Genomic DNA, 115,343 nt, shown 5'->3' with positions numbered 1-115,343 from the left:
CAGGCGTAGCAACGGGGACCCTATTCCATCACTTTCCTTCCAAGGAAGCCTTGATGGAATCTTTGTTTCTTACCATAAAACAAGAATTTGCCGATGCCTTGCTGTTAAACACCCATAAGGGCAGCGATCTAAAACTCAATGCCCTACAGCTATGGCAAAGTGCAATTGATTGGTCGCTGGACAACCCTATCAAGCAGCTGTTTTTTCAACAATATTCAATGTCGCCCATGATAGCCGTTAAGGTGCGCGATCAAGCGATGAACAGTATCCTAGGCTTTATCGCCGAGCTTATTAAGCAAGGACAAATGATGGGATTAATCGCCCACTATCCGGTGGAACTGATGCTTGAAAATTGCCATGGCCAATATCTGGCGGCAACCCGATTCTTTATCGATAACCCGCACCTAGGCACCAACCCTGTGTACCGTAATGCCAGTTTTGAACTGTTTTGGAAGGCAATGGCAGCGGATTGACATCGCCATTGTCCCGCAACCGAAATTGTCCCATAAAAAAACGAGCCAGTTAACTGGCTCAGTTTTCTTCTATGCTATTGATGCTCATCATTAATGTTAACGCTAAAACCGAGTTAGCTCTTGCACTCACTAGCTCTGACCTAACTCCTGCGCTTTTTCTGCCGGCTGCGCCATTTGGGTTGGGCTCCAGTAGCCTTGCTTAATGCCCTTATCAATCAGCTCAGCGACAGCCAGTTCAATGGCTTGCAACACACAAAACTGAACTGGTTCATTTGTCGTGAATCCCACTTCTGCCTCGGCGAGGCGATTTAAACTAGTGTAACGGAATAGGCCAGCACGCATTTCCTGGGATAAAACACGTTTGCTGGTCGAGACCGACATCATCACTTTCCCCGTGTGCACATCGACGGCCCGCAGGTAGATAGTAACCAGATCCTCACGGTACATTTCCGAAGCGCCAATGCCGTAGTATTCGACACCGCTACCGCCCGTACTGGTGTTGGTCTCATAACTGATAATCCCACCTTCAAGCAATAATCTAGCGGTGGATAAGACTGGCACTTCATCTGCCTTCCCTCCATTCTGCTTGTTGCTTATCTTGCGCTCTGTGAGTAGATTCTGTAGCCCTTCACGCTCGACTGGTGTAAACCATTTCGAATCGAGCAATGTCTGCATCAACATAGAGGTTGCGCCCTGAGTCACTGCGGTCGAAAATGAACTCACATTCGCCTGTGGCTTATATTGGCCAGTTTGATCGCGAAAGGAATACACGGCTACAGGAATAGGGAATTTGGGGCCAGGCTGGGTTTGCAATCCACGCATGACCTCGCTCACCGGATTAACCTCGGCAGGCGTGATATTTAAATCGGGTTTAGGGATCAAACTACAGGCCGACATGCTTAACAGCAATAGACCCAAAATGATTAAACGGGCCATTAGTTGCCCCCCCCAAACGTCGGCATTTCTATCACTGTGACTTCCCCAGTTTCTAGATTGGTGATCGTCAGCATTACGCCATTGCCCGTCGAGGCGACTTCGATACGAAAATCGCCAGTATCATAGACCCCATCGGTAATTTCACCATCGGCAACCCCTCGGGTGATCGAGTTGATAATGTTACGTTCTAGGGATTCTTTAAAACGAGTGACAAAGTCCTTCTCGGTCGAACTGGCTTGATTATCATTCTGCGATTGGGCTTTATTCAGTAGGAAGGCACCATTCAATGGATTACCGCCAAAGCTGGGATTCACTGGGGTGTAAATCAGTTCAGTGGCTTGGCCACTGCCTAGCACACAGAGTGTGATAAGGGTAAGTAACGTCCTGTAAGTCATTATTATTATCCTAAAAGTCGTCCGATGTTCCTGAAAAGTCACCTGTTATTGCATTGGCTCGCACTTGCGCTAAATAATCAATCGTGATCAAAATCGCCTGCTCTGCACTCTCTTTTATTGGGTTTGCACGGCGGCCAAAATGGGTGCTGTAGATCCGAGTCCCGTTCACTTCCAACGTTAATACCGTCCCGGCCTGTGGAAACACTGTCTCATACAGGGTCACGTTAAAGCCCTGGGTAAAAGGCAGATCTCGCCAGTAACTTGAGTAGTAAAAACCAAAGTCCTTACCGAGTCGAGTCAAGGTTCTATCTATCACTAAGCCACTAATTTCAATGTCGTTATCGGCAAAAGAGTCTGGAGAGGCCAACAGCAGGAATGGGCATAAAATACAGATCAGTAAACACTGTTTTAAGGATCTCACTTGCCCCTCCCTTTAACCTCGAGTCATTCTGGTTTTGAAAATAAGGGCATAGGAGAAACGGTTCAATCCCTGCACATATTTTCGATAGCGCAGGTTAACAGGGTTAAAGATCCTTCGTCATTATGCCTAGGGGTAAATTAGCCCGAAGAGCTAAGGTAAAAAGGCCAAAATAGCCCATTTGGGTAATGCGCTAAGAGGGCGTTAGTTAAGCTGTTTCGCCTTAACGAACGGATAATAGATACTAGCGTTATTGTGGCAGCCATAACTGTACAGCAAGACCACCATCACTGCGATTATGCATGCTAATACTGCCATCGTGGGCCTCGATAATCTCCCGGCACAGGGGGAGGCCTAATCCAGTACCCGATTGTTTTGTCGAGTAAAATGGCAATAGTGCCTGCTCTAACACTTCTCCGGACATACCCGCACCACGATCCTCAATCTTAATGCTAAAACCTACACCATCCACTAAGGTTTGATGCCGGATAGACAGGCTGACGTCTTCGGGCTTTGACCCCGATTCATGGGCGTTTTTCAGCAGATTTAACAGCACTTGCTCCAACTGTCCTCGGTCGAAATAGCCATCCTCATCGGGTAAGGCATGGGTGAGTTTGAAGGGATAATGCTGGGTTAATTGGCTAGTAAACTGCGCCCAATTCACATAGCTGCGTTGGGGTAATGGCAGCTTAGCGAAGCGCGCGTAGTTGAAAATAAACTGACTTAAGTGGTTGGTGCGATTCTCAATCGTATCGAAAATCAACTTGAGCTTAGGATTGTCCATCTCTTTGGTGAGCAGTCGTCCCGAGTTCACCATAGAAGCGATGGGCGCCACCGAGTTATTAAGTTCATGGCTAATAATGCGGATCACTTTCTTCCACACGGCCACCTCTTGGCGATTGAGTTCTCGGGTCATCTGCTTAAGTAGGATTAAGTGATGCTGTTGGTTATTCAGTAAAAACTCACCACGACTCAGATACCAAGTATCAACTTCATCCTCCCCCATCGCAAAGAGGCCACTCTTTTCATGCTTAAGCGCTAAGGCAAATTCCTCGGGTAAATTCACCAGCAATTCATCTAAACTTAACCCCTCCATTTTCCCTTTGATATGAAATAGATGACGGGCCGCATCGTTAGCGTAAATCAACTTTTGGTGATCGTTGAGTAATAGCATCACATTGGGTGAACTTTGGATAACCTTATCTAGCAATAACTCCCGCTGGTAAATGTATTGCCTTTCCTGGCGCAATTTTGCCGCAGAATGATTAAATAACTGGGCTAAGGTTTTGAGCTGACCGTCACCATGCTCTGGAATACTCACGCTAAAATCATTATCGCTAAAGTTCAGCAGACCTATTTCGAGTGAGTCCAAACTGCGACCAATATGCCGCGTTAACCAAGCGATACCAAGACCACAAATACCACAGGCGAGCAGTAACACAATCAAACCTTCACCTAAGGTCAAACTCGGGATACGCTCGTCCTTTGCGATCTCGGCGGGCACCGCAGAGGGAGCTTTAGGCGGTAAAATGGATAGCGGTTCAACACGTAAAGGCTCAACAATATGAGGGATAGAATTAAACTGCCCTTCTTTAAGCTGTTCTAACTTGAAGAGTTTTATCTGCAACTGCTCTTGTTTAAGTTGTTCAAGCTTTTGCAGTTCAGCTTTAATCTGTTCGGCCCTCTGGCGCGCTTGCATCGCTGCCGCCAACTGCAGTTGTTCGGTATTTTTAAGGGCAAGCTCGATGGAAGCAGCGGTCTTTTCCAACTCTGCAAAGTCGAGCTGCACATTCACATCAGGGATTTCAATCGCGCGAGGCGTAGAGGCAACCGATGACTCGGGTGAGATATATTTCACCAAAGCAAAGCTAAGCAAGACGCCAAGTGCGCAGCAACCCATTGAATAAATGATAAGTTTAGTTCGAATTAACACTCACATTCCTTAATCGATAGCCTTTCTCTAGCCTAGTATCTGTTGCCTAGAAGCTGGGACCTAGCACCTGCGCTTAACCTATGACTTATCTAAACCAAACTTATCCATACGTCGATACAGCGCCTGACGACTGAGTCCAAGCGCTTTTGCAACTCTCGCAATCACGCCATGATGCTGTTTTAGCGCCGCTTCGATATCTTCTCGGCTCACCTCTATCGCCTCATGGGTGGATAGCGCTTGGGCACGGGCAGCGTCATCAGAAAATGCGGTATTTACGGGAATAGAAGTTGGCACATAAACGTGCAGAGGAACAGACAGTTCCTTTTCAGAGGGGCGCGAAACAGATGTCGTCGAAATAGGGGAAGAGGCGGATCTTGCGGCACTCATAACAGGTGTCAAGCCAAAGTCAGCTTCCGTCAACACATGGCTTTGTGCCAACAATACCGCTCGCTTACAGGCATTCTCAAGCTCGCGCACATTCCCCGGCCAGCGGTGCTGCAATAACGCCTGTTGTGCAGGTTTACTCAAACTAAACTTAACCCCCACAAAATGTTGCACTAAGGGCAAGATATCATCGATGCGTTGATTCAGCGGCGGCAATGCCAACTCAATCACATTTAAGCGGTAGAATAAATCTTCGCGAAAACGCCCTTCGGCGATATCTTGGGCCAGATCCGCATTGGTCGCACTGATCACCCGTACTTTCACTTTTTGAGTTTTATGGCTACCTAAACGCTCAAACTCGCCGGTTTGTAACACCCGCAATAATTTCACTTGACCAGATAAAGGTAAATTACCGATTTCATCTAAAAACAATGTGCCGCCGTCGGCCGCTTCGAAGCGGCCAATACGCGCCTTAGTCGCGCCCGTAAAAGCCCCCGCCTCGGCACCAAACAGTTCGGCCTCTAATAAATCCATCGGCAAGGCCCCCACATTGACCTTGATAAAGGGTTTGTTTTTTTAAGGGAGAATTTGCGTGAAGAATATCAGCAAGTTTATCTTTGCCCGCGCCATTGGGGCCAGTGATCAACACAGACACATCGGAGCGCGCCAATTGCAGGGCTAAATCAATACAACGCTGCATCGCGCCACTGCCAAAGACAATCCCGCAGAGGTCCGCATCGGCAATTGCCACTTGGCGTTGATGATTAACCCGCTCCAAACGATGATTTGCACGGGAGAGTTTATATAGCGCAATCAGATTAGTGATACTATTGAGCAGCTTAGCATCATCCCAAGGTTTGCCCATATAATCGGCGGCGCCCGCTTTCACTAATTCAACTGCCGTTTCGAGCTGGGTCCAGGCTGTCATCAAAATAATAGGCAGATCCCCTTGGCGTTCACGCAGGGCGTAAAACAGTTGCCGACCTTCCTCACCCGAAGTGGTATCCCGGGTAAAGTTCATATCTTGGATCACTAAATCCACATCTTGAGTCGCCAATAATCCAAGGGCATCCTCTGGGCTGTGGCAAGTCAGCACCCGATAATCATTAAGCTCTAGCATCAAAGCGAGGGCCTGGCAGATGGCATGATTGTCGTCGACGATAAGGATGGTATCCATAAGAATGAGTTCTGTCCTAAGTAAAATCTGTTAACCGTAAAGTAACAAAAAGTGCAATAACATCCTATTGTTATCGCACTTTTATCGTACTTTTATCCTAGTTTAAGTGACATCTAATGTGTCGCTATACGCTGCGGGTTGCCGTTGCTGGTGAAATATTTGCCGCCTTACGTGCCGGTAAGTAAACCGCCAGCGTGGTGACAATAAACAAACCTGCCACAGTAAATAATGGATAGCTTAAGTCCAACATAGGCAAGCTATAGATTTTCATTAACTGTTGCCCCAACTGTATCGCTAGTAAGCCGCCCAACACGCCTCCAGCTAGACAAATCAGATAATTCTCCACCAGGAAGTAGCTAATAATATCGCGCTTCTTGGCGCCAAGTGCTCGGCGGGTGCCTATCTGCTTAGTGCGACGTTGGATATTAAACATAACCATGCCTGTTAAGCCGAGTGAGGTGATAAGCAGTAATAACACTACCATCATAGTTAACACTGTGATCATCAATTTATGGTCACGGTATGAACCATCTTTCAAGGTCTCAATTGATTTAAATCGGTCCAGCACTCGATTAGGATTCTCAGCCAGTAGCGCCGCCGTTATCACCGTTTTCAGCTCGCCGTGGTGCCCAGGTTGAGCGCGCACCATATACGAACTGCCGCCATAATCCACATTTTGAATCATACTGTTTTCAAGATCTGCACTATCAATCCACGCACCTTGCAATTTATCGACGACACCAATCACAGTGATCTGCGCATCCTTGCCCTCGTACAACACTTTGCCAAGTGCGGATTCATCAGGCCAAACGGCTTTAGCTAACGTGCTGGAGATGATCGCTAATCGACTCGGACTATCGAGATTATCCTTAAGTTCATGGGGATAGAAGTTACGCCCCTCAATCAACTTAAGACCTAAGGTTTCAATGGTATGGTCTGTCCCTAAATACATGGCAAACTGTGGTGTCGATTTAGCACTATCCGGATCGGGCCCCAAATTTAAGGTACTCGACCAGCCACCACCGCTTAACGGCAGCATATTGGTTGAGGTCGCATCAATTACATTGGGCAAACCCCGTAAAATTTGCTGATCGATTTTGTTTTGCGCGGTTTTATCAATCAATGGATCGAAGTTGTATAAGCTAAAGGTCAAGACTTCTGACTCTTTAATCCCCGAATCACGCTGCATCAGGGCTAAACGCTCCTGAATAATAAAGCTCGCGTTAGCCACAATCGCCACAGACAAGATAATCTGAATAAGCAGTAAGATTGGGCCGCTTTTACTGCGCAATAAACTGCTGATAATAGGTTTAATATGCAACATAATGAGTCCCTTACTGGCTTTTTAGATAAACGCTAGGTTTAGTGCGGCACACGACCCATGCTGGATATAAGCCAGCTAATAACGCTGTGCCAACCGCAATACTTGGGGTGATAATCCACATACTCGCCGATAAGTGGGTTAAGCCCTTAGCGACCTCAAACTGAGCCGATAAGCCGTAAAGTGAGGCATAGGCCCAAACCAGTCCCAGCAGGCCCCCTAGTAAGCCAATCATGCCCACCTCCACCATATATTGAGCGAAGATTTGTGCACGGCTAGCGCCGATTGCGCGGCGTACCCCCACTTCGGGCGCTCGCTTGAGGAACTTGGTGAGCATCAAACCTAATATATTGACTAAACAAACACTTAAAAACAGCACACTCAAGCCAACCAAGATTTTATTGTCTTCGGGCACCACATGATTGTATTCAAGCCAAGTCGCCACATCGGAGACTTTGACTGAGTCAGCAGCAGACTTATTATCCGTAAAACGGCCTAGGGCTTTTTGTTCGGCGACATAATTGCTCAGCCAAGTACGGTAACTGGCTACAGCGTCTTTATTTGGCAGCTCAACCCAATACAGCAACCACACTTTTTCAGAGTTAAGACGATCGCTATAACTATTCGTCGGCTCAAACTTCCAACCCGAGGTATTACCCCATACATCAAACTCTTCGATAGGCGTTAGCGAAAACGGCACAAAAATTTGTTCCGACTCGTTAAAAGCACCGTTAGTGGGATCGTAGTATTTAGGTTCAGGATTCCAGGCTTTAATCACTCCAACCACTTGATAAGGCTTGCGATTAAGATAAATAACTTTGCCAACACTGTTTTGCCCCTCAAACAATTTTTGATTGAGTTTATCGCTAATCACCACTTGATAAGCAGGCTCAGTGTCGACGGATTTATCCCACACGTTGCCGTATAAAAATGGCACGTCAAACATCTTGAAAAAGTCGCTATCCGTCACCCTTATAGCTTGTAAAATAGGCACAAAATTGACATCGTCTGTTTGTACTGCCATCCCAGAACGAAACATCACGGCTTGGCGTTTGGGTAAGGTATTGTTGCGTAAATTCATCGCGTCTTGATAAGTCACTAATGAGTGAAACTCGTCCCAAGAATCGAGACCTTGACTCCAAAGCTGCACCGCATTCAGCTCGTCAGAACGCTCACCCGCTGGGTTAAACGACATCATCTTGTACACGTTTAACGTGGTGATCGTGATACCAATACCAATCGAAATCGCCAACACCATTAACAGCGACAGCATAGGGGTTTTCTTAATGCTGCGCCAAGCTAAGTCAATATAATAAAAGAACATAATGCGCATCCTTAACGGTCGGCGTTGGCAACAAGTTTATCCAATGAGTGCGGAGTAACCACAGTTTGCACACTGCCATGGGGCTGATACATCGTAAAATCACACACTTGACCGTCGACAATTTGAATATTGCGCTGGGCGCGGCGAGCCAGTTCAGGGTCATGGGTTACCATAATGATGGTCGTGCCCGCCTGATTGATATTTTCAAGTAACTCCATCACTTGACGTGCCATTAAGCTGTCGAGGTTCCCCGTAGGTTCATCGGCGAGCAGGAAGCGTGGTTCACCGGCTAATGCGCGGGCAATCGCCACCCTTTGTTGCTGTCCGCCCGAAAGCTGAGTAGGAAAATGCTTGAGGCGTGAAGCTAAACCCACTTGCTCTAATGCCTGCTGTACGCGGCGTTGGCGTTCCTTGGCATTAAAACCGCGGTAGCGTAGCGGCACTTCGATATTTTCGGCCAAGTTAAGGTCAGGAATTAAGTTAAAACCTTGGAAGATAAAGCCGATTTTCTCGTTACGGATAGCGGCGCTCTTGTTATCACTGAGGTTAGAGACATTAATGCCATCGAGAAAATAGTCACCGTGGGTAAAACCTTCGAGCAACCCAGCGATATTTAAAAAAGTCGTTTTACCTGAGCCAGAAGGACCCGTTACCGCGACAAACTCGCCTTCATTCACTTCGAGGTTAAAATCGCGCAGGGCGTGGGTTTCCACTAAATCCGTTTTAAAAACCTTGTTCACACTCTTCATAGATAACATGCTAATTTCCTTAAAATAATCAAATCAATTTTACGCCCTGACTCTGCGTCTAAACGGCGTTATGCATAACCGCAGGATCAGCCAAAAAATGGCTCAACGACAGACTCTAACAGCCACACAAAAGCGCCCAATATAAGGTCGGCGCTTTCGACCGAAACCTCACCCACTTGGCGAACCTCATCCAAAGGATTGATCCACTCCAACAAATTCAGTCCGAGGAAAAACCAGCTATTGGCCTCACCGATACCGAGTTCTACCGCTATCACAAGTAACCCTAAGGCCAGCACACCGCACATTTTTGGCGATATTAACTCACGAATATCAAAGTCTTTATTGTGCATATCTCGCTCCTATTCCATATCGCAGCATGCTCGCCATTAACCTTAGCCACCGCGGTGTTAAATTCCTTCAGTTATCAATGAATTCTGACCTGTTCGGCGTTATTAAAGGGGTTGGTGCTTGAAATGACCCACTCATCGCCGGCTTTGCCACCATCGAGCACTTCGACTTGGCTCAGGCTAGTGCTACCGAGTTTGATTGTGCGGCGACTGGCTAAATCGCCCTCTATTTGATAAACCTTATCGCCACCGCCACTGGTCATAAAGTCGCCACGTTTTACCATCAGCACATTGGGCCTGTGTTCTAACAATACTCGGGCCGAGATACGTTGATTCTGACGCAATGTTAAGCTATCGCTTTGTTCAAACTGCACCCTTGCGGTCACTTCACGATTACGCACTTCGGGGGAAATGGACGATAACTTACCCATTATCTTCACGCTGCCGAAACTCAACTCGACTTCCATACCTAACCCCAAATCGTCGGCGTAGGACTCTGGTACGGCAAGTTCAGCTTCATAGGCGCTTAAATCGACGACGGTTAAGATGGGTTGGTTGGCGCTCAGACGCGTTTTTTGTTCGGTGAGCCAGTTGCCTATGATGCCAGCAACGGGTGCCGTGATATTCAGCGCTTCGACTTGGCGCTCGAGTTCTTGCACCGCAAGACTCTGGCGCTCGACTTCTAACGCTTTGTTTTTTATTTCAAAGGTGAGCGTGTCTTTGGTTAGCGCCACTTCCTGCTGAGCATGGGCAAATTTAAGCTTAGCCTTGTGCAAATCATCTTTGCCCTTTTCATAATCAATTTGACCAATTAGCTGACTTTGAATAAGCAGCTCTCCGCGGCGGCTCTCCCTATCGGCGGCCTCAAGATCGACCGTTGCCATATCTAAGGTTTGGTAAGCCTGCAATTGATCGCGTCTGGCATCCAACTTAGCCCGCTCTAATGCACTCTCCATGCCGGCTAATACTGACTTAGCCTGCTCTAACTGATTCGTGAGTCTTGGGCTATCGAGTTTGGCAACCACATCGCCTTTATTGACTGTGTCGCCAGGGTTACTCAGTAGCGTCACAGTGCCTTCCTCAGTGCTATACAAAATCGGCGCATTAGCCGCCACAATTTTACCTGTGGTCGCCACATCGCGGGTTAGTGTGCCCATATAGAGCGTCGCCGTGGTGATATCGCTACGGCTTAAGGATTTACTCACACTATCGGTTCCAAAACTTGCCCACACTAAGGCACTGACTAATAAAGTACAGCCAGCAATGATCATGGGTAATTTGAGGCGTTTAGTGGTCGATGGCACAAGGAGGGTATCTTGGCCGCTGGTATCTTTTATCATATTGTTACTCGCTTCCCTGTCTGGATCATCTGTGTCAGCAAAATCAAGCGGACACTATTGGTAATCTATGTGATGGAAATAGCAAAGCCTATGCCAAATAAGTTAACTAATTGTTTTTAAATAAATTAACTAATTTTTAACGACAAAGTGTCCGCGGACACAGGGACTTAACCTCAAAAGTGTCCGCGGCAGTTTATTGAAAAGTGTCCGATTGAGGAGAGTTGGACTTAGAATCTAGAACCTAGATTTATTAGCCGAAACCGTCGAGTTTCCCTTTACAGTAAAATCCTTGCCACATAAGATCCCGCCACCCTCGCAGCAAAAACGATCAGAAGACAAAACCCTATGACTACAATAACAATCACTCGTCCAGACGACTGGCATATTCATTTAAGGGATGGCGCCCAGCTTAAAGATACAGTGCGCGACATCAGCCGCTATATGGGCCGCGCTATCGTGATGCCAAACTTAGTGCCCCCCGCTATCGATACCGAAACCGCACTGGCCTATTACGATCGCATTAAAGCGCAGGTGCCAGCGGGCTCACAGTTTGAACCTTTGATGGTGTTGTATTTAACCGACAAAACTAGTCCAGATGAAATCCGCAAAGCCAAAGCCTCGGGTAAAATTGTCGCCGCTAAACTCTACCCCGCGGGCGCGACGACTAACTCAGATTCCGGCGTGACCGATCTCAAAAAAATCTACCCAGCCCTCAAAGCCATGCAAGAAGTAGGCATGTTGTTCCTAGTGCACGGTGAAGTCACAGATTCAGCGATTGATATTTTCGACCGCGAGCGCGTCTTTATCGAAAAGACCTTAAGCAAAATTGTCGTCGATTTCCCCGAGCTTAAAATCGTGCTTGAACATATCACCACCAAAGATGCGGTGGATTTTGTTACCCAAGCCTCTGACAATGTGGCCGCAACCATCACGGCCCACCACTTGCTGTATAACCGCAATCACATGCTGGCTGGCGGTATTCGCCCACATTTCTACTGCCTACCGATTTTAAAACGTAATACCCACCAGCAAGCCCTTTTAGCGGCTGCGGCAAGCGGCAATAAAAAGTTCTTCCTCGGCACAGATTCGGCGCCCCACGCCAAAGATAAAAAAGAAGCCGCCTGTGGCTGCGCGGGCTCTTATACCGCCCACGCCGCCATTGAGCTCTATGTCGAAGCGTTTGAGTCGGTCAATGCGCTAGATAAACTCGAAGCCTTTGCCAGCTTTAACGGCCCGGATTTTTACAACCTGCCACGCAATAGCGATACCATCACACTGGTGAAAACTCCATGGAATGTCCCCGCGACTTACCCGTTGGGCGACACTAACGTAGTGCCTATTCGTGCAGGCGAAACCATTGATTGGCAAGTTAAATAAGTAATTGAGTAAACCAAATTTCTCTAGCCAGTTTTAAATCAGCACAACTACCCTAAAGCCGCATCTGCGGCTTTATTTTTAACCTCCCTAGTACACAGCTCCCTGCTGGAATTAAGACGTTGTATAAAGCATTAAGGATGAACCGATTGAAGTGATGGTTGTTTTTGAGGTGTCTGACGGGCTCATCCAAACCATGTGGAGTTTTGCTACTCGCTGAAAAGTGTTACACCTATCCCAAATTGAGTTTCGGCGCATTATTTTGGCGTGATATCAACGCATTCTGTGAGATGTGCGACTGTCCCTTGGCCGCAAAATATCTTAGGGTAAGTGGCAATAACCCAAAGGGCGAAAGCAAACCACGCCCGTTTTATTTAGCCACTTTGCCCAACAACAGGAATTGCTGATGTCTGATAACGAAAAAGCCTTTTACGCCCGCGCAACTGAGATCATTAAGCTAGCGAACCAGCAAAACCAGAACACCGAGATCCAAACCGGTGAGGTCAGCGCTTCCTTTATGTGGGCCGTCGCCCGCTACAACGCTTGGTTTGGCTCCACCAGTTTTGAAAGCAAGGAGCAAATGCAGTCCAAAAAGCAGGAAATGATGGACTATTATATGGAGCGCTATAAAGAGATGCTCGACGCCAATCTGGAAGATTATATTGAGAACTTCGACCACTACCGCGCAACACAGAAGTAACGACTTAAAAAATACCCCAATAACCTAAGAGTATTGGGGTATTTGACTTGCAATCTTGCTCATCCCTAATCCATTGCCCAAGCTGTATTACGTTAGCTTTGTGTTGGCTGCTTATCTGAACTTAGTTATGCATACCCGATCTTTTGCAATTTTTATTAGTGCAAAAGAAACCAACATGTGTGATATATGTTGAATTTTGTTTGAGTTTTTTAATCTTGATGTGTATAGTTTTCAGCTTCAAAATCATGGATAAAGGAAATATCATGAATCTCAATTATTTATATTTAAAAAATTGATTCGCAAGTACACTGTACCTATTGGTGTATTAATTTTTTTGGGAAATATAGCTTCTGCTAATGCTTGTGATGATGTCTTACCTAATACCACAAAAAAGGTAAGTGCGTATAGAGAAACTGCTTGTGTAAATATAAAAAATGTCAATTTAAATGATACATACTTTGTGGCTGACTCAAGTATAAAAAAAGATGGTGCCTATCGAATAAAAATTAAAAACAGTTCTGGCACTATCATTTTGGCTGAGGATATAAGTTTTGCAGCCAATCAATTTGTAATAGCAAAAAAACTAAACAATATATATAGCTCAGACATTTCAATTTCTTTACAACCATTAACTTCACTCGTAGATTACACATATACTGTTATTCATGATGAAAATATAACTACAGGCAGTACAACTATATATATAGGCCTACAGACTGTAAAAAGTAAAGCTCCAAGAGATCCTGTAGAACCTAGAATTCAATTAAATTCAACGTCATTTCAAATGCAGGCGGTCTCCTCTAGCTTATCAACTGCAATTAGCACCAGTAGCATTGGAGAAGCCGCACAGTGTAATGATGGTAATAGACCACCAACCACGGCTCCTGTTACTCAAACTGGAAACACCCCATTAAATGTGAACAATTTATTAAGAACATCAAAAGCATGGTCTCAAAAAATGGACCAAGCATTTCCACATGATATTGCTGCTGCTGTTTTTGCTCGTGCTTACGTGATGCATAAATATGGTGGCGCTTTAGATTTAACTCATGCTCAAAACACCGATTTTGTAGGTAGTTCGTCTATGGGTAACTTTTTATATGGTGCAAATTTAAGAGCAATGGGCATGTCAACTGATTACATTTTAAGTTTTTCCGCAGCCGCACAAGGTCAACACGGTATTGACGGTAGCTGGTTTAAAGGCGGGGTAAACTTTGTATTGAACACTGGTGATAATTCTGGTGACCCAGAAGAAGTCATGAGAGGTATCAAATATCACGATGAAGTTTTTGATAAGAATCAAAATGATTCTAATTTATTAAGCTGTTTAGATGATGAATCTATTGACTCATATCCAGAAGTAGCTGAAGAAGCGAATGACTCAGGATCAAATATTGGTTCTGGCGGTGGTGAGGGTTCTGGTGATTTGGGTAATAGTGGCGGATATTTAGGAAGCGGACCTTCAGGAGGAGAAGCATGGTGTTTAGTGCAAAGTGGTACAGTGAGATTTTGTTGGTATGTTGCAACTAAAAGACATTAACTGAGTTTAGAGGTATTTTCATGAAAAAAATGTTATTGCTAATTTTATTGATAATATCAGGTTGTTCACATCGTAATGTTACAGATGATGAAGTTATAAAACATTATTATGATAATTCGGTTCTGTATAATGAGCTAGCAAAGCAATCGTGTTCTCAATTTGAGGATCTTGCCAGTGGCGAAATCGTAGAGATTACCAGCAACGATAAGAAACACCCAATTATAGCTAATAATTTAAAACAACTAGAAAGAGATTCTATTTATATTAATCGGAGAGATGGAGAATGTCGATTACAACTCATTTATTTTGGTGAGGGTTTTTTTAATACAGCCACCGTATTCTATTTAAACTTCAACCTAAAAAACCCAAAATTATATGATGATAAAACTGATAAAGCTAGCATAAGAGATAAGATGAAACGCTATTATTTTGATATGCCACTATCAAATGGTTGGTACTTCTCCTATGAAACTTACTAACTAATCTACACTAAACGCCTTAGATGTAATTAATTTAGAGTGTCTAGTATTGAAATAAGTTGACACTTAGTTCCACCTAAAACGCCCGATGAGACTCATCAGGCGTTTTGTATTTTAGGGCCAAATGGAGCCATAGGAGAAAAGAGTCGAGAAAAGAGCGGACAGCCATAAATTTTGGTAAAAATGGTTATCTGATGTACACAGGGATTAACTCAATGAAGAGCTATCATGGAAGCGACCGTCCGAGGCTTAGCCGCTCTTAAGCTCTTTACCTCTAGGCTGACCAAATTGCCACCAACATTAGCTTAAAACGACTAGACTCATTGCTCGAGTGCGCTAGATCTGTCGAATGGCTTAATTCAGCTTTTTATCCTTCGCCGTTATCACTGCTGTCACTATCAGCCCAATTTGCTACGGTGCTCAATATGTTTACCCTGCACAGGGACAAACACCAGAAACACAAAAAGCAGATGAAGAAGCTTGCATTGCATGGGTAATCACACAAACAGGCTAGGCTCCCACCATGGCGACGGCGGCAGCAACAGAAAAACAAAGGGGCGGAGTGCTAAAAGGGACGGCCATTGCCTCTGGTGCCGCGGCCATGACAGATAATGATAAGAGTGCTGCCGCGCTGCGGGTGCCGTCGTTGGATTGGTAGGACAAAGATCGAGTAATCGCCGCGCCGAGAGAAATGCCGCGAAGGCCCAAGCCCAACAGTCACAAGCTACACCAACACCTGCCGCCGTAGAATTTGAAAAGCCAATGCCACCTGCTTAACAGGCAAAGGCTATGCGGTACAATAATGCGGCCATCACTGTTCCAATTGAATTGGGCATAGGTTCCCTTAAGGTAGACAGATCTACGCCTTTTTAAACGCTATGCTTTTTTAAACGCTATACATTTTTAAACACAAGTCACGCTAACTGCGCCTCCCACCTAAAGCTCTAGCTCCTAAAGCTCCTAAAGAGCGACCATCGAATCACTTGGTCTCTTTAACGGGTTAGCAATACGACTCAGTTAGTACATGTCTTTGTGATGCTGCAATCTACAACATTTATCTTTGCTTGCTGGGCATACTGCTCACGGGCAGCCTTGGCTTTGCGTTCTTCAACCTTATGCTGCACGGTTGCAATAAATGACTTATCAATTGTTTCAACGCCAAAGTAAGCAGAAACATCCTGGTAAATAAACCAAGATGCAGAAGCAACTAAACCGAAGATCAGCGGACGTAACATGATATCTAAACCTCAACAAGTGTATCAACCAGGTGACTATAGCTGAGGTTTTTAGTAAAGAAAACTGTCAATTTACTGGCTTGAAATCGTCAAATAAACAACTAATTTCAATAGGATACATAAAACCAAAATCCTTATACATCATCACTTTAGCTATTTCAAAACGAATCAACCCTCAAGGTGCCAAAAACCAATACTAAAGACATTAAAAGTAGCCTTATTTGACGGAGTTTATTGGACGCCAATAAATCATGCTTAGCTTAACTAATGTCAGAATACTGGCGATAAAATCAGCAATTTGTTTTTTTGACGTTTAAAATGCCCGAAAGAAAATACCAAAGGCACTGAAGATGGCAACAAACCATGAAAGGGATCTTAGGGTGCCCTTATTCGCAAGGTACAAAATGTGGTACACAAAACGTGCCGCGACATGGGTGATCGCGAGCCACTCGGCGGTGGGATCTACTTTGCCCGTAGCGATAACCACCAATACGGCGAGACCAAACACCAACAGCGACTCGAAGGCATTTTGATGCCCCGCTAAGGCGCGAGCACCAAACCCGGTTAACTGCGCCTGTTGAGTGCGAGGGTGGTTATTGTCATAGCCGCCCGCCTTTGCCATTGCCCAAGCGACGGGGCCCTTAGCGAGATAGGGCAATAACATGGCGATAAATAAGCAGATTAATAGGGTATTCATAGGGTGTCCTTATTTTTATTCATATTGTGAGTTATCTATTCTCTCGGCGGTTTTGCCAAAAGTAAAAAAGCCTACAAGGCGAGGTTAACGCGCACTATCCAAGGCATTACATAGGGCTTGAACACCGAGTAAGGCCCTAGGGGTCGCGCGGTGTAATAAATCGGCATTAATTTGAAAGATCTGTTGTTTTTTAACCGCTGGGATCTCTGGCCATTGACTCCAATCAATTCCCTTCACATTGCCTTCCTCTTGGCTTTGCAAAATCACCTCGGGCATTGTCAGTAACACATTTTCTAAACTCACCTGTGGGTAATCACTATCGGCAGCATAAAACACATTTTGCCCATGGCACACATCGATTATCTGCTGGATCCAACTGTTTTTAGAGACAGTCATCAAAGGTGTCGACCAGAGTTGGTAAAACACTTTAGGCTCAGTTTTTTTAGCATTTTCAAGGCGTAATGCCATAAGCTGCGCACGATAAGCCGCAGCGGCTTCCCTCGCCTCTTCAATATGGCCCGTTAATTGGCCTAACTCCTCAAGCTCCTTTGCAACCCCTTCTAAGGTTTTGGGATCGCTAGCATAAAGATTAAAGCCCAGCGTCTTCAATTGCTGAATATCTTCGTCCTTATTGCCCGAATCCCACACGACGATAAGATCGGGATTAAGTTCCAGCACTCGTTCTATCTGAATACCGTAATAACCGCCAATACGGGGAATGTGCTTGGCAGCCTCGGGATAATCGGCAAAATCGGTCGTGGCCAGTATGGCATCCCCTGCGCCGATGGCGTATAGCATTTCAACCGCATGGGGCGAGAGAGCAACAATGCGTTTAGCTGGCTGGGCCAACACATTGCTCGAACAGAACAGACATAGTCCTAAAAACAGTCCAATAGCACCTTGTTTATACATATTATTCCTTAACTATTTAATTTATCAGCTCAGTCGGCCAGCCATAGCGATCCAAGTAGGCTTGCAAATTTTTGGGCCGATATTGGGGATCTTGCTCCCAACGAACTTTTACCGAGCGATGCAATAATATAGGCGCTTTACTAGGATCGAGTGGACGTAAATAGGCCTGCTTTATGCGATAAAAATTACGCCGTGAATCATGTAGCGTCGCCAAAGGGTTGGGATGCAGGCTCGCCTTCAAATGGGGCTCAAGGCCTAAGTTAAATCGCTGTGCTTCATTTATCATCCACAGAAGCGCGTTGTCCGACAACAGGGAACCATCCCTATCGGGTTTATAGCTACCACCAATATTGCTATGGGCGCCCACAAACCACACCTGCTGCATATCCATATTTTCACGCACTTGCCAGATGGTCGGTTCAAAGTCACTGCGATGTTCATCTAGGGCTAAGGCATGGCGTGCAACGCGCACATTACGGCCGATTTTAGTGTCGTAGAATTCGTCTTTATCCTCGAAAAAACCTAAAAATGAGAGCGGAATACCCATAGCGCCAACCGTGTCCCACACCCCGACAAACTTTATCTCCCGCGACTCATGGCTATGCTTTTGCCTAAACTCAAGGGATTTATCGCCGCTTGGGGCAAATGGTGCACTACTTTTTTTGTAGTGATCAAAAGCCTGCTGGATAAGCCGGGCATCGGGGCGCTTGAGTATGCCGCAATTATTGATTAAGCCACACAGACAGCGCACTGTGTAGGCTCCACGACTAAAGCCAAACAGATAAATCTCATCGCCGGGGGAGTAGTTTTGCACTATGTAGCGGTAACCATCCATGATGTTTTTATGTAGCCCTCGCCCCGTTGCGCCGCCAATTACCTCATCGTAATAGGAGCCAACCCCCCAATCATAAAACACTTGCTGAGGTTTACCGTCGTCGGCAATCGGGCTTATCGCCCGCGCGAGGCGCAGCACATTGGTAGGGAAATCGACCTTAAGGTCTTTCTCGGGTCGATTCCAAGTGCCATCGGCACAGATCACAATACGTTTATTCATCGCATCATCCTTGAGTTACTTATGCCACTAAAGCTGTCGCTAGAACGCTAACGGATTTATCCCTGAAACAACAGCCCTAAATGCCCGATTTGACTCGCGGTGCGGCGTAACACATTCGCAAGACCAACTCGCCCGCTCACCCTAATAATCAAATCCTTGCTGCGCTTTTATGCCAGCTTCGAAGGCATGTTTTATCGGTTGTACTTCACTGACAGTATCGGCCAATTCGATAATGGCGCGATGGCAAGCGCGGCCTGTGATGATCACATGTTGCATGGGCGGACGATTTTTAAGTGCGCTGAGTACTCGCTCCACATCCAAATAATGGTAACTCACCATATAGGTCAGCTCATCGAGCATAAGGCAATCGATAGATTCGTCTTGCAGCAGTTTTTCGGCGGCTTCCCACGCAAGCTCGGCTGCGGCGGTATCTTTTTCTTTATCTTGGGTTTCCCAGGTAAAACCTGTACCCATCACATGAAATTCGACCCCTGCACTTTCGAGTAAATTACGCTCGCCACACTCCCAAGTGCCCTTGATAAACTGTACCACTGCGGCTTTTTTCCCATGGCCAACGGCGCGGGCAACCGTACCAAAACCTGAGGTCGACTTGCCTTTGCCATTGCCCGTAAGGACTAACAATATGCCCTTTTCGTCCTGGGCGGCGGCGATTTTGGCATCAACACCCGCCTTTAATTTCTGTTGGCGCGCCCTGTGGCGTTCGGCCTTAAGTTGCGTTTGTTCCTTATTCTGTTCCGTCATGCTGTTATTTTCGCTCTACTGTTTAAAAACGGCTAAATATCGCCAGCCAAAATGGCGTGCAATGTATGTATATCCAAATGCTCGGCAAGCACATCGGCTAAGCGGTCCAGTTGCTGCTCACGTATCTGATTGATATCAATTGCCTTAGCATCGTTTAATCCCGCCCATTGCAGAAGTAACTGACAGGCATCCGGGCTATCAAATAGCCCATGCAAATAGGTCCCCAAAATGTGTCCATCTTCGCTGACTATCCCATCGGCAAAACCGATCGCAGGTTCATGTAAGGTTGTCGATTCAGGGATTAACCGCAAGGGTGTATTCTTCTGTTCTAGCACTGGTGCAAGATAACGTGACTCGCCGCAGTGGATTTCATACCCCTGCACGGCAGCACTTTGTCCAAGCAAATTTAGCTTACCACTCATCCGCCACAACTGCTTTTCGGCCTTAAGTTCGGTGCTCAGCGGCAAGTAACCGAGCCCAGCTGTGTCGCCCGCGCGATCTTCTATGCCTAAGGGGTCAGCAATACTCTGCCCAAGCATTTGATAACCACCGCAAATACCTAACACTTTGCCACCATAGCGCAGGTGTTTTGCGATCTCTTTATCCCAACCTTGTTGGCGTAAAAAGGCCAAATCGGCGCGCACATTCTTACTGCCTGGCAGGATCAATAAATCGGCGGCAGGCAAATGAGCCACGGGATCCGCAGCCAAGGTTTGCAATGACACATAGTCAAAATCAATATCGGGATGCAGCCGCAGCGGATCAAAATCAGTATGATTGCTGATCCTAGGGTAGACCAATACCCGCACTGTTAAACGGCTGTTAGCGCCTTTAGTCGGCGTGTTGATTAGGGCATCTTCGGCATCCAAATGCAGATCCTGCAGATAGGGCAGCACGCCTAACACGGGCTTTTTGGTATAGGCTTCTAACCAATCAATCCCTGGTTGCAATAGGCTAATATCGCCTCGAAAACGATTGATCACAAAGCCCTTTACCCGCGCCTGTTCCGACTCAGATAACAGGGCTAGGGTTCCGACTAAATGGGCAAATACCCCGCCCTTATCGATATCGGCAATGATGATCACAGGGCAATCCACGGCTTCGGCAAACCCCATATTGGCAATATCGCCCTCGCGCAAATTGATTTCGGCCGGGCTGCCCGCACCTTCAACCACAATGGTTTGATACTGAGCCGTCAATCGCTCGAAGGAGTCAAGCACAGCCCCGAGTGCCATCGCTTTATAATCTTTAGATTTAGGGCCAAAAAAAGGCCGAGGCTTCCAGTGTCGTTAACGCTTTCCCTTGAACAATAATCTGCGCCCCCGTGTCCGAACTCGGCTTAAGCAGAATAGGATTAAAATCCGTATGGGGCGCGAGGTAACAGGCCGCAGCTTGCAATGCCTGTGCGCGGCCTATCTCGCCGCCATCGATTGTCACTGCGCTATTAAGCGCCATATTTTGCGGCTTAAAGGGCGCAACATTCACTTGCTCACGGGCAAACAGACGACAAATACCGGCCACTAGGGTACTTTTGCCCGCATCCGAGGTTGTGCCCTGCACCATCAGCACCTTAGCGCGGTGTTGGGCCAGTTGATTAAGTGCATCGGTACAGGCTTTGTCAGGGTTGGGAGAGGACATAGATTAACAACTGATTCTCGTTGACGAATATTAACCGAACAGCCAGATTGGCTTAGCTCACCTCAGCCAAGTCTATACTGCCTTTAAATGCTAAATGGGCTTTAATGCTAAGGGTAAACCCGCCACTACTAGGGTGACATTGTCGGCTAAGGCTGCCACGGCTTGATTGAGCCAACCCGCCTCGTCAACAAATTGCCGGCTTAACTCGCCTAAGGGCACTATGCCAGAGCCGACTTCATTGCCGATCAAAATCACCACCCCTTCGAGTTCGGCAAGGGAATCGATGAAAGCGGCTTTCTCTACTGACCAATTCGCCAGCGCGTCATTACCGGAGTTTGAGGTTGCAAAGTCTGTCGCGAAGTCCGTTGCAGCATGCCACTCGGTCGGTGCGGGTTCATCCATCTTGGCAGTAGAGGCGAGTAATTGATTGGTTAACCAAAGGGTTAAACAATCGACTAAAATAACCCTCCCCGGCCTTGCTAATCGTTTTAGCAGTGCCGTTAGGGCGAGTGGCTCCTCGAAGAGTTGCCACTCGATATCATCGCCTAAGCGTTCCTCTTGATGCATTGCGATGCGCGTTGCCATTTCAGCATCCAATGCCTGCGCCGTCGCCACATAACAGGCATCGAACCCCAGCGCAGTGTATTGGCGCACAAGGGATTCACCATAGCGGCTCTTGCCACTACGGGCACCGCCTAGGACTAAGTGGATCACAGAATGCTACCCACGACTAACAGCACAAAATAACACACTATTTCAGCTATTTGCTGCGCAGCACCTAAGGTATCTCCCGTATAACCACCAATCTGACGCCTAAAAATAACCACAAACAATCGACGTAAACCTATCATCACTAATAATAGGGACAGTGCGGCTAAGCCCTTAAGGAAAAGCAGCACTAGCACACCACTGGCGACGAGAATAAATAACTCGTTAATTCCTTGATGTTGCGATAATGGTTTAGACTTGCTGGTCTCATCGTCACGCACATACTTTTCAGTAAAGATAATACTGGCGGCGACCACGCGACTCACAGTATGCGCCACAATCAGTGCCGAGCCCGCGACCACAGGGTCATATAGCGCCAACTCAACCAACATTTGCCATTTAAGCAACAACACTAACATCAAGGCCAGAGCACCATAGCTACCAAGGCGCGAGTCTTTCATGATGCGTAGCTTGTCTTCGGCCGTCCAGCCCCCGCCAAAGCCATCGAAAGTATCGGCCAATCCATCCTCGTGGAATCCGCCGGTGAGTAAGACACCGGTCACCATAGCTAGGAGCACAGACACCCCTGCAGGCAACCAGTTCTGCGTCAGCCAAAATACGATGGCGCTTAACAGGCCGACCAACAAACCGACTAAACCAAAATAACGACTAGCCTTGTTTAATTTATCCGCATCGACCTCCACCCATTTGGGCATAGGAATGCGGGTAAAATAACCCATGGCAACTAAAAATAAATCTATCTCTTTGTGCCAGCTTTCGCGTTCTGACATAAAGCATCCTTAGTGAATTAACACTTGCTGCAAGGTTTAAGATTAAAACGGTTGGCTAAAAGTTATTATTTTAAAATAAGCGACTTAGCTGGCACACATCATACAACAGCCTCAATACCTGCATCACTAAAACTCGCCATTTCATTGTAAAAATTTACTGCGGCTTGGATCAGCGGTAATGCCAAGGCGGCGCCAGTCCCCTCACCTAATCTAAGGCCAAGGGACAACAGGGGCTTTGCCTGCAAAAAGGCCAACATGCGCTGGTGTCCCTGTTCCTCGGACTGATGGGCGAAAATTAAATAATCACGCACATTGGGGGCAATTTGTACTGCGACTAATGCCGCCGCTGTGGCGATAAAACCATCCACAACCACCAACATATTACGTTCGGCGGCGGCCAGCATGGCCCCTGTCATCTGCACTATTTCGAATCCACCGAGGCAGGCTAACACGGCCCTTGGACCCGTTAAGGCGCTTTGATGTTGTAACAGGGCCAACTCAACTAACATCAACTTACGTTCTAGGGTTTCACTGTTGATGCCCGTGCCACAGCCAACGCACTCAACCACATCAAGCTGCATGATTGCCGCCATAATTGCAGATGCTGCAGAGGTGTTACCTATGCCCATCTCGCCAAAGGCGACCAGATTACACCCGCTCTGGTGGTGGCGTTCAATTAAGTCCCGCGCCATGGCAAACCCTTTATCCACGGTTTCAAGCGCCATAGCGGGTTCTAAGTGAATAGCGCCAGTCCCTGCGCCAAGACGTTGATCGATAATGCCTTCAACACCTTCAACCGGCGTTAAAATACCGCAGTCAATGACTTCGAGCTTAAACCCCACCTGACGGCAGAACACATTGATCGCCGCACCGCCATGGGCAAAGTTTTGCACCATTTGGCGGGTCACTTCGCTGGGCGCAATCGACACACCTTCTGCCGCAATGCCATGATCACCCGCAAACACTAACAGAGTAGGATGGACTATTTTTAGCACATCAGTTTGTGGCTGCTCTGCGCCCTGTATACGAGCAATTTGCAATGCCAAGGATTCGAGCAGCCCAAGGGAGCCGGGTGGCTTAGTCTTAAGATCTATTTTCTGTTGAATCGTCTGATCTTGTACTTTGCTCACAGGGTTTATTTGAAACGAAACGGCTGATTGAGGCATTTACACTCCACTTGCTAAATCCAAATTGAATCACTACGACGCATCCCACGCCAATTTTCCATACGTCTTAAGCATTAAATTACATGGCCACTTTACGCCGACGCAGGATAAGCAAAAAGAAGAAACTCCCGAGGGCGGCGGTGATAATCCCCACGGGTAACTCTTGATTACCGAGCAAACAGCGGGCGAGTACATCTATCCACACCATAAATAATCCCCCCACCAACGCGGTTAGCACTATGGGCTGCTGTCCAGGAAATAGTAATCGTACCGTGTGGGGGATCATCAATCCCACAAAGCCAATACCGCCACAGGTCGCGACTAAAATCGCCGTAATCAAAGAGCAAAGCAGCAACATATTGAGCCGCAGTTTGGGCACGTTTACCCCCAAGGTATGGGCGGTTTCATCCCCGGCCTGTAATGCCATAATCTGCCGTTTCATCCCTAAAATAATCAACAGACTCGCGCCGACGACTAAAGTAGGCAAAATCAACAGCGGCCAACTGGCCTTCGCAAAACTGCCTAAACTCCAAAAAAGCACCGATGCCGTTGCCTGCGGGCTAGCAAAATACAATAACAAACTCGTCAAGGCGCCAAACATAAAAGAGGTCGCCACACCGGAAAGCAGCATACGCTCCACTTGACTGTTAAGCCCAAGTCCAGACAAGGCAAGTACAATCAGCACAGATAAACTGGCACCAATAAAGGCGCCAAAGGGCAAGCTAAACCAGAGTAAACCTGCAAATACCCCCGAACCACTGAAGATCCCCGCATTGGCGACAACCCCGGCGCTCTCAAATAAACCTGATCCTGTGAACAGGGTGAGCATAACGACCGCCCCAAAGGAGGCGCCTGAGCTAATACCGAATAAATAGGGATCGGCCAGTGGATTGCGGGTCACAGTTTGCAGCACACTCCCCGCAAGGGATAGACCCGCCCCCGCCACAAAGGCGAGCAAAATCCGTGGCAGCCTGAGCTCCATCACAATGCGCTCGGTGATGCCATTCGCATTCGTTGTGTTTAGCGTGTCAAAACTCTGGGATAACTTACTGATAACCACATGTAATACATCTAAAAAACTAATAGTTGCCGCCCCAAAACTCGCCGCGGCTATTGGCGTTAATATCCCTAGGATCACTAATCCTAGGATCAACCATTGCTGTTGAGTTAACGGTGTTAAAATACGATTCATCATATTGCCGAGCATATGCGTCATTGCCTGTTTCATTCATCCCCCTTAAGTCCGCAGGGGTAGAGTTCGGGGAGTTGCGACTCGTGTAAGATCTGCTGCTTTTGGTAACCATAGAAGTAACTGATCAAAGGATTGCCATGTTGAGGATGACGCGATACCTGCGCGCAGACACCAAAGACATCGCCGATACGCGCCTCGGTTAACACCTCGGTCGGCGTGCCAATAGCACTCACAGCCCCCTTATCGAGCAATAACAAACGGTCACACAGGGCACTGGCTAAATTGAGATCATGAATTGAGGCTATTACGCTAATGCCAAGGCTCCTTACTAATTCAAGGATTTGGATCTGATAACGCACATCTAGATGATTGGTTGGCTCATCCAAAATGAGCAATTGTGGTTGTTGGACTATGGCGCGTGCGATCAGGGCTCGCTGTTTTTCGCCGCCGGACAAACGCTCATACTGTTGGTGTAGTTTGTGGCTTAGACCCACCTTTTCCAGAGCCTTAGCAATCCTTTGCCTGTCACAGCTAGAATTGGTATCGAACATGCCCTTATGGGGCGTTAATCCCATCGCCACCAATTGCTCGGTCGTCATATCAAAATAATGGGGCGTATCCTGCTGTACAACGGCAACTTTGCAGGCGAAAGTCTTGGGCGATAGCTGCTCAATATTTTGATTAAAAAGGCTAATACTGCCATGGGTTGGGCGCACAAAACGGTAAATACAACGCAGCAGACTCGACTTGCCCGCACCGTTGGGGCCAATAAGCCCCAGCATCTGGCCAGTTTGCAAAGCAAAATTAATATCCGCGAGAATGGTTTTACCCTCGATAACCCAGCTCAAATCACTCACCTTGAGTGCGGTATCTGGGATAGAGGTTTTCATTGGCTGTAATTGGGACGGCTTCACTGAGACAAAACCCCCGCGTAAAAACAAACCGTTGCCCAAAAGGCCGATATATTGATCATCATATTCTGCTCCCTCGAGTTACCCGCTCGAGAACTAAAGCTGCACGCAGCGATAACAGCAATAGGCAGGTCTCCTGACTTGTAGGGGAAGAAGGCTTTAGGTTCTTCTTTTACTACTCACAGTTGCGGGTACAGTTCGGGCTGGCTGACAGAGCGCCCCGATTCCCTATTATGTATGGGTTGATATACGCATGGAATATCTGCCTTTTTCACCATACGGCGCAGTAGCAAAATATCCAAGGGTAGATTCCCAACACCTATTGCTGCGATATTTCTGCTTAAGCAGAAACATCAAGAAAATGCATTATCCTATATCTAGCTTGTAAGGCAATGCCGTTTAAATGATAAAACGCTGATATTGATTGTGCTAACAGGATCTCCCACATCAAGTACACCTTGACATGGCACCGGGCCAGTCTAAACGCCAATAACGCTCACCGAACGCATCTTCGAGCACATTGATGCCAACCACAGCGGCCTCTGGCAGTGTCAATTGGCTATAAAAACCCTGCACCTGCACCGCGCCAAGCGCCCTTGCCATTAAATGACGGAGCACACCACCATGGCTAATGACCCAAATAGTGGCCGTTTGGGCGGCACTCGATTCGACGCTTAGCATTTTGCTTAACTCAGTAGGGGCAGCTTGATTATCCTGTATCATTTGAGCAAAGGCTTGGTCCAAAATGCCCTCGATGGCAGCATTAACCCTCTGCTCAAAACTCGCCATGGATTCCCCTTGGGGTGGCGGTGCTAACCATGGATTTTGCCAATAGGCCGCTAACCGTTCACCCTCTTGCTGGTATAGCTCCTCGAATGTACGCCCATCCCAATCTCCAAAATCGAGTTCCTGCAAGCTATCAAGCAAGGTGACGCTCAAGGGGTTAGGGACATTCAAATGCTGATCCTTCACGACCACAGAGCCGGCAAATGCCTTAGCAAATTCGGCGCAGCGCCGCGAGGTTGAGCTATAAATCCCATGGCGAATTCCCGGCTGTGCCTCTGCGGCCGCCGACATTTGTTGCCACCCCTTTGCGCTCAGCGGCACATCCACACGCCCCCGTAAAATGGAGCCACCTTCGCACTCACCGTGGCGCAACAGTAATAAGCGAACTTGTCTCATATCTGCCTTTAAAAACTTAAGTGCTAAAGCCTAGGGCCTAGGTGCTAGGAACCAAAGCTAATGCCTAGGGCCTAGATTCTAGATTCTCGATTCTCGATTCTAATGACTTTGACTTTGACTTTGACTTTGACTTTCATCTTGCCCTGACAATCCGATGTCGCGTATTATGGACGTCTATACGTTTAAATGTCCAAAACAAAACGCCCGACATCCAATAATAAAATGCAATTTGCCACAGGATTGCGTACTTTGGACTCAACTTAGCTGTAGTAAAGGTAATCATTTTATGGCGATATCTACCCATCGAGCCAGCCAAATACTGGCAGACATTCGCAACCAGTTGTCCAAGCGCATTCTGATCTTAGACGGTGCCATGGGCACTATGATCCAAGGCTACAAACTGGAAGAAGAGGATTATCGCGGCGAACGTTTTAAGGATTGGCATACCGATGTCAAAGGCAATAACGATCTATTAGTCTTAACTCAGCCACATATCATCAAACAGATTCACACCGACTACCTAAACGCCGGTGCCGACATTATTGAAACCAACACCTTTAACGCCACGACTATCGCCATGGCCGACTACGATATGCAGTCGCTGTCCGCCGAGATTAACCGCGAGGGTGCCCGCCTCGCCCGCGAGGCCTGTGATGAAATCGCCGCAGCCACGGGAATTCCGCGCTACGTCGCCGGAGTGTTAGGGCCCACTAACCGCACTTGTTCGATAAGCCCAGATGTGAACGACCCAGGTTATCGTAACGTCAGTTTCGATGAGTTAGTGACCGCTTACAAAGAATCCACCAAAGCGCTGATCGAAGGCGGCGCGGATATCATTATGGTTGAAACCATTTTCGATACCTTAAACGCCAAGGCCGCACTGTTTGCGATTGAATCTGTATTTGATGACCTATTTGGTCAGCATTCCAACGACAGATTACCCATAATGATCTCGGGCACGATTACCGATGCCTCAGGCCGCACATTAACAGGCCAAACGACCGAAGCTTTTTACAATTCCCTGCGCCATATCAAGCCCTTATCTATCGGCCTTAACTGCGCACTCGGGCCAAAAGAACTGCGTCCCTATGTGGAGGAACTCTCCCGTATCGCCGAGTGTTATGTGTCGGCTCACCCAAACGCAGGCCTGCCAAACGAGTTTGGCGGCTACGATGAAACCCCTGAGGATATGGCCAACGTTATCGAAGATTGGGCACGTGAGGGCATGCTCAATATTATCGGCGGTTGCTGTGGTAGCACGCCTGAACATATTCGCGTTATTCGTCAAGCGGTTGAAAGATATAGCCCTAGAACATTACCCGACATCCCCGTCGCCTGTCGTCTTTCGGGTTTGGAACCACTCACTATCGACGCCCAGACCCTATTCGTTAACGTGGGTGAACGGACCAACGTCACGGGCTCGGCCAAGTTTTTAAAGCTTGTCAAAGAAGGCAAGTTTGAGCAGGCACTCGATGTCGCCCGCGAGCAGGTCGAGAGCGGCGCGCAGATCATCGATATCAACATGGACGAAGGCATGCTCGATGGCGTGGAGATCATGCACAAGTTTTTAAACTTGATTGCCTCCGAGCCCGATATCAGCCGCGTACCTATTATGATCGACTCCTCTAAATGGGAAGTGATTGAAGCTGGCCTCAAATGCATTCAAGGCAAGGGCATAGTTAACTCGATTTCCCTCAAAGAAGGCGAAGCCAAATTTATCGAACAGGCGACCCTAGTCAAACGCTACGGCGCCGCGGCCATTATCATGGCCTTCGACGAGCAAGGTCAGGCCGACACTAAGGCCCGCAAGATAGAGATATGTACCCGCGCCTACCGCGTGCTGGTCGATAAGGTCGGCTTTCCACCAGAAGACATCATCTTCGACCCGAACATTTTTGCCATCGCCACGGGTATCGATGAGCATGACAACTATGCCGTCGATTTTATTGATGCCATTAAAGAGATTAAAGCCACCCTGCCCCATGCGATGATCTCGGGCGGCGTGTCGAACGTGTCGTTCTCTTTCCGTGGTAATAACCCAGTGCGTGAGGCGATCCACGCGGTATTCCTCTACCATGCCATCAAAGTCGGCATGGATATGGGTATAGTTAACGCCGGCCAATTAGCGATTTACGATGATATCGACCCTGAGCTTAAAGAGCGGGTTGAAAATGTCGTACTCAACCTGCCCTGCCCGGTTGAGGGGTCGAGCAACACTGAGCAGTTACTTGAAATTGCAGAAAAATTCCGCGGTGACGGCTCCACAGGAGCCAAAAAAGAAGATTTAGAATGGCGCTCATGGCCAGTCAACGAACGTTTAGCCCACGCGCTGGTGAAAGGCATTACCGAATTTATCGATGAAGATACCGAAGCCGCCCGCCAAGGAGCATCGCGTCCGCTGGATGTGATCGAAGGCCCGCTGATGGACGGCATGAATATCGTCGGCGACCTGTTTGGCTCGGGTAAAATGTTCCTGCCGCAGGTGGTTAAGTCGGCGCGGGTGATGAAAAAGGCCGTGGCCTACCTCAATCCGTTTATTGAAAAGGAAAAGGTCGCAGGCCAGTCTAACGGCAAGATTTTGATGGTGACGGTTAAGGGCGACGTGCACGATATCGGCAAAAATATTGTCGGCGTGGTGCTGGCCTGTAACGGCTTTGAGGTATTCGATTTAGGTGTGATGGTCTCGGTGGAGCGGATTCTCGAGGCGGTGAAAGAGCACAATATCGACATTATCGGCATGTCCGGCCTTATCACCCCAAGCCTAGATGAGATGGTCCACAACGTAAAAACCTTCCACCGTGAGGGCTTAACCATCCCCGCCATTATCGGCGGCGCGACCTGCTCGAAAATCCATACCGCGGTCAAAATTGCGCCCCATTATCCCCATGGCGCCATCTATATTGCCGACGCCTCCCGCGCCGTGCCTATGGTGAGCAAACTGGTGAATAACGAGACCCGCCAAGCCACAATCGATGAAACCTACGCCGAGTACGATGATATGCGCACTAAGCGTTTATCCCAGGCCAAGCGCAAAGAAATAGTGTCACTCGAAGCGGCGCGCGATAACCGCTGCCAACACGATTGGGCCAATTACACCCCGTTCACACCTAAGGTGCTCGGCCGCCAAGTGTTTGAAGATTATCCATTAACCGATTTAGTCGACCGTATCGACTGGACACCGTTTTTCCGCGCCTGGGAATTACACGGCCATTACCCCGAGATCTTAACCGACAAAGTGGTGGGCGTTGAGGCGCAAAAACTGTTCGCCGATGGTCAGGCCATGCTTAAAAAAATCATCGAGGAAAAATGGCTCACCGCCAAGGGCGTGATTGGGCTGTTCCCCGCCAATACCGTCAACTTTGATGATATTGAGTTGTATACCGATGAGTCACGCACCGAAGTCGAAATGACCACCCATCATCTTAGGATGCAGCTTGAGCGGGTCGGTAACGATAACTTCTGTCTCGCCGACTTCGTTGCGCCCAAAGACAGCGGCGTCGCCGACTATATGGGCGGCTTTGCTGTGACCGCAGGCCATGGGATTGATGAGCATGTAGCGCGTTTCGAGGCCAACCATGACGACTACAATGCCATTATGCTCAAGTGCTTAGCCGACCGTTTAGCCGAAGCCTTTGCCGAGCGGATGCACGAGCGCGTGCGTAAGGAGTTTTGGGGTTATGCCGCCGATGAGCAATTGGATAACGAAGCCTTAATCCGCGAGAAATACAAAGGTATTCGTCCGGCACCGGGTTACCCCGCCTGCCCGGATCACACCGAAAAGGGCCTGTTGTGGGAGCTGTTAAAGCCGAATGAAACCATAGACCTGAACATCACCGAAAGCTACGCCATGTTCCCCACGGCGGCGGTATCGGGTTGGTATTTTGCCCACCCTAAATCCCGCTATTTTGGTGTAAGTAATATCGGCCGCGATCAGGTGGAGGATTACGCCAAGCGTAAGGGGATGACAGTCGCAGAAACGGAGAAGTGGCTGGCGCCAGTGTTGGACTATGACCCTGAGTAATCAGGATCGGACTTACGCTAACGCGGTTTGAAAAGCTGATTCAAACTTCGTTTGAATTTATAAGTCAAAATCAAAGTCGTGGAATTCCATTCCACACCAGGGCAAGAAGGGGATCAACAGCAATCCCCCTCTTGCATCTTAGTTACCAAGAGTCCTTGCCGAACAACATCCATGTTTAACTGCCAGTTCGCCATCCATGGCTCTCGTTCGTAACTCTGCTACGCAGCACTCACCCTAGCGAAGTTACATGCATTAGAGACTGGCCTTGGTCTTATGGATAAATTGCTATCGCTTCCGATGGTTCCGCTTTACATCAATGTAAAGCCATCCAGTTCGGCAGTCCCAGCCTCTCGCTCATAAGCGCGAAAATCACCAATTTCCATTCGCCCCTTCCCCGAAAGCTACGCAGACGTCCTGTCTGCGTCACGCGCCATTCTTTCAATAAATAGTCTTCAACGCCATTCAGCAACTTCGCAGGGGATAGGTGAACTTCTGCTGATTTTGTGTTGTTCGCTAGCCATGCAAAGCAAACCGAATAATGTTTACTACCAATTTTAGAAATTTAACAATGGGTGGCTCGTTAAAACTTTGTTATACGATTTTAGCTTAAACAAAGAATAACCTCTGTTTGAGCGTTTTCATGAGTTAATTTTACAGGCTTTTGTAGACCTAAATGCAGCCAGTGTAGAAAGCCAACAAGGATTTCAAATTTACTTTAGATATCAATATCTTTCGGTGATAAATCTAACTCTATTTCCGATTCTATGAAAAAATGGCAATTTATCCAAATACCATTCTCTATAGCAATTCCAAGGGTTGTTGGTTCAGTTTCTTGCAACTGCTTAATTTCGGCAAAAGACTTTGGCAAAGCTACAACGTTCTGACCATGTGTAAAGCTTAACTGATAACCCGAATCAGGTAGATTGCGTAAAAAGAGATTCCAAACGGACTCATTGATATCTTCAATATAGATATCTCTCAACGAACCTTCTGGCTCAAAATTGGCTCAAAATCTTTTTTTACATCAATCCATTCTTTCATATTGGTTTCGTATAATGCTCGCCTCAACTGCCGTAGGCTACTGGCGCCTTTTGTGCGTTTTTTGCACAAAAGGAGACAGTGGCCGGAGGTCTGATTGCAGGCGCTTGTTATGGCATCTGACTTACAGGTTTCAAAAGCTTGTAGCCGCACTCTATTAAGTGATGATTGACTCCAAGCACAGACTCATCAAATACTTCATCACTCTCATCAAAAGACGCAGCCACAATGCCTTGAATATTTCGCTGTTTAGAGATAGTCGTCAAAAGTGCATTTACACTTGTAACTCCCATTGAATGCTGACCTGGCTCATCCAAAAGAACTAATCCTGGGTGATTCCCGCCTAACTCTTCTGAAGCTGTATATACTGCTAGTAAATAAGCCCAGATAAGCCTCACAAAGTCACTTGCTGAAGAATCAGATTTTATATCCGTATTTACTTCCCTCAACTCCAGCCCTGCCAAGTATGGAAATAATGTGTCTCTATTTATTTCTATATCTGAAGTTGGCGCACTCTTATAGCCAAAAATGTTTGCATAGCTTCGGAAATGATTCTGAAATTTATTATACTTTTTGATATCCTCAATAGATGATTTCCGTTCCGGCAAGCCTGCTAACTTGGCCTTAACATTCCGAAGCTCATTACTGATATTTACTAATTTGTCGACTGAGCTATCTATGAATTTTTCCGCTTTCAAGAGGTTTTCTACTTTAAGCTCAAGTTGTAGCCTAACTCTTAAATCAGTCTCTTCTGCACTGCCAGATAATCGTATCTGCCTCTTAAAACTCATGCATACTGCACGTTTATCAGAAACATTTTCTGAATATTCACGTGCTTGTGACTCTAATTTTCTAATTGTTTTTCTAACCCTAAAATATATCTAGATACCATCTTTTTCTGGCTATCCAAGTACTTTACATTTTCATCAATACTCATCGGTTGTATAAGGGTATCTGCTAAAAACAAGGCATCATCTACGTGTTGATGACAAGCCGGACAACTATCAAGCGCAAGGCTTAAACCACTCTCCGCACCAAATTCCTTGAGTTTTTTAGCAATCTTATTTTTTCTAAGTCTTTTTCTATTTCTGATTTAAGTGATAAATACTCAGCCAGCCTAGCTTTGGAAAGCCGAATCTCCGCATTAGCAGAATCAAGCATAGAAGCCAGCTGGTCTAACTCTGCTTTTGAACTTTCATATGCCTCTATTAAATCGATAGCAACATCATCTCTTGTTTTTTCTCAGCCTCATCAATAGCCTCAATTTTTCTTACCAATTCAACAATGTAATCACTTAGAACAAAGGTAGAATCCTCAACTTGCTTAGTAATTCTGACTAGTTTCGGGTCAAAAATATCATCAGCTGTACGTTTAACACCCATCACACTGATAGAATGATCCTCTTCCAGTAGTCCAATTTTAACCTTTTCCTCAGACCATTTGGATTGAATATTGGCCAGCTCTGTTGTCAAAGTTGATTTAAGTCTTTCGTTTTCGAAAACATCCAACCCCAGAATAAATTCAACGATTTTTGTTCTCACATCACGGATAGCGTAATAGGGAGTATTCGCTATGTAATCAGTCCACCCTCTCTTTTGCTCAATTAGGAGAGCGGAAAAAATGGTTTGAATATAGAGTTTAACTTCTCCACCATTGGCTCCAGGAACAAACGGAAGGCTTAAATTTAAAAAATTTTCAAGGAATGTAAAATAGCCTGATTCAGCGTTCTGTGCAGAGCCTTTATCATGTAAATACTTTGGAGATATATCAAATTTTTTATCACTTTTCGAAAGATAATCCCCATGTATGACTTCAATTAGTTTCGTATCCTTTTCAGACGAGTTTATTGCTCTTTTTAACGTTACAACATCATTATTCTTATTTGAAATCTGTAAATAGACGTAAGAAGATACTATCTTTACCTTATCCTTTTCTTCACTTTCAACATATTCCTTCAATGCATAAGGCAAGGTCTTTTCACCTTTTCCTCCAAGAATCTCCTCCATGCCAAGTGAATAGACAAGAGAATTAACCAATGTGCTTTTACCTGAGGAATTATTACCGCGCACAACGTTTAATCCAGATTTAAATTCACATTCAAATCCGTACTCCCCGCCAGTTGTATAGAGAACTATTTTGAATTTTTCTAGCTGCAAGCCAATCATTCCCATTCCCCAATAATATTTTCCACCATGCCTTCAGTAATTTTCGAACCTAAAGTCTCAAGAAAAAAGTAATCATCTTTAAAAGCTATCTCGCTATCAATTTTTGCAATGTATTTAGCGCCATTTTTAGTTAACTTATATGACAATCCAGATTTGCTAATCAGTCCTTCTGCTTCAGCATACTGAAGCGATATATTGACCGCTGGGTCAACCCCCCAAACTCCAAATAAAATTTGGTTTTGGTTCGCCGACTCTAACAACATCTTTTTTCTTCTATCATCCTTCAACACCCAGCTGAACAAATGTAGTCGAATTAAGCTAGATTGCTTTCCTCTTGACGAGAGATTTAATACTAATAGTAGTTGAGTGATTTTATAGATAGGTCTATGCTCAGCCATAAGTGGCATAGGCTTTCTGTGAAATGTAAGTTTATTCATCATTCAATACCTAACGGACACAATGCAATCCACTTTGAAGTCATTTGATCAGCTATCCGATACCTCTCTGCCTCTCCTAAAGTAGGAGTTGCCTCTCCCAATCTTTGAGCTAATTCGTCTCGAACCTTAGATATCAATTCTTCAGCGTCTCCGCGCCAAGTTATACACAACTCTTCTACTTCACTTTCATATTGGTTTATTACCCTCATCACATGAAAGTAGATTTCCGAGGCCTTTTTCTCAATATCTTTTAGGAATAGCTCACTTTGGAGCCATTTATTTGAAGTTAGGCGATTCAATTTTAGATGCTTTTCTTCATTTAAAACTCCATTGAATGTACAGCGAACTTTATTTTTCCTACTGATATTCTCCTCATATTCTGAGACATCTTTTTCTTCTGCTTGACTTGCCAATTCTAATGCAGAAAAAAGAGTAATCTTTTTTCCTTTCGCTGTTAGGATTTCATTGATTTCAGTTGCAAAAAAATCAGCGTCTTGAAGAATAACTTTGAAGTCAGGATGTATAATTGAAAGCCCCCATTTGACAACCTCTTCTTGCTTCGCTTGCGCGTGACGGAGCAATTTATTGTCGGTGATTATCGGAGTAACGAAAACCCACTCTTTGATTTTCGTTTTACCCATTCGACGAGAAATTTCATTTTCATATGTTCTAAGCTTCTCAAGGTCTTTAGTTATTTTGTCTCTCTGCTTATCGTACAATTCTTTTTGAGTGTAGTTGGTATCTGGGCAATAACACTGAAATGCCATCCCGTCTAATTTCGTAAACCCTTCGATCCCGAAATCACCAGGAGATGCAACCATTTCTTGGTATTGTTTATCTTTATACTTTGATTTAAAAATTATTTGACACAGGTCTTCCCATGAATCCCCGTCAAAAATTCCGTACGTAGTGTGGATCATTTAATAATTCCAAAGTCCATTGTGTCTTCTACTCTATGGCCTGCCATAACGCCCTGTTAAGGGGTGGACAATGCAATACCGAAGCCGCCGCAGACCACCTTAATCACTTAAACCAACGCATAGTAAAAACGCCACGCGTTGCGAATCCCTCTTGAACAGTTTGTTAGCTGAATGTCTATTTAGGTACGATAACCTCTTTTGTAGTTATCACACTATAATAATCAAGTGCAAACGAGCCTATTGCAGTAATTCCCATAATTAATAAAGAAATGATCGCGACTATAGCAGTAAACCGAATCCAAAATAGTTCACGACGTTTGAATTCACCCTCAGTCGCATTTCGTTGGATGGAGTTCTCCATTGCACTGCCGTACATCTTCGAAAGATCATTTGCAGTTACTTTTTTGAGGTCTTTATTCATAGTTCCTACATCCATTTAGATAGACTCACAGACTATAATTTTGATTGGTATACAAATCGTTGAAGTATGTCAGTAAAAGAGCAGTCCACTCACATGACGATGAATTCAGCTAAAAGTGTATTACCCGGACTTCTAACGAAACCCAAGCCGTAAATGGCTTAACCTTCGAACAGCCAGAATAAATAATTAAAATATTTCAATAACTTAGTGTCAATCAAGATCAGTTTTCAACATTTTTTCATGCAGAAAAATCGAGACCTTACATACCGAGAAGCGTTTTAGAAAAGATCGGACAGGCACATTTTTATGCCTTAATAATCGACCAATAACACCTGAGCCGAAGGAGTACACCATCCCCTCGGAGTTGCCGCGGGGCGAATAGGCAAATTGCGTGAGTCTCGCCATGGATGGCGAGCTAGCTTTCGCAGGTGCAGGGACGCATCCTTCGGAAGCGATAGCAAATTTGCCAATGAGTCCAAGGGGCTTTCAACTCCGTTGGGGGCGGCAAGGACTCTTATTAACAAAGAGGCATGAGGGAATTGCTGTTGCTCCCCCTCTTGGTCGACTCTTGTTTAAAAATTAGGGGGTGAAGTCCCACGACCTTGATTCACCTCGGCCGACAGGCCGCAAAAACAAAAGCCCCGCCATGGCTACCGCACTTGGCTAACAACCATTAGCCAAGGGATTGCACTGCTGTAATGCTTTTATAGGCTCTAGGCTCTAGGCTCTAGGCTCTAGGCTCTAGGCTCTAGGCTCTAGGCTCTAGATGCTAATCGCATATTGTTCAGGAGGCGTTTCTAGCGAAATAAAGATACATCTTCCTGATGCAAGTGAACTTAACCGTGGTCACGATTAAGTTTCATCCTTGTTAAAAACCTAAGATAACGACATAGCGTACACTTGTCTATAACTTTAGCATTACAAATTAGATAGTTAAGTGATAACTAATTTTAGTATTTAGCTTTTAGGAGCAAGCCCACAACTCCACAACCAAAGGAATACACCATCCCCTCGGAGTTGCCGCAGGGCATTTGCGTTCGTTGCGTGAGCGAGGCATGGATGCCGAGATAGCGTCAGTCGAATCAGGGACGAGCGTCTGACGCGTTAGCATAAGGACGCTTAATGCCCAAGGGGCTTTCAACTCCGTTAGGGACGCCGGGGGATATCCAAAAGGGGAACAGGCGCTTTTCCCCTTTTGGTCGGGTGTGGGGTGAAGCCCCACGACTTTGATTCACCTCGGCCGATAGGCCGCATCCAATAAGCAATAACATTGCCCATTCGCAACACCAAGCGAACCAGCAATGTCATAGGGTTGTGGATTGAAACTAAAACACTACTCGCAATGGAATAACTGTTCAGTCCGCATGGTGGCATATTCATCCCACTGCCGCCTTTGGTCCAGATAAAAGTTGTCGCAATCTTGCCTTAATTCCCCCTGCAAACAGGTATGTAAGCCCGTCACCACCTCGAGTATTCTTGCCTTAGTGCTCGCAGCTCGTGATTTAACCTCATCACAGGACATATTAGTTGTTTGGTGTGGGTACTTGCTCGCGGCTAAATGGGAGTCGAGCACAGCTTTACGCTCGGCCTTGGACAAATCAGCCATTCGCACTTTACCCGCTTGCACATCGCTCATCAGGCTATAGACACGGCTCGGATTTAATTCGCCAGCATTATCGGCGGGGCCAATAAGCTCCACCTCATTACAGGCACCATTGTCTAAATACAAACTGCAACGCCAAATATTGCCTTTATAGTTAATTTTATCAGGATTAAATTTACGATTTTTATCCCATATACACTTACACGGGACCTCTGCCTGTTTCGCGCCCTGATCCTTAGCCACGGCCTCTGCTCCCGCCATTAAGCCTGCTGACATAATAAATAATGCCAGTAATAGCCAAGGTAACTTCATATGCTGACTCATACATCCCCCTTATATGCTGCTTATACGGTTGTTAAACAAGTCTGGGATAAGCCCACAACAGCACCAACAAAAATATAACACTGTGATTTTATGGTTTATTGACCACGGTCAACTAACTGAATTTTAATTGGATCTTCAATTAGATTGATAGGTGTGATAGAAGAGGGACAAACCGCTTTCTTTTTGTCTTAATAACTCGGCAACAACGCCCAAAACCATATTCTTGCAAAGTTGCTGAAGGGCATTGAAGACACTTTATTAAACAGATGGAGTGAGCCTGGTCATGGTCGTTTCCGTGCATCTGATCCATAGGGAAATGGAAAATGTCAGGATGATGTATATAACATCATTGACCATGCTCTTCACGACATTCAGGCATCCTGCCTATCAGATGCCAAGCTAGCTTTCGGACTCTTGGTTAAATGAATAGGGCGCCCCATCGAAAGGGTTAGCGATTTTCGAATAAGCACTAAGCTCTGATTTATAAATGAAGGGCTAAGGCATGTAACTTCGCTAGCGTGAGTGCTGCGTAGCAACGTTTCGAACCAGAGCAAGGGAGGGCAAACTGGCGGTTAGACATGGACCTTGTTCGGCAAGGGATTTCCAAAAGGGAAACAAGCATTTCCCCTTGTGGTCGACTCTTGATAAAAAATCAGGGGGTGAAGCCCCACGACTTTGATTCACCTCGGCCGATAGGCCGCATCCCAAAATTCCCCTTTGCAATTCGGCAAAATCTAACCTTGTAGATATTTACCAAAAAAATCCAAGGTTCTTGCCCATGCAAGCTCGGCGGTTGGCTCATCATAGCGGCCGGTGGAATCATTATGGAAACCATGATTCACATTGGGATAGAGGTAGGCAATATACTCGGCTTTATTGGCTTTTAATTGGTTTTCATACTCGGCCCAAGTATCGTTAATTCGTTGATCTAAGGCGGCAAATTGCAGCATCAGCGGCCCTTTCACTCGGCTGCGTAGCTCTGTTGCCGCAGGGGTGCCATAGAAAGGCACACCAGCATTGAGTTCATCGGGAATGGTGGCGGCGAGCATATTGACTATATAGCCACCAAAACAGAAACCGACGGCGCCGAGTTTGCCATTACTATTGGGATGCGCCTTTAAAAAGCGGGCGGCGGCGATAAAGTCCTGCTCGATTTTGGCCCGGTCTAAACTGCTTTGCATCGCGCGGCCCGCATCGTCATTGCCGGGATAACCGCCGAGGCTATAGAGGGCGTCGGGGGCAAAGGCGATATAGCCCTTGGCCGCTAAGCGGCGGGCGACATCTTCGATATAGGGATTAAGGCCGCGGTTTTCGTGCACCACTAACACTACGGCGGCTTTTTTAGTGGGATCTAAGGTCTTAGGATCGCCCGCCTCTTTACCAGGGATCAGCAGCGAGCTTGGTATCACTAAGTAGCCGCGCCCTTCGCCATAGCCCTCTGGGGATGGAAACTTCACATAACTGGCTTGAATACTGGGATCGTTAAAGGAGACTTGCTCGGCTAAGGCGTAGTTAGGCATAAGTGCGCCGGTGAGCGTGGTCATGGTAAAACCCAGTGCCACTAAGCCTGCGAGGCGCGCCATAAACTCACGGCGATCGATAATGCCGTGGGCATATTCATCGTACCAATCGAAGGCTTCCTGCGGGATAGGGTGGGAGGCGGGCGTTGCACTGTCGGATTTGTGTTGTGGGCTCATCGTTCTTTCTCCATTGAACAAGCTACCACAGGTTTATCTTCCCTAGCTTGTGAGTTATCTAGCGGCGTTAACAAGAGTAAAGGATGAAGCCTTATCAGGGCAATCGGCTTTCTCACCTTAGGCAGATATTCATCATGTAAACTTATGACTGATCTTGCGCCCAGATTGGCATGAGCTTTTTATTCCTAGAGACTTTTTTGTGTATACTGTCGCCAAATTTTAGCTTAATAGATTTACATTTCAATAACATAAGTTACCAATGGAGTTCAGATGGCTATAGGGATATGCAGGGTAATTTGTACCACTCTCACACTCACGCTGGGGTTAACGGCTTGCGATAATCTAGCTTCCGACAAGTCGGCTGGCATCCCCACCGCCCGCGAATATCAGCTGATTTCGACCCTCAGCATTAATGATGGTATTGAAACCCAGAAAAACATGCAGGGACGCGTGCTGCTGAATTACCAGTTGCAGGACGCAAAAGGCAAAGTGGATAGCTTAACCACGCCATTAACCAATAATGCACAGTTTTTCGTTCAGCCGAGCCTGATGCAATTGAGCGATCACGGCATGCCTATCCCCATCAGTAATATCGATCCCAAAAATAGCGCCAGGGAACTCACCTCCATCATTAAAGCGGGCTTTAATCTGGAGCTGAGAAATGGTGATAACAATCGCCTCACCCCAGTCACCAAGATAGAAGAGCAGGATATCGCCGAGCTATTTAACCGTTGGGCAAATCTTAAGTCCTTGTTTGAACAGTCACCTACCCTGCCCGTGGTGCTCGAACCCCGCGTGGGTTATAGCGTCAGCGCCCCCATGGATGAGCGCTTAACCTGGACGGTTGAGCAAGTGAGTGAAGATAAGTTATTCGCCGTACTACAAGGGGAGAAAGATAGCTTTAAAGCCTATGGCAAGTTCGAGCTTAACCGTAAGACTGGTTGGCTAGAGAGCATGGCGCTGTTTAAACAGGACAAGCAGCGCGGTAAAACCTTCACCCAACGCATAGTGATGGCACCTAAGGATCGCCCCTATGTGATGAGCATTCTTTGGCATGCCGATGACAACTACGATGCCGAGCGGAATGTAGACGATCTGCACAAAGAGCTGTACCCCATAAGCCATGTGCAGCGGGAATATAAGCCTAACGACAAGGCATTTATCCAATCCTTATTAGCTGATCAACAAGGTATTATTGATAATATCGGCGACTGGGGCAGCAATTCCCCCGAAGAGATGCAACTACGCTTTGTGCATGCCATGAGTCCGCAATATGTTGCCGCAGATATGCGTTACGGGGACATCACCGCCTTTGATGAGAGTGGTAAAGCACTAGATCTCAACTTCTGGCAACACAGCACTGGCTCGGCAATTAATTTCAGCCGCAATATAGAGTCTTCGGCCGATATCATAGCCACAGGTTGGGATAACACCGCCGCTAAACTCAGTCAAATCAGCTATATCAACGCCAAGCTCACCCTAATCCCCGAGGCGAATAACGTCATCGATAAATCCTGGGATGAATTGCTGGCTAAGCCCTATACCTTTGGCTATGCCAGCCTGACAATCCAGCCCCTAGATGCGGATGCCAAACTCTTTAAAGTGGTGATTAAACAGAGCAAAACCCACAACATTAACCTTGGTATTCAGCAGTTAACAGGCAAAATGGCCGAGGCGCGTCCCGAAGGGGATTACCCCGAGTGGCTTACCGTCTCCGATAAGGAACTGCTGGAGCAACTAATCGGTGTTGATGAAAACACTCACCTGATGACCCGCTCCTTAGTGCTGAAGTTAGACGAGATCCCAAAGACCGTACTGTTAGTGGAGAGTCAGCCACAAGCCGAACTCACCCAAACCAAGAATATCCGTTTTGTGCCTTATACCGAGTACAACCAAAATCTCGCTAATCCCCAGAGTGAGTTTGGCAATGCCAGCATGGATAACTTCATCTATGGGGATCTTACGTCGCCAAAGGCTGAAATCGGCACAGTTAAAGATATTAAACCTGCCACTGAAAATGGTCACAACTTATATATTCCCATGTCAGCCGCGTTAGCAACTGCCTGTAAACCTGAAATAGAACAAGGCTTTAATGAAGGAAAACAGACGGTGACTTGGCAGTTTGTGCCCAAAGGGCCAGAAGGCGCAGCTTACCATTTGATGACGCCCGATCGCGTGCGCCAGTACTTCTACGATAAGCGCATTCAAGGCACCATTCATTGCAAAGGGGATATCAGCTGGCAAGCTTTAGCGCAGTCAGTGACTGATCGCCCTTGGTTAATCGATTTACAATCTTGGCTGACCGACACAGATTATGGCAAGGAGCCGAGTAAAGATCTGCCCAACTACTTTAGGGTCGAGGATGCCCAAGGCAAACCATTAACCATTCGCCTACCCGAAGCAAGCGAGCTTAGGATTAACGAGGTACTCGTCGATGGCCGCTATTTAAGTGTCACGGGCGCCGCCGCTAAGGTGAGCTATATGACGATCTCCAAAGATCCCGTCGACATCCCCTATGAATTCACCTTTAAACCTTTGCCTTAAGGAGCGGTTATGCGTCCATTTACTGTAAAACTGCTCCTTGGAGCACTCGCCCTCATCAGTACCCATGCCAATGCGGAAAAGGTGTTACTCGATGCCCATTGGAATGTCGTCAAAGATGAAAAACAGGCTCTGTACTATTTTGAGCAACCCGTTGTTCTGACAGACGGTTACTATAAGGTCGAGGTTTACTACAAAGAAAAGAATATGCTTTTCTGCTCAACGGCCATCGCCGATAAAAAGATCGGCAAGGCGCTCACCAGTGAGCAATTTCGCGGGCCTTATCAATGTAATTTCGATGATGGTAAGCCCTACGAACAGGGCGCTCGTAACGCACAAGGCCAACTAGATGGCGTAATCAAAAAGTACATAGCCACCGGCGCATTGTACGTTGAATCCCGCTACGAAAATGGCGTTAAACAAGGCCTAGAAACCGGTTACTGGGAAGGCGGTAATATCCGCTACAAAACCACCTTTAAAGATGGCAAAGAGGTCGGCATAAGCGAACTCTTTGATAGCGATGGAAATCTTAGGGGCAAGGTCTGCAATAGTGGCACTTGTGTTACCCAGTACTATGACAATGGCAACTTACACCTCGAAATCCCCATGGTAGATGGGCTTAAACATGGCAACGAAACGAATTGGGGCTTTGGTAAAATCATTTCGACCCAAGCTTATGTGAAAGATAAGAAACACGGGGATTATTTCGAATATTTCTCTGATGGCAAGGTAAAGCAGCACTTTCAATATCAAGATGATTATAAGGTTGGTGAGCAGCTCACTTACTTTGAAAATGGCCAGCTCAAATTAAAGGAAGTCACCAACGATAAGGGCGATGTAATCAAGGCTATCGAATACGATGACAAGGGTCAGATTAAAAAGACCATCGACAGCAAATACCAAGGTAATCGCTGGGTGTATCGTAAGCAGCAGCGCTATCGTGACGGCCAATTGATTGAGACTCAAGAAGAAGACAGACTCAAAGACTGGGCACTCTCCGAAACCTTCAAAAATGGGCTGTTAATCGAGCGCCAGGAGCGACTCAATAAGCAATTAAATGGCTTACAGATCAAATCTTTCGATTACAACGATGTCATCACCCTCTCCCGCGATAATTATCAGGCGGGTAAGCGTGAAGGCGCCTATGAAACGGTGAATATTGAGCAAGTCACAGGCAAAAGTCGGCTGGCCGAGCAAGGTCAGTATGCCAACGACAAACCCGCTGGCACCTGGCAAAAATATCAGGAAGACGCCACCCTCACCTTTAGCCATGACGATAACGGCGAGCTGCACGGTGAATTCCACAATGAGACTAACTCGGGGCAGTTGCTTGAATCTATTCACTTTAAGCATGGTAAGCCCGATGGATTAGTCCAGCGTTATGCCAGTAATGGCCAAGTGTATGAAAAAGGCGAATACCGTAATGACCTGCGCGAGGGTGATTGGGTATTCACCGATACCGAGTTCCAATATAGTCCAAGGCCGAATCCTGAAAGACGCTCTTGGCATGGACGCTTCGACAAAGGTAAGCAAGTCGGCCACTGGGAACTGCGTACACCCGAGGAATATGTGCTCGAAATTGCCAACTATGACGACCAAGGTAAGTTGCATGGCAAGCAATACGAGTTTGATGAACATGGCTGGATACAAGTCATTAATCATTACAATCACGGCCAGTTTTTGAATCAGGAAATACCGCCGCCAGCCTTACCGGTTGAAGATAACGTCTTTCCCTTTTATTAGTGACTGTAAGCTTTTTAGCTTAACGCCATTCGCGTAAACTGACGCGCTGTGCACTCGGCCAAAGTGCGCAGCATCAACATAGTGTAAACGTTAGGATTCTTATACTTGCCACCCATTGCGCGGCCCTAAGATCCACAGCAAGGGATCGGCATATTCAATAAGCCACAATGTGGGCCCAATGTCGAAAAACGCACTAAAGGCAAAGGTATTTACGCCCAAATGGACTTATGAATAAAAAAGGCCAGACTGAAATCTGACCTTTAGCTCCCCAAGTTGTAAACCTTAAGGTTGGCTCACTTTAGCCAATTGCTGCTGACTGCGCTGCTTCTTATATTGCTTAGCTTCCGCAGGGATAGGTGTGACTTTGCCCGTTTCTAACCAGTTGCGTAAACGATTGGCATCGGCCATATGGGTGTACTTGCCATAGGCATCGAGCACCACAAAAGCGACCTGACGTTTGGCCATTTCGGTACGCATCACAAGGCAATGACCCGCTTCGTTAGTAAAGCCGGTTTTAGTGAGGTGAATATTCCAGTTATCCTTGTAAACCAAACGGTTAGTATTGCGAAAATCTAAACTGTATTTTGGCTTACCGAAGGTGACCGTTTTCTTTTCGGTGGAACTCAGTTGACCTAATATGGGATAGCCTTCACTGGCTTTAAGTAACACGACTAAATCCTTTGCACTGGAGACGTTCTTTTCGGACAATCCTGTAGGCTCAACATAACGGGTGTTTTTCATCCCTAATGCTTTGGCTTTGTCATTCATCGCCTTGATAAAGGCCTTATGTCCACCGGGATAGTGGTGGGCAAGACTGGCGGCAGCACGGTTTTCAGATGACATTAATGTCAGTAATAGCATCTCTTTACGGCTAATGACACTGCCGATACGCACCCGCGAATATACGCCGCGCATTTCTTTGGTGTCGTTGATATTAATCGCCAGTTTTTCATCCATAGGTAACTTAGCATCTAGGGTCACCATGGCGGTCATCAGCTTAGTCACAGAGGCAATCGGCCTTACCGCATCGGGATTACTGGAATAGAGAATTTCGTTGGTTTTCAGATCAACCACCAGTGCACTATTGGCGGCCACTTCCTGCTGTTTAGCAGGGGCTTTTTTAGCGGCTGTTGCTTTAGTGACGGTGCTTTTTGTAGTGACAGAGGCCGAATCGGCAGAATGCGCTGTCGCGGCAACAGTAAAACTGCTGCATACCAAGATAAAACTACCAAGCAGAGAAGGGATCTTCATTTAAATTTCACTGAGTCGTTAATAAGAATGTGCTACGGCACAGGGTTGAGACTAAGTATAAGAGGTCTATGGTGAAAGGCATAGAACACAACTCGACTTTTATCAGCAATATCAGTATTTTTCGCCAGCCATGTCACAAAAAAGTAACAGTTTAAATAGTTAGACTCTGCGAATAACTAAGCATCTAGATTTATACTTTTGACTTACCTAAGCAACTAAAACTGCAAAAGTGATTTTTAGCAGTATAAAACTTCACAAAAAAGAGTTGATAACCTTTTTAACTCGATGATGAAGAGACACTTCCCATACACATTCCCCCCACGGTGGTGAGTTAAATGAGTGAATATACAAAAACAAAAACCAGCCATTAGGCTGGTTTTTACTTAGGGCTAAGGTCAAGTTAGCCCCTAAATGGACTCGGCAAAATTAAGCCTGTGGGCGCATCGCCGGGAATAGGATCACATCACGGATAGTGTGAGTGTTAGTGAATAGCATCACTAAACGGTCGATACCGATACCTTGACCCGCTGTTGGTGGTAAACCGTGTTCCAGTGCAGTGATGTAGTCTGCATCGTAGAACATGGCTTCATCGTCACCCGCATCTTTCGCATCAACCTGTGCTTTAAAGCGGCTGTCTTGGTCCTGCGCATCGTTTAACTCACTGAAACCGTTAGCCACTTCACGGCCACCGATGAAGAATTCAAAACGGTCGGTGATAAAGTGGTTGTCATCGTTACGACGTGCCAGTGGTGAAATGTCCGCTGGGTAGCCAGTGATGAAGGTCGGTTGCATTAACTGCCATTCAGCGGTTTCACCGAAAATTTCTTCGAGCAGCTGACCACAGGTCCAGAACTTCTCGATCTTGATGCCAAGGCTGATTGCCAGTTCACGCATAAATTCAAGATCTTTCACTTGCTCGTAGGTCATGGCTTGGATAGTCGCGTTGTCAGGATTGTACTTCTGAATCGCTTCTAACATGCTGAGACGGGCATATGGGCCACCGAAATCAACGGTGTGCTCACCGTATGGCATTTGCGCGCTGCCTAACAGTTCAATCGCGATAGAGCTTAACAGTTCTTCGGTTAAGTCCATCAGATCTTTGTAGTCAGCGTAGGCCATATAGAATTCCATCATAGTGAATTCTGGGTTATGGCGTGGCGACAGACCTTCGTTACGGAAGTTACGGTTGATTTCGAATACACGCTCAAAACCACCTACCACTAAACGCTTGAGGTATAACTCTGGCGCGATACGCAGGTACATTGGCATGTCCAGCGCATTGTGGTGAGTGATAAATGGACGGGCTGAAGCACCGCCTGGGATCACGTGCATCATTGGAGTTTCAACTTCCATGAACTCTTTTTTGATCATGAAGTTACGGATAGCTGCAACCACTTTAGAGCGCATCACGAAGGCTTGACGAGATTCTTCGTTAACGATCAGGTCAACATAACGTTGGCGGTAACGGGTTTCTTGATCGGTTAGGCCGTGGAATTTCTCTGGCAGAGGACGCAGTGCTTTAGTCAGCAGTTGGTACTCTTCCATATTGACGTATAGATCGCCTTTGCCAGACAAGTGCAACTGACCAGTCACGCCTATGATGTCACCGATATCCAGACCTTGGTATCTGTCTTTCAGATCCGCTTGTACGCCCTTTTCAGCGTAGGCTTGGATGCGGCCAGAAACGTCTTGAATCACCAGGAATGGGCCACGTTTTGCCATGATACGGCCAGCGATACTGGTTTTAAAACCTAAGTCTTCGAGTTCTTCCTTAGTGTTTTGACCGTATTTCTCCTGTAACTCGGCCGCCTTATGGGTACGGCGGAAGGTATTAGGGTGGGCATTCGCGCTGCAATTCGGGCGAATGCTGTCTAGCTTGGCACGACGCTCGGCGATCAGTTTGTTTTCATCTTGTACTTGTTCAGTCATCTTATTTCTCGTCTATACCTTTGAATTAATTACAGCCCTGATTTCAAACTGGCTTCGATAAACCTATCCAGATCGCCATCGAGTACCGCCTGGGTATTGCGCGTCTCCACGCTGGTACGTAAGTCTTTAATACGGGAATCGTCCAATACATAGGAGCGAATTTGACTGCCCCAGCCGATATCAGATTTAGCATCTTCGGCGGCTTGCTTTTCAGCATTTTGCTTATGCATTTCGAGTTCAAACAGTTTGGCTTTTAACTGTTTCATCGCCGAATCTTTGTTCTTGTGCTGTGAACGGTCGTTCTGGCACTGCACCACGGTATTGGTCGGTAAGTGGGTAATACGTACCGCAGATTCGGTTCGGTTAACGTGCTGACCACCGGCGCCCGAGGCGCGGTAAACGTCGATACGTAAGTCAGCAGGGTTGATATCTATGGTGATATCGTCGTCAATCTCTGGGTATACGAATACCGAGCAGAATGATGTATGGCGACGGCCCGATGAATCGAACGGCGATTTACGCACTAAACGGTGCACGCCGGTTTCGGTACGTAACCAACCGAAGGCATATTCACCGGTGAATTTAATGGTCGCCCCCTTGATACCGGCCACATCACCGTCGGTCACTTCCATCAGCTCAGGGCTAAAACCGTGGGCATCGCCCCAACGCAGGTACATACGCAGTACCATGTTGGCCCAATCTTGGGCTTCGGTGCCACCACTGCCAGACTGAATGTCTAAGTAACAGTTTGAGGCGTCCTGCGGACCGGAGAACATACGGCGGAATTCGAGTTCGGCCAAACGGCTTTCTAAATAATCCAGCTCTTTGGTGGTTTCATTGAAGGTATCTTCGTCATCTTCTTCAACGGCCAGCTCGAGCAGCCCTTCGACATCCTCAAGACCTGTGTCCATATCGTCGATAGTTTTCACTACGGCTTCGAGGTTTGCACGCTCTTTGCCTAGGGCTTGGGCGCGTTCTGGGTCGTTCCACACATCGGAACTTTCAAGCTCACGGGTGACTTCTTCTAGACGCTCATGTTTAGCATCGTAGTCAAAGATACCCCCTAAGAAGCTGCGTACGCTCGGCAAGCTCCTTAATTTTGAATTTTACTGGATTAACTTCAAACATGAATTTTCAACTTTCTTTATTTGGCCGCTTTAATCGATCTTCCATTAAAGGTGGCGGTGATTAACAGTATGCAACCGCGGATTTTAACCTAACAACGCCTGTAAACCTAGGCCACAGCGTTTATTAAATGGGATTTAACCGATTATTTTCCAACCATAATAGCCAGAGTTCGAAGGGCAAGACTAACAAATATCCCTTAATGAATACCGTGATCCTAGGTGAACTTAGTCGCACAATTTTTGTGTCATGCCTAAAAATGGGTTAACTATCAATAGCAATGCCCATTTAACGCCCCATATATGCCAGATAAATCACAGGATCCGGCCAATAAAACCCCGTCAGAGCACAGTCTCGGATGAGTTTGTGATGCAAGCTGCAATTCAGTATCAAACTTCCCCCGCCCATAAGCATCTTCTAAAACAGTCTGGGTATACTCGAAGTGACCTAAGCCTGCGGCCCCGCGCCATTGCAGCAAGTACCCTACAAATATAAAAGGCCATGGGATGATAGAACTTCAAATTGATAACCAAATAGTGTCGACCAAGCCGACCGAAACACTGCTACAGGCGGCGCGGGCGGTGGGTATTGCGATCCCCAGTTTATGCGAACAAAGCTCGGCCTCAAGGCAACTCGGGATTGAGCCACATTCGGATAAACAAGCCTGTAATTTGTGTCTGGTCCAAATTGAAAATGCCGATGCCAGTCTGCGCTGCGTTCGCGCCTGTGAAACCCAAGCCGAGAGTGGGATGCGGGTCATTACCCAATCGGAATTTTTAACAAAACAGCGCCAAGCCGCACTGAACACCATCTTGAGCGATCATTTTGCCGATTGTGAGGCGCCCTGCCAGCAAGCCTGCCCCGCAGGGGTCGATGTGCAAAGCTATCTGCACCATATCGCCCAAGGCAATCACAGCGAAGCGGTCAAAGTCATTAAACAAACCCTGCCGCTGCCGCTATCGATTGGTCGAGTTTGTCCTGCCTTTTGTGAGACCGAATGTCGTCGCGGCCTAGTCGATGAGCCCATTGCCATCCGCCAACTTAAGCGCCACGCCGCGGATCTGGATTTAGCCGAGGGTGAAAATGGCGGCATGAGTTATATGCCTCCCCGCCTTGCCGATACAGGTAAAAAAGTTGCCATTATCGGCGCGGGTCCTGCGGGGTTAAGCACGGGATATTACTTATCAAACCAAGGCCATAGGGTGGAGATTTTTGAAGCTATGCCACAGGCTGGCGGCTGGTTACGCTACGGTATTCCAGAATATCGTTTACCTAAGGCGATTTTAGATAAGGAAATTGAGCTCTTATGTCGCAATGGTTTGATTTTGCATACCCACACCCGCCTCGGCCATGAAATCCAGTTAAACCAATTAGTGGATAATTTTGATGCCATTTGTCTCGCCATTGGCGCCCAAAAGGCCGTGCCTATGGATTACCCCGGCAGCACACTCGAGGGCTGCTACCTTGGCGTCGATTTCTTAAAAGATCATTGCCTAGATAAAAAACTCAAACTCGGCAAAACAGTGGCCGTGATTGGCGGCGGCAACACCGCCATAGATTGTGCTAGAACCGCGGTGCGTGAAGGGGCCGATGTGACGTTGATCTACCGCCGCACCCGTGCGGAAATGCCCGCGGAAGCCTACGAAGTACACGAGGCCGAAGTTGAGGGGGTGAAGTTCCACTTTTTAACGAATCCGATTGAAAACCATAGTGATGCTAACGGTAGAGTCCAGGCGGTAACCTTTAGCAAAATGGCGCTGGGCGAAGCCGATGCCTCGGGCAGGCGTGCACCTGTGGATACTGGCGAAACCTTTACTCAAGCATTTGATACGGTTATCGCCGCGGTATCACAATCCCCTGATATGGGCTTTTTGCAAGATCCCAAAAACCAACTCAGCCAAGGCACACTGGCCCTCAGTCGTTGGAATACCTTTATTGGCTGCGAACATACTATGTCATCTGGGGTTGAAAAACTCTTTGTGATCGGAGACGCCAGACGTGGCCCCGCCACCGCCGTTGCCGCGATTGGCGATGGACACAAAGCGGCGCTGGCCATAGATAAAATGCTCACTATTGGCCTAAGTTGTAAGCTACACGCCAAGGCGTTTAATTCAACCAAGGCGCTGAGCCGCACCACTGACCCCAAAGTGCCAACCGAGCTTTATCGCCACATTGCCCCTAAACCTCGCTTGAAAATGCCCGAATTAACCGCGGTGCAAAGGCTGCTTAACTACGGCGAAGTTGAGCTAGGTTTTGCCCCCGATGCCGCTATGCAAGAGGCGGCACGCTGCCTCGAATGCGCCTGTCAAGCCAATACCGATTGCCAACTGCGGGATTATGCGACCGCCTACCATGTTGAAGCTAAAGCACTCGACACCGAAGGGGCTCGCCACTTTAGCGTGGACAAGTCGAGCCCGTTTATTCAATTTGATGCCAGCCGTTGTATCAGTTGCGGCAAATGCGTTGATGTGTGCCAGCAGCAGAGCGGCCACTGCGCCATTCAATTTGACCACGACTCTTACCAAGCCATCCCGCGGGAGTTAGCCAATACACCAAAGCGCACGGCACCAAGGGTCGGCTTTAGCGCATCGATGGCCGACAGCCAATGCGTACAATGCGGCAACTGTGTGCAGGTTTGTCCAACGGGCGCCTTAGTGGATGCACGGGACAAACGCCAAGGGGATCTTGCCCCCCTTAAAACTGCATCGACGATTTGCACTTACTGCGGTGTGGGATGCAGACTCGATCTTAAAATTGATACAAAGTCCAATCGCATCCGCCATATCGAAGGTAATAAGGACTCGGTCGTAAACCAAGGCATGTTGTGTGTTAAGGGCCGCTTTGGTTTCGATTTTATTCACAGTGAAAAACGCCTGACCACACCACTCATTCGTATAAATGGCGAGCTAGAACCTTGTAGTTGGCCCGAGGCTATCGCCTATGTGGCAAAACGCTTAACCGAGATAAAACAGCAAGATGGCAGTAATGCTATCGCCAGTCTGGCCTCGGCTAAGGCCACCAATGAAGATAACTTTGTGCTGCAAAAGTTTGTCCGTAGCGTCCTTGGTACTAACAATATCGACCACTGTGCCCGCCTGTGTCATTCCTCCACTGTCACGGGTTTACAGCAGAGCATTGGTAGCGGCGCTATGACCAATGATATTCCCAGCATTAAAGACTCTGAGGTGATTTTTATCCTAGGTTCGGACACGAGCAGTGCCCACCCCATTATCGCCTCAAAAATCAAACAGGCCGTCAGCTTGCAGGGTGCACGGCTGATCGTTGCCGATCCCAAACGGGTCGGTATTGCCGATAGCGCTGAACTTTATGTTGCCCATAGGCCGGGCACGGATGTCATGCTGTTAAACGCCATTATGGCGGAAATTATCCGTAACGATTGGCAGGATAAAGCCTATATTGCCGAGCGCACCGAAGGGGTAGAGGCACTCTATGCGGAATTAGCAAAGGAGGATTACTCCCTCGAAAACGCAGCGCTTATCACAGGTGTTAAGGCCGATGATATTGCCCGAATAGCCCATACTATCGGCACGGCGAAGAAGACCGCAATCTATTACGCCATGGGCATCACCCAGCACACGACGGGGCACGATAACGTCACCGCCATCGCTAATCTGCAACTGCTGTGCGGCAATATCGGCGTCTCAGGGGCGGGCATCAATCCACTGCGCGGTCAGAGCAATGTGCAAGGCGCCTGTGATATGGGTGCCCTACCCAACTATTTAACTGGCTATCAAAAAGTCACCGATATTAGTGCCAGGATGCGCTTTGAAGCCCACTGGCAAACACCGCTATCGGGGGAGATAGGTGTCACGGCGACCCATATGATGCATGAGATTTCCAAGGGAAAAATCAAAGCCTTATATGTAATGGGGGAAAATCCCGTATTGAGCGACCCCGATCAGGCCCATGTGCTAAAGGCGCTTAATCAGATCGACTTTCTCGTGGTGCAGGATATCTTCTTAACCGAAACCGCCGAGCTTGCCGATGTTGTCTTGCCCGCCGCCGCCTTTGTCGAAAAGCGCGGCCACTTTACCAATACCGAACGGCGCGTACAGCGGCTCGAACAAGCACTACAGCCACCGGGTGAAGCACTGGCCGATTGGCAAATCATTCAAGCCATTGCCAATGCCATGGACGCCGACTGGAATTACCCCAATGAGGAGGCCATTTGGCAGGAAATCAATCTATTAACCCCACAGTATCGGGGAATTAGTTGGCAAAGATTAAGCGCAGATGATAAAGGCCAGCAGCCCCAAGGCATTCAATGGCCATGCCCAGATGAAAACCACCCTGGCACACCGATTATGCATCAAAGCCAATTTACCCGTGGTTTAGGGCTATTCACCCCCGTCGCTTATCGCATGCCCGCTGAAATGCCCTGCAGTGAGTACCCGCTCACCCTATCGACAGGCCGTTTGCTGGAGCAGTTCCATACTGGCACTTTAACCCGTAAGACACCGGGACTCGACCTGCTTGGCTCACCTAGGGTCATGATCTCAGTCTATGATGCCGAGCAGCTCGGGATTCGTAATGGCGATACAATCAAGCTCAGTACCCGCCGTGGTGAGATTGAGATTGATGCCTTTGTGACTAAACGAGCCCAAGTGGGGGTGCTGTTTCTACCCTTCCATTTTGTGGAGGCGGCGGCCAATAAGCTCACCATCAACGCGCTCGATCCCGTGGCCTATATTCCCGAATATAAGGTGTGTGCGGTCAAGGCCGAGAAGGTCACAAATCGCGGCGGCTAAACCAAGCTTAAGCGGCACAATAAAAACGGGAGATAACACATCTCCCGTTTTTTATGCTTATCGACTTAACTGAGGGGATTAAATCTTAAATTGGCCGACTAACTTGCCAAGGTTAATCCCTTCCTGCGAAACGGTTTGACTGACCCTTGCCGCATCTTCACTGGAATGGAGTAGCTCATTGACAATCTCTTGAATGGCGTAAACGTTACGGTTGATTTCTTCGGTCACAGAACTTTGCTCGGTCGCCGCCGTGGCAATTTGGGTGCTCATATCATTGATGGCCGTTACCGCCGAGGTAACAGAACCTAAGCTCTCCGAAATGGCGCGGGAAGACTCCACCGAGCGCACACAGCTCTGTTGGCTCTCGTCCATGGTTTTAACCGCCTGCGATACCAACTTATGCAGTGCCGATAACATCTCGTTGATTTCTAAGGTGCTTGCCTGAGTCCGACTGGCGAGGTTACGCACTTCGTCTGCCACCACCGCAAAGCCGCGGCCCTGCTCACCGGCGCGGGCGGCTTCAATGGCCGCGTTGAGAGCCAGCAAGTTGGTTTGCTCGGCAATCCCGCCAATTACCGACAGCACGCTGTTTATCTTCTGGGATTGTTCGCTTAGGGATTGAATACTGCCCGCGGCATGGTTGATTTGCTCCATCAGGGCGGCAATTTCTTCCAGTGACGCGTCGACACAGCGCTGGGCGTTGGCCACATCACCGGTTGCCGCCTGAGTCGCCTCTGCCACTTGGGTGGTATTTTGAGCCACCTCACTCGCCGTAGATGACATTTCAGTAATGGCTGTCACCACTTGATCTGTTTCATTGTTATGGCTCAACAGTTGGCTCGACATCACTTTAGTCTGATCGTGAATCGCATTAGCCGCGGCTTTCACCCTATCGGTCGCGCCCGCCACATCGCCAATAATGGTTTGCAGCTTATCCACAAATAAGTTAAATGACTGACCTAATTGAGCAATCTCATCTTGTCCCCTCACGGCAAGACGTTTAGTTAAATCCCCTTCTCCCTTGGCAATATCATTTAAGCTATCGGCCATATTTTTAATCGGCACCACCATACGGTGGGCCGCGACCATGATGATAAATGCAGTAATGGCGGTCAGTAACAGTGCGATCAAGAGGATCCCAAAGGATTTATCTACCATTTGTTCAGTGACTGTTTGACGGTAATCTTCAACCACAGCCTCGATATCGTCGATATAAGCACCCGTCCCTAACATCCAATCGGTGCCAGGAACCATCATCACATAGCTTATCTTCTCAATTTGCTCGTTGGTATTTGGCTTTTGATAATAGTAAGAAAAGTTACCATCACCGCGTTTCGCCGCATCGAGCAAACCGACAATGATCTTAGTGCCGCGGGGGTCGGTCATATCGATTTTATTTTGCCCTTCTAAACTGGGGATAAGGGCATGGAAAATGTTCTTCCCTTGGGAGTCGTATATAAAGAAATAACCTGCACTCCCAAAACGAATATCCCGCAGAGCTTGATTTACATTGCCTTGTTCTTTTAAAGACAGTTGGTATTGCACGATTCCGGCAGCAATCTCGGTCGCTTCTTTTATTTGTTGTTTACGCTCCCCAACGAGCTTAGTTTTGAAAGTGATGACCTCATCGTTAAGGGCTCCTTGTTCAACATAATAGGAAACCGACATCAACACAAACAAGGTCAAAATCAGAGGAAATAGAGATAACAGTAGTAATTTATTACGCAGGCTAAAATTCGACATGCTTGCTTACTCCAAGGTGATCGAGCTTATATTTTTTAATATGCCTGAAGTATAGCCAAAACGGTGCGACATCTTTGGGTTTAACTTAACAAATATTGTATTAATTTGCGCCAGAAAGCATGTCGATTGCTTAGTTTAAGCAAGTAATATCAATCCGATACCACATAGGCTAAAACCAAGGACCAGCAGTAACATCTGTGGTTTAAAGAGCTTTAATGCACCAAAACCAAGCAGGACAACGGCCATATCCACCGCGGATAACACACCTTGGCTAAACACGGGTTGGTAAAGCGCCGCCACCAATAATCCCACCACACAGGCATTCACGCCCGAGAGCATACCGGCAATCTTGGGTCTTGCGGCAATCGCATGCCAGCTTTTTAAGCCCACCAGCATCAATAAAAAACCCGGTAAGAAAATTGCCACAGTTGCGATAGCCGCACCGACAAAGGGATTTTCTAGCATCATCTCGGCGCCAAGAAAGGTAGCAAAGGTAAACATCGGCCCAGGCACTGCTTGGGCAAAGGCATATCCGGTGAGAAAACGATCGCCGCTCATCGAATCACCCACAGCGGTTTCAAGTAGTGGCAGTACCACATGACCGCCACCAAAGACTAAGCTCCCAACACGATAGAACTCGCCAAAGATCCCTGCTTCAACACCCAGATCTAAGGCAAAAAAGCTCGCCACAAATAAGGCAATAAATAGGCCTAAGCTCAGGTAATTTAATTGGATCGGTTCAGATTTTTGAGATTCGCTCTCGCTCGCACTCAGAAATGATAATCCTAAAAGAGCCGCAAGAATTAACAGCGCAATTTGAGTCCACAAAAACGGAAAAATCAGTATCGCCGCGGCGCTGCCAAGCATGACTAAACGGGCCGTTTGACGCTGGCAAAACTGCTTAAACATAGCCAAAACAGCGTCGGCAACTACCACGACAGCCAGCAGTTTTAACCCATGGACTATGCCCTGCATGTATTCATTGGCTAGCCATGCTGCAGTCGTCACCGCAAGCAGATACATCAATACAAAGGAAGGTAAGGTAAATCCGGCAAAGGCCGCGATGGCGCCTAAAAGCCCACCGCGATGGTAACCAATGGCAAAACCCACTTGGCTCGAACTGGGTCCTGGCATAAATTGGCTTAAAGCGACAAAGCTGGCGTAGCGTTTATCATCTAACCAACTGAGTTCATTGACGAAGGTCTGGCGAAAATAGCCGATATGGGCCGCAGGACCGCCGAAACTCATCAGGCCAAGAGTCAAAAAACGCAGGAATATCTGTAGCATAAGCTTTGCCTTTCGATGCATAAAGTGAGCAAGATTATGCCACTAAAATGAACGTTTAATGAAAGCGAAATCGTGTTAGTCCTTTTATAAAATGGATATTCCTCCCAATGAAAAAGCCGGCAAAGTCCCTTTGCCGGCATCCTAAATTCAGGATCAATATCAATTGACTAGGAATTCAAACCCATAATTAGTGTGTTTTTCTCCTAATCATAGCGCCCAATGCGAGCAGCATGGCTAAGCCACCTAAGGCACCGCCGCTGTCATTATTGGTGTCAGGCTCTGGTTCAGGCGTTACAGGCGGCGTAGTCGGCTCAACACCATCGGATTCAACGGTCAGCATAAAGCTGGTGCTCGCTGCATCTGTTGGGTTTTCCACATCACTCACAGTGACTGTGACTTCTACCTCACCGTGGAAGTTAGCTTCTGGTGTGATAGTGATAGTTGAACCCGAAGTATTGCCATTAACCATTGCTGTGATGTGTTCACCGGTCACTCTGATGGTGTTAACACTGGTTTCTTCGTCGGCATAGTAGATCACCAAGTCTTCCAGACTGGTGTTCTCATCTATGGTCTGATCGGCAATCTTACCTAAGCTAATATTCGAAGGCACGGTGATGGTATGGTTCATCTCAATATCGGCCATGCCCTCAACTTGGCTCACTGCCTTAAACTCTAAGGCTTTACCCGTCGCACTGGCTTCAACCTGTGTCCAAGCGGTCACTTCAAACTGCGAAGACTCGGGACCGACATAGTCATAACAAATGACCAAACCATTGCTGAGTTTGTCCTTTAAATCATCGAAGCCATAACTTTCAGCGAGATAACCTTGAATAGGACCAAAGCTAGACACTGGACCTTTAAAGCCCTGTAGACCAATAGCGCCACGACCATCCTGTGATCCAAAGTCGATATTATCGTAGATCATGTACATCTCATGCTCGTTGTCACCAAAGCGGGTGTTCGCGTTGAAGATCAATTCAAAATCGAAACGATCATCCTTTTCTTCCCATTGGTATACACGGTTTGCATCACGTCCTAGATAGCCATAGGAACGGGCATTATCGTACTCAACTATTCCCCATCCCGAAGTCGTACTCGCGAGTGAAACACCCGATGGATCGAAATAGTCGAAATCGAGCGGCACACTCATAAAGTCTCGGCTACCCGTGAAGGATGCCCCGCGCCATAGCATACCTATAGACTCATATGGGAAGCTCTGGTAGGGGAAACCTAAATGGTACGGGAAGAAAAACGGTTGCTGCCAAAGGGTGACAATACCGTTCCCCCTAAACTCCAACACATTTTGGCGGTTAATGTTGAGCTCCTCGCTATTGTTATAGAGATGGAAACTATCGTAGGCACCGTTGAACATAGAAGAAACGGGCACTACGACACCTTGGCGGGTGAGAATATTGTTATCACTGCCATTTATCGCCTTACCATTTTCATCGTATTCCACAGGGGCAAAGCCACCAAACAGAGGGTTAATGCCAAATTCCTTAAGGTCCACATAACCGCCTGGGCTAGTGTTACCAAAATCAGGAGTACGACATTGGGCATCGCTGATATTCGTCGTGACCTTATAGCCAGGCACCACCGCAGAGGTATCAGGCTGAGTCCCCGATATTGTTAGCGTGTTCCCCTCGATTTTGATGCTATCGACTATGCTTTGGCTAGAGGTCAGTACATCTTCTTCCTTTAACTTCAATCCCTCTGGGATCTGTGCCGATAGGGTAAAATGACGATCTGTCCCGCTTTGGTTAGGTAATACTTCAAAGGTAAAGGGAATTTGATCTCCTTTGACCGCCGCGGTTTGCGGTACGTCTAGGGATACATCATCACTGCCACGCACTAACTTTAAGGCCACTTTGCCTATATTGCCGGCATTCACTTCAGAGGTACCAAAATCCATCGAAGAGTAATACACATCCCCCTTAATCATGTCAGGATGGTTCCAACTTAATGTGACATCGACAGGGGCTGTGCCATCAGTGCCTGGCAAAGTGACTGATAAATCACTCGCCACTGTGTCTGTTACCACTGCGGTTGCATATTCGAAGGTTTCGTTTACGACTCCCAAAGAGGACCAGTTTATCGGGTTATAGAATACCGCCCAGTAAGTCCCTTGCTCAGGGTTGTTAATATTACAGAAGTTATTAAACAAGACATGATTTGAAACGCAGAGGATCTCCTCATCCATATCTGGTTTACCATTGCCGTTGTAATCTTTACCCACATAAACCAGCAAGTTACCTTTATTTAATGTGCCATCAAGCGGCGACTCTTTAGTACCAAATACCTCAACAATGAGTCGCTTGGAATTCGCGGGAACATCGATACTGATGCTATGTGTCGCTTCGTCCATACGATCTTCCTGCGGAATACTCGGATCTATATAGCTATCCCATGGGAAGTAGCCATCGTCATCGCTTGGCAGCACGAGCGTTTTAACATCAGCCTTAACGGGCTCGAATACTCGGCCAAACGGCGTTTGGGTTGCCGCTATTTCGATGCCTTTAAAGATAAAGTTGCCTTCATTTCTGTGGGCCGTTGCCTGCAGACGTCCCGGCATATTGTTCATATCGTATTTAAATACAACAGGCCAATGGGCTTCAGGGCTAGAACCTGTGGTCTCAGTCAGAATGAGATTAGAGTGCAACTCAACTTCGGCATTACTAAACCAATCTTGAGTATCCATAATGGATGCCTCAACCATCAGCGTTTGGGTTTCGCCGGCCGCTAAGGTGAACTCCTCTGGAGTCACCTTGATCGTCACCCCATTTTGAGCGGCCTGGCTACGCATATCCAGTGCCCAGTTAACCACATCATCATGGCTAACCTTCCATGAACCCGCTTTAGTGGCTTTAACGGTACGCACCCACTGACATGTCGGTTTGCAGCTAAAGTTAACTAATTGCGGAATATTCAGCTTATGCACGGCGCCACCGTTTTTCGGATCGGCGGCTTTAAAGTTGGCAGCGGTTTCGTCCATAATGAGGCCCGCTTTTACCGCATTGGCCACGTTAATTCGGCCAGTGCCAGCGCGGTAGGTTGAGGCTAGCCCTTCATCACCTGTGGCTTGGTTCAAACGACGATATTTAACGACATTGTCTGCTGTCATCGTCAGCGCGGATTGAATTTCTGCCGCACTCCACTCGGGATGGGCTTGGCGTAGCAATGCCATCGCACCCGCCGCATGGGGTGACGCCATCGAAGTTCCGCTTAGAAAGGCAAAATCGCCGGAAGCGGGAGCAGATGAGAATGGATGCTCATCTGAGTAAGCGGCATAAATATCGACCCCAGGGGCTGCAACGGCAGGAATGAGCGCTTCGGGCGTCGACGGACTTGGACCACGGGACGAAAACGCAGCGAGCCAATCGGCATTTTCTGGGTGCATCTCACGTTCAATACGCGTATTGCCTATGGTCAGCACATGATCTTGCCCCTTAGCCAACCAGTCGCTAAGGCCATAACCTGACATACCGTTATCGTAGCGGCCATCCCATTCTTCCTTAGTGATATGCACACTCGGAATAGAATAAGCCGCAGTGCCGACAATAGCATCGCCGTTGGCATAGTTGTACATGATCATGCCATCGCCACCCGCGGCTTTGACATTATCGGCTTTAACCGTACGGGCAATACCGTTGGGATCTTTAAGATCGTTGCGTTTACATACAACGATAACATCGGTTAAATTGCCATCGGCATCTGTGATGCTATCGAAAATGCCTGCTGCAAAAGGCTCTCCACAATACTCATTGCCGTAGTCAGCCGCCTTAACGACAACCCCAGTGACGCTTTCTTGGTTAATGGCGCCACCGACAATCTCTGTCCACTTAGGCGCTTCGCTGCCACCAGTTGGATCGGTCAACTTAGTTTCAACCACAACCTCACGGGCATGGGTTGATGCGGCGACGTTCAGTAGCCAAGGTGATGCATGGTCAATCGCACCAAAATACTCTTCATATCCCCCCGCTTGACCTGCATTCCCCGCAGCAACGGCAACCGAAATGCCGGCCTCGCGGGCCGCTAAAAATGCCAGTTCAACATCGTCACTCCAAGGGTGGGAATCTTGGCCGCCAATTGAGAAGTTAATTACATCAACACCATCACTAATGGCATCTTCTATCCCTGCGATCAATGCTTCACCCGGACAGCCGGGGTACAAATCATTTTCGGGGTAACAAACCTGATAAGAAATAATATTGGCATGGGGGGCAACACCACTGATCTGCGAAAAAAGCCCAGCCTTAACCACTTCACCATCGGCGCTAGCACCCGATTGAGGTAAGGAGAAATCGACATTTTTTAATACGTTACCCGCGGCTGTCGAAGCAGTATGAGAACCGTGACCTTGATAATCCTCACCAATTGCAGGACGAGTCGCCCCCAGTTCGCCCGAAGTAAAAGTATCAGTGATCACAGGGTAGCTGCGAACACCAATAAGCTTGTCATTACATAGCGTATCGAAATTGGCCTTAGTACAATCGCCCACATATTTACCGGCGCCCCAGGGATTGCTGTGATCGTAACCGTCACCGCCAATATCCGCAAAGGAGGGATGATCGGTATTCACCCCAGTGTCGACAATCCCCATGATGATGCCTTCACCCTTGTAGGGAACTGAGGCTGTCGCTTCTCCTGTCCAGATTTTATCGGCTTGAACAAGCTCTGGGCCCGCATCGGTAAACAACTCATAGGTTTTAGAGCGTTGCACTGAAGCCACATTGCCGAGTTTTGAGACAGCTTCGGCTTGCTCTTGGGTCATCTTGATTGAAAACCCATTGATTGCATTCGTGAATTGGCGACGAAGCTCAGTTAATCCCGTTAATGCGGTGATAGAATTCAGAACATCATTCTGTCGGTTAAGCAGTTGTCTTTTATAGTTATCGACTTGATTTGAAACTGCCTTTCCCGCTACAAATAGCTTCGCATTCTTAGTCGATGCCTGGTGCGTAAACGCCCCGGATACGGCGGCGTTTGCCAGCGACTTTTCATGCAGGCGAACAATATAAACCTGCTCACCGCTGAGGCCTTCTTCACGGATGAATTTTGATTCTGGGCGGTTAATTTGCACGTTGAGACCGTCATCCTGCAGCATACTATTCGATGACTTAGTCGTTTGGCTGAATTTTTTTAGTTGCTCCATTGTTACATTGGGAGCCTGTAGCTTATTGATCGGTTTTCTAAGTTCGGTACCCATGCCCGTTGCTGCACTTAAACTACTCGCGCCATAGAGTGCAACGGCGATTGCACTCGTGATCAGTCGTATCTTCACAGTCCTTACTCCTTCTTATATTTATAGTGGCTGGTGTGGGATATTGAATAGATATTCACACCAGCATTAACATATAATCATTTCGATAACAGAGTCAGACAGTGCTTTGATGTAGCATTTTGTACACTTGTTAAATTTTTACAGACTTTTAACCTGCGATTGGTTTAGATTCAAATAATCCCATCACTCGGATGTATGATGTTTTCCATGAAGTACTTTCTTTGCAGTATTGCTTTATTTTCAACGCTATTTACCCTGATCGCCGTTGCCGAACCCAAGCATTCAGAAATGATCACAACTGGCGAGTTCCATGTCGCGTTAGCATTAGGTTATGGCGGCATGGAAAATCCGCGCGCCCAAGCGAAATCGATTGAAACCTATGTACTGCCAACTTGGTCTTACTACGGTGAGCGGTTTTATGCAGAAAACTTTACCTTAGGGTACAGCCTGCATGAATCGGATAATCTGCTGCTCGATATACAGACACAGCTCAATGATGACGGCATTTTCTTCGAGTTCGATGGGCTAAATAAGCTCTTTATGAGCGATATTTTAGGCTTCACTCCCATTAGGCTCCCGATCACAGCCAAACAGCCCAAATTCGATGAGATTGAGCGCAATATTTCTTATCTTGGTGGGATCAATGCCACATGGCTAACGCCATTTGCTGATATCAGCTTAGGTTACTTCCATGATATCAGTGGGGTACATCAAGGAAATGAAATCCAGCTACGCCTAAAGCGTAGTGTTGAATACCCATGGGGCGCATTGGGATTTCAAGGAGGCACTGTCCGTAAGAATCAGAATATCCTTAACTATTATTACCAATTAACCCCCGAAGAAAGAGGGCCCATTAATCCCCGCTATCACCCTTCAGCCACGTTTAACTACTATGCCAAAGCCGTGATCAATGTCCCCCTAGGGGAGAATATTAATTTTGTCGGTATTTTGGAATACACTTGGCTGGGGCAAGATATCACCGATAGTATTATGATCGACAAAGATGGCTATGTCTCTGGATTTATTGGAATTAGCTATGGCTTTTAAACAATATTCCCCCAGCACTCTATGGTTCACTTACTTTAGCCTTGTGATTTCAGTCCTAATAAGTCCCTTTGCACAGGCCGATGAACTCACGTTAACGCCCAATACATGTGCAGTAACAGCAGAAAATCCCGCCTGCCGCCTCGACTTACTCATTGAGTATCAATCTGATACGCCAAAGTCCCTTTGCATTTGGGTAGCAAAGCATCCCATAGCGCTCACTTGTTTTGAAAACCAACTCCATTTTAAATACCAAGTACAACTGACCTTAGCCGACGATACCTTATTTGAACTTAGGGACCCCAAAAACAACATTATTACTTCGGGCCTAGTGAAAGTGGCAAAATTTGAACCCGCTAATACAAGAAGGCGTCGAGGACTTAACTGGAATTTACTATGACAGGCACGCGGATGACGGATTCTCAGTCCCAAATTTTGCTTATCGAAGATGATCTTCCCCTCGCAGAGCTCGTTTGCACTTACCTAGAACAACAGGGTTTTCACCTTGTCCACCTCGATAACGCCGAGGATGCCCTGTTACGGCAAGATACTGACGATTTTGACTTAATCCTTTGCGATGTGATGTTACCTGGGCAGGATGGTTTTAGCCTATACCCACAGCTTGCCGCCAGTTATCCCTGCCCCATTATTTTTCTCACCGCCCTCGATAGCCACTTAGATCAAATCAGAGGCTTAGATTTAGGCGCCTGTGACTATCTGCTAAAACCCGTTGTGCCGCCGCTTCTCCTCGCGCGGATCAAAGCCAGCTTGAGAAAACTGCAGCCTAAAACAGCGCGAGACTCGCTCAGACTGCACAATCTAGCGTTAAATCCCAATCTGCAACAGGTCAACCTAGGGGATGAAGTGATCTCCTTCACCACTAAGGAGTTTTCTCTATTGTGGATATTCGTCCTCTATGCGGGCAAAGTGCTCTCGCGGGAGTTTTTATTCGAACAGTATGTTGGCCGTGAATATGACGGCTTAGACAGGGCTATAGACCTTAAAATCAGCCGCTTACGGAAACGTTTAGACGAACTCAATGTGCCAGGATTAACCATTACCACCATTCATGGTAAAGGTTATTTATTCAACTACTTACCTGAATTTTCCGGGGAAGAGCTGACATGAAATTTCAGTTCTATCGTCTGTTTATTTTTTTACTGCTGTCCTGCGGATTAGTGATCTGGAGCTTTGGTGAACTGGCTGAACATTTTGCCGATGATGAATACAGTTATCAAATTGATGTTGATGACCTATTACAAACCTATGATGAGCAAAAAACCGCCAATATCAAACGGGTCACTAGGGATTCACTCTCCCTGCCCGATAACTTGCGAGCCTTACTGATACAGGGAGAAACCCTTGCCCTACGCCACAGTGGTGACGAACTCTATTACTACCACCTAGATAAAGATAAATCCCATATTCTAGTCCTTGGTCCCGTGATGGCACACCCACCGAAAGAAACAAACACAAGTTTGATTTTACTTGGTTTTTACTCATCATTAAGCCTAGTAGCCCTGTGGTTAATCTGGCCTGTGTTTCGGGATCTGCACCACTTACAACAAGCCGCCATTCATTTTGGTAAATCACCGCAAAAACTCCCTTTGGATACCCATAGACACTCGGCGATTTACCCCCTAGCTAAGGTATTTAACAGCGTCAGTCATCAGATGATCGATTTTGTTCAGATGCATAAGGAGCTATCGCGGACCATTTCCCACGAAGTACGCACTCCCCTTGCCCGCATGCGCTTTGCCCTCGAGCTGATTAAAGGGCAGATTGATCCCAGCTATGCCAAGCGCTTGAATGATGATATCGATGAAATAGAACAGCTTGCAGCGAATTACCTCTCCTTTGCGCGCCTCGAGCATAGGGAACAAAACCTTAGCCAAGAGTTACAGTCCGTCGACCTCTTCATGGCGAAAATGGAGCAAAAATACGCAATTTATCAGCCTAAGATCAAGATCCGTTTCGAGTATCAGGCACAGCATGCGCGCTTCGATCCCGCCACAATGACCATCGCATTGCAGAACCTTATCCAAAATGCGATGCGCTTTGCGACACATGAAATCCATGTCTATTTTGCTCAGGAAGATGGGCAGAATCGCATCAGTGTGGAAGATGATGGACCTGGATTTGAGGGTAAAGGTAAGCAGCTATTTGCCGCCTTCGAACGGGATCATTTGCAGTGTGATAGCAGTGGCTTTGGTTTGGGGTTGTATATAGTGAAAAAAATTGCCACTTGGCACCACGGCAAGCTGGAGCTTAGCCGCTCAGCTCACCTTGGCGGTGCAGAAATCAGCATTATCTGGGGTGATACGCCGCTCGAATTAACGGAATAATTTAAAAAATTACTCTTTTACCAACATTGCCAATACTTCGAAATGATCCGTATGCGGGAACAGGTCGAATAATTGCACCTTAGTAAGGCGATAACCGTGAATATGGGTAAGATCCTTAGCTAAGGTCTTAGGATTGCAGCTCGAATACAAAATCGCCTTAGGTGCAAACTCACTTAGGGACTGACAAAGTGCCTCACCAATACCACGTCGCGGCGGATTGACGATAATCAAATCGGGTTTCGTCTCAGCAGCTTCCCCCTTAGCAAAGTCAGTCGAGTCTAGCGCCATAAATTGCACTTTATCCAACCCCATAATCTGCGCGGACATCTTAGCGCAGACGATAGCCTCGGCTTCAATTTCAATTCCCGTTAATGGAATATCCTTTGAGGCGCAGTGCAGGCCAAAACCGCCAACACCGCAAAATAGATCCCACAGTGATTTTGGCTCAAATTGGGCAACCCACTCCCTAGCCGTTTGATACAGTTTTGCCGCAACCAATGGATTGGTCTGGAAAAAACTCTTAGGTCGAATAAACAGGGGGACATCATTAAACCGCTCTTCTAGGCGGGTATTCTCGGTTAAGAAGATCTCTTCATCCCCTTCGAGGATCGCCATATGAATGGGTTGGATATTGACCGATACCACTTTAATCTGTGGAAACTCCAGCAACAATGCGGGCAGCTCACGCTCAATACGGGGGATGGCATCCTGTGATCGCAACACGAAGCGCAGCAGATATTCACCGCGCACTTGGCTGCGGGTCAGCAGGATAAATTTAAGTTCGCCCTTGGCTTTATCGACACGGTAAGGAGGAATGCCCGCCTGTTGCACAAAACGCTCTAGACGATGGAGTAACGCTTGCATATCAGTAGGATATAACAGGCAATCGCATAGGCTGACCGCCTCACCACTCGGGCTGACGATCCCAAGCACAGGTGCGTGGGCCGCGCCTAGGGCCACCATCTTAGCTTTATTACGAAAACCGCTGGCATCACCAAAGATGGGCGCTTGGAAAATATCCAAGGGGTTGGAAACGAATGGTGCGAGGAGTTGCTGCAATTCTTGAGTTTTAGCCGCCACTTGCTGTGCCATAGGAACTTGAATATGGCGACAGGATTGGCATTGGCCTAAATTAAAATAACCACATTGGCTTTTGGCACTCACTATGGCAGCACTCACGACGGTTCCTAGGGATCAGTAAAAAAGCGCCATACTGTAGCGTTTTTGCGGCAAAAAATCACCTCGTACTCGCCCCAAAACAGCACAACTTCAACGTCGCGGCTATCGTCCTATCAACCTAAGGTGAGCGAATCGACATCGGCAATAGACGGGCGCTTACCGAGACGTTGCTCAATCCATTCGAGCACTTCAGCCGAAGTGCTACGAAAAGTCGTTAATTTACCGCCATATAGGCTCAGCAGCCGCGGATGGGAAACCGATGTTTGCATGAGAACATCCCGCGGCCGCTCGAAGGCCTGGGAACTCTGTTTAGGTAAGACTCGCACGCCGCAAAAGGTCTTAACTATCTTAGCCTTAAGATCATTTATCTCGGGCGATAGCGGAAAATAATGCCGGTAAATACCAAGGAGATAGTTAATTTCAGACTCAGTCACCTCGGGAGGTTTATCCAATGAGGTCAGCTCAGTTTCCGTCGTGCCCACTAAGGTTTGACCATACCAAGGCATCACAAAAATGACCCGCTTATCGAAGCAGGACTCCAAGTACAAGATGCCATCGAGGGCGGGAATATCCAACAGTAAATGCGCGCCCTGCACCCAGTCGAGTTCGACACCCGCCAGTGGGGGCGACACTTTCGCGATAATATCATTCACCCAAGGCCCCGCCGCATTAATCACAAGGCTGGCTTCGACTCGCCGAATCTCTCCCGCATGTTTAAAACTCACAGAACAGCCTTGGGATTGATGTTCCATACCGATAAAGTCGGCTTCGGCGTAAACCTCTGCCCCTAATGCCTGTGCACTGCGGGCCACGGCTTGAGTCAGTAATTTATCGTCAGTCTGCGCATCCCAATACTGAAATACCGCCTTTAATCCCGAGAGTTTAAGCCCCTTTAAACGATGCCAATGGACCGCTGGAACTGAGATAAATCGCCCTAAAGGATCGAACTCACTTAACACTGCATATAGGCTCAACCCGGCTCGTATCGTCAAAGAACTACGCTGGCTATTCTCGTAAACAGGGATATAAAAGGGCACGGCTTTCACAAGTGTCGGCGCCAGATTGAGTAAATTACGCCTATCAAGTAGGGACTTACGTACTAGACTAATTTGCCCTGTCTCTAAATAGCGCAGGCCACCATGGATAAGCTTGCTGGAATTCGCCGAGGTTTGGCCGCCAATTTCTCCTTTTTCAATTAAAAGCGTGGAGTAGCCCGCCGCCACCGCATATTGGGCGATACCCACACCGCTGATCCCACCGCCAATAATGGCTATATCGAAGGAGGCCATGGCTTATTTACCCGCAATAACGCTTGCATTGCTAACTTATCCATCGGAGTCATTCTATCCATAACATACGGCTATTGGCCCATGAAGATCAACTATGTCAACACGTTAGCCTTAAAGCAAATGGTATTTAAGCTATTAATCAAGACTGGCGTGTAATTGTTTAAGTGCTTTATCACACATCGCTTTTAATGCCCTAAGCTCACTCTCTTCACCGCCAACTTTACAGCGCATCAAATGGGGGATGTCACTGGCCTGGGATTTAAGGGCGATCCCTTCAGGGGTTAAGGCTAGCACCCGCACCCGTTCATCCTGTTCACTGCGACCACGGCTGACTAATCCCTTAGATTCTAGGCGCTTAAGTAAAGGAGTTAAAGTACCAGAATCGAGGAAAAGTTTATCCCCTAGGGTTTTAACACTGATCCCCTGCTCCTCCCATAACACCAACATCACTAGATATTGCGGATAGGTTAGCTCCAACTTATCGAGCAGGGGGCGGTAGGCACGCACCATGGCATTGGCCGCACTGTAGAGAGAGAAACAAACCTGTCGCTCCAAACATAACGCGTTGTCTAAACCCGAGTTTTCAATTTCATCAGCGGCAGATAACCCATTGCTGGTTTCAATTTTAGACATAGGAAGATCCGATAATTTAAATAGATTGCGCACAATATACTTGCATTCACAGTAAAGATCGAATTATAGTTTGTCACAATTAAATTGTGCACAATTTAAATTACATCTATTTATCCTAAACAATCGAGGTAACAAGTATGAAAACACTATATGAAACACGCGCAACGGCAAGAGCGGGACGTCAGGGCCAAGTAAGCACGGATGATGGTTTACTGGATGTCGCATTAGCCTACCCTAAAGCCATGGGCGGCAGCGGACTTGCGACTAACCCTGAGCAGCTGTTCGCGGCGGGTTATGCCGCTTGTTTCTCGAATGCCATATTGCACGTGGCTAAAATCGGTAAAGTTGCATTGACTGAAGCGCCTGTCAGCGCTGTGGTTGGCATAGGTGCCAATGAGGCGGGAGGATTTGCCTTAACCGTCGCCTTAGAAACCAGCCTCGATCTCCCCCAAACCGAGGCCGAAGCCTTAGTGCGCCATGCGCATCAAGTGTGTCCTTACTCCAATGCCACTCGCAACAACATAGATGTGAAGCTGAGTGTTAATGGCGTAGCATTAAGCTAACGCCACCACACAAGCATATTGAAAGCACCCTAGGGTGCTTTTTCATTGTTGACCTCTAAACACCCTTAAAATAAACCTGCCTCACTTCCCAAAAAAGCGTTAATAGCGAGTTAACTAACACTTCTTAATGCTAAATTTAATCAAAGGGATTGAATTCAGTAGAGTAATACTCAAAGAATTGTTTTAAACCATTAACCCCACGCCAGTGGGAGGCGCTATGACAAAATACCTATCGAAATACGCTTTTCTCTGTTCCTTAATGTTGGCGCTACTGTGTATTAGCCCGAGCTGGGCCAATGTCGAGACGCCCAGCACGACCGATAGCACTTGGCATTATGTAAATGCCCAAGGTGAACTCAAGATCAAACTCTATTTCTTTTGGTCCAAAACCTGTCCACATTGTGCCGAGGCTCACCCCTTTATCGATGCCTTGCCACAAAAGTACCCTTGGATAGAACTCGAGTCCCATATGGTGTCTGCACCGGGTGTACAGGAAATTTGGCAAAATATCGCCGCTAAAACTGCGACAGAGGCTCGCTCAGTTCCCTATATGGCAAGCTGTGAGAAGGCTGTTGTCGGCTATTCCAGTGAGGCAGTTACAGGCGAGTTTCTAGTTAATCGCTTGAAAAACTGTTACTTATCCCTTGGAGGACAATTAGCACAAGCGGATATGCCGACAAAAGGCGTCGCAAGCACAACGGCCAGTACGCCCACGGACGCACCTCTCTTTGGCACCTGCGGCACAGATACTGGCGAAGGCACCTGCGATGCAACCAGCTTGGCGAGTACGGAGCAAGCCGAAGTGCAACCCGTTGAGCTACCACTGGTAGGCGTGGTGACACCTGAAACTATGTCCCTGCCGCTGTTAACCTTAGTGCTCGCGGGTGTGGATGCCTTTAATCCCTGTGCCTTCTTCGTGTTGCTGTTTTTACTATCAATTATGGTCAACGCCAAGAGCCGTGGACGCATGCTATTGGTCGGCGGGATCTTCGTGTTTTTCTCCGGCTTGATTTACTTCCTGTTTATGACGGCTTGGCTCAATATCTTTAAGCTGTTAGGCGCAGGCAGTGACGGCGGTATGATCATCTTAGCGGCGGGGATTCTAGCACTGATAGCAGGGGTGATTAATGTGAAGGATTACTTCTTCACTAAGGGTGAAGTCACGCTGTCCATGTCGGCAGAAAACCGCACAAGTCTAATAAAACGTATGGGGAAACTATCCAACTCCAGCAGTTTGGGCGCCTTAATCCTTGGCTCTACCATATTAGCCATACTCGCCAATGCCTATGAGCTATTGTGTACTGCTGGCTTCCCAATGATCTACACCAGCGTACTGTCTATGCACAACCTACCGGATATAGAACGTTATATGTATCTGGTTTTATACAATATTGTCTATGTTATCCCACTGGCAATTATTGTGATTGTCTTTAGTGCGACCCTAGGCAAACGTAAACTGACCGAGAAGGAAGGTCAGGCACTGAAACTGATGTCAGGGGTGATGATGTTCGGTATGGGTATCGCCTTGGTGATTGATCCAACCGCACTGCAGAATGTGGTACTGGCACTGGGCTTAATCTTAGGCTCACTGGGGATTACGGCCGTGATAGTGCTCAGCCGAAAATTCCTGTCAACTAGGGCGAGTCAGTAAACAGAGGGCACGATTGGCAAACTCAAGATTAACGACTAAAGTAAATCTTGAGCTTGCCGATAAAAGGGTCCTGCTTACTATCGAGGTTAGTTATGTCAATTTCACTTAATACCCAAGCTGTCACGCCCAATTTAGAAAATGGTGCCGTTGGCGTTAAGGTCGCCCAATTAGCCAAAGAGCAGCAAAAAGCTGAAGGCCAAATCGCAGTAGATTTAATTGCTGCAGCAGCGCCAAAGCCTGTTGGAAATTCGGGCCACAATATCAACACCACGGCCTGATCCAAAGCCAAAGTTCCATAAAAAAAGCGCCAATAATAATATTGGGCGCTTTTTTATTTCGCTTTTGCGATTTACTAAGAAAATGCGTTGCCATTCACATGCATGATAGTGAAGGTCCAAACCACAAACGCCAGTGGAATATGGACTAAGGCATAAAAACACTGATCGAGCCGCCCCATCCCCTTAGCTAACCATATCAAATACAGATGCAGCCCAATCACTAGGGGAAAAAGTGCCAGCAGCGGATATAAAGCCACAGGGCTCGCGTCCGCAAAAAGACTATGACTCAGCAGTGCCCATCCCACCATAATCGCTGTGGTTAAGGGTGGCGTTGCAATGCGGTACTGCTCTGGATAGGGAAACATCCAATGACCTCTAACTCTGCATTTGTAACTGTGAATTTAGACAGGTGGCAACACAATACCTTATTTTTGGGCGATAAGCTGCGCTTTAAAACTCGCATGGCCCGTAAGCGGGTCGCTCAATAGTCCCTCAAAGTAATGCAAAGGTTGCCAGTTAGCAAATGCTGATTTGAGCTCATTTTCAGCCAGTAAGAAATCAGGATTACGTGGCCGACCTATTTCCGCCTGCTGCCAAGTAAAGGTTTCATAGACGATAATCCCCCTAGGCTTCACACTCGCGGCAATCTGCGACATTAATGGTCGATGCAGATAATTAAACACGAGCACTATATCGAAAGCCTCAACGGTTAAAGTGGTTGCGCTGCCATCTTCGAGATCACACTGTAATAGGTGTGCTTCGGGATGTCTGAGGGTTGAGAGAGCGCTCAGATCTTGGTCGATAAATGTCACCTCCGCCCCCTGTGCTAGAAACCACAGGCCATTACGACCAGAACCACAGGCTAAATCCAACACCTTTAAGCCTGTCAATCTTTGCCAAGGGAATTGGGTCAATATGGCCGCAGGCCCTAAACGAGTTGAATGCGCCATTAACCTTTAATTTCCTTCCTAGTGTTAATTGGCCGGCGGTGCACAATAGAGTAATGCCTTAAGGCCGATGGGCCATGGGACACCAGCACGGATAACAAGAGTACCAGCACCAGTAGCTCAGGCTTATAGTTTGCGAGGGGAATAAATAAGCAGAGTAATCCTAATTTTACTAAGGTTAACACTCCCTTAAGCTGTATAAGCCAACGCCAATCCCGCACAATTTCCCAAAACATTAATAGGCTGCCAGTTGCCATAGTGAGATACCAATAATTCAACCAAAGGCTTTTATCGGCGGTCATTAATATCCCACCACCGGCACCGACGACACCCAATATATGTAATGCCCTTAGTATCGTTTTACTCAGTCGCTGTATCCAAAAACGTTTTTCCGATATATGCTCTTCGCGCATAAATTTAACCTTAAAAACAATATCAATAACATTTTAGAAAAATTAATCGATAGATATTCTGAAAAAAAATGGTTATTTTCAGAATACCTGAATGACTCACTTTTATGTATTTACGCGTAATAAATATAAAAACAAAACAATAAAATACAATATATTACAAAAAAATTAACACTTACCTACTTACAAATCAATTTCTAATCGAGTTATTTCATTCCCGCCAAACAAATATGTTAACTCGTGCAAGTTATACCGCATGCTATAAGTGACTATACTCAATTTCATCAATCTTTTCCGTCATGTGGCACACTTTTCATATGTTATTTATACGTCAACATTGGTTATGTGACCTAAATGCATATCTACCTCTTTAGATAGTGCTAACTTTATTGATGGAGAATGCTCTAAAGCGCGTGAGTCACGTAAATTATAAATATCACGCCATAAAAATATCCCTTATTAAGTAGATGAATATACGGCGGAGGAACTATCATGTTCACACGAAAGATTCAAAAAACAGCCCTAGCCATGCTGATCTCTGGCGCAATGGCAGGTACTGCCTATGCAGCCCCAGAAGTACTAGCCGATTTCCACGGTGAAATGGGGAGCTGCGATAGCTGCCACGTCTCAGACAAAGGTGGCGTCAGCAACGACAACTTGACCCATGAAAATGCCCAATGTGTTAGCTGTCACGGCGATTTAAAAGAAATGGCCGCTGCGACACCTAAAGATAAAGTATCACCCCATAAGTCTCACTTAATCGGTGAGATTGCCTGTACTAGCTGTCATAAAGGCCACGAAAAATCAGTAACATACTGTGATGCTTGCCATAGTTTCGGCTTCGATATGCCATTTGGCGGTAAGTGGGAACGCAAATTTGTTCCTGTCGATGCGGATAAAGCAGCCCAAGATAAAGCCATAGCTGCGGGCGTAAAAGAAACCACTGACGTGGTGATTATCGGTTCAGGTGGTGCGGGTCTTGCTGCCGCAGTATCGGCACGTGATGCGGGCGCAAAAGTAATCCTGCTTGAAAAAGAACCTATCCCAGGCGGTAACACTAAGCTGGCTGCGGGTGGTATGAATGCTGCGGAAACGAAGCCACAGGCTAAGTTAGGCATCGCAGACAAGAAGCAAATCATGATCGACGACACCATGAAAGGTGGCCGTAATATTAACGATCCTGAACTGGTAAAAACCTTAGCGAATAACTCTTCTGATTCTATCGATTGGTTAACCTCTATGGGTGCCGATATGACCGACGTTGGCCGTATGGGTGGCGCAAGTGTGAACCGTAGTCACCGTCCAACGGGTGGTGCAGGTGTCGGTGCCCACGTAGCACAAGTGCTATGGGACAATGCAGTTAAACGTGGTACTGACATTCGCTTAAACAGCCGAGTGGTACGTATCCTTGAAGATGCAAGCGGTAAGATCACCGGTGTTTTAGTGAAAGGTGAATACACTGGCTACTACGTGATTAAAGCCGATGCCGTTGTCATTGCAGCCGGTGGTTTTGCGAAAAACAACGACCGTGTCGCTAAATACGATCCTAAGTTAAAAGGCTTTAAGGCGACTAACCACCCTGGTGCAACTGGTGATGGCTTAGACGTGGCACTACAAGCTGGCGCGGCAACCCGTGACTTAGAATACATCCAAGCTCATCCAACCTACTCTCCAGCGGGTGGAGTGATGATCACCGAAGCGGTACGTGGCAACGGCGCTATCGTGGTAAACCGTGATGGTAACCGCTTTATGAACGAAATCACTACCCGTGATAAAGCGTCTGCGGCGATCCTTCAGCAAAAAGGTGAGAGTGCTTACCTCGTATTCGATGACTCTATCCGTAAGAGCTTAAAAGCCATCGAAGGCTATGTGCACTTAAACATAGTGAAAGAAGGTAAAACCGTTGAAGATCTGGCTAAACAGTTAGATGTCCCAGCCGCTGAACTGGCTAAAACCATCACGGCATACAATGGCTTCGTGAAATCAGGTAAAGATGCTCAATTTGAACGCCCTGACTTACCACGTGAATTAGCCACTGCACCTTTCTACGCATTAGAAATCGCGCCAGCAGTCCACCACACTATGGGTGGTGTGGTGATTGATACTAAGGCCGAAGTGAAGAGTGAAAAAACCGGTAAGCCAATCCAAGGCTTGTATGCCGCAGGCGAAGTGACGGGTGGTGTCCACGGTGCAAACCGCTTAGGGGGTAACGCTATCTCCGATATCGTGACCTACGGCCGTATCGCAGGCGCATCTGCCGCTAAATACGCTAAAGATCACTAGTAAACCGACGCAGGACCCTTGGTTCCTATAGCACGACCTATGAGAACCCTTGCTTATATTTAAGCAACTGAGATAGACCTATAAGCGAGCCGTCAGGGGCTCGCTTTTTTTATGCTCAATTGATGACAAAGCTCACTCTTTTAATAGGAGTGGGATCTCTGCCTGAGGACAAAAAGCCCAGAGTCACTTACACTCATTGCCAGTAATCAATAGACTTGTTAGGTGATTGAAATGAGAATTGGATTTTTTAGCGCAAAACAGTATGACATGGAATATTTTAACCGTACTAATGTCGCTTTTGGTGCGCAAATTGAGTATTTCGATTATCGCCTATGCATGCAGACGGTAAAACTCGCCGAAGGGTATGACATCATCTGCGCCTTTGTGAATGACTCCCTCTGTGAAGAAGTCCTCGTCGAGCTCGCCAAGGGTGGCACTAAAATTATCGCCATGCGCTGCGCCGGATTTAACAATGTCGATTTGGTCGCCGCTAAACGCTTAGGGATGCAAGTGGTGAACGTGCCCGCCTACTCTCCCGAGTCGGTGGCAGAACATACGGTCGCATTAATGTTGACACTGAATCGTAAAATCCATAAAGCCTATCAACGTACCCGCGATGCTAACTTCTCCCTCGAAGGTTTAGTCGGCTTTAATATGTTTGGCAAGACCGTAGGGGTGATTGGCACGGGTAAAATCGGGGTGGCCACTATCAAAGTGTTACTGGGCTTTGGCTGTAAAGTCATCGCCTTCGATCCTTTTATCAACCCAGCGGTCGTCGCATTAAATGTAGAGTATCAGGATCTGGATTCCATCTATGCCAACAGCGATATCATCAGCTTACATTGCCCATTAACCGCCGATAATCACCACTTACTCAATAAAGAAAGCTTCGCCAAGATGAAACCCGGCGTGATGGTCATCAACACTAGCCGCGGTGGTTTACTCAACGCCTTCGATGCAATGGAAGCCTTAAAACTGGGCCAAATCGGTTCATTAGGCCTCGATGTGTATGAAAACGAGAAAGGCTTATTCTTTGAAGATAAGTCCAATGAAATCATCCAAGACGATGTATTCCGCCGTTTATCTGCCTGCCATAATGTGATTTTTACCGGTCACCAAGCCTTCCTCACCGAAGAAGCCCTAAGCGCGATCGCCAAAACTACCCTGAATAACCTAAAAGCATTGCGTGCGGGCGAGCTTTCAGGTAACGAACTGTTTTAACTGACAGGTAAATCCCTGACTGCTAAAGTGAGGCTTCACCTTCGAAGCCTCACAGAGGGATCTTAATATGTTAGTGACTCAAGAAACTCAGGATATTTTCACGCCCACAGGGCAAATGCGCACTTATATCTACCGCCCAGACGCACAGGGGCAATTCCCTTGCATCATCTTCTATTCCGAGATATTTCAGCAAACTGCACCTATTGCACGCGCCGCCACTATTTTAGCTGGCCATGGTTTTGCCGTATTAGTGCCCGAAATATTCCATGAACTCAATCCCATAGGCACAGTACTGGCCTACGATGACCCGGGTAAAGATAAAGGCAATGCCGATAAATTTGCTAAACCTTTAGAACACCATGATAGCGACACCCAAGCGCTTATCGATTTTGCCCATCAGCAAAGCTATTGCAGCGGCAAGGTAGGCAGTATGGGCGTGTGTATCGGTGGTCACTTAGCCTATCGCGCCGCACTCAACCCCTCAATTCTCGGAGCATTTTGCCTCTACCCAACGGACATTCATTCCAACACTTTACCCTGCAGCTATGGCAATGATTCACTGAGTCGCGGTGGTGATATTCAAGGGGAGTTAGTGCTAGTGTTTGGCAAGCAAGATCCCCATGTTTCTCCCGAGGGCCGAGCATTAATTCACCAGCAACTGATGGCGAAGAACCGCAATTTCAGTTGGCTTGAAGTCAACGCCCAACATGCCTTTATGCGTGATGAAGGTGAACGCTATGACCCCGCACTCGCACTGCAAATGTACCTGCAAGCCGTGGCGTTTTTCCACCGTGTATTGCGATAGCGATAGCGAGTAAAACTTGGGCAAAACAAAAACATCCATCACCTTGCCCAAGTCAATCTAAGTGAACTAGGCTTACCTGAGCATTCTCGCGGTGAGAATGAGGCTAAGAGAGGGAAATGATGAATAAAGCCATATTGATCCTAGCTTGTGTGTTGGGACTTGTAGCCTGCAGTTCGCAATACATTATGAGCACTAAGGATGGGAAAATGATCACCACAGACAGCAAACCTAAGCTGGATAAAGATACTGGCATGTATATATATCACGATGAAGAAGGTCGTGAAGTGATGATCAAGCAAGACGATGTTACTCAAATTATTGAGCGATAACCTATTTTATTTACGTCTTAACTATCTATAACTCTCAAATAGACAATGATAGCTATAACATTGCGCGCAAAAGAGAGGGCTACTCCTAGAGTGGCCCTTGATATTTACTGTGTTACCTCCTCTTTTGTAATCAGATGCAGAGGGGCAGTGTCCGCAAGCTAGGCTTCATCGACCTGTTGCAACCCGTTATAGCGGATCATTTCACTAATAGCATCGACATAGGCTTGGCCGCGCTCAGAGTATTTATGGGGTGTTGTGGCAAGTTCAAACCCGGTTATAGGTATGTTTTACTGCCGTAGTTTTGCCCTCAGCGTGCGTAATTATTGATAGGCATTTGAGGTATTTAAATTGAGTAAATATCCCTCAACCGACTCTAGTGGCGTATCAAATTGTGCCACCCCATAATTACCTAGCGCTTTGCGCTGTTGTCTGGGTTTCATTCCTTTCCCGCTAAAATCCCATTGACCAAAATACGCATTACCCTCGACGGTAAAACGCGAAGTGGCCCAGCCACTTTCTTCGGCAGCCTGAGCTAACACCAGTGAGGGTGACATAATATCCACCTCAAGCAAGAGTTCTTATCTTTGCTGCTCGGTGACTTTTTTATCGGTTTGTTCAACTATGCCGTATTTTTGCCCTAGGGCTAATAAGGCTGGATCATCGAGCGCTAAATCCGCAATCTGTTGCCGTTCAATAAGAATGAGTGGCACCATTAAATGGAAGAAAATCAGTTTCTTCTCACATACGGGAATTTGGTGAGCGGTTTTTTGCCAGCGCTCCATCACGGTTTGAAAGGTTAATCTAGGCACCTCTCGGTTATTTGATTCCAGCTTTGAGTATTATATTTCAGCGAATCAAACAGAGTTTTAATGTCATCTAACGAGTCAATATAGATATTTTGCACCGCTGTAGAACTTGGTCTTGGTTGCGTCTTAGTTGACTCGCTCCCTGGTGGAGTCTTGTCTATATCCGTCAGAAAACCTAAAGCCAGAGCCCCCAATAGAAGTACGGCAGTAACCACTAAGGCTTTTAATTACCAAGTTACATTGTGCACATCATGCTTAAAATCATTGGCTTATGCAGAGTATAAATTCTGACCTTGAGAATAAAAGCGGCTTATAACATTTGCCGTTATGGGTAATGCACTGCATCGCGAAAGAGTCCTACGGAAATAACTCCAATTACTCTGGGTCAAACTTCTTCTTGCCATCCTTCAGAGCCTGACGCTCGGCTAAAGGAGCCTGATCGGCAAGCTTTAATACTGCCTTTTGTAGCATGAGGTTATTGGGATAAGTGATGGTATCGCCGTTATCGCGGTGAATAAGCACATGGAATAACGCTATCTCGATAATTACACCGCTAATATCTTCATCCTTATCAACCACTCGAATACGCTCACCGATGCGATAGGGAAACACGAAAAAGATCAATACGCCCGCCGTTAGGTTACTCAAAATTGACCATTGGGCAACCAATGCAACTCCCATCACGGCAAAGGCGGATGACACGAATAGCGATACATCCTGATAACCCAGCCCAAGGGACACGGCCATCAATGACAGAGTCATAAAAAACATCACATAGGAGATAAAACGAGTGACTAAGCTAGTGCGCGCTACGCTCACCTGCTTCATTAATGCGAGTTTTTTCACCCAATGGGTTAAAGCTCGCTGTAAAAAAGATAAACACTGCAAGATAAATACAGGCAAGCAGGATTTGATTTGTCATAATAGCCGCTCAATTTACGAAACCGCCTGAATTCTAACTTTTTTGCGCGAGCAGTTATAGGGCCCGCAAATGAGCTAAACAACAAAACTGAGTAACCACATACTATGGCCGATTCTACCCTGTTATATGAAATCCAAGATGCACTAGGTCCCATTCGCGTGCTCGACTACGACGACTCACGGATCCTGTCCTTTGGGGATAACGACGAACAGAGTAAAATCCTGAAGGCTGCCCCCCATATTCCCCAGCACACCTATGTGCAGGCCATGTTATTAGTCCTACTCTTTTGCAAACCGAAAAGTGCGATTGTACTCGGCTTAGGGGGCGGTGCGATTATTCATGCCCTGCGCCATTTTGATGCGGCCATCAAACTCACGGCGGTAGAACTTAGACCCGCGGTGATCGAGCTGGCAAAGCGTTATTTTCAATTGCCGATAGGTAAAAAACTCAATTTAATCAATGATGATGCCATTGTTTTTTTAGCCGAAGGCGATCATAAGAAAGTCGATGTGATTTTTGCCGACATCTACACAGCCAAAGGTGTTGAAACGGGGCAGCTTTCGCCAGTCTTCCTTGAGCAGTGCACTAACCTTATCAAACCCAACGGTTATTTAGTGCTGAACTGCTGGAAAGAACATAGCCAAAATCGAGAGTTGTTAGCCGACTTACAACAACACTTTGCCCATGTGAATGCTTGCCTCACTGGTGGCGGTAATTGGGTGATTTTCGCGAGCCAATCGCCACAGCTTTTAGGCTCGTCGGCCCTGAAAAGTCAGGCTCAATCTTTGTCACAACAATTGGGTTTTGCCCTTGAGCGATCACTGACACGTTTTGGGCCTTGGATTTAATACTAATATCAGCAAAATAGCTTAAATTAGTTAACCCTAAGGCTGAGCTTTGATATTCTTCTTTCACTCCCATGATATGAGCTGTCACCATGAAAAATAAGCACAAATTTATGTTAAGCGTTATGGCTCTGGCGTGCCTTAACTCTCTCAATGCTAACGCCGAAATCTTTAGTTTTGACACTCGTAGCTCACTGAATTCAGATACATTAGTGTTATTCCAAAGCGCCGACTCTACTACCTATGGGATCGATTTTTTACCTCAGTCGACCCAAGACCAATTAAACCTAGCGACGGCTGATAACAGCTTTTCCGGTAAGCAAGGTGAAATCCTCGAGATTTTAGTACCGAGCGAAATCGATGCTAAGCGGGTTTTGCTGGTCGGTATTGGCGATGCAAAAACCTTAACACCTGGCGATATCAATACTATCGGCGGTAATGTTGCGGCTAAACTCGATACGGTTCCCCAAGCCACAGTGCGCGTGCTCACCCAAGGCTTAACGGCAGCGCCGCTATTTGCCTCTGAGTTTGCCCACGGTATTGAACTGCGCAGCTACCGCTACACTCAATATAAATCCAACGACAACGCCGAGAAAAACTACCAAATCGCCGTCGATGATTTAAGTGGCAACCAGAAACACCATAAGAATCTGCAAGCGGTTGAAGCGGGTGTGTTTTTAGCGCGGGATCTGACCAATGCCCCCGCTGGCATTATGTATCCTGAGAGCTTTGCCAATGAAGCGAGAAAACTCAAGTCCCTCGGCGTTAAAGTCACAGTATTAGAAGCCAAAGATATCGAACGTCTGCATCTGGGTGCCTTAGCGGCGGTGGGCAAAGGCAGTGAGCGTCCACCCAAACTCGTAGTCGCCCATTGGCCTGGCAGTAAAGAAGCCCCTATCGCCTTGGTTGGCAAAGGTATTACCTTCGACTCTGGCGGTTATAATATTAAGGCAACGGGTACTTCTATCGCACGGATGAAGTCGGATATGGCGGGCGCAGCCACCGTACTGGGCACAGTAAAAGCCATGGCCATTCAAAAAACGCCGGTGAACTTAGTCGCAATTATGCCCATGGCGGAAAATATGGTCTCGGGCCATGCGATGATCCCAGGCGATGTGATTAAAACCGCCCAAGGGCTCACAGTTGAAGTGCTTAATACCGATGCCGAGGGTCGCCTAGTGCTGGCCGATGGCCTCTGGTATGCCAGAGAAAACTATAAGCCTGCTGTCATAGTGGATGTAGCAACCTTAACGGGCTCCAAAGTTGGCGCACTTGGCAGCGTGTACGCGGGATTGTTTACCGACTCAGAGACCTTGGTTCAGCAGTTAACCTATGCGGGACAACAAGTGGGCGAGAAAGTCTGGCGTCTTCCCTTAGATCAAGCCTACGCTGATGAGCTTAAGTCTACGATCGCGGATCTCAAAAATACAGGGAAAGAAGGTAGCGCCGGCGCGTCCTCTGCGGCGATGTTCTTAAAACGCTTTGCGGGCGAACAGCCATGGGCGCACCTCGATATCGCGGGCAATGCCTTGACCGCCACCGATACCGCCGTTGTGCCTACGGGCGCCACAGGTTACGGCGTGCGTTTGCTCAGCACTTGGTTAACTCAGCCTAAGATGAAGAACTAGGTTCTCAATATCTTGGTTTAACTGAATTGATATTTTAGGGGATATCACTGATATCCCTTTTTTATACCCGTAATTTAGCTTATCCCAATAGCCAAAAGACTTTCGGCTAACCCAAACCAAGCCAAAACCACGCCAAACTCGCAGCCGTGGAAAAACCGATTGAGTCCAACCTAATCGCACAACCATTCGACTAAACCGATTAGAATGATAGTTTTTATCCGTTATCTTAATTTTATGCGAGTCGGTAATATGCTTCACATCGACGGGGCGCAAGCAAATGTCCTCGTTATGAACTTAAGCAATCACAACTCAATGGAAGCATAAAATGACTCAATCAATTATCAACAGCACAATCAAGCCATTCAAAGCCACTGCCTATCACAATGGTGAGTTCGTTCCAGTAACGGAACAAGACCTGTTAGGTAAATGGTCAGTCGTATTCTTCTACCCAGCTGACTTCACCTTTGTTTGCCCAACTGAACTAGGTGACATGGCTGATCACTATGCAAAACTGCAAGGCATGGGCGTTGAAGTTTACTCAGTATCAACTGACACTCATTTTACCCACAAAGCGTGGCATGACACGTCAGACACCATCAAGAAGATCAACTTCCCAATGCTGGCTGACCCAACAGGCACTATCAGCCGTAACTTCGGCGTGATGATTGAAGAAGACGGTTTAGCACTGCGTGGCACTTTCGTCATTAACCCAGAAGGCCAAATCAAGGTCAGCGAAGTTCACGATTTAGGCATCGGCCGTAGCGCGCAAGAGCTAGTTCGTAAAATTCAAGCTGCTCAATATGTTGCGACTCACGATGGCGAAGTTTGCCCAGCTAAATGGCAACCAGGTGATGAAACATTAGCACCGTCTTTAGACCTCGTTGGCAAAATCTAATTCAGCCCGCAAAGCGTTAACCCCGCCAGTCTAGCGTCCCAAGCCAATTGGCGTTACAACCAACACAGTTGTAGCGCCACGCAGCAAAGGATTAAGCCCGCCCCTGCAAGGGCCTAGACTGGCCCCCTTATCTCTCCCTTTTACGCGATTTTGGAGTTATCACATGTTAGATGCGAATTTAAAAAATCAACTGCAAACCTATCTGCAAAACCTCAAGAGACCAGTTGAACTTGTCGTGTCTGCAGATGAGAGCAAAAAGTCTCAAGAATTAAAAAGCTTAGCACAAGACATTGTCAGCCTATCTTCTCTGGTGAGCCTGAAAGAAACTCAGGGCGAACGCACCCCGGCGATGACAGTGGTTAATCCAGCACTCAATACGCAAATCAGCTTTGCTGGTCTGCCTATGGGTCACGAATTTACCTCACTCGTGTTGGCCTTACTGCACACGGGTGGGCACCCAATCAAACTCAGCGATGACATTATCGAGCAGATCCGCAATCTGCCTGGCAAATATGCCTTTGAAACCTATGTCTCACTGACCTGCCAAAACTGCCCAGACGTAGTACAGGCACTGAACATGATGGCGGCCATTAACCCGAATATCACCAACGTGATGATCGATGGCGCACTGTTCCAAGAAGAAGTAACCAACAAAAATATTATGGCTGTGCCTTCTGTCTACCTAAATGGCGAAGTGTTTGCAGCGGGTCGAATCAGCATTGGTGAGATTTTAAATAAACTCGATACCAATGCAGCAAGCCGCAAGGCCGATGAAATTAATGAAAAAGCCCCCTTCGAAGTTTTAGTGGTGGGCGGCGGTCCAGCGGGCGCAGCGGCTGCAATTTATGCCGCCCGTAAAGGCCTACGTACCGGTGTGGTTGCCGACAAGTTTGGTGGCCAAGTGGCTGAAACAGTTGGTATCGAAAACTTTATTTCGGTAAAAGCGACCGAAGGTCCAAAGCTAGTGGCAAACCTTGAAGCCCATGTAAGAGACTACGAAGTCGATATCATGGATAACCAAAAGGCCGTGTCGTTATCAACAGATGGCTTGTTCGAACTCGAACTGGCAAGTGGCGCTAAATTACGTAGCCGCACCGTATTGCTGGCAACCGGTGCCCGCTGGCGCGAAATGAATGTCCCCGGCGAGAAAGAATACCGCGGTAAAGGTGTCGCTTACTGCCCACACTGCGATGGCCCGCTATTTAAGGGCAAACGTGTGGCGGTGATTGGCGGCGGTAACTCGGGTATCGAAGCGGCAATCGATTTAGCCAACATAGTAGAACATGTGACTGTGCTGGAATTTGATAAAACCCTGCGCGCCGATGATGTGCTGCAACGTAAAGCGGCGTCTATGGGTAACATTAAAATCATTACCCAAGCGATGACCACCGAGGTGACTGGCGATGGCACTCGGGTTAATGGCCTGAACTACACCGACAGAGCAACGGGCGAGAGTCACCATGTCGCACTTGCAGGTATCTTTGTGCAGATTGGGCTAGTGCCGAATGCGGAATGGTTGAAGGGCACTATCGATTTAACCCCAAGGGGCGAGATCATCGTCGATGAGCGCGGCCAAACCTCAGTCCCAGGTATTTTTGCCGCAGGTGATGTGACTAACTCACCCTTCAAGCAAATTATCATTGCCATGGGCAGCGGCGCGACTGCATCACTGGGCGCATTTGATTACCTCATTCGCCACAGCGATGAAGAAACCGCCGAAACGAAAACCACAGACACGAAAGCGGCTTAATCGTTAAACATTAACCGCATAAGCTAAGAAGCCAGCGCAAGCTGGCTTCTTTTGCATCGAATAAATAAAATTTTTCACAAAGAACGAGTTAAAGCTTCCTGATCTTTAGTTTCCAAAGATAAGAAATCAAAATATTTCATCTTTAACCTCTTAACCAAAACCAAATATGCTCTTATTCTAAAGAAGTCTAAAACCAAACCCATCAAGAAAAATGGTATCACTGCTACGATACACATGATTATAAAAATATGAATGAATTCGGTGAATGTCCCAAATGTACTCATCACAGTGCGAAGTAGCGCAATCAGAATGCCAAATAAAGTCATGTATATAGCATACGAGAATGATAAATAGACAACTCTTATAAAAGATTTTAATCCCTTCAATTTCTATTTACTCTTACTTATGAAATGAAAATCAACTTCCACACAGTAAATTTTTGGTATACCTAAAATCAACCCTCAACTTATTTAAACGATCAATTTCAGTAGGGATTCTCAAGCCGAATTTGCATTAAGGTTTCAGGCGTATCGACCGCGTTAAAACCAAACTGGGCATAGAGCCCATGGGCATCGCGGGTGGCGAGCATTATGCGCCTTAATCCCTGTAATTCTGGATGCTCCATAATCGCTGCCATCATCAACTTGCTTAAGCCTAAGCCACGGTGGGATTCGAGTACAAACACATCGGCAAGGTAAGCAAAGGTGGCTTTATCTGTGATTAAGCGGCCAAAGGCCACTTGTTTAGCTTCACCATCAAGCACAGCAAAACACAGGCTATTGGCTAGCGCTTTGCGCAACAATGCCTTTGGCATGCCCTGCGCCCAATAGCTATTACTGATAAAACCATGGATAACCTCAAAATCCATTTCAGATTGCTCTGTACTCACCCTGTATTCCATTGATTGTCTCTAATTAAGTTTTAGTTGCACTAATAAATAGCATAAAAGCCATCGCCAATAACACCACTTTTGCCAATGAATACAAAGCCCCCGCTAAAGTGCCGCCACCATGGTAACTAAAGGCCAAGTGGCGATTGATTTCATACTTAAAGGACTGAGCTAAATGGCGATAGGCCAAAAAGTAAAACAAGGAGGCCGAAGGCCAAATTCCGATAAGCAGCATTTTCCCCTGAACCTTAGTGGTCAATAGGGTCGAGATCAAAGGTATGCTTAGGCAAGCGCCATATCCCCAAGCAACATGCTTAAGTCGCTGACGAATTTTTTTATCGGATAGCGGTTTCAACTGAACTCCTTGTCGATACAGGCTTACATGGCTTCGATTTGCTCGACCATCAATTGCAGCGAGCAATTACCGCGATACTCATTTACATCCAGCTTATAGACAATACGGGCGTGATTAATGGTCGCATCTGGCCAAGTGTGTAAATCCACATTAAAGGCAATCGCATCGAGCATCAGAGTGCCACACTGGGTTTCAAGCACGAGTTTAAGATGACGTTCACCAACGAGTCGCTGCTGCACTATGTTAAAATAACCATCAAATAGCGGCTCCTCAAAGGCCTGCCCCCAAGGCCCCGCATTACGCAGTAGCTGGGCGATGTCCAAATTTAGTTCAGCTGGGGTCAGCTCACCATCGGACCAAAGTTCGCCCGTTAACAATTCAGCTTTAAGCAGTTCACGCACCGCATCATCATAGGCCTTAGCAAAAGTCGCAAAACTGCCCGCCTTGAGTGATAAGCCCGCCGCCATCGCATGGCCGCCAAATTTGATAATCAGTCCTGGGTGGCGCGTGTTCACTAACTCCAACAAGTCACGCATATGCAAGCCCTTGATCGAGCGCGCCGATCCTTTAATCTCACCATTACCCGCATCGGCAAAGGCGATCACGGGTCTATGGTATTTATCCTTAATGCGCGAGGCTAATATGCCGATCACCCCTTGATGCCAATCCTGTTGAAATAAGGCGATACCCCAAGGTAATTCGGCTTCGTTGAGCTTTAAGTGTTCGAGGCTTTTTAAGGCTTCCTGCTGCATGCCAACCTCAAGCTCACGGCGCTCTTGGTTTAACCCATCGAGCTCGGCCGCCATACGCCGAGCCAGCATCATATCTTCACAGAGTAAGGTTTCGACCCCGAGCGCCATTTCATCGAGCCTGCCCGCGGCATTAAGCCTTGGGCCCACGGCAAAACCAAAGTCGGATGCAACGATGCGCGCCGGATTTCGCTTCGCCACTTCAAGCAGTGCGGTAATCCCCACACGGCAACGCCCCGCTCGCACACGCTGCAGTCCCGCCTCGACCAAAATACGATTATTGGCATCGAGTGACACCACATCGGCCACTGTGCCCAGGGCGACGATATCGAGCAGCGTGCCTAAATTGGGTTCGGCGATACCGCGGATTTGATACCAGTTGCGAGTACGCAGTTCAGCCCTCAATGCCGTCATCAGATAAAAGGCAACCCCCACACCGGCAATCGATTTACTGGCAAATGGACAGCCGGGTTGATTTGGATTCACAATCGCATCGGCAGCGGGCAACTCGTGTCCGGGTAAATGATGGTCAGTGATCACCACTTGCATGCCAAAGGCTTTAGCCGCAATAACCCCCTCAATCGATGAAATACCGTTATCGACGGTGATCAATATTTCCGCCTGTTTAGACGCTGCAACCGCAACAATTTCAGGGCTTAAGCCATAGCCGTAATCGAAACGATTGGGGATCAGATAATCCACTTTCGCGGCGCCCATCATCCGCAGCGCGAGGATACACACGCTGGTCGAGGTTGCACCGTCGGCATCGAAGTCGCCGACGATCAGAATCGACTTATTCGCCTGTATTGCATCGGCAATAAGCTTGGCCGCCTCGTTTAAGCCTTTCATGGTATCCGGCCTTAACAGGCCTTTAAGCACTAGCTCGCATTCATTAAACGTGGCACCGCGGCGGGCATAGAGCTGCTTTAGCAGCGGCGGTAAATGGGTGGGTAAATGGCTATCATCAACGGTCTGGCGACGGACTATCTTATGGATCAAGGGACTCAAGCTCTCAAGAAATCGTAGCGATAAGATAACAAAAAGGTGAGCCTTAAGCTCACCTTTCGTGGGATAAATTTTACGGCTTTGACTGTTATTGGCGCGCTTCTAAGGTGCGCAGCAGATCCGCAGGAGGTTGATAACCAGGGATCATATTGCCGTCTTCTAACACTATTGCTGGCGTGCCATTAACACCAAAACTAGAACCTAACTCATACTGCTCAGCAATTTTTGCATCACAGGTGGCGGCAGATATTTTTTTACCTGCTTTAGCTTCTGTCATGGCTTTTAATGGATCCTTAGCACACCAAATGGCTTGCATCTCGTCGGCATTCGCTGACGGCACGCCTGCGCGAGGGAAGGCTAAGTAACGCACTGTAATGCCAAGTTTATTGTAGTCGGCCATTTGGCTGTGCAATTTACGGCAGTAACCACAACTGACATCGGTAAACACTGTGACTACGTGTTTTTCATCCTTGGCTTTATAAACCAGCATATGATCTTCAAGGGGTTTCATCATGGCTAAACGTGGGCCAGCTAATGCCGCTTCCGTTAAGTTTTTCATGCCTTTATCTAGGTCATACAAACTGCCGTGGAACAGTTTTGAACCATCACGGCTGATATAGAGCACGCCGCGGTTGGTCATGGCCTGATATAAGCCGTCAATCGGTGAGTCCTGCATTGACATCACTTCAACATCTAACATTTCACTGAGTTTTTGTTTAATCGCAGCAGTGTCGGGAGTGGTGGCCGTCGCCGCATTAGCAAGCGGAGCAACAACAAGCGCGAAAACTAATGATAATGCTCGGGTCAACTTCATGGTACATCCTATAAATTGGGTCGCAGCAGCGAGATATTTGGGTCGTTTTTACGCGATATACTCAATAGACCCTGTATGAGGGCAAAAAGTTACATACAAGCGGTGCAGAATGCAAATTTATACTGTAACTAAATTCAACCGCGTGGATGGTGCTGTTGATGTAACTCCTGCAACCTTGCCCGAGCCACATGGGTGTAGATCTGTGTGGTGGATAAATCACTGTGCCCTAAAAGCAATTGCACCACCCTCAAATCGGCGCCATGGTTGAGCAAATGGGTCGCAAAGGCGTGGCGTAGGGTATGCGGCGATAATGCGGTTTCGATCCCAGCCCGCAAGGCATAGAGTTTAATGCGATGCCAGAAGGTTTGCCGGGTCATCATTTGTCCACGTTTAGAGGGAAATACAACATCCGACTGTTTATGTCCCAGCAGTTCCTGACGTGCAAACTTCAAATAGGCTTCAACCTCGGTAATGGCCTGTTCCCCTAATGGAACTAAGCGTTCTTTACCGCCCTTACCCACAATACGCACTAAACCTTGGCGTAGGCTCATCTGCTCCATGGTTAATCCCACCAGCTCACTCACCCGTAATCCGGTGGCGTATAACAACTCGAGCATGGCTTTATCACGACATTCTACGGGGTCATCGGCATTCGGCTCTGCGAGCAATCGATCAACCTGGGATTCACTTAAAGAATCGGGCAAATGCCGCGTTAATTTAGGTGATTCAACCAAGGCCATAGGGTCGACTGATACCTGCTTGGTCTGCACCAAATAAGTATAAAAACGCCGTAAACTACTGAGCAATCTAGCACTGCTAGTGCGGGCAAAGTTTTGTTCAACCCTGTACGCCAGATATGCGCGAACATCCGCCTGCGAGACCTCGCATAGCGTCAGCCCCCGATTCCCGTGATAACGGTCAAAATGGCTTAAATCGGTACGATAGGCACTCAGCGTGTTATCACTGAGCCCTTTACTGGACCAGAGATCATCGAGAAATGCATCGATAAGCGGATCGCTCCGATATGTCTTAGGCACAAAAACTCCATAAAAAACGGCGTAATCGAATGATACGCCGTTGATATTAACCTAATTGAACTATGACAGGCAGACTTTCCCTTAAGCGGTTGTCGCTGTTTTAGCGCCGCCGCGACCTAAGACCAAACAGAGCACGATAACGACAAGGGTCGGCAGTAACCACGCCATACCTTCCTCATACAATGGCAAAATTGATAGGGCCGGCGCCATAGCACTAACAAGATCGATAAAACCTTGGGCAATAGCGTTAACCCCTTTACCATCGGCGCCCGTTAAACTGCTTGCAGCCACTTTCATACCGTCGAAGATCCCAAACAACAGTGCCACCGACAGCGTTGCACGGTGGGCAAACTGCGGCTTGGCAAAATGAGTCGTCAGGAAAGTGACGGCCACTAGGGCAATCGCCACAGGATAAATCGTCATCAACACTGGGATACTAATAGCAATAAGCTGAGTTAACCCGACGTTGGCGATCACGGCGCAGATAGCACTTAACAGGACCACTAACAAACGGTAGGATAATTTTGGCATTAGCTCATTGAAGAACTCGGAGCAGGCACTAACAAGGCCAACCGCCGTAGTTAAACAGGCTAAGGTCACGACAGTTGAGAGTAAAACAGTGCCTAAGCTACCAAATTCATGGGTGACGTAATTTGTTAAAATTTCGCCGCCATTTTTGGCTCCTTGAGCAATATCCCCCGCCGTTGCCCCTAAAAAGAACAAAGAAACATAAACAAAAGCGAGTCCGGATGCCGCAATCAAAGCCGCACGAATAAGATACTTAGTCTGTGCACTCGGCTGTTCTATCCCATTTTTGCGCAGGATATCGATAATCAACATACCAAACATTAAGGACGCCAAAGTATCCATAGTGTTATAGCCTTCCAAAATACCTTTGGTCAACGGATGCTGTTGATAATCGCCTACGGCTTGGCCTACTTCGGACGCGGGCAGAAATAGCACAGACGCAGCCAATCCAACCAACAATATCAATAGGATAGGCGTTAATACCTTACCAACACTGTCGAGTAACTTACCGGGGAAAAGTGCCAACAACATAGTGACAGTGAAGAAACCTAGGGTATAAATCAGTTGTGATAAATTGAGGGTTAAATGGCCCAGCAAAATCGTCGCACTGGTGTTATCGATAAAGGGTTTAGCACCAATCTCATAGGCCACTAAACCAGTACGCGGCGCGGCAAACGCAGGGCCAATAATAATATAAATCGCAATAGCCAATGCCGTTGCTGCAAATACTGGCAGCATAGCCATAACCTTACCTTGAGCCTTAGCGACAGCGATGAGTCCAACTAAAGGTAAACCTACGGCGGTGATTAAAAAACCCAGCATGGCGAGGGGCATATTGCCACCCGCTAACATCCCTGCAAAGGGGGGGAATATTAAGTTACCTGCGCCCAAAAAAATGCAAAGGTCATAAAACCTAAGCCTAATGTATCCCCGATACTCATATGATTGTCTTGCACTGAAAGCCCCATCTTGTCTTATTGTTTTTTGACAAACTTAAGTGATTATGTGTCGATTAGCCATAGCTAAAACAAAGCCCATTCGGAGTGCAAATCTATGTTTACACAATTCCGTGGTAAATATGTGCGATATCTGCTGAGTTTATAAACAAAAATGAACAAAAAATTGGCTTTGCTGCCGATTTATTCACCTAAAAACCCGTTTACCTATCCGTTAATCATAAAATTGATTAAAAATGGGGGCGAAACTAATATCAGAATTTCAAAACAAATACAACAAACAAGGTTATTTTTAAGAAAAATGCACGGCAATGCTAATTAACTGCTAACAATGCGTTACCGAAGTAATAAATTAAACTGTTAATTAAGTGAACTTCGATTCAAAACAGCATAAAAAACACAAAAACTAAATCAAATGGAAGAATAGACTTATTTCTCTTGCATATAAAAATCTTAGCGAAAGCTCAACCAGCCCTTTAAAATAGCGATGACCTTAAATCCCTCTCCATTATTCACTTGATAATTTGATACCCATGGCATTTACCTTTAAGCAGTTCCATATCGATGATCTTAATTGCGGCATGTCCGTTAGCACAGACGGAGTGATGTTAGGTGCATGGGCTCCACTCGCTCAGGCAAAGCATATCCTCGATATTGGCGCTGGGAGTGGCTTATTGAGTTTAATGGCGGCGCAGCGTAGCCGAGGACAGATCACCGCAGTCGAGCTTGAAGTAACAGCCGCCAGCGCATGCCAATACAATATGGCGCAAAGTCCTTGGGCGGATAGATGTAATATTATTCATTGCGATATTCAGAGCTTTTGCCAACAGGCTCAGTATCAAGGATATTTCGACCATATCATCTGCAATCCGCCCTACTTTGAGCATGGCCCCAAAGCGAGCGAACACCACAGGGCAATAGCGCGCCACACAGAGACCCTAGGCTTTACCCCCTTGCTTGACGCAATAACTCGATGTTTGTCACCTAAGGGATACGCCAGCCTTATTCTGCCGATCCAAAGCCTAGCACGCTTTAAAACCTGCCTTAATCACGCTGAACTTTATCTCGTGCAGGCAGTGTGGGTAAAAAGTGTGGAGAATAAAGCGGCGAATCGCGTGCTGCTGTTATTGACTAAAACCCAGAATGAGCCATGCCAACACACTGAGCTCACCATCCGTGGGGAAGATGGCAACTATACAGAGCAAATGATTGAACTAACTAAGGGTTTCTATCTTAAGCTTTAACAACCTTCAGCGATAAGGCTCTACTCATGAGCCTTATCCACCGTGCTAGTTATCTATCCATTTATTTTTAATTTCAATCACTTTATCTAAGTTCTCGATAAATAACCGTACTAACTCAGGGTCGAAATGCACGCAACTCTGTTCATGGATATAGTCCATGGTCTGCTCGATTGACCAAGCGTCTTTATAGGGACGTTTGCTGGTGAGCGCGTCAAACACATCGGCCAAGGCGACTATGCGTCCCTCTAACGGGATTTCCTCACCTTTCAATCCATTAGGATAACCGGTACCGTCCCACTTTTCGTGGTGGGTCAACGCCACAGATTTGGCTAATCGCAGCAATTCGGAATCGGCTTCGCCGATAATCTCGGCGCCGATATGGGGATGGTTTTTCATAATGGCAAACTCATCATCGGTTAACTTACCCGGCTTGAGCATGATGCTATCTGGAATGCCGATTTTACCTATATCGTGCATAGGCGCCGCGTGCAGTAAATCATCCGCCTGCGCCTCACTCAGACCGTAGGCTAGTGCCAGAATTTTGGAGTAATGGCTCATACGCAGCACATGGGTGCCGGTTTCGTTATCTTTATATTCGGCGGCGCGACCTAAACGCTGGATCACTTGCAAGCGAGTGCGGCGTAATTCATCGGCCTGTACTAAGGATAAATGGGTTTTCACCCGCGCTTTAACTATGGTGGCCGAAATCGGCTTCACAATGTAATCCACCCCACCCACGGCAAAGCCCGCGGCTTCGTCATGCTCATCATTCAGTGCGGTGACAAAAATGACCGGGATCGACTGAGTCTCAGGGATATTTTTGAGCAACTGACAGACTTCTAACCCAGTCATATTGGGCATCATAATGTCGAGGAGGATCAGCGATGGCTGTTCAGTTTGCGCCAGACGCAATGCCTCTTCGCCGCTTTTGGCAAAGATAAGATGATAATCCTGATGTAAAACTTGCTTTAACACCCGTAAGTTAACTGGCTCATCATCCACCAATAATAAGGTTTTCTTATCTTCAGATGTAGGCTGCATTGCTACTCCTTATTTGCGGTGAGAGAAACCCGTAACTCAGTCAATTCATTATGGGCAATATCAAAATCAAAGTTGTCTAAGGCTTCGGTAATCATCGCCACCCTGAGGCGAAGATGCTCATCAATACGAGCGGTAAGCACCTCAAGATCAGACTCTTCAAAACTATGGTGGGCAATAGATGCGAGCAAGGCATCAATATGTGCTAACAATTGCGCGGGATCGCTGCTCCCCTCTTGGCTACTCTCAGATGCGGTTGCCGATAGCTCTATGGTGCTCTCAATATAATCACCAATCTCGACGAGGGAATCGTTGATCTTAGCAACTATTGCTTCCATGGTATCAATGGCCAAGGTATCAGCTTGAGCCAATTGCTCTAACTGCGCAAAGTGCACCATCCATTGCAAGAGGCCCAGATTACCGCTTACGCCTTTCAAACTATGGCTTAAGCGTTTAATTGTCGCTGTATCTTGCTTGCTAATGGCCTGTTGTAGCATTTCAATCTTTTCTGGCCATTGGGCTATAAACTTCATCAACTCTTTGATGAATAGCGGCTTAGAGCCCCACAACTTCACGCCTTTTTCCTCGTTTACCAACAAATCACTCGATGGCGGTAGGGATTCAAACGCAGGTCCAGGCGAATTAAACTGTAATACCCTAGCAATTTCTCGCGTGAGTAAAGTGAAATCGATGGGCTTATTCGCAAAGCCATCCATCCCGGCTTGCTCTGCGGCGCTCTTATCTTGCTCAAGTACGCTGGCGGTCAAGGCGATGATCGGCATATAGGGTAACTGGAACTGCACTTCTTGCTCACGGCGCATTTTAGCTGCCGTCAGTCCATCCATAACCGGCATCTGCAAGTCCATCAAGGTGATATCTATGTCGGCTTTTTGCATCCGCAATAACGCCTGCTCGCCATCGCGGGCGGTGATGACTTTATGACCCTGACGCGTTAACCATACCGACAAGAGATCGATATTCTGCTGAATATCATCGACCACTAATACTGTCAGTGGCGGTAAGGACCCATTGTCGGTGTGCTGGGTCGATAGCGGCTCTAAACTGGGCAGTAAAGGAATGCTAAAGCGAAACGTACTGCCTTTGCCCAAGGTACTTTCGGCGGTGATCTCTCCGCCCATCAGTTCCACCAACTGCTTGCTAATAGTAGTCCCAAGCCCTGTGCCACCGTATTTGCGGCTCATGGAAGCATCGGCTTGGGCAAATGCTTCAAACACCCGATTAAGCTGCTCTGGCGACATGCCAATACCAGTATCGATAATCTCAAAGGTGACTTTGGTAGTGTCTTGCGGGAAGACTCTGACCGTCACAGTCCCCTCGCAGGTAAATTTAACGGCGTTACCAATCAAGTTGATCAGCACTTGGCGGATCCGCTCCGGTGAGCCGATAAAGTTCGCCGCCATAGTGGGGGCAACGTCGACCTCAAGGGATAGACGCTGTTTTTTCGCCTGCAACCAAAGCGTTGAAATCACAGTATCAATTTCATCGGTTAAGCAAAACACACGGTTTTCTAACTCTAATTTCCCCTTATCTAGCTTGGCGCTGTCGAGCACATCATTGAGTAAATGCAGTAAGGACTTAGCGGAACGATTGATGGTGGAGAGCTGTTTTTGCTGATCTGCGTCTAATATCGACTCCAATAAGATATCGCTAAAGCCGATAATGGCATTCATCGGTGTGCGGATCTCATGGCTCATGTTGGCCAAGAAGGCCGCGCGCGCCGCAGCCGCCTGCTCGGCATTGTTCTTGGCCGTAACGAGATCCTGCTCCATCTCCTTACGCTCGGTAATATCCATTAAGAAGCCGTCAATCCACACCTCGTTGCTGGTTTCATCGAGGATGTAATTACCGTGTTCGAACAACCAACGCACCTCGCCGTCTGCCCGAATAATGCGATATTCCATTGTAAAGGTAGGCGGCCGAGCCTTAGCGTGTATAGCGTCAATATCATCGGGATAATAGAGATCAGAGAAGAAGCGCTTAGGATGGGGAAGCTCAAAATCCGCGGCAGGATAACCAATAATGGTCTGCACAGCATCACTAATAAACACCATGGGCCAGCCCTCAGTGTTTTTACAGCGATAGGCGATGCCGGGGATATTGGTGATCAGCGAACGAAACTTTGCTTCGTTGTTTTTAAGCTCTTGTTCCATCTCATTACGCTGGCTAAGATCGGAGATAAAGCCCACAAAATAATGGTTTTTTCCTTGCATCACATGGCCAATACTGAGACGAACTGGCACTAAATGACCATCTCTATGCTGTGCTTGAACCTCTCGCCCTGTACCGATAATTTGGGCCTCACCAGTCTCAACATACTTAGCTAAATAGCTATCATGGTGAGGGCGAATCGACTCTGGCACGATTTTTTTCACATTCGCGCCCAGCAATTCGACAGATGACCAACCTAAGATAGTCGTCACCGCTTTGTTCACATTCACTATGATGCCCAGCCCATCGATAGTAATAATGCCATCGATGGCGGTATTCATCATGGCACGCATTCTGTCTTCATTGGATTTTGCCAGTAGCGACAAATCCTTATATTTAAAAATCACATTCACGATCAGCACTAAACAGATGATGACTGTGGTAATAACAGACACGCCGAGCGCAAGATAGAACGAGATTTCCGAGGTCTGCTGGCTAAGTTCTAGGCCTTCAGGCCTAACAAAACGCGCCGCGGCCATGCCAGTGTAATGCATGCCCGAAATCGCCAGCCCCATCACGATACTGGCAATAAAATTACTCGCAATAGTGCTCATATTAGATGAAATAAGCTGATTCAGCCCGGTGCGAACCCAAAGCGCAATAATGGCTAACAGCACGGCAACCACTATCGATAGTGCAAAAATCAATGGGTCGTAACGCAGTAACGGCGCCATCTCCATGGCCGCCATGCCCACATAGTGCATGGTCCCGATCCCCGCCCCGACTAAGGCGCCGCTAATCAAGACTTGGGAAAACTTAAAACTCGGTTTAGATAGCAGGTTAAGCGCCACCCATGAGGCGCCGATGCTAGGTAATAGGGATAACGCCGTGAGCCCAAAGTCATAGGTCACGGGCGAACATAAATCGAAGGCCAACATGCCGATAAAATGCATCGACCAGACACCACCGCCAAGGACAACACTCCCGGTCAACAACATGATCTGCTTACGAGACTTAGAGTGACTATGCACAGCTTGGGTCACGACCTGAAAGGCCATAAAGGCCGAAAAAATCGCAATCAGAATCGAGATAGTCACTAACAGGGGATTGTAATAGACATTCAGCAAGAGGCTGTCTTGGGAAGAAATAAAAAACTGCGATAACCAATCAAAAGCCATATATTCCAAGCCCATGTTTTAGAAACGTAAAACCTAATCGTAACCAACATTTTCGACACCAATCCAAGCAGGGCTAACACTTGGGTACTATGGGATGACGCTCATTCACCATAAGCACAATTTATTGTTAAGACTCCAGCTAACATCCCATCAATCCTTCGAACCTTCTCAACAAAAGCCAATACTTTTACAATATTCTCTTTATCTTATACATCTTTTGCAAAATGTCTGCCTCCAAATGCAATCGAGTACGGTAAGTTCCACTCCCCTAACGGCAGCAGCGACGAGGCCTTCACCCATGCAGACCCGTACTGCATCGGCCAAACCGCGTAAAAGTAAACCCTCTCCCGATTAAATTATTTAAGTTAACGACTATAACCTTTATAATGCTTGGCTATTATCCGTCGAGACGCCGCGCATGCAATTTGAAGATTTCCAACTTGACCCTAGTTTATTAGAGTCACTTAAAGCCATGGGGCATCATTCGCCCACTACTATCCAGCAAGAAACGATTCCTTATGCCCTAGAGCAAAGGGACATTCTGGCGCGCGCTCCGACAGGCACAGGTAAAACCGCAAGCTTTTTACTGCCCGCATTACAACATTTAATCGACTTCCCCCGTCGATTCCCAGGGCAAGCTCGTATTTTGATACTCACACCCACCCGTGAGTTAGCCAGCCAAATTCACCGCTATGCTTGCCACTTAGCCACGGGCCAAGGGTTAGATATTGCCATCATCACCGGTGGCGTTCCCTATGCTCCACAGGAAGAAGCCTTAGCTGGCAATGTGGACATTCTGGTCGCTACCCCAGGTCGTCTGATGGAATATTTGGACAAGGGTAAATTCAGCGCGGAAGAAGTCGATGTGTTAATCATAGATGAAGCCGATCGCATGCTCGATATGGGCTTTTCATCTGTGGTGCAAGCTATCGCCCTCGAAGCCCAAGGCCGTAAACAAAATATGTTGTTTTCTGCGACCTTAGAAGGCGGTGGCGTACATCGTTTTGCCCGTGAAGTGCTAAATGATCCTATCGAAATCGATGTCGATGCCCCCCGCAGTGAAAAAGCCAAGATCCATCAATGGATCCATCTTGCCGACGATAAAGAGCATAAATTTGCCCTGCTGTGCCACTTGCTGCGTCAAGAGGATGTGAAGCGCGCCATCGTCTTCGTTAAGACCCGCGACATTGTTTCTACCCTTGAAGGCCAACTACTTAAAGCTGGTATTGCCTGCGCCTTTATGCGTGGCGATATGGAACAAAAGAAACGCTTCCAAGCCCTGAGCCGTTTCACTAAGGGTGAAGTCAACGTCTTACTCGCAACCGATGTGGCCGCCCGCGGTATCGATATCGACGATATCAGCCATGTTATCAACTTTGATATGCCACGCTCGGCCGACACTTATATCCATCGTATTGGCCGCACGGGCCGTGCGGGAGCTAAGGGCACGGCGATTTCACTGGCAGAAGCCCACGATATGCGTATCGTTGGTAAGATTGAGCGTTATATCGAACTGCCATTGAAGCGTCGCGTGATCGAAGAATTGCGCCCTAAAAATAAAGAAGCACGTACGCCAACCAAGAAAAAAGCGAAGGTTAAGGCGAAGGAAGCCGCTAAAAAGACCAGCAAAAAAGAAGCGGCGAAAAAAGCCAGTAAAATTGCGAGAAAGAAAAAATCCTAGACTCTTTCTCTCTAAAAAAGCCGCAAATGATGCGGCTTTTTTATTAGCGGTACATGGCTCATCTCTCAAATTACACCCGCGTAATGTTCAACTACCTAAGTCAGTGTTATTTACTCAAAAACGCTTTTCCTCCACAATGTTGCTCTTATTTTCACCAATCACTCCACAGAGCTAACTATTAGATCTTTAAATATTATTTTTGAATACATTTTATTTACAAAAATAAATTTATTGGTGCGCCCGACTCTGGTACTTTAAGCCCATTACGCGATTAGCATGGATGTAACAATCATATGATGAAAACCCTACTAAGGAGATTGTCTCCTCTTTTTATCCTGCTGCTATTTATAGCTGGTGCAGCCTTACTAATGAATACGAAGGAGGCGCCAGAACAAAAACCGGAAGACATGCCGATACCTATTGTCGATGTCACCCAGGTTGAACAGAAAACGGTATCACTAAATTTACCTTCCTACGGTGTAGTGACCCCCAAATATAAGACTCAGCTCGTCACTGAAGTACAAGGTAGAATGTTAACCATCTCGCCTCAGTTTGTTGCAGGTGGCATAGTAAAAAAAGGGGAACAACTGGCCCAAATCGAACCCTCCGATTACGAAGCCGACTTGATGCAGGCTGAAGCAACATTGGCACAAGCCACTGCGGCGCTCAATGAAGAAATCGCCCGTGGCGAAGTCGCCAAAATCGAATTTAAAGGCTATGACAAGGGCTTACCACCGGAACTCGGTTTACGTATTCCCCAGCTCAAGAAAGAACAAGCTAACGTCAAATATGCACAAGCTGCGTTAGCCCGCGCACAGCGTAACCTCGAACGCACAGTGATACGTGCGCCCTTTGATGGCATTATCAAATCTAGAAATGTCGATTTAGGTCAATACGTTACCTTAGGAACTAACCTAGGTGAACTCTATGACACCCATATTGCAGAAATCCGTTTACCTATCTCTAATGACGATTTAGCCTACTTAGAATCCGTCGATAATCCAGATACCGAAGTGACCCTAAGCGCATCGCTAGCGGGAAAAATGAACTCTTGGGTAGGCAATATTATCCGCAGCGAAGGCGTGATCGATGCCGATAATCGTATGGTTTACCTCGTTGCCGAGATTAAAGACCCTTACCTGCGCGAACATAAAAAACAGGGCAGCTTGCCACTCAAATACGGTAGCTTCGTGAATGCCGTTATTAAGGGTCGCACCGTCGATGGCATAGTGACGTTGCCACGCTATGTGGTACGCAATGAGCATGTCGCCTTAATTAACGATAAAAACATCGTCGAAATGCGTCATGTTAATGTCGTGCGTAGCGATCTTGAACATGTGTTTATTAAAGACAGTTTGAAAACCGGTGAGCGCGTCGCAATTACCCACTTTAGCAATATGGCCAATGGCCAATTAGTGAAGGTAATTGGTGAAGCTGCACGACCAGTAGCGCCCCCCACAGAAGATACCCCTGAGTCCAGTCTTGCCGCTGCTGGAGTGAAATAATGGACACTCAAAAAGGGATCTTAGCTTGGTTTGCCCGTAATAGCGTGGCAGCAAACCTATTGATGTGGGCACTGCTTATTGGGGGGCTATTTAGCACTGTGTTGATCAATAAGGAGGTTTTTCCTTCATTTGAACTCAATCTGTTGAATATTTCCGTTGCCTACCCTGGCGCCGCCCCACAGGAAATCGAAGAAGGCATCAATATTAAGATTGAAGAGGCGATTCAAGATATCAACGGTATCAAGAAAGTCACTTCCGTCGCCAGTGAGGGCGTAGGCTCAATCACGGTTGAAGTCGAAGACGGTTATGATGTTCAAACTGTGCTGGATGAAGCCAAGCTAAGGTTAGATGCCATTGCCACCTTCCCAGTGAATATTGAAAAGCCACAAATTTATAAAATTGAACCCGAGAACAATGTCATTTGGGTGTCTGTCTATGGGGATATGACACTGCATGATATGAAGGAGCTGGCTAAATCGGTTCGCGATGATTTGACTCAACTCCCCGCGGTGACACGGGCGAAAGTGACCGGGGTCCGTGACTATGAAATCGGTATCGAAGTCTCCGAAGATAAACTGCGCGAATACGGTTTGACCTTCTCACAGGTTGCCGCTGCGGTGCAAAACTCCTCCATCGACTTACCCGGTGGTTCAATTCGCGCTGAAGATGGCGATATTTTGCTACGCACTAAAGGCCAAGCTTATACAGGGGATGATTTCGCCAATATTGTTGTCACCACCCGCCCCGATGGTAGCCGAGTGATGCTGCCTCAGGTTGCGACCATCAAGGACGATTTTGAAGAACGCTTAGAATACACCCGCTTTAATGGCAAGCCCGCCGCCATTATCGAAGTGACAAGTGTCAATGATCAAAATGCCTTAGATATCGCTGACCAAGTCAAGCAATATGTCGAAAAGCGCCGCACTACACTGCCAGCCAATGCCAAACTCGATACTTGGGGCGATCTGACCCACTATCTTAAGGGCCGTTTAAACATGATGATGTCGAACATGTTTTATGGCGCCCTGCTAGTGTTTGTGATCTTGGCACTGTTCCTCGATCTCAAGCTCGCCTTCTGGGTGATGATGGGATTACCCGTGTGCTTCCTCGGCACTATGCTGATCATGCCACTTGAACCTTTCTCAATGACAATCAACATGTTGACTCTATTTGCCTTTATCCTAGTGCTGGGGATAGTGGTGGACGATGCCATTGTGATTGGTGAAAGCGCCTATAGCGAGGTCGAGCGCCACGGTCACTCGATTGATAATGTTATTCGCGGCGCACAAAAGGTCGCCATGCCCGCCACCTTCGGGGTATTGACCACTATCGCCGCATTTATCCCTATGTTGATGGTGTCAGGCCCTATGGGCATTATCTGGAAATCTATCGGCATGGTGGTCATCATGTGTCTGGCGTTTTCACTGGTGGAATCCAAATTTATCCTGCCTGCGCATTTGGCCCATATGAAGTTTAAAAAACCAGGGGAGCCAACAGGTTTTTTCAGCCGCATCAAGGCGAAGTTTAACGATAGGGTGCAGCATTTTATCCACCACAGTTACCGCAACTTCCTCGAGCGCTGTATCCAACACAGATACAACGTGGTCGCCGCCTTTATCGGTGTGCTGATCCTCTCGATTGCCTTAGTGGTCAGCGGTAAAGTGCGCTGGGTATTTTTCCCGGACATTCCGTCGGACTTTATTCAAGTCCAACTAGAGATGGATGAGGGTAGCTCGGAGCAAAATACCTTAAAAGTTGTACAGAGTATCGAAGAAGCCCTGTACAAGATGAACGACAAGATGGAGCAAGATAACGGCAGCGAAGTGGTAAAGCATAGCTTTATCAATATGAGCTCCCGGACTTCCGCCTTTATTTTTGCCGAGCTAACTAAAGGTGAAGATAGGGATGTGGATGGCGAGACGATTGCCACGGCGTGGCGCGAGCAGTTACCCGAGCTATTATCGGTGAAGAAACTCGACTTTAATGCCAGCAGCAACGGCGGTGGCGGCGGTGATATTTCCTTTAGGCTGACCTCGAGCGATCTCGAAGAATTATCCGCGGCCGCCCGCGAACTTAAGCAAAAACTCGCCACCTATGAAGGGGTGTACGACATTGCCGATAATTTCTCCTCGGGCAGCCATGAGATCCGTCTAAAGATCCGCCCTGAAGCCGAAGCTCTAGGTTTGACCCTGTCCGATTTAGCACGCCAAGTACGTTACGGTTTCTATGGTTATGAAGCACAACGGATTTTGCGTAATAAAGAGGAAATCAAAGTCATGGTGCGCTATCCATTGGAACAGCGTCGCACCTTAGGTTATCTCGAGAATATGCTGATCCGCACGCCGCAGGGCAAGTCGGTGCCATTCTCAACCGTGGCCGAAGTAGAAAAGGGCGAATCCTATGCCTCCATTACCCGAGTCGATGGCAAACGGGCGATTACCATCATAGCGAATGCGAACAAAAACAAAGTTGAACCTTCAAAGGTAGTGCAAGAGATCCAAGAGGATTATCTGCCACAACTACAGGCTAAGTATCCTAAAATCCAAACCGCCTTAGATGGTGGCAGTTTGGACGAGCAGAATGCCATGGTCGGGTTAATGCAAGGCTTCTTCTTCGCCCTGTTTACCATTTATGCCCTGATGGCGGTACCGCTCAAATCCTACAGCCAACCTTTGATCATCATGTCGGTGATCCCCTTCGGGATCATCGGCGCCCTGTTTGGGCATTTGGTCCAAGGGCTCGCCATGAGCGTCCTAAGCCTCTGCGGTATCGTCGCACTGGCCGGGGTGGTCGTGAATGACTCCTTGATTTTAGTGGACTTTGTTAACAGAGCCCGTGAACAAGGGCAATCGGTAAGGCAGGCGGCGGTGGACTCGGGCTGTTATCGCTTTAGGGCGATTATCCTGACTTCACTCACCACCTTCGTGGGGCTAGTGCCTATCATTCTGGAACGCAGCCTACAGGCGCAGATTGTGATCCCAATGGCCACATCCCTCGCCTTCGGTATCCTGTTCTCCACTGTGGTGACGCTGATCTTAGTGCCGCTGCTTTACATTATCCTCGATGATGCCAGACGCACTATGAGTCGGTTTTTCCATTGGTGGTGGCGACCCAAAAGAGTCGAAGACATGCTCTTAGGCACAACCGAGACCCACAGGGTCAAGCTTAATACCTTAAGCGATCAAGACTAGAAACCGGATGACTAAATCCAATAAAAAGAGAGCCTAGGCTCTCTTTTTATTGGCTTAACTAGGGAGCAGCACAGATACCGGCTTAAGCTCGGAGTGCGATCTGCGTGGCAGTTATCACCGAGGGCATTAGTTACACTGGCTACACGTTATCGCCCTGCACTATTAAAGCCTAGAGTATGCCACATTCACACTATGCCACGACGAAGCAAGAGCCACAGCTCAAAGCAATCGAAACCTTACCCAATGGAAATATCACCCAAGAAGTGTGCACGAATGAGACCTGCGCGACCGAAACCTTAGTCTACGATATCCGCAGGAGCCGTTATCTCAATATCACTGGCCGTTGTACCCTGCGCTGCACTTTTTGCCCAAAGCATAATGGCAGCAAACAAATCCATGAATATCAACTGGCACTGACTCACCAACCTAAACCCGAGGAGATTATCCCGCTACTGGGGAACACTGACGATTTTGAGGAATATGTCTTCTGTGGCTATGGAGAACCCACACTGAACCTGCCAACCCTGATTGCCGTTGCGAAGGAGATCAAACACCGAGGTGGCCGTGTGCGTGTCAATACCGATGGATTAGGTAATTTAGTCCATAGACGCAACATTCTGCCCGAACTTGCCCAATGCGTTGACAGCTTATCGATTTCCCTCAATGCCGATAATGAAACGGCCTATAATCAGCATTGCCGCCCTAAACTGGCGGACTCCTATACGGCGGTGAATGCCTTTATCAGCCTAGCTCCCCACTATATTGAAAACGTGCAAGTCTCGGCCATCGAAGGCTTAGAAGACGTCGATATTGATCTCTGCCGCGAGCAAGTGCTGGCCTATGGTTGTGAGTTTAAACATCGGGTTTTAGGGGCGCTTGGGTAGATAGCCACCGTCAGACTAGCCTCAATTGACTCCCCAAAATAACTTAAATGCCCTAAGTTACCCTAGCAACTTGCCACTGTCGTAACATTTCATTCGTGTTAACATAGCCAAATTAACAGTTCACCAACGCAAAATCGGCCCATGCTGAAGAAAAAACCAAGCATACATCCCCTAGCTCCGCTGCTATCTCTAACACAAGGGCTACATTGGTCCCACCAGCGCCTGCTGGCGGTCGCAAGCCAGCTGTCGATGCTCGTGATTGGCATGATCATTTTAACAAATCTTATCATCACCTTAGGTGAACGTCGGTTGCAGGAAGAATGGGCGACACAGAGGTATAGTGAGCTGCAAACGATAGGCACACTGATCACGGATAAAGTCGCTTTTCAGCAATTTAGGACCCAGCTATTTGCTAAGGATGAGCTGCTCAAACAATACCTCAAAAATCCAACCTCATCACAACAGCAGAAACTACAGGAGAGTTGGCAGGAACTGGTACAACATATCCCCGAACTATTGGGCATTGCTCTGTTCGACCCCCAAGGTAATTATAAATTTTCAACGGCCTCCAATTTTAGCAAAGATGCCTTACCTCCCGCGCTGTTAGGTTCGAGTCGTAATTTAGGTGGCAAAGAAATTTATACCTCCCCCCTGGAGTTCGTCCCCCTCGAGGGCATGCTCGAACCCTATATGTACCAACTGGCTTGGCTAGAAAAACCCGATCAAAGTTCTATGGGCTACCTCATTACTTACAATTCTATGGTGCAAATGCTAGAGGCTATAAAACCCGCATTTTCGAGTAATAAGTCGCCCATGTTAGTGCTCGACACCCAAGGATTACTCTATGCTGGCGTCAGTAACCTTGCGCCACTTCCCCATATGCCCGAAACCTTAGGCGCCAGTTTACGCCAGAGTTATCCTGCACTGTGGCGGGAAATGTCCATGAGTAACTTTGGCCAATTCCATGGTGAAGATGCCACCTTTGTCTACATCAAAGTGGAGTTAACCGCCCAACCTGAGCTACATCGTGATTACTTTTTACTGTCCTATATCCGTAATGAGGACATAGCCGCACGTTTCTCCCAGTGGCAAAACATAGTGATAGTTGCCGCCCTTATTCTCACTATGCTTGCGGCTTGGGTGATTTTGCTAAGTCATATGTATCGACTACAACACCGCTCCCGCCAATACAGTATTGATGTCGCCAATAGTTTATTTAACAGCGATATGGGCTTTATTTTGGCCAATGAGCATGCGCGTATTATCAGCGCCAACCCTAAAGCCGCCGAGTTTACCTTAGTGCCACTGGATGACCTCACTGACCGCAGTCTGCAACGCACCCTCAACTTGGATGATGTCACCCATGCCCAAATGATGGATCAAGTGTACCGAAGCGGTGAATGGTCGGCCCAGTTATCACTCGAAAGTATCGATGGTCCGACGCTCAAAACACGTGTGCGTCAAGCGCCGCGAATTAGCCGAGGTTTGCCAAACTTATTGGTGACCTTAGAAGATATCAGCGAGCTTACCAGCAGTAGACAACAGGCCTTTTTAAGCGACTTGCTCTGCGATAATACTGTGGCAACGGCATTGACGGACGCAACTGGAAAGCTCATCAAAATCAATCCCGTATTCGACCAACTGATGCAACTAAACGGTGATTTAAACCATGATTTAGCCTCACTGCTCGCCAATGATCTAGGCAATCAATGGCCGAGAATCACCGCGCAGATCAGCATGCAAGGCCAATGGCAAGGGCAAATACTCTGCTCACCGAACCTGCGCCACTCCAACTGTTTGCAGGCAACACTCAAGGGGCATGTGGCGGCTGATGGTGAAATTGACTATATCGTCTGCACCCTTGAACAAGCGGCCGATCGAATTAGAGGCCCCGAGCAACGCAGCTTTGTCCCCCATCGCAGCACCATTCTACTCAATTTGCCGGACTTAGAGCGCTACTTCACTTCCCTTACGGTGCAGAGTCGTAATCACTCCAGCTTACTACTTATGGACATAAATCCAGAGGGAATGCTGAGCCACATGAGCGACATAGATCAACTTGAGACTCGCCAACAGGAAGTCGAAGTTCAGCTTTTACTCGAGATCCCTGCCCATTACCAGATTTTACATTGGCAGTTGGGTAAGTTGATTGTGATATTGCCAGATACGGATGCGATCCAAGCCCATCACTTCGCCCTCAATACCATGGAAAAGCTGAACAGTAATGGCTTAGGGGAAGGAATTAGCATTGGTATCGCCAGCTATCAGGAAGGTCAAACCTTAGAGCAATACCTTAGTAATGCCGAAGTGGCGCTCAAGCGAGCAAAGCAGAATAACGATCAAAATATAGGTCAAGCCTTTACTCGTCATCATCCTTAGAGGTTGGCGAATTTATCGAGTCAGGCAACTGACTCTGGGTAATTTCAATGATGGCAGAGCGGTTCATTGTGATCTTGTAGCGGAAATATTGTGGAACCTCTCGCCCATCCCGTAGCACTAAAATCAAGTTCACTTGATAGCGTCGCTCCACGGATTCATGGCTGATTTTTCCTTCCAATTCCTTATAAATTTTTGCCTTACCCCGCTCTAAGTAGCGGGCAAAGGGCACAAAACTGAAATTGACTTGTTCTTGAATAGTCGAATAACCCGCCTGGAATTCACTCTGATTCACTTTAGTGGCGATCTTATAATGTAGGATCTCAGCGTCGACCTTATTTTGGCTATGCCTGTGCTTGAGGATCTCACTGACCTTATCGGGCAAATCCTGCTGGCGCATAAATTCTAGCCACACTAATTGCTTCGCAATGACAGCCTGACTGGTCGTATCCCGCAAAATACGGCTCCAACGGGGGCGACCACGTTGGATAAAACGCCACATCGCATTGCGCACATCATCCTTAAAGATTTCCCTAAAACCGTAAATCACCGCGAGCGTCAGCACGAGTGCGATTGTAAAACCACTGAATGCCCCCTGTGCCTCGATGATCAGTGCCGAGACGACAAGCATCACTAAGGCAGTCGCCAACCCCGTGGTAAATTTCTTAAGGCCAATCCCCAGCGGCTTTAACTCTTCTTTCAGCACAACCCCTTGCTGGATCAAACGACGTAGCAGCAACATCTTATTCGAAATACGGTTAGGATCTTGCTTAGTTTGAGTCGAGTTGTAATTGTTAGCGTCCCGATAGGCACACTCATTTCGACAGAGAGTCAACACCCGCTCTTGGATATCATTGAAATCACTGCTGCGCGTCGCATAGGCGAGCACTTTAAGCAATTGTTGCTCACAAAACCATGACAGGTAGTTATCGGCATTTTCGAAGTAGGACTTCCACTTAGGATCGCCGGGCTCATTGCGGCGAAACTTTTTCAGCAACTGAGTAATTTGCTCGCGCAGCTCATCGAGGGCGAAATAAAAGTGGGTTACATCGGTAATTTGACCGAGTTCCTTAACATCGTTTTCAACCGCAACTGCAAACTGATAGGCAAATAAGTTTAAGTACAATCTAAACTCTTCGACGGTACGACGGTTAAGACTAGCAAATCGACCTTGCACTAAGGGCAAGTGTAAACCTTCGGAATAATAGGAACGTCGCCCAACAATTGAGCTGTAATAGTATTCTTCTTCGTTTAAGGTATGGGAGCCTATACCCATTTCCTTTGGCAAAAAGAAATAGAGGTCTAGTTGGCGATTGTCCCCCTTTTCCATCTGATGGCTGAACTTAATCGACAGGGATTCTTCTTGCTTTACACGTATCTTAGACACAAAAACCTGTTACGCCCTTCACTAAATGGACCCATCAGCGGCAAAACTGTGGAAATAAAACATAATCTAAACTGAAACTAACCTAAATACACTGATTAAATTCGGCTATTTACGATCCGGCAACCGCAGACAGTATTGCTTGGCTGAAACAAAACGACGGCATAATCTTTGCTGGCATCACTGTGGAGTATTTCAATGCTCATATTGTGTTTGCCAGATTCGCTAAAGTGTAAACTGCTGATATATGAGAGGTACTTCATATGCTCGGGCCAAGCCTTCTTATCTAGGTCCTCTGATTCTGTCTTGGTTTTGACCGAAACATTATAGGTCATACTGTTAGGCTCCATGCTCTGCACTTCTCCCTGCATTAAGATCATGCCCGCACTGCTACCATCGAGGTTAAAATAGCGATAGTTAATCTGAGCATTACCCGATGAGATAAGCACATCCACTAACAGATAAAACTTACCGTCATCCTTGAGTTGTCCGTGGCGGTCGAACAGTTCAGAACTGCAATTGAGGATCACCGCCTTATTGGAAGCCGACTGTAGATAGATCACCCCACAGGCCGCAATTAAGGCCGATAGGATAGTCAAGTTAATCGTCCATTTTAGCCATTTAGCCACAGATCCCAACCTCCAACAGCCACTTCACATCGATAAACTCTCTAGGGCGTCTTAAATCGCTAATTTTGAGATTACGGATGACGGACTGTCCAAGCTTGTCACCCCGCATCGTAATATTAAGCACTTGTTTATCATGGGATAAAGAAGAGTAAACCTCAGACCAATCACTACTACCGCAGGCAATTATCCCTTGGCCCAGACGCTCTCCCAGTTCAAACAGTAAGGTATTATTGGTCTTCGAATTCGCATAGAGGTGCAGGCGTACATGTTGGCCCGAGGCTAAAGGCAAATCAGTGGACATTAACGGCTCGGTCGGCACACTGTGGTCAATTCGGTTAAGATAGAAAACAGTGAATGCCAGCATAAATCCAAATACTAACAATACACTCCACCAAGGCAAGGATTGCAATCTAGGGTAATGAAAACTCTTAATCCGCCGCCCATGGGCACTATGCAATAGATAACCCTGCCCCTTCACCGTCTCAATCAGACCTTCATATTGGGGGCCGAGAAAAGAGCGGATCATAAACACTGCCCGCGCCAATGATGTATCAGTCAAGGGAGGATGTTCGCCGTCACCAGTTTTAAGCACATGCTTTGAAACAAGTTTTCCTTGATGTTCCACCAGTAAACTGAGCACCTGTAACTCGGCACGGGGAAGGTGCCAAGACTCGTTGTGGGACTGTTCGGTCAGCAAGCCTCGCTCACGGTCAAACCAGCAGCCGCCCAATTGCATATACCTTTCCTCAAACCGACAACATTCAGATGGGAGTCTATGCAAGATTACTAATGATTACTGTGATCTTGCTAACCCAAGGACGCAATTAGTTAAATTTCGTGACGAGCCCCCTAGGCGCCTAAAATTAAGCGAAAATCAGCCTAAGCTCACAGCAATAAATACCACTAAAGGAAATAGAGATGATGTATAAATGCGCATAAATCTGCACAAATACCACAAATAACAAGAGGTAAGTCACATTTTAATCGTGTTAATGAATAATATAAAAAGCGTTTAACCCTATAAACCGATTGTATTTACGCTTTGTGGATGCCGAACAACCAAGAGTATATCCCCCGCCTCAAATCACAATATTTATTCCTCTTCCCCCTAAAATCGAGTCCATCAACTCAACTTTACCATTTGATATATAAAAACAATGACCAAAAAAGAGGATAGATAAAATGAGTATTAATCGACGTCAAGCACTCAGCCGTATTATTGGTATCAGCACCGCCGCTGCAGGTGCAACCCTGATGGGAACTTCAGCCTTTGCGGCTACCAATGCGGATGGTCAGTACCAACTCGCACTGGGTGAAAAGCTCAAATACGTGCCACTCGATCCAATGGCCACAGCCAAACTCGCCTATGAAACAGGTGGCGGCTGCATGCATCAAGTGTTTCATTCGGTTATCACTATGCTAGCGCAATCTAATAGTGCCGATGTGGACAAATTCAAAACCATTCCCACGGCCCTCGCGGGCTATGGTTTTGCAGGGGTCACAGGCCAAGGCACACTTTGCGGCAACCTCAACGCCATCGGCATGTTAGTCAATATATTAGATGATATTAACGGTCAAAATAGTGCGATCATCTCCAATACTTTCCGTTACTATGAAAACACCACCTTGCCACTATCCACCCCCGAGTTTGTCGCGGGTATCGGCTCTACTGCGGAAAAGACAGCCCTAGTCGGTAGCTCATCGAAAGCCATGAGCGTGCTGTGTCACTCCTCTATCAGTAATTGGTCGCGGGCATCTGGCCTAGCCTTTGCCCAAAAAGGTGAGCGCTGCTATCGTCTATCGGCCTCTATGGCTTATTACCTCGTAGAACTCCTAAACCGTGCCTATCAGGGTGAGAATATTGGCGCCTTACCGGGTAGTAAACCTTCCCTAGAGGCCCAGGATTGTCAAACCTGCCATGGCAGTACCGGCACCTTAGGTTCGGCGGCAAGCGTTAAAACCGATATGGAATGCACCACTTGCCACACTGGACACTTCAATTAAGGAGGCAGTGATGAAATACCCATTACTTGTATTAACCCTAGGTACACTCGCCCTTGTCGGTTGTGGTAGCGACGATGATAAATCCGAGGAAGTGACGCCTCCGCCGCCACCTCCACCAGTCGAAGCCACAGTCAGTGTCGATGAGGCCACCCAGATTAATCTGGCCGTAGATCAGTTTGATCCCAACACCGGCAGCTTAGTCTTTTCACTGACCGATGCTAATCAGGCGGCTATTACCGCCGCCAAAAGCTATGATATTTATTACTTTGGCTTTCCTGACAAAGATAAGGCCTCTGCCAATCCTAAGGCATGGAAACGCTGGCACGTGACCCAAAGCTATCGCTGCCAGAGCCAAGGTGAATGCAGTGGTAACTTGACCGAAGTGAAGAATGGCCAGTATCAGTTTGAAATGGCCGGACTCGATTGGCAGCAACAGGATCCAAGCGGCGCAGTGTCCCAAATTAAAGTCGCGATTCAGATCTATGGTGCTAAGGCCAATAACGAGCTGACATTAGTCCAAGTGACACCACAGTAGTGACACAGTAACCCCCCCCCTCTCATCGCCTCCCAAAAAAGGCATCCAGTTGGATGCCTTTTCATTGTCCAAATTAATGACGCCTACAGGCCCATAAATGACCGCTGGGATAAAACTTCATAAGGGCATGATCGTTTAGGGAGTCCATATCGACAATCGCATATCAAAACTCATTCTGCACAGCTCTAATAAGGCTTTATGTACCTCGGCGTGCATGAGTTTAGGCACTTCAGTCTGTAATAGATCCATCTACAACTTGGCCTGTTCTAGGTTGAGTTTATAGGTAATAGCAAGAGGCTCTAAGACTGACTTTTCTGCGGCAAATCAGCGCCACCAAGTCTTGTCCATCCCGCGCATAGCGATAACGTCATGAAACCACTTTGCCCAACGGGGGACTTCCCAGAGAGAGTATTGGGAATTCACCGCACTTAATAACCAGCTGCGTCCAGAAGCCGAATTCAATCGCACTTGTTCCGGGGCATTAAACCAACAAGCACCTATTTGCATCCCGGCCTCTTTCATTATTTTACTTGAGGCCGAGTATACAATTTGAGCTAAAACAACGCAGTGATCTTAATGCCACCTAACATGGTTAGATGAATAATCTGCGAAACAAATCAATAAAACAATTAATGCTAAAAACAACAACAGATACAATGTGTTCCATTGATTATTAGAACATTGCCGCATTGAGCCACATATGTACTAAAATGCTCGCAACATAACCCAAAGCGATCACTGGCGCCCAACGTAAGTGGGCACCAAAGGTATAAATCCCCCTCGCCTGTCCCATTAAAGCCACCCCTGCCGCACTGCCGATCGACAATAAACTGCCCCCCACTCCCGCTGTCAGTGTCACTAATAGCCATTGGCCTAAGGCCATATCTGGGTTCATGGTCAGCACAGCAAACATCACGGGGATGTTATCAATAACCGATGACAATAAGCCCACGGCGATGTTGGCATAGGTAACGTCCCAGTGTGAATACATGGCCTCGGACACTAAGCTTAAATATCCCATAAAACCTAGGCCACCCACGCACAACACCACACCGTAAAAGAATAATAGGGTATCCCACTCGGCGCGGGAAATTCGGTTAAAGACATCGAAGGGCACCACACTGCCGAGTTGCTGCAGACGTAATTGGTCCTGTCTTAACTCGGCCTTTTCACGTTCACGGGCAACCGAACGATCGAAGGTTTTACGCAGATAGAAGCCAAAGAATTGCAGGAAGCCTAAGCCTGTCATCATCCCGAGTACGGGCGGCATGCCAAGGAAAGAATGGGCACAAACCGCACTCGCAATTGTCAGCAGGAATAAGCCCACTATCCGTTTCGCCCCATGTTTAGTGTAAACATGCTCTTTTTCAGGCTCAGGCACGAAATGTGGGATAAACACACTCATAATGGCCGCAGGCAACGCAAAATTCACAAGGGCAGGAATAAACAAATGGAAGAAATCGCCAAAGTGCACTAGGCCCTTTTGCCACACCATCAAAGTCGTGATATCACCAAAGGGGCTGAAGGCTCCGCCCGCATTTGCCGCCACCACTATGTTGATACAGGCAAGGGTAATAAACTTGCGCTGCCCAGCGCCGACTTTCATCACGACGGCACACATCAGCAGTGCAGTGGTCAGGTTATCCGCAACGGGAGAGATGAAAAAGGCCATAAATCCTGTTAACCAGAACACTGTCCTTAGACTAAAACCACGTCCAATTAACCAACTGCGGATAGCATCGAATAGATTGCGTTCTTCCATGGCATTGATATACGTCATCGCCACCAAGAGGAAGAGTAATAGCTCGGCATATTCTAATAGATTGTGCTTAAAGGCTGCCTCAGATACCTCTGACATGCCATTTTGCACATACACAAAGCCTATCATGCCCCAGATAATCCCCGCCGCCACCAACACAGGTTTGGATTTACGCAGGTGCAGTGACTCCTCCGCCATGACCAATAAATAAGCAATAACAAACACACATAGGGCAATATAGCCGACGGCTGCGGCGGTTAGATTAAGTCGTTCGGTTCCTTCTGCTGTAGCCCAAGCTGCAGGAGAGAATCCGCTCAATATTGCAATGCAGAACAAGCTTAAAAAAGCCACTCCACTGTTTTTAAACAACCGCAGTAATTTCATCAAAGTTCATCTCTTGGTGGAAAATCAATTCAAAAATTACCATAGCTTAGGGATAGCAAATGTTGATAAAACGCAATTTTCTATGCATTACCCGATAACTACAGGCGCTTAAAACATTAATTTTTATATAACTACAGCACTAGCTAATAAAGAATCAATGCAGGTACTGTCAACTTAGTCCAAAAACAGCCGATAAAAAAGCACCTCTCGGTGCTTTTATGTTGATTTCAATCACATTGATTAGAACGAATAGAGCAGTGTCATATTGGTTTCTGTATCAGTGCTTTTCTTATCGTCCAATGGCTCACTGTTGTAACGCACGATAATCGCAAACTTCATCGCTAAAGCGCCGATGATATTGGCGGTCAGCGAAGTTTCTGAACGCGCATCTAATTTATCGCCATAGTCGGCAACAAAACGCTGTTGAAATTTAGAGGTATCGGTGATTTCAGTTTCAAAGTTGATCACGCCATGGGCAACGACGCTGTCGTTCGAGTCAGTGCCTTCTAAGACGGCCTGCTCCGAATCGAGACGTTGATAGATATAACCGGGACCGATTTCAACATCTAAGAAGGTCTTGCTGGTGTCATAGAGTCTGTGGCCATAACCCGCTGCACCAGACATTGTGTAGTCATAACCAGTAAAAGGATCGACTTCGTAGTTAGCGTTGGCAAACAGATAGCTGCGATCCGTCATCTTATAGTTGCCTTGGGCGCCCGCTAAATAACGTTTAGCAGTCACTTCACCCGTATCTTCTTTGTACAAACCCTCTAAAAGATATTGGTTTTCCCAGTCACCCAACTCGTGTTTTAGGCTTAAGCGGCCCTTATAGGATGAGGTATCTGTGTTACCTGTAGTTAAGGTTGCACCTAACTCGGCCTCACCTGCGAATGTCTTATCGCCTTTAACAAAATCGGCTCCCGCATTGGCCATCAATGGCGCAGTCATTAATAGCGCTGCGGTCAGTGCTTTCTTCATGTTTATCCGTTCCTATTGCGTTTTATCCCCTAAAAAATCTGCGCAATACTAACATTTACGATTAAAAAATGAAAATTAAGCGGTTTTTTGCATAAAAAAACCCGCTAAAAAGCGGGCTTTTAAAGAGGCTTTAATGCTTATAGGTTGATCTTAGGATCTAAAGCACCCGATTGATAAGCCTTGTACATTGCTTGTAAAGACAATGGCTTAATCTTAGAGGCTTGACCGGCACAACCGAAGGCTTCGTAGCGGATAGTACAGATATCTGCCATCGCTTCCATAGAGGCTTTTAGGAACTTACGTGGGTCGAACTCGCTTGGGTGTTCGGCCAAGTATTTACGTACCGCACCGGTAGACGCTAAGCGCAGATCGGTATCGATATTCACTTTACGCACGCCGTGTTTGATACCTTCAACGATTTCTTCTAATGGCACGCCGTAAGTTTCAGGAATTTGACCACCATATTGATTGATGATCTGTAACCATTCTTGCGGCACTGAAGAAGAACCGTGCATCACTAAGTGAGTGTTAGGAATGCGAGCATGGATTTCTTTGATGCGGTCGATACGCAGTACATCACCCGTTGGTTTACGGCTGAACTTGTAAGCTCCGTGGCTAGTACCAATCGCAATCGCCAACGCGTCAACATGGGTATCGGCAACGAAGCGAGCCGCTTCTTCTGGGCTGGTCAGCAGTTGGTCGTGGCTTAATACGCCTTCTGCGCCAACACCGTCTTCTTCACCGGCAGTACCAGTCTCTAAGCTGCCTAAGCAACCAATTTCACCCTCTACAGACACACCACAGGCGTGGGCGAATGCAACGGTTCTGCGAGTCACATCGACGTTGTACTCGTAGGAAGCGGGGGTTTTACCGTCGGCCATTAATGAACCGTCCATCATCACTGAGGACATACCCAGTTGGATAGAACGCTGACAGATGTCAGGATCGGTACCATGGTCCTGGTGAATACAGACAGGGATATCCGGATACTGTTCAAGGGCGGCGGTCATCAGATATTTTAAGAACTGAGGACGAGCATATTTGCGCGCACCCGCAGAGGCTTGCACGATAACAGGGCTGTCGGTCGCTTCCGCCGCCTGCATGATCGCACGCATCTGTTCTAAGTTGTTTACGTTAAACGCAGGCACACCGTATCCATGTTCTGCCGCGTGATCGAGTAGTTGTCGTAGGGAAATTAACGCCATTTTTTAACTCCAATAATAGGGTGACTGTCACATTCTGCAACGCTTGGTCACCGAGGTCGCTATCGTTTGGATGGATTTTTATGCCCATTCCCTACTAATTCCTTAGAGGGATGGGCGGTTTTTATAATTTTTATAACAGCTTAACTAGCTTATTCGCGGCGTCTTATGCGCCGCGTTATTCGTCTTTACTTAGGCACCACGCTGTTCGAGCATAGCCACTGCGGGTAATTCTTTACCTTCGAGGAACTCGAGGAAAGCACCGCCACCGGTGGAAATGTAAGAAACCTTATCGGCAATACCGTATTTATCCACCGCCGCTAAGGTGTCACCACCACCGGCAATAGAGAAGGCTTTTGAATCGGCAATCGCTTGGGCAATACGCTTAGTGCCTTCGCCAAACTGGTCGAATTCGAACACCCCCACAGGGCCGTTCCACACGATAGTGCCCGCAGATTCAATAATTTTCGCTAAAGCTTCGGCGCTATCTGGGCCGATATCGAAAATCATATCGCTATCGCCAACATCACTCACCACTTTTAAGGTAGCAACCGCAGTTGGGCTAAACTCGCCGGCAACCACTACATCGGTAGGCACGGGAATATCACCACCGCGGCTTTGGGCATTAGCCACTAAACGCTTAGCTTCATCGATCAAATCGGCTTCGTACAGTGACTTGCCGACGTTATGACCCGCTGCAGCGATAAAGGTGTTAGCGATACCACCACCAACCACTAATTGATCCACTATGCCAGATAAGCTTTCTAATACAGTCAGCTTGGTCGACACTTTAGAGCCGCCAACAATCGCCACTAATGGGCGCGCGGGGTTATCTAAGGCTTTGCCTAAGGCATCTAACTCTTGGGCCAATAATGGGCCAGCACAGGCGATAGGCGCGTGTAAGCCGACACCATTGGTTGAGGCTTCGGCGCGGTGAGCGGTGCCGAAGGCATCCATCACGTAGACATCACACAAAGCGGCCATTTTCTTAGATAGCGCTTCGTCGTTTTTCTTCTCGCCTTTGTTGAAGCGAACGTTTTCAAACACCACCACTTCACCCACAGCCACTTCAACGCCGTCTAAATAGTCGGTCGCTAAACGCACTGGACAAGACAGCGCCTTGGCTAGGTAATCGACCACAGGCTGCATTGAGTATTCGGGATTGTATTCACCTTCAGTTGGGCGACCTAAGTGTGACATCACCATCACTGCAGCGCCTTTGGCAAGGGCTAGCTCGATAGTAGGGAGGGAGGCTCTAAGGCGCGCATCACTGGTGACGACGCCGTTGCTCACAGGCACATTGAGATCTTCACGGATAAGCACACGCTTACCTTGGAGATCTAAATCTGACATATTGATAATTGCCATGGTAACGCTTCCTTTTATAATCAAAAAAACAAACTGGTTTCACATCAGTCGGTTTGAATTCACCGCTAGGCACTCGACATCCCGTCGAATTGGCAGCAAACCCGCCCCCACTGCTAAAGAATTTTTGTCAGCCCTTTGGAGCCGCAATCATAGCTAAACTCGTATCCAGCATACGATTAGCAAAACCCCACTCGTTATCGCACCACAGCAGCAGCTTCACCAGTTGGCCCGCACTCACCCGGGTC

General features: G+C 47.2%; 91 protein-coding genes, 5 pseudogenes and 1 riboswitch (2 of these 97 cut by a window edge). Of the genes and pseudogenes, 34 read left to right on the top strand and 62 right to left on the bottom strand.

Going from position 1 to position 115,343, the window contains the following annotated elements; genetic code table 11:
- A protein-coding gene (locus tag SOHN41_RS02595) for a TetR/AcrR family transcriptional regulator (RefSeq protein WP_007645245.1) crosses the window boundary here: on the top strand, window positions 1-473 show its 3' portion. 154 nt of this gene lie to the left of the window's left edge; only the last 473 of its 627 coding nucleotides appear in the window; its start codon lies off the left edge, out of view; it ends in the stop codon at window positions 471-473.
- Window positions 474-602: 129 nt separating this feature from the next.
- Here SOHN41_RS02595 and SOHN41_RS02590 read toward each other — a convergent pair whose 3' ends face one another.
- The 10 genes and pseudogenes from SOHN41_RS02590 to SOHN41_RS02545 form a co-directional block, all read right to left on the bottom strand.
- Window positions 603-1,409 (bottom strand): CsgG/HfaB family protein, encoded by an 807-nt coding sequence (locus SOHN41_RS02590; RefSeq protein ID WP_007645244.1) that lies wholly within the window; start codon window positions 1,407-1,409, stop codon window positions 603-605.
- Window positions 1,409-1,804 (bottom strand): curli assembly protein CsgF, encoded by a 396-nt coding sequence (locus SOHN41_RS02585; protein WP_007645243.1) that lies wholly within the window; start codon window positions 1,802-1,804, stop codon window positions 1,409-1,411. Before SOHN41_RS02585 ends, SOHN41_RS02590 begins: the two co-directional genes overlap by 1 nt.
- A 10-nt stretch (window positions 1,805-1,814) precedes the next feature.
- Window positions 1,815-2,225, bottom strand: coding sequence for a curli production assembly/transport protein CsgE (locus SOHN41_RS02580; RefSeq protein WP_007645242.1), 411 nt, complete (start codon window positions 2,223-2,225; stop codon window positions 1,815-1,817).
- A 247-nt stretch (window positions 2,226-2,472) separates the two neighbouring features.
- Window positions 2,473-4,155 (bottom strand): sensor histidine kinase, encoded by a 1,683-nt coding sequence (locus SOHN41_RS02575; RefSeq protein WP_007645240.1) that lies wholly within the window; start codon window positions 4,153-4,155, stop codon window positions 2,473-2,475.
- A 78-nt stretch (window positions 4,156-4,233) separates the two neighbouring features.
- Window positions 4,234-5,716: pseudogene (locus SOHN41_RS02570) on the bottom strand (sigma-54-dependent transcriptional regulator).
- A 124-nt stretch (window positions 5,717-5,840) separates the two neighbouring features.
- Window positions 5,841-7,040 (bottom strand): FtsX-like permease family protein, encoded by a 1,200-nt coding sequence (locus tag SOHN41_RS02565; RefSeq protein WP_007645236.1) that lies wholly within the window; start codon window positions 7,038-7,040, stop codon window positions 5,841-5,843.
- A gap of 10 nt (window positions 7,041-7,050) precedes the next feature.
- A complete protein-coding gene (locus tag SOHN41_RS02560) occupies window positions 7,051-8,361 on the bottom strand; it encodes an ABC transporter permease (protein ID WP_007645235.1) in 1,311 nt (436 codons plus the stop codon).
- Between the two features lie 11 nt (window positions 8,362-8,372).
- Window positions 8,373-9,119 (bottom strand): ABC transporter ATP-binding protein, encoded by a 747-nt coding sequence (locus SOHN41_RS02555; protein ID WP_007645232.1) that lies wholly within the window; start codon window positions 9,117-9,119, stop codon window positions 8,373-8,375.
- Window positions 9,120-9,196: 77 nt separating this feature from the next.
- A complete protein-coding gene (locus SOHN41_RS02550) occupies window positions 9,197-9,460 on the bottom strand; it encodes a hypothetical protein (RefSeq protein ID WP_007645230.1) in 264 nt (87 codons plus the stop codon).
- Between the two features lie 74 nt (window positions 9,461-9,534).
- Window positions 9,535-10,797, bottom strand: a complete 1,263-nt coding sequence (locus SOHN41_RS02545) for an efflux RND transporter periplasmic adaptor subunit (protein ID WP_007645226.1) — start codon at window positions 10,795-10,797, stop codon at window positions 9,535-9,537.
- Window positions 10,798-11,142: 345 nt separating this feature from the next.
- Between SOHN41_RS02545 and pyrC the strand changes: the two genes are divergently transcribed.
- From pyrC to SOHN41_RS20485, 6 genes and pseudogenes are all read left to right on the top strand, one after another.
- Window positions 11,143-12,174 carry a dihydroorotase gene (gene pyrC, locus SOHN41_RS02540; RefSeq protein WP_007645224.1) on the top strand — a complete coding sequence of 344 codons (1,032 nt, stop codon included), beginning with the start codon at window positions 11,143-11,145 and terminating at the stop codon, window positions 12,172-12,174.
- A gap of 130 nt (window positions 12,175-12,304) precedes the next feature.
- A pseudogene (locus tag SOHN41_RS20615) lies at window positions 12,305-12,391 on the top strand (steroid delta-isomerase); the annotation flags it as partial.
- Window positions 12,392-12,577: 186 nt separating this feature from the next.
- Window positions 12,578-12,871 (top strand): DUF3144 domain-containing protein, encoded by a 294-nt coding sequence (locus SOHN41_RS02535; RefSeq protein ID WP_007645221.1) that lies wholly within the window; start codon window positions 12,578-12,580, stop codon window positions 12,869-12,871.
- A 334-nt stretch (window positions 12,872-13,205) separates the two neighbouring features.
- Entirely contained in the window at window positions 13,206-14,411 is a 1,206-nt protein-coding gene (locus SOHN41_RS02530) for a polymorphic toxin type 44 domain-containing protein (RefSeq protein WP_007645217.1), read from the top strand.
- A 20-nt stretch (window positions 14,412-14,431) separates the two neighbouring features.
- The gene (locus SOHN41_RS02525; RefSeq protein WP_007645215.1) at window positions 14,432-14,890 is read left to right on the top strand and encodes a hypothetical protein; all 459 of its coding nucleotides are present in this window, start codon (window positions 14,432-14,434) and stop codon (window positions 14,888-14,890) included.
- Window positions 14,891-15,413: 523 nt separating this feature from the next.
- Window positions 15,414-15,548, top strand: a complete 135-nt coding sequence (locus SOHN41_RS20485) for a hypothetical protein (protein ID WP_007645214.1) — start codon at window positions 15,414-15,416, stop codon at window positions 15,546-15,548.
- A gap of 355 nt (window positions 15,549-15,903) precedes the next feature.
- Here SOHN41_RS20485 and SOHN41_RS02520 read toward each other — a convergent pair whose 3' ends face one another.
- From SOHN41_RS02520 to SOHN41_RS02465, 12 genes and pseudogenes are all read right to left on the bottom strand, one after another.
- On the bottom strand, window positions 15,904-16,125 hold the full coding sequence (locus SOHN41_RS02520; RefSeq protein ID WP_007645213.1) for a hypothetical protein: 222 nt from the start codon (window positions 16,123-16,125) through the stop codon (window positions 15,904-15,906).
- A 313-nt stretch (window positions 16,126-16,438) separates the two neighbouring features.
- Complete coding sequence (locus SOHN41_RS02515) at window positions 16,439-16,822, bottom strand: MAPEG family protein (RefSeq protein ID WP_007645212.1); 384 nt, start codon at window positions 16,820-16,822, stop codon at window positions 16,439-16,441.
- Window positions 16,823-16,906: 84 nt separating this feature from the next.
- Window positions 16,907-17,734, bottom strand: coding sequence for a cobalamin-binding protein (locus SOHN41_RS02510; RefSeq protein WP_007645211.1), 828 nt, complete (start codon window positions 17,732-17,734; stop codon window positions 16,907-16,909).
- Window positions 17,735-17,750: 16 nt separating this feature from the next.
- Window positions 17,751-18,788 carry a DUF2235 domain-containing protein gene (locus tag SOHN41_RS02505; protein WP_007645210.1) on the bottom strand — a complete coding sequence of 346 codons (1,038 nt, stop codon included), beginning with the start codon at window positions 18,786-18,788 and terminating at the stop codon, window positions 17,751-17,753.
- Window positions 18,789-18,929: 141 nt separating this feature from the next.
- The gene (gene cobO / locus SOHN41_RS02500) at window positions 18,930-19,550 is read right to left on the bottom strand and encodes a cob(I)yrinic acid a,c-diamide adenosyltransferase (protein WP_007645209.1); all 621 of its coding nucleotides are present in this window, start codon (window positions 19,548-19,550) and stop codon (window positions 18,930-18,932) included.
- Window positions 19,551-19,582: 32 nt separating this feature from the next.
- Window positions 19,583-21,188: pseudogene (locus tag SOHN41_RS02495) on the bottom strand (cobyric acid synthase).
- A gap of 90 nt (window positions 21,189-21,278) precedes the next feature.
- Window positions 21,279-21,902, bottom strand: a complete 624-nt coding sequence (cobU, locus tag SOHN41_RS02490) for a bifunctional adenosylcobinamide kinase/adenosylcobinamide-phosphate guanylyltransferase (protein WP_007645202.1) — start codon at window positions 21,900-21,902, stop codon at window positions 21,279-21,281.
- A complete protein-coding gene (locus tag SOHN41_RS02485) occupies window positions 21,899-22,687 on the bottom strand; it encodes an adenosylcobinamide-GDP ribazoletransferase (protein ID WP_007645201.1) in 789 nt (262 codons plus the stop codon). The genes cobU and SOHN41_RS02485 overlap by 4 nt, the downstream gene beginning before the upstream one ends.
- A gap of 98 nt (window positions 22,688-22,785) precedes the next feature.
- The gene (gene cobT, locus SOHN41_RS02480; protein ID WP_007645200.1) at window positions 22,786-23,853 is read right to left on the bottom strand and encodes a nicotinate-nucleotide--dimethylbenzimidazole phosphoribosyltransferase; all 1,068 of its coding nucleotides are present in this window, start codon (window positions 23,851-23,853) and stop codon (window positions 22,786-22,788) included.
- Window positions 23,854-23,932: 79 nt separating this feature from the next.
- Window positions 23,933-25,045 (bottom strand): FecCD family ABC transporter permease, encoded by a 1,113-nt coding sequence (locus SOHN41_RS02475; protein WP_086017337.1) that lies wholly within the window; start codon window positions 25,043-25,045, stop codon window positions 23,933-23,935.
- A gap of 32 nt (window positions 25,046-25,077) precedes the next feature.
- On the bottom strand, window positions 25,078-25,935 hold the full coding sequence (locus tag SOHN41_RS02470; protein WP_083820719.1) for an ABC transporter ATP-binding protein: 858 nt from the start codon (window positions 25,933-25,935) through the stop codon (window positions 25,078-25,080).
- A 129-nt stretch (window positions 25,936-26,064) separates the two neighbouring features.
- Window positions 26,065-26,226: riboswitch (cobalamin riboswitch) on the bottom strand.
- 177 nt (window positions 26,227-26,403) lie between these two features.
- Window positions 26,404-27,138 (bottom strand): histidine phosphatase family protein, encoded by a 735-nt coding sequence (locus SOHN41_RS02465; RefSeq protein ID WP_007645194.1) that lies wholly within the window; start codon window positions 27,136-27,138, stop codon window positions 26,404-26,406.
- Window positions 27,139-27,424: 286 nt separating this feature from the next.
- Between SOHN41_RS02465 and metH the strand changes: the two genes are divergently transcribed.
- Window positions 27,425-31,159 (top strand): methionine synthase, encoded by a 3,735-nt coding sequence (metH, locus tag SOHN41_RS02460; RefSeq protein ID WP_007645192.1) that lies wholly within the window; start codon window positions 27,425-27,427, stop codon window positions 31,157-31,159.
- 715 nt (window positions 31,160-31,874) lie between these two features.
- Here the strand turns inward: metH and SOHN41_RS02455 are convergent.
- The 8 genes from SOHN41_RS02455 to SOHN41_RS02420 all read right to left on the bottom strand — a co-directional run bounded on the left by SOHN41_RS02455 (window position 31,875) and on the right by SOHN41_RS02420 (window position 39,764).
- Entirely contained in the window at window positions 31,875-32,141 is a 267-nt protein-coding gene (locus SOHN41_RS02455) for a hypothetical protein (RefSeq protein WP_007645191.1), read from the bottom strand.
- 166 nt (window positions 32,142-32,307) lie between these two features.
- Window positions 32,308-32,988, bottom strand: a complete 681-nt coding sequence (locus SOHN41_RS19585) for a hypothetical protein (protein WP_007645190.1) — start codon at window positions 32,986-32,988, stop codon at window positions 32,308-32,310.
- A gap of 417 nt (window positions 32,989-33,405) precedes the next feature.
- Window positions 33,406-34,362, bottom strand: coding sequence for an AAA family ATPase (locus SOHN41_RS19580; protein ID WP_050801813.1), 957 nt, complete (start codon window positions 34,360-34,362; stop codon window positions 33,406-33,408).
- Window positions 34,359-34,799 (bottom strand): hypothetical protein, encoded by a 441-nt coding sequence (locus tag SOHN41_RS02445; protein WP_202797548.1) that lies wholly within the window; start codon window positions 34,797-34,799, stop codon window positions 34,359-34,361. Before SOHN41_RS02445 ends, SOHN41_RS19580 begins: the two co-directional genes overlap by 4 nt.
- Window positions 34,799-35,719 carry a hypothetical protein gene (locus SOHN41_RS02440; RefSeq protein WP_007645188.1) on the bottom strand — a complete coding sequence of 307 codons (921 nt, stop codon included), beginning with the start codon at window positions 35,717-35,719 and terminating at the stop codon, window positions 34,799-34,801. Before SOHN41_RS02440 ends, SOHN41_RS02445 begins: the two co-directional genes overlap by 1 nt.
- 175 nt (window positions 35,720-35,894) lie before the next feature.
- On the bottom strand, window positions 35,895-36,140 hold the full coding sequence (locus SOHN41_RS02435; RefSeq protein ID WP_037457886.1) for a hypothetical protein: 246 nt from the start codon (window positions 36,138-36,140) through the stop codon (window positions 35,895-35,897).
- 1,333 nt (window positions 36,141-37,473) lie between these two features.
- Window positions 37,474-38,067 carry a hypothetical protein gene (locus tag SOHN41_RS02425; RefSeq protein ID WP_007645183.1) on the bottom strand — a complete coding sequence of 198 codons (594 nt, stop codon included), beginning with the start codon at window positions 38,065-38,067 and terminating at the stop codon, window positions 37,474-37,476.
- Window positions 38,068-38,801: 734 nt separating this feature from the next.
- On the bottom strand, window positions 38,802-39,764 hold the full coding sequence (locus SOHN41_RS02420) for a dienelactone hydrolase family protein (RefSeq protein ID WP_007645178.1): 963 nt from the start codon (window positions 39,762-39,764) through the stop codon (window positions 38,802-38,804).
- A gap of 270 nt (window positions 39,765-40,034) precedes the next feature.
- On the opposite strand from SOHN41_RS02420, the gene SOHN41_RS02415 reads away from it, so the two are divergent.
- On the top strand, window positions 40,035-42,308 hold the full coding sequence (locus tag SOHN41_RS02415; protein ID WP_007645176.1) for a hypothetical protein: 2,274 nt from the start codon (window positions 40,035-40,037) through the stop codon (window positions 42,306-42,308).
- Between the two features lie 9 nt (window positions 42,309-42,317).
- Window positions 42,318-44,048 carry a toxin-antitoxin system YwqK family antitoxin gene (locus tag SOHN41_RS02410; RefSeq protein ID WP_007645174.1) on the top strand — a complete coding sequence of 577 codons (1,731 nt, stop codon included), beginning with the start codon at window positions 42,318-42,320 and terminating at the stop codon, window positions 44,046-44,048.
- Window positions 44,049-44,330: 282 nt separating this feature from the next.
- On the opposite strand, the gene pbpG is transcribed toward SOHN41_RS02410, so the two are convergent.
- The 3 genes from pbpG to prfB form a co-directional block, all read right to left on the bottom strand.
- Complete coding sequence (gene pbpG / locus SOHN41_RS02405) at window positions 44,331-45,299, bottom strand: D-alanyl-D-alanine endopeptidase (RefSeq protein WP_007645170.1); 969 nt, start codon at window positions 45,297-45,299, stop codon at window positions 44,331-44,333.
- A 426-nt stretch (window positions 45,300-45,725) separates the two neighbouring features.
- Complete coding sequence (gene lysS, locus SOHN41_RS02400) at window positions 45,726-47,228, bottom strand: lysine--tRNA ligase (RefSeq protein ID WP_007645168.1); 1,503 nt, start codon at window positions 47,226-47,228, stop codon at window positions 45,726-45,728.
- A gap of 29 nt (window positions 47,229-47,257) precedes the next feature.
- Window positions 47,258-48,356, bottom strand: a protein-coding gene (prfB, locus tag SOHN41_RS02395) for a peptide chain release factor 2 (RefSeq protein WP_192825498.1) whose coding sequence is annotated in 2 segments (ribosomal slippage) — window positions 47,258-48,280 and window positions 48,282-48,356 — 1,098 coding nt in all. Because the reading frame shifts where the segments join, the coding sequence is not laid out codon by codon here.
- A gap of 503 nt (window positions 48,357-48,859) precedes the next feature.
- Between prfB and fdhF the strand changes: the two genes are divergently transcribed.
- On the top strand, window positions 48,860-53,122 hold the full coding sequence (fdhF, locus tag SOHN41_RS02390) for a formate dehydrogenase subunit alpha (protein ID WP_007645156.1): 4,263 nt from the start codon (window positions 48,860-48,862) through the stop codon (window positions 53,120-53,122).
- 78 nt (window positions 53,123-53,200) lie between these two features.
- On the opposite strand, the gene SOHN41_RS02385 is transcribed toward fdhF, so the two are convergent.
- The 3 genes from SOHN41_RS02385 to SOHN41_RS20475 all read right to left on the bottom strand — a co-directional run bounded on the left by SOHN41_RS02385 (window position 53,201) and on the right by SOHN41_RS20475 (window position 61,433).
- Window positions 53,201-54,865 carry a methyl-accepting chemotaxis protein gene (locus SOHN41_RS02385; protein WP_007645154.1) on the bottom strand — a complete coding sequence of 555 codons (1,665 nt, stop codon included), beginning with the start codon at window positions 54,863-54,865 and terminating at the stop codon, window positions 53,201-53,203.
- A gap of 135 nt (window positions 54,866-55,000) precedes the next feature.
- Complete coding sequence (gene chrA / locus SOHN41_RS02380; RefSeq protein WP_007645152.1) at window positions 55,001-56,152, bottom strand: chromate efflux transporter; 1,152 nt, start codon at window positions 56,150-56,152, stop codon at window positions 55,001-55,003.
- Window positions 56,153-56,339: 187 nt separating this feature from the next.
- Window positions 56,340-61,433 carry a S8 family serine peptidase gene (locus SOHN41_RS20475; protein ID WP_007645149.1) on the bottom strand — a complete coding sequence of 1,698 codons (5,094 nt, stop codon included), beginning with the start codon at window positions 61,431-61,433 and terminating at the stop codon, window positions 56,340-56,342.
- Between the two features lie 207 nt (window positions 61,434-61,640).
- Here SOHN41_RS20475 and SOHN41_RS02370 point away from each other — a divergent pair, with 207 nt between their 5' ends.
- Genes SOHN41_RS02370 through SOHN41_RS02355 form a run of 4 tightly spaced genes read left to right on the top strand, consistent with a single transcriptional unit; the run spans window position 61,641 to window position 64,822 of the window.
- Window positions 61,641-62,480, top strand: coding sequence for a MipA/OmpV family protein (locus tag SOHN41_RS02370; RefSeq protein ID WP_237703898.1), 840 nt, complete (start codon window positions 61,641-61,643; stop codon window positions 62,478-62,480).
- Entirely contained in the window at window positions 62,470-62,877 is a 408-nt protein-coding gene (locus SOHN41_RS02365; protein WP_007645146.1) for a DUF3019 domain-containing protein, read from the top strand. Before SOHN41_RS02370 ends, SOHN41_RS02365 begins: the two co-directional genes overlap by 11 nt.
- On the top strand, window positions 62,874-63,605 hold the full coding sequence (locus SOHN41_RS02360) for a response regulator transcription factor (RefSeq protein WP_007645145.1): 732 nt from the start codon (window positions 62,874-62,876) through the stop codon (window positions 63,603-63,605). Before SOHN41_RS02365 ends, SOHN41_RS02360 begins: the two co-directional genes overlap by 4 nt.
- Window positions 63,602-64,822 (top strand): sensor histidine kinase, encoded by a 1,221-nt coding sequence (locus SOHN41_RS02355; RefSeq protein WP_007645144.1) that lies wholly within the window; start codon window positions 63,602-63,604, stop codon window positions 64,820-64,822. Before SOHN41_RS02360 ends, SOHN41_RS02355 begins: the two co-directional genes overlap by 4 nt.
- 9 nt (window positions 64,823-64,831) lie before the next feature.
- Here the strand turns inward: SOHN41_RS02355 and rlmC are convergent, their stop codons facing one another.
- The 3 genes from rlmC to SOHN41_RS02340 form a co-directional block, all read right to left on the bottom strand.
- Window positions 64,832-66,001: a 23S rRNA (uracil(747)-C(5))-methyltransferase RlmC gene (rlmC, locus tag SOHN41_RS02350; protein WP_007645143.1), complete on the bottom strand. Its 1,170-nt coding sequence runs from the start codon at window positions 65,999-66,001 to the stop codon at window positions 64,832-64,834.
- A 113-nt stretch (window positions 66,002-66,114) separates the two neighbouring features.
- Complete coding sequence (locus tag SOHN41_RS02345) at window positions 66,115-67,290, bottom strand: FAD-dependent oxidoreductase (protein WP_007645141.1); 1,176 nt, start codon at window positions 67,288-67,290, stop codon at window positions 66,115-66,117.
- Window positions 67,291-67,425: 135 nt separating this feature from the next.
- Window positions 67,426-67,923 (bottom strand): MarR family winged helix-turn-helix transcriptional regulator, encoded by a 498-nt coding sequence (locus SOHN41_RS02340; RefSeq protein WP_007645139.1) that lies wholly within the window; start codon window positions 67,921-67,923, stop codon window positions 67,426-67,428.
- 137 nt (window positions 67,924-68,060) lie between these two features.
- On the opposite strand from SOHN41_RS02340, the gene SOHN41_RS02335 reads away from it, so the two are divergent.
- From SOHN41_RS02335 to SOHN41_RS02325, 3 genes are all read left to right on the top strand, one after another.
- Complete coding sequence (locus SOHN41_RS02335) at window positions 68,061-68,486, top strand: organic hydroperoxide resistance protein (RefSeq protein ID WP_007645138.1); 426 nt, start codon at window positions 68,061-68,063, stop codon at window positions 68,484-68,486.
- 217 nt (window positions 68,487-68,703) lie between these two features.
- Window positions 68,704-70,137, top strand: a complete 1,434-nt coding sequence (locus SOHN41_RS02330) for a hypothetical protein (RefSeq protein WP_007645136.1) — start codon at window positions 68,704-68,706, stop codon at window positions 70,135-70,137.
- 92 nt (window positions 70,138-70,229) lie between these two features.
- Window positions 70,230-70,415: a hypothetical protein gene (locus tag SOHN41_RS02325; protein WP_007645134.1), complete on the top strand. Its 186-nt coding sequence runs from the start codon at window positions 70,230-70,232 to the stop codon at window positions 70,413-70,415.
- A 74-nt stretch (window positions 70,416-70,489) separates the two neighbouring features.
- On the opposite strand, the gene SOHN41_RS02320 is transcribed toward SOHN41_RS02325, so the two are convergent.
- From SOHN41_RS02320 to SOHN41_RS02310, 3 genes are read right to left on the bottom strand one after another with little or no spacing between them, the layout of a single operon-like run.
- On the bottom strand, window positions 70,490-70,780 hold the full coding sequence (locus SOHN41_RS02320; RefSeq protein WP_007645132.1) for a hypothetical protein: 291 nt from the start codon (window positions 70,778-70,780) through the stop codon (window positions 70,490-70,492).
- Window positions 70,781-70,840: 60 nt separating this feature from the next.
- Window positions 70,841-71,365 carry a class I SAM-dependent methyltransferase gene (locus tag SOHN41_RS02315; RefSeq protein WP_007645130.1) on the bottom strand — a complete coding sequence of 175 codons (525 nt, stop codon included), beginning with the start codon at window positions 71,363-71,365 and terminating at the stop codon, window positions 70,841-70,843.
- Window positions 71,365-71,775 (bottom strand): hypothetical protein, encoded by a 411-nt coding sequence (locus tag SOHN41_RS02310; protein ID WP_037457878.1) that lies wholly within the window; start codon window positions 71,773-71,775, stop codon window positions 71,365-71,367. Before SOHN41_RS02310 ends, SOHN41_RS02315 begins: the two co-directional genes overlap by 1 nt.
- A gap of 489 nt (window positions 71,776-72,264) precedes the next feature.
- Here SOHN41_RS02310 and fccA point away from each other — a divergent pair, with 489 nt between their 5' ends.
- The 4 genes from fccA (at window position 72,265) to SOHN41_RS02290 (ending at window position 76,410) form a co-directional block, all read left to right on the top strand.
- Window positions 72,265-74,055 carry a fumarate reductase flavoprotein subunit FccA gene (fccA, locus tag SOHN41_RS02305; protein ID WP_007645120.1) on the top strand — a complete coding sequence of 597 codons (1,791 nt, stop codon included), beginning with the start codon at window positions 72,265-72,267 and terminating at the stop codon, window positions 74,053-74,055.
- Between the two features lie 231 nt (window positions 74,056-74,286).
- Complete coding sequence (locus SOHN41_RS02300) at window positions 74,287-75,276, top strand: 2-hydroxyacid dehydrogenase (protein ID WP_007645119.1); 990 nt, start codon at window positions 74,287-74,289, stop codon at window positions 75,274-75,276.
- 67 nt (window positions 75,277-75,343) lie between these two features.
- On the top strand, window positions 75,344-76,081 hold the full coding sequence (locus SOHN41_RS02295) for a dienelactone hydrolase family protein (protein ID WP_007645118.1): 738 nt from the start codon (window positions 75,344-75,346) through the stop codon (window positions 76,079-76,081).
- A gap of 116 nt (window positions 76,082-76,197) precedes the next feature.
- The gene (locus SOHN41_RS02290) at window positions 76,198-76,410 is read left to right on the top strand and encodes a YgdI/YgdR family lipoprotein (RefSeq protein ID WP_366941641.1); all 213 of its coding nucleotides are present in this window, start codon (window positions 76,198-76,200) and stop codon (window positions 76,408-76,410) included.
- Window positions 76,411-76,730: 320 nt separating this feature from the next.
- Here the strand turns inward: SOHN41_RS02290 and SOHN41_RS20260 are convergent, their stop codons facing one another.
- From SOHN41_RS20260 to SOHN41_RS02280, 3 genes and pseudogenes are all read right to left on the bottom strand, one after another.
- Window positions 76,731-76,964: a glucosaminidase domain-containing protein gene (locus SOHN41_RS20260; protein WP_007645115.1), complete on the bottom strand. Its 234-nt coding sequence runs from the start codon at window positions 76,962-76,964 to the stop codon at window positions 76,731-76,733.
- A gap of 24 nt (window positions 76,965-76,988) precedes the next feature.
- A complete protein-coding gene (locus SOHN41_RS20255; RefSeq protein ID WP_007645114.1) occupies window positions 76,989-77,219 on the bottom strand; it encodes a hypothetical protein in 231 nt (76 codons plus the stop codon).
- Between the two features lie 372 nt (window positions 77,220-77,591).
- Window positions 77,592-78,138, bottom strand: a pseudogene (locus SOHN41_RS02280) (mechanosensitive ion channel domain-containing protein).
- Window positions 78,139-78,242: 104 nt separating this feature from the next.
- On the opposite strand from SOHN41_RS02280, the gene SOHN41_RS02275 reads away from it, so the two are divergent.
- The 4 genes from SOHN41_RS02275 (at window position 78,243) to ahpF (ending at window position 83,256) form a co-directional block, all read left to right on the top strand.
- On the top strand, window positions 78,243-78,986 hold the full coding sequence (locus SOHN41_RS02275; RefSeq protein ID WP_007645111.1) for a spermidine synthase: 744 nt from the start codon (window positions 78,243-78,245) through the stop codon (window positions 78,984-78,986).
- 89 nt (window positions 78,987-79,075) lie between these two features.
- Complete coding sequence (locus SOHN41_RS02270) at window positions 79,076-80,611, top strand: leucyl aminopeptidase (RefSeq protein ID WP_007645110.1); 1,536 nt, start codon at window positions 79,076-79,078, stop codon at window positions 80,609-80,611.
- A gap of 325 nt (window positions 80,612-80,936) precedes the next feature.
- A complete protein-coding gene (gene ahpC, locus SOHN41_RS02265; RefSeq protein WP_007645108.1) occupies window positions 80,937-81,506 on the top strand; it encodes an alkyl hydroperoxide reductase subunit C in 570 nt (189 codons plus the stop codon).
- Between the two features lie 163 nt (window positions 81,507-81,669).
- Window positions 81,670-83,256, top strand: coding sequence for an alkyl hydroperoxide reductase subunit F (ahpF, locus tag SOHN41_RS02260; RefSeq protein ID WP_007645105.1), 1,587 nt, complete (start codon window positions 81,670-81,672; stop codon window positions 83,254-83,256).
- Between the two features lie 484 nt (window positions 83,257-83,740).
- On the opposite strand, the gene SOHN41_RS02250 is transcribed toward ahpF, so the two are convergent.
- The 6 genes and pseudogenes from SOHN41_RS02250 to brnQ form a co-directional block, all read right to left on the bottom strand.
- Complete coding sequence (locus tag SOHN41_RS02250) at window positions 83,741-84,157, bottom strand: GNAT family N-acetyltransferase (RefSeq protein WP_037457873.1); 417 nt, start codon at window positions 84,155-84,157, stop codon at window positions 83,741-83,743.
- Between the two features lie 13 nt (window positions 84,158-84,170).
- Window positions 84,171-84,500 carry a hypothetical protein gene (locus SOHN41_RS02245; protein ID WP_007645100.1) on the bottom strand — a complete coding sequence of 110 codons (330 nt, stop codon included), beginning with the start codon at window positions 84,498-84,500 and terminating at the stop codon, window positions 84,171-84,173.
- A gap of 23 nt (window positions 84,501-84,523) precedes the next feature.
- Complete coding sequence (recJ, locus tag SOHN41_RS02240) at window positions 84,524-86,248, bottom strand: single-stranded-DNA-specific exonuclease RecJ (RefSeq protein ID WP_007645098.1); 1,725 nt, start codon at window positions 86,246-86,248, stop codon at window positions 84,524-84,526.
- 94 nt (window positions 86,249-86,342) lie between these two features.
- Window positions 86,343-87,068, bottom strand: a complete 726-nt coding sequence (gene dsbC / locus SOHN41_RS02235) for a bifunctional protein-disulfide isomerase/oxidoreductase DsbC (RefSeq protein ID WP_007645096.1) — start codon at window positions 87,066-87,068, stop codon at window positions 86,343-86,345.
- Window positions 87,069-87,202: 134 nt separating this feature from the next.
- Window positions 87,203-88,105, bottom strand: a complete 903-nt coding sequence (gene xerD, locus SOHN41_RS02230) for a site-specific tyrosine recombinase XerD (RefSeq protein ID WP_007645094.1) — start codon at window positions 88,103-88,105, stop codon at window positions 87,203-87,205.
- Between the two features lie 81 nt (window positions 88,106-88,186).
- Window positions 88,187-89,601: pseudogene (gene brnQ / locus SOHN41_RS02225) on the bottom strand (branched-chain amino acid transport system II carrier protein).
- Window positions 89,602-90,122: 521 nt separating this feature from the next.
- On the opposite strand from brnQ, the gene SOHN41_RS02220 reads away from it, so the two are divergent.
- Window positions 90,123-90,833: a tRNA1(Val) (adenine(37)-N6)-methyltransferase gene (locus tag SOHN41_RS02220; RefSeq protein WP_007645084.1), complete on the top strand. Its 711-nt coding sequence runs from the start codon at window positions 90,123-90,125 to the stop codon at window positions 90,831-90,833.
- Window positions 90,834-90,878: 45 nt separating this feature from the next.
- On the opposite strand, the gene SOHN41_RS02215 is transcribed toward SOHN41_RS02220, so the two are convergent.
- Both SOHN41_RS02215 and SOHN41_RS02210 read right to left on the bottom strand, forming a co-directional pair.
- A complete protein-coding gene (locus SOHN41_RS02215) occupies window positions 90,879-91,874 on the bottom strand; it encodes a response regulator (RefSeq protein WP_007645083.1) in 996 nt (331 codons plus the stop codon).
- 2 nt (window positions 91,875-91,876) lie between these two features.
- Window positions 91,877-95,233, bottom strand: a complete 3,357-nt coding sequence (locus SOHN41_RS02210) for an MHYT domain-containing protein (RefSeq protein ID WP_037457871.1) — start codon at window positions 95,231-95,233, stop codon at window positions 91,877-91,879.
- Window positions 95,234-95,636: 403 nt separating this feature from the next.
- Here SOHN41_RS02210 and srmB point away from each other — a divergent pair, with 403 nt between their 5' ends.
- The 5 genes from srmB (at window position 95,637) to SOHN41_RS02185 (ending at window position 104,858) form a co-directional block, all read left to right on the top strand.
- Window positions 95,637-96,899 carry an ATP-dependent RNA helicase SrmB gene (srmB, locus tag SOHN41_RS02205; protein WP_007645079.1) on the top strand — a complete coding sequence of 421 codons (1,263 nt, stop codon included), beginning with the start codon at window positions 95,637-95,639 and terminating at the stop codon, window positions 96,897-96,899.
- Between the two features lie 293 nt (window positions 96,900-97,192).
- Window positions 97,193-98,404 (top strand): efflux RND transporter periplasmic adaptor subunit, encoded by a 1,212-nt coding sequence (locus SOHN41_RS02200; protein ID WP_037457868.1) that lies wholly within the window; start codon window positions 97,193-97,195, stop codon window positions 98,402-98,404.
- Complete coding sequence (locus SOHN41_RS02195; protein WP_037457865.1) at window positions 98,404-101,595, top strand: efflux RND transporter permease subunit; 3,192 nt, start codon at window positions 98,404-98,406, stop codon at window positions 101,593-101,595. The genes SOHN41_RS02200 and SOHN41_RS02195 overlap by 1 nt, the downstream gene beginning before the upstream one ends.
- 176 nt (window positions 101,596-101,771) lie before the next feature.
- Window positions 101,772-102,479: a TatD family nuclease-associated radical SAM protein gene (locus SOHN41_RS02190; RefSeq protein ID WP_007645076.1), complete on the top strand. Its 708-nt coding sequence runs from the start codon at window positions 101,772-101,774 to the stop codon at window positions 102,477-102,479.
- A 141-nt stretch (window positions 102,480-102,620) separates the two neighbouring features.
- The gene (locus tag SOHN41_RS02185) at window positions 102,621-104,858 is read left to right on the top strand and encodes a PAS domain-containing protein (protein ID WP_037457863.1); all 2,238 of its coding nucleotides are present in this window, start codon (window positions 102,621-102,623) and stop codon (window positions 104,856-104,858) included.
- Here the strand turns inward: SOHN41_RS02185 and SOHN41_RS02180 are convergent.
- The 3 genes from SOHN41_RS02180 to SOHN41_RS02170 form a co-directional block, all read right to left on the bottom strand.
- A complete protein-coding gene (locus tag SOHN41_RS02180; protein ID WP_007645072.1) occupies window positions 104,839-106,242 on the bottom strand; it encodes a hypothetical protein in 1,404 nt (467 codons plus the stop codon). The two genes, SOHN41_RS02185 and SOHN41_RS02180, sit on opposite strands and share 20 nt — an antisense overlap.
- A 95-nt stretch (window positions 106,243-106,337) precedes the next feature.
- Window positions 106,338-106,868, bottom strand: coding sequence for a hypothetical protein (locus tag SOHN41_RS02175; RefSeq protein WP_007645069.1), 531 nt, complete (start codon window positions 106,866-106,868; stop codon window positions 106,338-106,340).
- A complete protein-coding gene (locus SOHN41_RS02170; protein ID WP_007645067.1) occupies window positions 106,861-107,604 on the bottom strand; it encodes a winged helix-turn-helix domain-containing protein in 744 nt (247 codons plus the stop codon). The genes SOHN41_RS02175 and SOHN41_RS02170 overlap by 8 nt, the downstream gene beginning before the upstream one ends.
- Window positions 107,605-108,050: 446 nt before the next feature.
- On the opposite strand from SOHN41_RS02170, the gene SOHN41_RS02165 reads away from it, so the two are divergent.
- Window positions 108,051-108,872 carry a hypothetical protein gene (locus tag SOHN41_RS02165; protein WP_007645063.1) on the top strand — a complete coding sequence of 274 codons (822 nt, stop codon included), beginning with the start codon at window positions 108,051-108,053 and terminating at the stop codon, window positions 108,870-108,872.
- Window positions 108,873-108,882: 10 nt separating this feature from the next.
- A complete protein-coding gene (locus SOHN41_RS02160; protein WP_007645061.1) occupies window positions 108,883-109,407 on the top strand; it encodes a hypothetical protein in 525 nt (174 codons plus the stop codon).
- A 324-nt stretch (window positions 109,408-109,731) separates the two neighbouring features.
- On the opposite strand, the gene SOHN41_RS20010 is transcribed toward SOHN41_RS02160, so the two are convergent.
- From SOHN41_RS20010 to epd, 6 genes are all read right to left on the bottom strand, one after another.
- The gene (locus SOHN41_RS20010; RefSeq protein WP_007645059.1) at window positions 109,732-109,914 is read right to left on the bottom strand and encodes a hypothetical protein; all 183 of its coding nucleotides are present in this window, start codon (window positions 109,912-109,914) and stop codon (window positions 109,732-109,734) included.
- Between the two features lie 166 nt (window positions 109,915-110,080).
- Window positions 110,081-111,550: a sodium:proton antiporter NhaD gene (nhaD, locus tag SOHN41_RS02155; RefSeq protein ID WP_007645057.1), complete on the bottom strand. Its 1,470-nt coding sequence runs from the start codon at window positions 111,548-111,550 to the stop codon at window positions 110,081-110,083.
- A 240-nt stretch (window positions 111,551-111,790) separates the two neighbouring features.
- Window positions 111,791-112,528 carry a DUF481 domain-containing protein gene (locus tag SOHN41_RS02150; RefSeq protein WP_007645055.1) on the bottom strand — a complete coding sequence of 246 codons (738 nt, stop codon included), beginning with the start codon at window positions 112,526-112,528 and terminating at the stop codon, window positions 111,791-111,793.
- A gap of 137 nt (window positions 112,529-112,665) precedes the next feature.
- Window positions 112,666-113,733, bottom strand: a complete 1,068-nt coding sequence (gene fba, locus SOHN41_RS02145) for a class II fructose-bisphosphate aldolase (RefSeq protein WP_007645053.1) — start codon at window positions 113,731-113,733, stop codon at window positions 112,666-112,668.
- A 189-nt stretch (window positions 113,734-113,922) separates the two neighbouring features.
- Entirely contained in the window at window positions 113,923-115,098 is a 1,176-nt protein-coding gene (locus SOHN41_RS02140) for a phosphoglycerate kinase (RefSeq protein ID WP_007645051.1), read from the bottom strand.
- Between the two features lie 127 nt (window positions 115,099-115,225).
- A protein-coding gene (gene epd / locus SOHN41_RS02135; protein ID WP_007645049.1) for an erythrose-4-phosphate dehydrogenase crosses the window boundary here: on the bottom strand, window positions 115,226-115,343 show its final stretch. The gene runs 899 nt beyond the window's last position; 118 of the gene's 1,017 nt are visible here — the last part of the coding sequence; its start codon lies beyond the right edge, outside the window — the gene reads right to left on this strand; it ends in the stop codon at window positions 115,226-115,228.

The organism is Shewanella sp. HN-41, from assembly GCF_000217915.1.
GTDB lineage: Bacteria > Pseudomonadota > Gammaproteobacteria > Enterobacterales > Shewanellaceae > Shewanella.
Note: the sequence above shows the minus strand (reverse complement) of the source record. Positions and strands in the feature narration are given on the sequence as shown.

Bases quoted from the DNA above. Each gene is read 5' to 3' on its own strand.
- cobT (WP_007645200.1), bottom strand. From the start codon at position 23,853: ATGCCTCAATCAGCCGTTTCGTTTCAAATAAACCCTGTGAGCAAAGTA.
- SOHN41_RS02330 (WP_007645136.1), top strand. From the start codon at position 68,704: ATGACAAAATACCTATCGAAATACGCTTTTCTCTGTTCCTTAATGTTG.
- SOHN41_RS02445 (WP_202797548.1), bottom strand. From the start codon at position 34,799: ATGAATAAACTTACATTTCACAGAAAGCCTATGCCACTTATGGCTGAG.
- SOHN41_RS02275 (WP_007645111.1), top strand. From the start codon at position 78,243: ATGGCCGATTCTACCCTGTTATATGAAATCCAAGATGCACTAGGTCCC.
- SOHN41_RS02335 (WP_007645138.1), top strand. From the start codon at position 68,061: ATGAAAACACTATATGAAACACGCGCAACGGCAAGAGCGGGACGTCAG.
- SOHN41_RS02410 (WP_007645174.1), top strand. From the start codon at position 42,318: ATGCGTCCATTTACTGTAAAACTGCTCCTTGGAGCACTCGCCCTCATC.
- SOHN41_RS02520 (WP_007645213.1), bottom strand. From the start codon at position 16,125: ATGTTACGTCCGCTGATCTTCGGTTTAGTTGCTTCTGCATCTTGGTTT.
- SOHN41_RS02345 (WP_007645141.1), bottom strand. From the start codon at position 67,290: ATGGCCTCCTTCGATATAGCCATTATTGGCGGTGGGATCAGCGGTGTG.
- SOHN41_RS02190 (WP_007645076.1), top strand. From the start codon at position 101,772: ATGCCACATTCACACTATGCCACGACGAAGCAAGAGCCACAGCTCAAA.
- SOHN41_RS02195 (WP_037457865.1), top strand. From the start codon at position 98,404: ATGGACACTCAAAAAGGGATCTTAGCTTGGTTTGCCCGTAATAGCGTG.
- SOHN41_RS02215 (WP_007645083.1), bottom strand. From the start codon at position 91,874: ATGCAGCCTACATCTGAAGATAAGAAAACCTTATTATTGGTGGATGAT.
- chrA (WP_007645152.1), bottom strand. From the start codon at position 56,152: ATGCTACAGATATTCCTGCGTTTTTTGACTCTTGGCCTGATGAGTTTC.
- pyrC (WP_007645224.1), top strand. From the start codon at position 11,143: ATGACTACAATAACAATCACTCGTCCAGACGACTGGCATATTCATTTA.
- SOHN41_RS02325 (WP_007645134.1), top strand. From the start codon at position 70,230: ATGTCAATTTCACTTAATACCCAAGCTGTCACGCCCAATTTAGAAAAT.
- SOHN41_RS02250 (WP_037457873.1), bottom strand. From the start codon at position 84,157: ATGGAATACAGGGTGAGTACAGAGCAATCTGAAATGGATTTTGAGGTT.
- SOHN41_RS02560 (WP_007645235.1), bottom strand. From the start codon at position 8,361: ATGTTCTTTTATTATATTGACTTAGCTTGGCGCAGCATTAAGAAAACC.
- SOHN41_RS02585 (WP_007645243.1), bottom strand. From the start codon at position 1,804: ATGACTTACAGGACGTTACTTACCCTTATCACACTCTGTGTGCTAGGC.
- SOHN41_RS02485 (WP_007645201.1), bottom strand. From the start codon at position 22,687: ATGTCAGAACGCGAAAGCTGGCACAAAGAGATAGATTTATTTTTAGTT.
- SOHN41_RS02590 (WP_007645244.1), bottom strand. From the start codon at position 1,409: ATGGCCCGTTTAATCATTTTGGGTCTATTGCTGTTAAGCATGTCGGCC.
- SOHN41_RS02150 (WP_007645055.1), bottom strand. From the start codon at position 112,528: ATGAAGAAAGCACTGACCGCAGCGCTATTAATGACTGCGCCATTGATG.
- fdhF (WP_007645156.1), top strand. From the start codon at position 48,860: ATGATAGAACTTCAAATTGATAACCAAATAGTGTCGACCAAGCCGACC.
- SOHN41_RS02355 (WP_007645144.1), top strand. From the start codon at position 63,602: ATGAAATTTCAGTTCTATCGTCTGTTTATTTTTTTACTGCTGTCCTGC.
- nhaD (WP_007645057.1), bottom strand. From the start codon at position 111,550: ATGAAATTACTGCGGTTGTTTAAAAACAGTGGAGTGGCTTTTTTAAGC.
- SOHN41_RS02385 (WP_007645154.1), bottom strand. From the start codon at position 54,865: ATGTCGAATTTTAGCCTGCGTAATAAATTACTACTGTTATCTCTATTT.
- SOHN41_RS19580 (WP_050801813.1), bottom strand. From the start codon at position 34,362: ATGATTGGCTTGCAGCTAGAAAAATTCAAAATAGTTCTCTATACAACT.
- SOHN41_RS02295 (WP_007645118.1), top strand. From the start codon at position 75,344: ATGTTAGTGACTCAAGAAACTCAGGATATTTTCACGCCCACAGGGCAA.
- SOHN41_RS20260 (WP_007645115.1), bottom strand. From the start codon at position 76,964: ATGTCACCCTCACTGGTGTTAGCTCAGGCTGCCGAAGAAAGTGGCTGG.
- SOHN41_RS02210 (WP_037457871.1), bottom strand. From the start codon at position 95,233: ATGGGCTTGGAATATATGGCTTTTGATTGGTTATCGCAGTTTTTTATT.
- metH (WP_007645192.1), top strand. From the start codon at position 27,425: ATGGCGATATCTACCCATCGAGCCAGCCAAATACTGGCAGACATTCGC.
- dsbC (WP_007645096.1), bottom strand. From the start codon at position 87,068: ATGAAGTTGACCCGAGCATTATCATTAGTTTTCGCGCTTGTTGTTGCT.
- SOHN41_RS02185 (WP_037457863.1), top strand. From the start codon at position 102,621: ATGCTGAAGAAAAAACCAAGCATACATCCCCTAGCTCCGCTGCTATCT.
- SOHN41_RS02535 (WP_007645221.1), top strand. From the start codon at position 12,578: ATGTCTGATAACGAAAAAGCCTTTTACGCCCGCGCAACTGAGATCATT.
- SOHN41_RS02555 (WP_007645232.1), bottom strand. From the start codon at position 9,119: ATGTTATCTATGAAGAGTGTGAACAAGGTTTTTAAAACGGATTTAGTG.
- SOHN41_RS02370 (WP_237703898.1), top strand. From the start codon at position 61,641: ATGAAGTACTTTCTTTGCAGTATTGCTTTATTTTCAACGCTATTTACC.
- SOHN41_RS02550 (WP_007645230.1), bottom strand. From the start codon at position 9,460: ATGCACAATAAAGACTTTGATATTCGTGAGTTAATATCGCCAAAAATG.
- pbpG (WP_007645170.1), bottom strand. From the start codon at position 45,299: ATGAAGATCCCTTCTCTGCTTGGTAGTTTTATCTTGGTATGCAGCAGT.
- lysS (WP_007645168.1), bottom strand. From the start codon at position 47,228: ATGACTGAACAAGTACAAGATGAAAACAAACTGATCGCCGAGCGTCGT.
- SOHN41_RS02320 (WP_007645132.1), bottom strand. From the start codon at position 70,780: ATGTTTCCCTATCCAGAGCAGTACCGCATTGCAACGCCACCCTTAACC.
- SOHN41_RS02200 (WP_037457868.1), top strand. From the start codon at position 97,193: ATGATGAAAACCCTACTAAGGAGATTGTCTCCTCTTTTTATCCTGCTG.
- SOHN41_RS02170 (WP_007645067.1), bottom strand. From the start codon at position 107,604: ATGCAATTGGGCGGCTGCTGGTTTGACCGTGAGCGAGGCTTGCTGACC.
- SOHN41_RS02565 (WP_007645236.1), bottom strand. From the start codon at position 7,040: ATGTTGCATATTAAACCTATTATCAGCAGTTTATTGCGCAGTAAAAGC.
- SOHN41_RS19585 (WP_007645190.1), bottom strand. From the start codon at position 32,988: ATGAGTTTTAAGAGGCAGATACGATTATCTGGCAGTGCAGAAGAGACT.
- SOHN41_RS02475 (WP_086017337.1), bottom strand. From the start codon at position 25,045: ATGAATCGTATTTTAACACCGTTAACTCAACAGCAATGGTTGATCCTA.
- SOHN41_RS02315 (WP_007645130.1), bottom strand. From the start codon at position 71,365: ATGGCGCATTCAACTCGTTTAGGGCCTGCGGCCATATTGACCCAATTC.
- SOHN41_RS02420 (WP_007645178.1), bottom strand. From the start codon at position 39,764: ATGAGCCCACAACACAAATCCGACAGTGCAACGCCCGCCTCCCACCCT.
- SOHN41_RS02415 (WP_007645176.1), top strand. From the start codon at position 40,035: ATGGCTATAGGGATATGCAGGGTAATTTGTACCACTCTCACACTCACG.
- fba (WP_007645053.1), bottom strand. From the start codon at position 113,733: ATGGCGTTAATTTCCCTACGACAACTACTCGATCACGCGGCAGAACAT.
- SOHN41_RS20485 (WP_007645214.1), top strand. From the start codon at position 15,414: ATGGCGACGGCGGCAGCAACAGAAAAACAAAGGGGCGGAGTGCTAAAA.
- SOHN41_RS02220 (WP_007645084.1), top strand. From the start codon at position 90,123: ATGGCATTTACCTTTAAGCAGTTCCATATCGATGATCTTAATTGCGGC.
- fccA (WP_007645120.1), top strand. From the start codon at position 72,265: ATGTTCACACGAAAGATTCAAAAAACAGCCCTAGCCATGCTGATCTCT.
- SOHN41_RS02290 (WP_366941641.1), top strand. From the start codon at position 76,198: ATGATGAATAAAGCCATATTGATCCTAGCTTGTGTGTTGGGACTTGTA.
- SOHN41_RS02435 (WP_037457886.1), bottom strand. From the start codon at position 36,140: ATGAATAAAGACCTCAAAAAAGTAACTGCAAATGATCTTTCGAAGATG.
- SOHN41_RS02310 (WP_037457878.1), bottom strand. From the start codon at position 71,775: ATGCGCGAAGAGCATATATCGGAAAAACGTTTTTGGATACAGCGACTG.
- SOHN41_RS02360 (WP_007645145.1), top strand. From the start codon at position 62,874: ATGACAGGCACGCGGATGACGGATTCTCAGTCCCAAATTTTGCTTATC.
- SOHN41_RS02160 (WP_007645061.1), top strand. From the start codon at position 108,883: ATGAAATACCCATTACTTGTATTAACCCTAGGTACACTCGCCCTTGTC.
- SOHN41_RS20010 (WP_007645059.1), bottom strand. From the start codon at position 109,914: ATGCAAATAGGTGCTTGTTGGTTTAATGCCCCGGAACAAGTGCGATTG.
- SOHN41_RS02525 (WP_007645215.1), top strand. From the start codon at position 14,432: ATGAAAAAAATGTTATTGCTAATTTTATTGATAATATCAGGTTGTTCA.
- SOHN41_RS02510 (WP_007645211.1), bottom strand. From the start codon at position 17,734: ATGTATAAACAAGGTGCTATTGGACTGTTTTTAGGACTATGTCTGTTC.
- cobO (WP_007645209.1), bottom strand. From the start codon at position 19,550: ATGACGGAACAGAATAAGGAACAAACGCAACTTAAGGCCGAACGCCAC.
- SOHN41_RS02165 (WP_007645063.1), top strand. From the start codon at position 108,051: ATGAGTATTAATCGACGTCAAGCACTCAGCCGTATTATTGGTATCAGC.
- SOHN41_RS02515 (WP_007645212.1), bottom strand. From the start codon at position 16,822: ATGAATACCCTATTAATCTGCTTATTTATCGCCATGTTATTGCCCTAT.
- SOHN41_RS02365 (WP_007645146.1), top strand. From the start codon at position 62,470: ATGGCTTTTAAACAATATTCCCCCAGCACTCTATGGTTCACTTACTTT.
- SOHN41_RS02440 (WP_007645188.1), bottom strand. From the start codon at position 35,719: ATGATCCACACTACGTACGGAATTTTTGACGGGGATTCATGGGAAGAC.
- SOHN41_RS02300 (WP_007645119.1), top strand. From the start codon at position 74,287: ATGAGAATTGGATTTTTTAGCGCAAAACAGTATGACATGGAATATTTT.
- SOHN41_RS02465 (WP_007645194.1), bottom strand. From the start codon at position 27,138: ATGAGACAAGTTCGCTTATTACTGTTGCGCCACGGTGAGTGCGAAGGT.
- SOHN41_RS02470 (WP_083820719.1), bottom strand. From the start codon at position 25,935: ATGAAAACCTCTATCCCAGATACCGCACTCAAGGTGAGTGATTTGAGC.
- SOHN41_RS02140 (WP_007645051.1), bottom strand. From the start codon at position 115,098: ATGGCAATTATCAATATGTCAGATTTAGATCTCCAAGGTAAGCGTGTG.
- SOHN41_RS02270 (WP_007645110.1), top strand. From the start codon at position 79,076: ATGAAAAATAAGCACAAATTTATGTTAAGCGTTATGGCTCTGGCGTGC.
- SOHN41_RS02340 (WP_007645139.1), bottom strand. From the start codon at position 67,923: ATGTCTAAAATTGAAACCAGCAATGGGTTATCTGCCGCTGATGAAATT.
- SOHN41_RS02505 (WP_007645210.1), bottom strand. From the start codon at position 18,788: ATGAATAAACGTATTGTGATCTGTGCCGATGGCACTTGGAATCGACCC.
- srmB (WP_007645079.1), top strand. From the start codon at position 95,637: ATGCAATTTGAAGATTTCCAACTTGACCCTAGTTTATTAGAGTCACTT.
- SOHN41_RS02545 (WP_007645226.1), bottom strand. From the start codon at position 10,797: ATGATAAAAGATACCAGCGGCCAAGATACCCTCCTTGTGCCATCGACC.
- SOHN41_RS02425 (WP_007645183.1), bottom strand. From the start codon at position 38,067: ATGAGTCAGCATATGAAGTTACCTTGGCTATTACTGGCATTATTTATT.
- ahpC (WP_007645108.1), top strand. From the start codon at position 80,937: ATGACTCAATCAATTATCAACAGCACAATCAAGCCATTCAAAGCCACT.
- ahpF (WP_007645105.1), top strand. From the start codon at position 81,670: ATGTTAGATGCGAATTTAAAAAATCAACTGCAAACCTATCTGCAAAAC.